Below are 113,067 nucleotides of genomic sequence, written 5' to 3' on the forward strand. Positions count from 1 at the left end.
GAGCGTGGAGGATGAGGCGGAGGGGGCACCCCTCCGCCGCCGGCGGGAGCCGCCCTAATCGCGCTCCTCGTGATAGCCGGTAACCATCGTCTTGAGGTGCTGTTACCAGGGCCGGCCCATGGTCGAGGCCATGTACACATGGGCGATCAGGAAGACCAGGAGGGCGAAGGTGGCGATCCCCCAATCTGCAACCATCACACAGCGACCGCCTTTTCCAAGCTCGCCTTCGCGACGGCCGGGCCGCCTACATCGTTGATCGAGCACAAATCTGCGCCGGACGCCAGCACACCGGTACAGCTGCTCGGGTACATGCAGCGGATCTGGCAACGCCACGCCGAGCACACGCCCCAGCAACGTGCGCATCGGTATCGCCACTTACCGCCGATCATCCCCCTAGTGCTCTACAACGGCAGGCCGGACTGGTCCGTGCCACTCTCGTTGCTCGAGTGCATCGACGCCGATGAGGATCTACGTGACCTTCAGCGCAACTTCGGCTACCAGGTCCGCCACTTACGAGCTGATGATCGCAGCGAACCGTACTCCGAGGACCCGGTCATTCGCGCCGTCTTCCGAGCCCTCGCTGCACCCTTCGCCGACAACTAGCCGCCAGCACCAGAACCCGTGACCGACCCAGCCGGCGAACTTACCATCCGTCGGCTCACGTGAGTCCCCAGGAGACCACTCGGTCGTAGAGCGCGCTCCTGCGGATAACCAAGCTCTCTGGCTCTCCCTTCAGCCAGGGTACGTCGCTTTCACCGCCAACCTCCTCGATCAGCCCGAAAGGCATGGCGAAGCGCAGTACGGTGCGGACCGACCAGCAGTTGTGCACAATCCGCTCGGGACAGTCGCCCGGAAACAGTACCTCTTCCTCGTTAACCTGCCGAAGGGCTGCCGGGAAGGCCTGCGAGAAGCATCGCTGGTAGAACGAGACCGGCCGCGGCTCGTCTCCGAAGCGGTGGAGGAGATACAGGAAGAAGGCGAACGAATCCTGCACGATCCTCAGATCGGGCCACCCATCGGCATAGGCCCAGTTGAACTGACGGCAGTAGGCCTGGAGCAGCGCGTGGTATATCGCCGCCCACTCGCCCTTGCGAAAGCGCTTCTGCGTTGCGCGGGTCGCCTTGAGCCGGCCGCGCTCCTTGCGCATGAACCGCGCCAGACCGGCCGTGACCTTAATGAGGTGGAGCTCGAGGAAGTCGTCTTCGTTGCGGATCACCCCGGGGAGCCACTCCCGCTTGAGCCCTTCCGCCTTCAGCGCCTCCTTGGCCTCGAAGACCACAGCACGCGGCAGGTTTCCCTTAGCCGTCAGCTTGATTCCTTCCTCGCCGGCCGCATCGACAATGACCTCCAGAAGCCGGAACGCCGTCGCAGCGGGGCGCGCCTCGATGCCCTCGGCGAAGCGCACCAGATCCGGGGCGTCGAACGGCGCATGGAGAAGCCGGTGCATCTGCTCTCGGGAGAGCCCCTGAAAATCGGTCACCGGCGACTGATTGAGCTCCGCCACCTTCTGCGCCACGGCATCCTGAAGCTCCTGCTCGGAGGAAAACGACTGATCGCCGAGTGCGCGCTCGAGCTCCGAGCGGATGGCGGCGATGGACGAGGACTGTTCGTCGTTGGAAGGCGAGTGGCCATTACCCATTCAATGCTCCTCGTTCGCTCGCGTGCCGCACCGGGGCGGCTCGTACTGCGGAGACGGCGCTGCCCAGCGCACCATGAGCCCGGTCAAGCTCCGGGACACCGTCCCTCAAACATTGTTAGACCCAAGGTACGCCATTCTCACCGCCGGCAGCGATCCGTACCCGCCCGTGCCAGCTCCGCGGACTCATGCCCCTGCCAGACGAGCTCCAGGATCTTCTGCCGGTACTCCGCCGAGTACGGGGGACGGTCCTGGCTCATGGTGGATACCTCCTCTGGTCAAACGGTCAGGTATCCACTGCAGCGGGTCAAGCCCAATCGCGGAGTACGTCCCTGAACAGTCCACTCCCGCGAAGGGCCCAGAACAAGGTGGTGATCAGTCCTAGAGCTCCTATGGTGAAGGCCCGCGTCACCCCGGGCCCGAGTCGGGCACAATTTGGGCACGAGATGGGCACAAGCAGCTTGATGGACCAACACATCAGGGCGCTGATATGTTTTCCCGCAGTGAAGACGCCTCTGCCCGCGAAACACGAAAGCGGCGGAGGCACTGACAAAACAAGGCGTTACAATCAGGGGTTGACTCCACGCCGCACACGATTAGAATGCGCAGCACATCGACAGGCGCGTAGCTCAGCTGGTTGCGCCACCTTGACATGGTTTAAGGTCCCTCAGCTTCACATCACTTATTCTTTTTTGATCAGGGCCTTACCTCATGCTTGACCCCATATCTACATTGTAGACCCCACAATCCGCGTCGGCGAAGGGCTCTTCTTTCGACATACTTGAGGTCTCTTCTGGACCACCCCATGAGCACCACCTCGCCCTCTAAACCGACTATGAACCCGCGGCTTCATTAAACAATGCGGGAGTTGGTTGGGCGCACCCACATCGAGAAACAGCGCAAGCAAGGCCGCTTATCTAGCGGCCACTAGCACCTCGGATTTATTGTATTGCAATCTCTTTTCTTGGGGCATCTCGAACATAAAATCACAGTCACCCCAATTACGTCGAAACGGCCACGATCAGCGAGACGCCGAATGAGAAACCAGTACTGGCTCATTCGACGTCGCACTGCCGATTATCACGGTCCTTCCGCCTCATGATCTTCATTCTTGGCGCCCCATCCGTGGACGGTTTTAACCACCTTGGCCGAAGGGGGCGTTCAACCACCCCCAGCCCCGGTCAGAAGCCATAGCAGGACAGAGATCGCGAGAAGCGCCAACCCGACCATCGGCAGGCGTGCCTCAGAGTCTTCCAGGCGGGCAAGGAGGGCTCGCGTTGGCGCGAAGTCAACCCGCCAACCGCTGAACAAGGCCCCTGCATCCGCGGCGCTACGGCCCAGCAACGCAAGCCGCGTACATACTCGCTCTACGAGCACCACCGCGTCCCCCTCGGGCAGCTCGACCTGTCGCCCGGCAAACAACCGCCGCGCCGCGAGGATCAGCACAACGGCCAGGATCAGCGGCCAAGTTGAGTCCAACAATTTGGCAACGTCGGGCCAGGCCAGCAGACCCGCAGAGGCACCATGCAGCCACGGCACCACTAGAGCGGCAAGCACCAGCAGGGGCCAGGCGGGGTGGACACCGCTCTCCGATGCATTCATTGCCCGGGCCAGGGAGAAGGCCTTCCACATCAGCAGCGCCGTCGCGGTGGAGCTCAGTGCGACGAGCAGCATGGCGCCATCCCCCGCGCCGGCCAGCGTAAGGGCGTCCTTGAGCTCCCCCTTCGCCAGGAATCCCGTTGTCAGCGGAAGTCCGGCCAGTGAAAGAGCCGGCAGGACGAATAAGGTCAACCTCCAGCGGCTCGCACCAGGCTGGCAGGCACAGGCGAGGAAAAGGGCCGCCTTGTTGAGGCCGTGGTGGAGAGCCAAAAGCCCTAGCACGGTCACGCCCCCCTCGCGGCCGGCAGGATCCAGAAACCAAACCGAAAAACCGCACAAGATCAGCCCCATCTGACTGATCGTGGAATATGCAAGAACGGTCTTGACACGGGTCTGAGTGAGGCCGAGCAGAACACCCCCGAAGGCGGTCACCAGACCGATGGCCAGCATCCATTGACCGAGAACCGCCGGATCACCCTCCAGCGCTGGCACGAAACGAAGCCAGCCAAGCAGCCCAGCCTTAACAATCACCCCGGAGAGAATCGCACTCGCTGGAACGGGCGCCACCGGGTGGGCCAGCGGCAGCCAAAGATGCACCGGAATGATGCCCAGCTTGACCGCGAAACCGATGAGCAGCAGCCAGCGGACAGGCCCCTCAGCAAGCGCCTCCGCGGAGCCACCGGCCAGAAGGGCGTCGAAGGGGACGTTACCGACCTTGCCGGCCAGCAGCAGCACGCCTGCAAGGATGGCCGCCTCCCCGGCCATCGCCATGACCAGATAGATCCGCCCAGCACGCCATGCCGCCGGTGTGCCGGCTTGCACCACCAGCAAGTAGGCCGACAGGCTCACCAAGGCGAAACCTAGGTAGAAGCTGACGATGTTGCCGGCGAGCAACGCCAGATTCATGCCGGTGAGTGCCAGCAGCCAGCCACTCCAGAACCAGGTGCGCTCGCGCTCGATCGTTTCCGCCGCCAGCCAGCCCGCCAGCCCCCAGGCGATGAGGGTCAACCACACCAGGGGCGTGGATGCGGCATCGGTGCCCAGCCTCAGGCCAACCAATTGCAATCCCAGCTCCAGCTCGCCCGGCAACAGGAGGACGGGCAGCAGAACCAACGGTGCCAAAGGCGCGACGCGGCAGACCGTATGCCGCACGTGCCCGGGCACGGTCATCAGCAGCGCAAGAATAAACGGCAGAGCCACCGCCAACAGGCTGCTCATCAAAAGTACGCCTCTGGTAGATCGAAGTAGCCCTCGGCGATATTGGTCACCCAGCCCAGCGGACTGAGCGGATGACCCGCGAAGACCCCGGCGGCAAGCGCCATGAGTGCGGTTGCCACGGTCGCGCCGACCAGGCCGAAGACTTCCACCCGGCGCGGGGTGACCTCGTTGGGCCAGGCCTCGGGTGCGGGATGCAACCAGATTCGCTTGAGGGGCGGCAGGAAATAGGCGGCGTTGAGCAGCGTGCTGGCCAGCAACACCAGGATGACCCAGTCGCGATCCACCGCCACTGCGCCAGCACCCAGGTACCATTTGCTGATGAAGCCGGCCACCGGCGGCAGCCCGATCATGCCCAGCGCCGCGATGGTAAAGCACAGGCTCGTCCACGGCAGGCGTCTACCGATACCGTCGAGCTGATCGATGGATTTGACGCCGAGCAGGTTGGCGAAGATCCCGGCACAGAAAAAGAGCGTGATCTTCATCAGCCCCTGATGGACTAGGTGGACCATGCCGCCGATGGTGGCGACCGGCCCGCCGATGGCGACCCCGAGGGCTATATACGAAACTTGGCTGACCGTCGAGTAGGCGAGGCGCTTTTTGATGTCACACTGGAAGAGCGCGATCACGGAACCGTAAACGATCGTGAACGAGGCGATCAGTAGCAGCGGCAGATCCAGGCCCAGGCTCTGGGTCAGCTCGAAGCCGTAGATATCCTCCACCAAGCGGACGATCCCGAAAGCGCCGGCCTTCACTACGGCCACGGCATGCAGAAGTGCGCTGACCGGTGCGGGAGCCACCATGGCCCGCGGCAGCCAGGCATGGAGTGGAAACAGCGCTGCCTTCACGCCGAAGCCGATCACCAGCAGCCAGAAGATCACGCGCAGGCTGTCGTACTGACCGATACCGAGATCGCTCAGATAGCCGCCGCCGATGAAATCCTGATTGCCGGTGAGCGCGTAAAGCCAGATGATGCCCACCAGCAGAAACAGGCTCCCACCCAGCGTGTGCGCTAGGTACGTGCGCCCGCCGGCAAGCGAGTCAGCTTTGCCGTTGTGCACCACCAGGGGCCATGTGGTCAGGGTCAGCAGCTCGAAGAAGATGAAGAAGGTCAGCAGGTTGCCGGCCATGGCGATGCCCATGGTCGCCGTCACGCACAGGCTGAAGAACCCGAAAAAGCGCGCTCGGTCAGTGCCCCGCTCCAGATAGGCGAGGGCGTAGACCGTGGTCACCAGCCACAGAACCGCCGACAGGGAGGCGAATAGCATGCTCAACGCGTCGGCGCGCAGCGTGAGGTCCAGGTCCGGCAGCAGCGCGAGGCTGAACTCCGGCACATGGCCGGCCATCACTAGCATTCCCATCAGGGCCACGAGGGCAACCTTGGCGGCCGCTGCGAAAAGGTTGAGTGCGATCCGCAGCCCCGGGCGATGCTCGCCGGCCAGAAAAATGCCAACCCCGGCGAGGGACGAGACCATCACCACCAGCAGGGGCAGCCAGTAAACCAGGAATTCGGTCATCGTCCGCCCTCCGGCGGCCAACCGCTGGCCAGCAGACCGAGAATCGGTTCCGGGGTCAGGCCAACAACAAGCGCGGCCAGGGCCAGCGCCAGCGCCGTCAACCCGGCCAGGTGGTCAGCGGCGAGAGCGGGCCGGGGGGCGTCACAGTCGACGGGCCGGGTGCAGATCACCGCGAGGGCGCGGAACAGATAACCGGCCGCCAACAACCCGCCGAGCAGAATGACGACGATCCAGAGCCACTGCCCCTGCTCCAACGCCGTCTCGACGAAGAGCCACTTGGCAATAAAACCGCCGGAGGGCGGCAAGCCGAGGATGCTCACGCCGGCGAGCGCCAGTGTGAACACCTCCAGCGGTGCCCGACGGTCGACACCGCGCAGGTGCTCGAGCCGATCGCTGCCCATGCGGTGGAGGAGATTGGCCGCGGCCAGAAACATGGCCGCTTTGGCCAGCCCGTGGCTGAGCAGGTGATAGGTGGCTGCCTGGAACGCGACGCCCCCGAGCAGCGGGAACAGGAGCATGAGATAACCCAGCTGGGCTACGGTCGAATAGGCAATAATCATCTTTAGCCGTTGCTGCATGAACGCCAGCAGCGATCCGTAAACAATCGCTCCGGCGCCCAGCAGCCCGAGCGTAAACAGGGCCAGCGGCAGATCCCATTCGGCACCGGTCCACAGCCACAAGCGCCAGACGACATAGAGCGCCACCTTGACCACCAGGGCCGAGAGGATGGCGCTCACCGGCCCCGGGGCATTGCCGTGCGCCGCTGGCAGCCACCCGTGCAGCGGGAAGACCGCAGCTTTGAGCAGCAGACCGAACGTCATCAGGACCAGCGCGGTGCGGGACAGTCCGTCCGGCTCCCGGACCTGGCCGACCAGGTACAGATCCAGCGTCCCGGTGTGGCCATAGATCAAAGCCACGCCAAGCAGGTAAAGCAACGAACCCAGCAGTGCGAGCACCAGATAGCGCACCGCTGCGCGCAGCGCGGCCGGCTTACGGTCAATGACCAGCAGACCGATGGAGGCCAGCGTAACCAGCTCCAGTGTCACAAATAGGTTGAACAGATCGGAGGACAGCAGCAGCGCATTCATGGCACTGGCCAGGAGCAGCCAAAGCAGCCAGAAATGCTGGCCATCCCGGTTGTCGATCCGGTAGCGCGTGGCCGCATGCAGTCCAGCCACGACCATGATCCCGACGTTCAGCCAGACCAACACGGCGCTCAGAGCATCCAGATACCAGACGATCCCCAAGGGCGCGTCGAAGCCGGCGATCGCCAGGCGCACCGGGCCCTCGCGCAGCAGCTCGCCGGTGAGCACCACCATCGCCGGCAGCATCGGCAGCAGCCCGGCCATGACAGCCAGCCAGCGTGCGCGGCCGGGCAGCAGCAGAATCAGGCAGGCCGCAACCAGCGGAACCAATACCAGGGCCGCGAAGGCCTCAGCGACCATCGTCGCCCCCCTCGTCATCGGGCTCCAGAGAGACCGACCCGGTTCGCTCGGCGAGCGCCACAATCAAGGCCAGAGCGAACGCGATCGCAGCCACGGCGATCACGATACCGGTCAACACCAGGGCCTGGGCGATGCCGTCCAGGCTGCCATCGACCTCGCCCACGGAGGTCACGAGGACGAGAAACACCGCCGAGCCCATGACCTTGAGTGCCATGGTCTGGCGCAACAGATGAAGGGAAACGATCAGGCTGTAGAGGCCGATACCGAAGACCCCGGCGGCCGCGAGCATCCAGATTTCCGGGTGGTTCATGGCCGCCTCCGCTCGAGCGCCGCGGCTCCGGCAAACAGCAGCGCCAGCGTCAGCGCGATGGAGACCATCATGGCGGCCTCGATCAGATACACCGCCCACGTCCCGGGCACGCCGAGCAACGGCCTGTCGATCAGCAGCGCGCCGAGACCCACAAGGCAGAAAACCAGGGTGCCGACCACCAGGCCGGCTTTGGTAAACAAGTCGGCTTCGGAGGCCGGCGTCAGTCGCCCGGCGAGCATCAGCATCACCGCGAGGGCCGCTAGGGTGGCGCCGGCCTGAAAGGCACCGCCAGGCAGTTGACTGCCCGCCTGTAACAGGTAGATCGCCACAACGACGGTCAGTGGCCCCACGACGGTAACCAGGCCATCGAACAGTGGTGTGCTGGAAGGCGGCTGCGGGAGTTCGGCGCGGTGGGAGCCCAGCGCGGCCCTCGCTCCGGCATAGGCGGCCAGCAGGACCGCGACCTCAAGCAGCGTGTCGAGATTGCGAAAGAAGATCAGCACACCGGTGATCGGGTTGCCGAGCCCGGTCTCCGGCAGGGCGGCATTCATCATCCGTGCGGCCTCGGCACTGCCCCCCAGCGCTTCCAGGGAGGCCAGCCCGATCATGCCGACCACGACGGTGCCGAGCACGGCGACCCCGCCCGCGACCCAGGAACGGATCGGGGACGGGTCCACCGGCTCCACCGCGTTGATCCGCTTCAGGCGCCAATAGGCGATCATGAGCAATGCCCCGGTGACGCCGGCCCCGATCGCCGCCTCGGCCATGGCCAGATCCGGTGACCCCAGCCAGGCCCACGCCAGAGCGAGCACCATGCCGAAGACCACAAACATGACGATGCCCCGGAACAGCGAGCCACCGACCACGGCATACCAGGCCAGCACCACCAGCCCCGAAGCCAGGACCAGGTCCACGATCAGCATCCAACTCACGGTGCGTCCTCCGATTCCGCGCCGCCGCGATCGGCCCGCGCAACCCGGGCAATGAGGTGCGCCGACACCGTGGCAGCCAGCAGCGCCAGCAGCCAGACCAGCAGCAGGAGAAGCGCCGGCCGCAGGCCGCCGGCGAGCAAGGCCGCCGCGGCACAGATGCACAGTAACCCGAGGTTGTCCGCCTTGGTCAGCGCATGCATGCGACTCAACGCATCAGGGAAACGGATCAGTCCCACCGTGCCGGCCAGGTAGAAGAAGGCGCCGGCCAGGAGCAATACCGCGACCAGACCATCCATCACGAGATTCATGGCAGATCCTCCGGTTGGCGATCCGCCTGCCGTCCGGATCCGCGTCCCGTCGTGCCGACATAGGTGATGGTGAGAATCGTCGCCAGCATGACCACCAGCAAGGCGGCGATGCGAAGCGCCGGAACGCCCTGCCACTCGGCCAGCAGAATCAGCACCGCGGCCGACGTCGAGCCGAACAACAGGGCGGATAGCATCCGGTCTGCATCCGAGGGCCCGCGCCAGATTCGCCACAGCCCGGCGATCAGATTGCCCAGCAGGAAGAGAATGATGGCTGGGAGCAACCAGTCAAGCATCAAGCGCCGCCTTCCAGACCGTACAGCCTGGCTACGCGGCGCTCCAGTTCCTGGACCGCTGATGCCGGATCCTCGTGAATCGCATGCACACGGATCACCTGTCCATTGGCCGAGAGATCCGCGCTCAACGTGCCGGGGAGCAGTCCGATGACGCCCATGAAGAGGCCCCGCGGCTGACCGGCGGGAAGACGCACCGCGTAATCGAACAGGTGCGGATGGATCGGTAGTCCGGGATCCAGGGCGCGGCGGGCGACGTCCCACCCGCCCCGAAAAGACTCCAGGACGAAATAGGCGGCGAACTGCGGCAGGTTGAGAAGCCGGACGCGATACCGAGGCCCGTGAGCCAGAAGGTGGTACAGGGCCGCCCCCAGCGCTGCCGCAACTACACCCCACGCGGGACTTTGCAGACCATCCAGAACCCACCAGATCAGCACCAGCACCACGAAAACCCACACGCTCTTCACCCAAGCCTCCATGGGCGAACCGAAGCCCGAGTTACCCTCAGCCAGGGCCGATGCTGCCTGCTCGTCGCGCCCCCCCCGGTTCAGCGCCGCCATGCGCCTTCGAGCCGCGCCTGCCCTCACCGCTTTGTTGCCCCGTCCGGAAGATATCGCGCTGCACTCCCTAAGTTTCGGACGGTACCGGCGGGTTGCAACCTTCTTCTATCGGTTCCGGTCTTTCTAGTGGATAGCGGATCACCGGCCCACGCGGTTCGCTCCGCCGATAACGCCAGCGCAATGGTGTTTTCGAGGAGCGCTGCCCGATGCCGTCGGGATGGGGTGCCTGCTCAGCGAAGTCGACTGGAGTTGGACTTCCCCCCGCAGGAGGTGTCCAGGCCAAACGGGGTGATGAGCCCCCTCCCCTACAAGGGTATCGCCCCGGAAACCGCGGGCTAGAAGGACCACGAACCAGCCGATTGAGGCCACAATACTGTCTTTATTGACCCTATCTTGGTTTTCGTTTCATCGCCGCATCGTGACCCTTACAATGATAGCTCCATCAACGCTCAGGGGGCGCTATGCCCGCACAAATCCCTCGCTGGACGCGAGTCTCAGTCGGCGCGCTCCGGAGCGACCCAGCCCAAAGACCTAGACCAACTCTACTGTCTGGCAACCTGACACATGAGGCAATAGAGGAGCTTCTGATCCAGCGGCCGATCATTGCCTACCCAGAGACTCATGGCGAGCAGACGATCTACCGAGTCATCGCCGGAGTCTCATCCATGGCGATCGCCAAAGCCTGCCTGCCCACCCAGGAGAAGATTCCGGTACTGCGCTCGCCCGCACCACAGACGGCACTGCGCCAGGCCGTTGACGAGCTGCTCGTCCCCACGGTCGAGCAGCGCACTACGCAGGAACTGATCGAACGCTGGTCCCAGGGCCACTCCAGCAGAGAACTCTCTGTCATCCTCGGTGAGGGGCCGACGCAACAGGAGATCGCCGGATTCCTCGGCGTATCCCTGTCGAGCTACAAGAAACACCGCAAGGACTCAGGTGGCCATGGCGGCAGCTAAGAAGCCTCTACTGACCGATCCGCAGATCCACCACCTGCGCCAAGCCCTCGATCGGTGCCGACACCCCGACCCAGACGGACTTATCGAGCGGGTTCGCCCCCTGATTCAGTTGCCTGATGCCCTCGTTGGCCTGCGGCCGATCGCGAAAAACCTCGAACGGGTTCTGCCGAAGGTTGAGCCACTCCTTCCGTCCTCGATGGAGGCCGACCCGGTCGAGGACTTGAGAGAGTGGCATGAAACGATCCTCGCCATCCCCGATACAGATGATCTGTGGTCCGTCGCCGAACACCTGACCCGGGGGATCCAATCCCAGGGCACGGTCCGCCCTCCACTTAAGGGACACACGACAAGCCACCCTGTCTGGTGCGCGCTCTGGCACATCTACCACAACATCGATATGGCCGACGCCCAGGTCTACGAGTGGCTGCAGGCTCACCTACTAGCAGCCCACATCCGCTTTATGCTGACCGGCGAACATCCGCGTCGGGCGGACTGTGGCTACAACGCGAGCATGGTCATCCGCAAGGCTCATCACCGAGTCTTCCGCTGGCTGATTCTTGAAATTCAGGACGTCATCGCAAATCCCGGCCCTCTGGCGAACCGACTGCGCAGGATCAAGGACCGGGGCTCGGCCTCAACACAAAGGAAGGGCCACGACGAGGACTATCACCTCACCCGTTACTGTGGCTACTTGGCCGAATACATCGCTGATGCCCACCAGATCCCCATGGACGTCTTCCGCGAGACCACGCGCAGCGGCTCTGGCGGCAAACGATCTCGCTCTCAACAATTCGTGGATGCAATGGGGCCTGATCACAGCGGGTTCTGGTATTACAGCGACAACCAGCTCTTGCTGACCAGTTGGGGGACAGCCGATTACCGAGCACACGGACAAGCCCCGTGCAAAGCCAGCCAAGACGACCTCTCCGCTAGCGGGATTGCACCGTACGAGTTCGACGTCGACGAGAGTGCGGAGGTAGCCTTCCACACCCTACTCGGCGATACAGGGGAGCCCGCAAGGGACGATCACACCGCCGGGGCTCCGGGGCAACTGCCGCCACTGCCCTCAATCTACGCTCGGGCTCGTGGCATGGCCCGTCGGATCGCCATGGACACGCAACGGCTGCGTGTTGAGCCTAGCCGCATCCGCCTCAATCAACTGCACAAGATCCTGCATACCCTTGAGGAGGTCTTCAGCCAGGCCTCTACCCCGTCGGCCCAAATATCGGAGTCCGAAAAGGATCTAAAGGACCGGAAACTGCGGCGCGAGACAGCCCTGCTCGCCTCGATCGCTCTGATAAGCGGCACACCACCTAGCGCGGTAAGAGGTGTTCAGTGCGTTGCGAGAGTCAGTGATCTGCCCGTTGCCTACCAGCTGGCCTATAACCCGGACTTCCGCATGTGGATGCGCCCCTATGTGCCACCACCCCGCCACCCACTCGGCGAAGAATATCGCGAGCACCTGGTGGCCACTTGGCCACGCGTAGTCTTTGAGGACATCCTCGGTGTCGGGCAGCACCTGCGGAACGTGGAGCGCCCGTTCACCCACCGGGATCAGACCTACAAGAAGAACTGGGACAAAACCCTCGCCCCACTTCTAGAGCGCGCCGGCGTGGAACGCCGCTGGCGCCGGTTCGAGAACCTCGCCTCCATCCTGCCGAGCTGGTTTGCTTGGGCGGAGGAGGGACAGCACTTGCCAGCTGCCCTGCTCTTCGACAGCCAAGACCCCCTTGCCCGCGTCCACCATTTTTACACGGCCTGGCAGCGCAGCGATCTGGCCCGGATCTACTACAAAGAGCTCCACGCCGCCCTTGATGGCAGCGGGCTGGATGAACCGAGGGATTACGCCGAGGATCGCCTCTGGAGCTACCGCCGCCCAAGCACGGAGATCACCGAGAGCTGGGTCGGCAACGATCGCCTCCCCCGCGCCGAGTCAATCTCCGGGCTGGTGCACGACCTGCGCCAGCGGCTGACGATGGGCGTGCGCCGGAGTCGCCACCTCGATGTGCAGGAATGGCTGCAAACCCACAACCTTCTGACCGCCTACACCGCCCTGGGACTGACCTTGGCCGCCGGCGGCCGCGCCATCCGTACCCCCGTGCCTGACCTCACTGCACGACACTCGGCCACCGGCACCCTCGCTCTCCAGGAGAAGGATCGTTCTGACGGCGCCCACGCCCGCCTGGTCGTCCTCCCGCAAGCGGTCCTCCAGCAGATCGAACACTACCTAAAGCACCTCGTGACACTCTTTACTGCGTTCCCTGCGCTGCCCATTACACTCAGCTGCCCGGCCACGAAATTCCGCGACCGCAGCGCCTACGGAACCGACACCTTCGAACTGGACTTGCGCAAGACGTGCTTCTTCCTCGACGCCGCCGATGAGCGCGATCCGGCCAGCTGGAGGCCTGTGGAACTGACCGGTCAGCGGCTACGCAGCGAGTGCGACCGCATCCGCCCCTACGCTTGGCCTTTCGATAACGCCGGGCGCCACCTCCTACGCAGCTACCTTACAGGCAAAGGCTGTCCCGCCACCCTGATCAACACGCACCTCGGCCACTGGCATTACGGAGAAGAGCCATGGGGGCACCCGTCCACTTTTGACCCCGTCCGTTACCGTCAAACGATCGGGCCTTACTTGGAAGAACTCATGGAGGAAATCGGCTACCGGAGCCTATCGGCATGAACGAACAGACGACGGCCGAAGAGGCTGCCCCGCTCCTCGTTGACGGTGACACGATCCCCATCTGGTTTGGATGGACCCATCTATGGCGCCCCATGCCGGACCCGACCCAGGTCGACCCAGCGCGGGAGAGTCGCGAGCGGCCTTCACGAACCGACCCGTTCTTGGCCATCTGGCAGACCCTTCGAAAGGAGTACCGTGCGCTGACTCTCGCCGAGCCACCGGGCGATCGGCAGTGGACCACCTCCGAGACACGCACCCTGATGGTTCGCGTACGAGCCCATGCCCCAGCCGGCCAGAGCTTCCTGGCGCAACGCCGCGTCGCCGAGGTCCTCGATGCCGGCAACCGGGCCGGGCGCTGGCGCATCCCCATCCCGGATGTCCCAGCACCTTTGCCGCCGGCGCCCACCTCACCATTCCAGCACAATGACTTCCTGGCGATGGTCCACCATCAGCCCCTGGTGGATACCTTCCTTGCGCGGCTGGCAACACCGTTACCCAGTGAAGATGCCCGGCCGCACTGGGGTCGGATTTTTCTTAGCGCCCTCCTCTTCGGCGGTCTACTTCGAACCCACTGGCTCTGGGCGCTCCCCGACGCGCTGGAGCGCGGCCCTGCCCACGGGCACTGGATAGAGCTATTCGACAGCCCACAGGATGAGACGCAACCTCAGCATCTGCGCTGGTATCCCGACCCGATTACACGCCACCTGCTCGTGCGTGCCCGCCAAGAGGGTATCCCCTCTGGAGCACTGGCCAAGCGTCATGATGGACCGGCGCTCCATCGCTGCATCAAGACCTGCACTGACGTACTCGGGATCTCGGAGCATCTCCCCGGCAACTGGAGTCGCCTTCTGAGCGTCACCCGGACCCGACTCGCGCTCTACGTGCCGCCCTACCTGTTGGCGCACGCCACCGGTTTCCGACCGGCCACTTCGCTCCCACCCAGTGTTCAGGAGCGTCTGATCAGACCGCCGACCCGGATCGCGATGACACCACCGCCACGCAGCGCGGATCCGGCCCACCGCGCCGATAGCTCGGAGGAGTCCAAATCCACCGCCGATCCCAAGGCCACCGAAGACCGGGACGACTCAGAACTCTGGCCTGCCCAGCTGCTCGAACTATCGCGGCTGATCCGTCGCACGGACCCACCGAGGGCCGAACCGATCCTCGACTGGGTCACAGCGCAACAGGCCACGGCGCGGGCGGGCAGCGGCCAGCCCGGCACGCTACTACCGGCTGTCCAGCGTCTCGCCGAGTGGACGGCCCACAAGCTTTGCACTCCGACGCGCCGGGACCGCAAACCTCGCCGGCGCAGCGTCTACGAGCTCTACAACGCCATTGCCGGACGGATCGCAGGGCAACTGGCCGATGCCGACCCCGCCACTCTCTCGAACAGCGACGATTACATCGAACTCTATACAACCGCCCTGGAGGACACCGTCAGTGCCGGCAGTCGTAAGCGCGTCGCCCGGGGACTGCGAAGCTTCCACGAGTACCTGATCGAGCACCACGGCGCGCCGCAGGAACCCCTGCAAGCGCTCCAGTCGACCCGCTTTTCCGTCAGCCGAGGCACACCCGACGCGAACTACATCGACGAGCCGCTCTTCCGCCGTGCCATCGACTGGCTGGATGAGCGTTACCGCGATAACGCGAGACTGAGCACCATACTCGGGCTCCTACTCGCGTTGGGCTTCTATACCGGCCTGCGTCGCAGTGAGGCCAGAGGCGTGCTCATCGGGGACCTGGAAGGCCCACCGGAATACGCCCTGATCGTTCGACCGAACCAACTGCGTCTGCTCAAAAGCGGCAATGCGCAGCGCATCCTGCCGCTTCAGGCGATGCTGCCGCAGGATCTACTCCAACGCCTCATCGACCTGCAGGAGCAGCGTCGGGGCGAGGCGGACACCACAGAAACCGGCCCACTCTTCACCCTGCCCGATCGAGGTGCGCTACGCGACAACGACCCCTGGCTCGAGGAAGCCACCCGCGCCCTCGCCCAGGTCACCGGCGATCCCCACGTGCGCTTCCATCACCTGCGCCATTCCTTTGCCTCACGAATGCTGGTGCGTTTCTGGGAGCTGGAAGCCGAGGGCCATGAACCGCCGCCCCCCTGGGCCTCAGATCCATATATGGCAACAAAGGGCGCCCCCCGGAGGCTCCGACGCGACCTGATCGGCGATGAGGCACCGACTCAGCGTCGCACCCTTCGCCTGATCACTCGGCTGATGGGCCACTCCGATACCCAGATCACCATCGAGCATTACGTCCATACCCTGGACGACCTCCTCGGCCGCTCGGTCCGCCGCATCTGCGACGGACTGACCACCCGCCAACTCAGCGAGCTCACCGGACGCGGCGAGGCACAGATCCGGGACGCCCGCCGCAAGACCGCCCAGGGGACACCGGCCGAAACCCTCGACCGGATCACCGATAACCTACTGCCGAAGCGCGAGCGCCTGTCCGAACAATGCGAGACCGCACTTGCGCCCGGTGCCACGGTGGGCATTGAGGCCCCGGAGGACACGATCGAGTGGATGAGCCTGCTCATCCACTCGATCAACGACCATGCGGACTCGACCGACCGATCTCCTCAACAGTTCGCCTTCCCCTGGGAGGCCGATACTCTGCGTCGTTACGCACAAACGCTGCGCGATCTCCCGTCTTCGCTGCGTCTTCGCGCTCGCAACGTCGCCACGACCGAGCGCATCGTGGACTCCCTCCATGACAACGAGCATGACCGAGCGAGGACGACCTGGCACCTTCTGCACGGCGGCGGAGACCGTCCCGGGATGTCACCCAGGGACCGAGCGAACCTCCTGAGAAGCTTTGTCGACGGCTACACCCCCAATACGCCTATCCTCACTGTTCGCTTCCGCACGCTGCCCGATCTGCGGCGTTGGGTGAGTTTTCTCGATGAGTTGGGGCTACTGGATCGGTTCATCGGCTACCACACCCCGACACCCGGCTCCAACGCCGCAGGCCCCGAGAAGCAGTTGGCGCATTGGCAGAGCGCTCTCGATCACTTCCCCATCGAAAGCGCGAACGAACGGCACAAGCTCGATACCCCAACCACAGCCCGCGGAGAGGTGTTGGTGACGCTCCACCCCGATGCTCCCAAGGCTGTTTCGCTTGCTCTTTTTGGGGTTCAGGTAGCCTTAGGGCTTAGTCACGCGGTGAGCGGACGTGAGTAGTACTGACGTTACCCTTTGTAAAATCAGCACTGTCTGGAGATTCCAGTCAAGTGGTTCACCTGTTCCACGCCAAGAGGACGGGGCATTCCACGCCATGGGGATCAGCCGTTCCACGTCATGCGGTTCAGCTGTTCCATTGATGGGGTTCAAGGCAGGAGGTCGATGCACCAGTACCACCCTCATGGGGTCTCTGCCTGCATGACATCGAGGCTATCCTGGGAGCGACGCATGGATTCACCCTGCATCTCGAGGCGGTAGCTGTTGTGCACCACCCGATCGAGGATGGCGTCGGCCAGCGTGGCATCGCCGATGACCTCGTACCACTGGGCGATGGGCAGCTGACTGGCGATGACCGTGGAGCGGCGTCGGTAGCGGTCCTCGAGGAGTTCCAGAAGCTCCCGTCGGTCGGTGTCATCCAGCGCCCCGAGACCGAAGTCGTCGAGCACCAGGACTTGGGCCTTGGCCAGCTCGGCAAAGCGGCGGGCATAAGTGCCATCCGCCCGGGCGAGGGTCAGCTCGCCAAGTAGCCGGGGCAGACGTGCGTAGTAGGCCCGGTATCCGTCGCGGCAGGCCTTCTGCGCCAGGGCGCAGGCGAGATACGACTTGCCGACGCCGGTTGGACCGGTGATCAGCACATTGCGCTGATCCGTGACCCATCGGCTGGTGAAAAGCGGCTCAAGCACGGCACCCGAGAGCTTGCGACGGGCGCGGCGGTCGATCCCTTCGACACAGGCCTCGGGATAACGCAGCTTGGCGGCGCGCAGCCGGGCGGTCAGCTGGCGATCGGCACGGACCGCGGCCTCACGCTCGACAAGCAGGGCGAGGCGATCGAGAAACGGCATCGCCTCCAGGTCCGTGCGGCCCAATTGCTCCTCGACGGCAGCGCGCATGCCATTCAGTTTTAGCGCCGAGAGCTTCTCCAGGGTCGGATGCGGTAACATGATCGGGATCTCTCCGTGGTGGGGGCGATCAGTGGTAGTAGCCGGGGCCGCGCACATTGGTGTGCTCGATGGGCGTGGCCTCGGTTCGCCGCTCCCCGTCCAGCGACTGACGGTCCAGACCGCGACGCAGGATCGACTCCAGGTTCGTGTAGCTGCCCACCCCCAGGCTCAGTGCCCGCTGCGAGGCTGCTTCCAGGCGCTGTGGGCCGTAATGGCGGGCCAGGCGCTGGAGTCCTTCGGCCAGACGCCGTGCGCGGCGTAGCGGGCCGTTTTCGAGCTCCTGGCGCACCAGTCTCCCCGTGGCCACGCCGATGCCTTCCGCCCAGCGCAGGATCTGCGCCCCATCGAGGGCGGCATACGCCCGGTGGTGGGGCGGCATGTGCTCGGGCAGCGTGGTCCGCCCCGGCCCGTCGTGGCGCGGATGGGCGGCGACACGCAGGCTGGCGTGGAAGACCTCAAGGGTTGCCGTGGTGATGCGCAGCTCAATCTCCTCGCCGATGAGCCCGTGCGGGACGCTGTAGCTGTGCCCGGCATGCTCGACGTGGTACGTGGCATCCACACGCAGGCGTCGCCATTCGGCCGGCTCGAAGGGCTGCTGCGGTAGCGGCTTGAGCGCCTTGCGCTCAAGCTCCTCGAAGCGCTGCCGCCGACTTCCAGCCCGGCGCGTGAAGGCACGCTCATTGAGCGCATCGAGTCGTTCGCGAATCGCCGCGTTCGCCTCCGCCAGGGTGAAGAAGCGCCGCTCGCGCATGGGTGCGAGGATCTCGCGCTCGACGATCAGTACCGCATTCTCAGCCAGCGCCTTATCCTTCGGGGCGCGCACCCGCGCCGGGACCACGGCGAAGCCATAGGCCGCGGCCAACTCCGCATAGGCGCGGTTGAGCTGCGGATCGTAGCGGTGGGGTCGCTGCACGGCGCTTTTGAGGTTGTCGGGGACGATGCACTCCGGGACACCGCCGATGTAGGTCAGCGCACGGACGTGGGCGTGAAGCCAGTCCGCGCTGCGCTGCGTGGCGCCTGCTTCGGCGTAGATCAGCTGCGAGCAGCCGAGCACGGCGACGAAGACCTGCGCCATTACCTGCCTGCCGGTCTCGGCGTCCTGGATCGGCACCGTCATCCCGGCGTAGTCGACATAGAGCGCCTCGCCGGCGGTGTGGACCTGCGCCATGCTCGGCTGCTCTCGGCCCAGATGGCGGCGTAGCCGATTGCAGAACGCCGAGTAGCCGTAGCCTTTCGGCTCGCGCTCGCGGTATTCGAGCCACAGTTGCTGCCGGGTCACACCCTTGCGGGTGAGTTCGCGGGCCACGTACTCCCAATCCGGCTCGGCCGGGATATCCGTACGGGGCCCCCTGGGAGACGGATAGAGCAGCCGCTCCAGGGCGCAGTCGTCGAGTTCCTCGGGCAGTGGCCAGTGCAACTCCGCCGCCTTAGCTCGGCGAAGGATTCGCTGCACCGTGGTCGAGCCGATCTTGCAGGCGGCGGCGATGTGCACCCGGCTCAGGCCGAGTTCGTAGCGAAGGCGGAGCACCTCTCGGATCTTGCGCATGGATGGCCTCGGGGTGGGCATGGACTCGCTCTCCGGAGCAGAGGGTGGGGGCGAGTCCGAGTATCCCCGAGCTGCTCCGTTTCCGTGGAACAGCTGAACCGCATGACGTGGAACGGCTGATCCCCATGGCGTGGAACAGGGTGTCCGCATCCCGTGGAATCACCTGACCGCTTCGCGTGGAACACCCCGTCCGCATCCGCAGCATTCCATACCCCCCGCAGAGACCCGGGCGTGCGGTTTTCCCGCATCCGTTTCCTCGGCTGTACTCGCCTTCGCGACGGGCGCGCCCTTATGCAAAGACCGCATACGCTCGTTGCCTCCCCGTGATCCGCGGCTGTGCCACTCCCAGCTTCCGCAAGGCCGCAATGTATTGCGTTTAGTTGAAACTACTGCGCTTGCCACCCCGTCGGTTAAGCAACTTGAAGGCACACCCGATGGCAAAGATATAGTAGCTCCCTAGACCCTGCTCATTGCTGCGCAGCCCGAAGTAGTTGTAATGATTACCCAGAAGTATCCCTTGATGTCCGCTTCGGCCACGTGACCAAGCTTGCCGTACTGCAGGTTGAAACCCAGATCGGCCACCGCGTCCTTGGCGCTCTTCCCTGGCCGGTAGCCGTAGCTCACGTCCAGAAAGTCCGCCTCGTAGATGGCGGTCAGTTCCCGAGCACAGGCCGCATGCACCAGCCTGTCCTCCACCGCCGGTATCCCCAATGGACGCTGGCCGCCATCCTCCTTGGGGATGTAGCAACGCCGGACCCGCCGGGTCCGGTAACGCTTCGTCTTCAGCCCCTCTACCAGTGCGCCGATGTTGGCGTCGAGGTCCTCCTCGTACACCGCCATCACCACGCCAGCCGCCGCCTTCTTGTTCAGATCGCGCCAACTCGCGTGCAATAGCTCCGCATCCGGCAGCCGGTAAAGGTCCTGGAAACGATGGTCCTTGCAGGCCCTCGCCCGCTTGGCTATCCCCCACAGTGAGGTTCGCTCATGGTCTCCCGGCCCGACCGTGTCCGGCATGAGTTTCCTTTGTGGGCTGCGTACTTCCGTCAAGTCCTTCCCCTTGTGATGGGCTTTCCCCACCCCCCGAGTACTATGCTTGATAAGACACCCCGAGCGCTTCTAGGCGCCTCTCAACGCCCCACCTGCGCGTGGTTCCGGTCACTCCGGTCGTAGGCTCCGGCATAACTCCCAGGTTCGTCAGCTAATCGCGTAACTTCCCGTTTTGCTTACACCTCGTAAGCGAGAAATGCCACAACAGGCCTTCAGACGGGCCGTTTCGGGACCTCGATGCCGACGTCTTTGAACAGCTCCAGTTGCTCGGGTGATGGCTTGGTCACGCCCTCGAAGTCGCGACCGCCGATGCGCACGGTGTGGCGCTGAATCTGACGCAGTGTACGCAGGGCGCGCTCCGGGGAGAGTGTGCTGCCGGCGGCCTTGAGCCGCTGGCGCAGCATCCGGTGGAGGACCAGCGCGAGAAAGCAGATCAGCGCGTGAGCCCTGATGCGTTCCGGGAGCCGGTGATAGACCGGTGCGATCTCAATATCGCTTTTCAGGACCCGGAATCCGCGCTCGATATCGGCCAGTGAGCGGTAGCGTTCGACGATCTGATCGGCGCTGCTATCGGTCAGACTGGTGACCAGCAGCAGCTTCCCATCGAGCCGATCCGCAGCCGCCCAGGCCGCCTCGTCGATGTTGTACTGGAACTGGCTCGAGGCGAGGTCGGCCCGCACGATCGAAGACAGCCGCTTGTCCAGTACCGCCTTGTGAAAGCGCTGGTAGGCGCTTCGGTCGCTGGAACGCCGACCACGCTGCGGCATGCCGGCGTCTTGCTTGACCAGCCGCTCGGCCAGGCGCTCGCCCAAGGCGTCGAGCTCTTCGATATTGCGCCGGCGAGCGGCATTCTGTTCGGCCGCCCGCTGCGCGTTGTGGGCGATCACCAGACGACGGCCCTGCCACTGCGTCTCGACCACTGACTCCGCCCCGGTTCGTTGCGTCTGCTCGGCCAGTTCCGGGTGCAGCCGTTCGATCACGTCGGTGAACTCGCTGTAGCGTCGCCCGGGCACCGCCAAGATGTAGTCGACCGCCAGACCCTGCTCGGCGCCAAGCGCCTCCAGGGTCTCCACGTTGTCGAGACTCAGCAGGCCCCGGTCGGCGACGACCACCATGCGCTTGAGCGCAAAGCGTTTGAGCAGCCGCTCAACGATCGGCCCGAGCGTGGTCGTCTCCGCCACATTGCCTTCGAAGACCTCGTGGGCGATGGGGAGGCCCTCGGCGGTTTGCACCACCCCGAGGGCGAATTGCCGGGCGATGCCATCGACATCCTTGCTCATCCCGTAGCGGCGCACGTCCTCGTCGAGTTCCTTGCCGCCGTGGATGCGCACGGTCGTCAAATCCCAGAACACCACGGAGAGCTCCTGGTCGAGCAGCGGTCTGAGTTGCTTCGCTACAGCCGCCTCGACCTTCTCGTGGCGATCCATCAATGCGTCCATGGCACGCAGCAGCTGCGAATGGCAGACGGCATCGCCATCCAGGCCGGGGACACTGGCCTCGTCGCGCAGCCAGTCGAGCATGCTCAGTTTGCTCGACGGCGCGCTGAGCCGATTGAACACCATCGCCCGCACCAGCGCCTCGGCATCAAAGCTGCGCCGCGATGAGCGAAGGGCCTTTCGAATCGCGTGATCGAGTCCGAGTTCGTGCCAGAGCTGGTGCAGGGCCCAAAGATCGCCGAAGGCCCGAGCGGTCTCGAACTCTGGCTCGTCCGGGACCGATTCCGGGCGGCCGATGGCGCGCTGCAGCCCGCGGATCAGAGGATCGAGACTCTTCTCCGAGAGTTGGTCGAGGCGGCCAAGATTGGCGACGACCCGTTGCTTCACTTTGCCCTGCTCGTCGCGGTATCCCTCGACGAGCTGCAGGTACTGCCGGCCACCGGATCGGCTGATGCGCGTGTACATGACACGACTATAGGGCGGGTCCAGTCATTCCGCAAATGATTCCGCTATAGCACGCGTGCCACAACAGCCTATAAGGCCTGACGGCGGGCTGATCGTTGGGAAATCAATGGGCTGCTGCCCAAAATCGCCCAGATTCAACGAATGAACTGACGAACTTGGGATAACTCCGTCTCCAGGTTTCCCCTTCGTGTCTCAATAGCCGTAGGCCCTTGCCGGCCTTCACCACCACAGGAGCCCCTCGGGGCTTCCCGACTTCTCCGACGTATCTTTTCCTGCATGCCACGGCCTAAGGACTCCGCCGGACCTCCACCCCCTCGCCATTGCGGCTGCTTCATATTGCCTTCGGGCGCGTTAAAACCCTCGGCGTCCGGAACTGAGCTTGTCGAAGCTGTACCAGCACTTCAGGGCGCACGATCACCCCTACCGCCTACAGGATTCTCTGTCTACGCTTAACCTGCCTTGTTCGTCCTCCCTGACTCCGCCGCAGGCCTAAGACTCGATACGGGTGGGTGGCTAACCCTTACCCGGCGGGGACTTCCACCCCGCAAGATACGCCGAGCTTTCCACGGCGCGATAACGCTTTGCTCACCGGTAAATTAGGAGCGCAGCGAGTAATTTATCCGCGTGCAGCAATTTGTTATGCATTCCACGCCATGTTGGAACAGGGAGAGCAGGAGTTTTTCTTGCTCAAAGGGTAGTTCATGACTTCGTAATACTACTTTCAGAATAGATATCACTACCTGACAGCCTACTCATTTCATTATCAATATCCGCTGGGGATACCTTTATCGAGCCGCTGGCGGCTTTAGTCCTGAAAACCGAGCTATTTGTAGCTGAAAAATAATGGCGAAAGACAAAATAATCATGCACACCTTTATCGTCAAACAACCAAAGACGATCAAGCTCACCGGACGTTAAGACAGCGGTCCCCATCAGCGGATCGTCGTAGCCTTCAGGGAACACTCTAAATCTGTAAACTACCGATAATGCCTCCTTCGGTATCCAGGAACTCCCCTTCATCGAGATGGTATTATAAGCACTGCTACCGATCGACCCAGGAGTATAGCCTTTTCCTAAAAAAAATTCTGTCGGAAGCGGTGATCCGTTTACTTTCAATAGGTCGCCAAACCGGTGCCTTTGGTAATCATGCTCTGATTCGTATATTGCTTTGTGTGAAGGAAGAGTTAGCCTATTAGACAAACTCTCTGCCCTTTTTAATAGTCTAGCCGCTGTAACCCAAGACACGCGCTCACAAGTTAACCCTGCCCCATTACTATTCAAAACATCATACGCTTTTTTAATTAAATCAATAGATTTATCCAGTGAAACCTGCGAATCAACTTGTTTCTCTTTATAAAACTGCACATATATGGAGACGCATAACGCACTGCCCACAACCACAAGAACCATTAGCTGTATGTAGTCACCAACTCCAAGAGCAGGTTCCGACGTCAAAAGCTTGCCTAGATATATAGAAAGCCCAACAAGAACCACGCCACACACAACACCTAATGCGTATTGTATGGTTGGAACCAACTCATTCTTTATCTCTTTCATAGCAAAATATTCAACTGCCATAACGTCGAAATAAGCGACGGTCTCTCAGGGGCGTCCGGTGGAGGCCGCAGGCCAGCCCGAACTTGATTGACTGGTTATGCCTTTGCCTCGTCATACTCATCCCAATTGGTGAACCCGATAGGCCGTTTAGGTTGCTCGAGATTTTTCCGCTTCAGCGCGACCAGCAGAATACTGATTTGAGAAACATGCTGAATAAGCTGTACGGGCTCTCCATTCTCGTTCTTTCCATGGAATGATATCAGGGAGGGGTTCCAATACCCGATGTCCTCAATGTGAAAGGTCACAGACTGTCCAAAATTGACTAGTCGTGCTCCCACCTCATGCTCATCATCCAGATTTCGATGAAAATCATTAATCCATTCAATAAGTCTTCGGTGGAACTCGTCCGCTAGATTCTGATCTTTCGGAGGCATAAGGTGACCAGGATTGATGTGAGGCATCAGGTCATAAGTATTCATGGTACTCTCCTTAGGCATAACGCAAATAATCAGCCGCGCCCAGGAGTACCGTGACGCAGGAACGGCGCTCCTGAGAGTCGGCTGAATTGAATGGTTAGAGCCAGTTTACGTTGGTTCTGAAATAAACTGAAGAAACGCATCACCTAGCCCAGTCGTTCTTTTTTGCGCCAGCCCTTGTCCAGTCATCATGGTATGGAGGCCATCAGTATTGACTAGACCTCTCAGGTAAAGATCCTTCCAAAGTTGATCATACAAATCCCTTCGACCCCTCATTTCTGGCATGTTGTGCTCCAACACGCTGCTAAGACCACCCATGCTCATATTCTGAGGTGGCGTTGGGCCTTGAAAGAGCCTCAAAATTCTGACATGAAGCTCAGTCAACGTATCTACTAGGTTCAAAAAGACATGTTGCATTGCCTCTTCCGGCGCCTGGCCAACTGCAATGTTGGTTAGTGCATTCCGCAACGCCTCACGCTTCTCTTCGCTGTGGGTGCGAAGCGCAAGTTGCGACGCATACATCGCAGCGGAAATGAATTCGTCATTTTCTTTAAGGTCTTCTAGATCTAGGCCAGCTTCTTCCAATTGTTGAAGTCTTTCCCCTAGGCCCGCCATCCATTCAGCTCGCCGCCGTTCCAGTGGCGGCTGCACGATATTTTGAAAAAGTTCCGCGGCAGCCCCGCCAACCACCGGGATCGCCGACAGACCAGCTTTTGCCACCGAATGTGCAACATCGCGGCCGGACTTCTCCGGAGGACCATTTTTTCCATTACTCATCTAGTTTCCCTCTCTAACGGCCAGCTAACCGGCGCCGCCATGGGCCTTCCCGCGAAGCGCCCGCATCAGCATCCGGCGTCCGGTTGAGTTGATTGTTATAAAGGCCCCTCTTCATATGGCATCCACAAGCCTGGACACGATTTGCCAGAGCTCTGGATGCGCTTTTGATTCAAAATTTTCAAAGAGATCATCAAAAGATCGCCACTGAATTTTCGTTGATTTCGTCTGTATTGGCGATTTCTTATGGGGGGTAACATACATAACATTAATCTTTCCATCATGAGGACGATACTTGTTAAGCTCGACCAGAAGTTGGCCGTACTTCTTTTTCTGTCTTGACGCTTTCTGTATTTCTTCAATAGGCGACACCACATCTCGAAAGAGCGAGCCGACGCGACTCTCGTATATTTCAATTTGCTGCGGCCGCACTACCGCTCTCTCCGTTTTTAGCTCTACAAGCAACCAATCCCCAGTCGCCTCCCGAAATAGATAGTCGACGTTCGTACTTTGCGCGTTGTTAGGCTTTTTTAGAGGGAGTTCTGCGACAACGAACTCGAGTGAATGCCCAAGGGAGCGTTCAAGAGCCTCCTCAATGAAAAGCGATAGAAACGGTTCGACGGCCCGCTCAAACTGATACTTTGGTATCATTCGGTTTAGTATTAGCCGGTCGACCACAAGTTCGACTGACGTGTCTACAGAAGTCATGTACCCACCTTATCTCACGGTAGGAACGCCCGTTGCCGGGCGCCCCCCGCACAGACCCGGACGTGCGGTTTTCCCGCATCCGGTTCCTCGGTTGTATTCGCCTTCGCGGCGGGCGTGCCCTTATGCAAAGACCGTATGCGCTCGTTGCCTCTCCGTGATCCGCGGCTGCGCCACTCCCAGCTTCCGCAAGGCCGCAATGTATTGCGTCCAGTTGAAACTACTGCGCTTGCCACCCCGTCGGTTCAGCCACTTGAAGGCACACCGGATAGCAAAGATATAGTAACTCCGTAGACCCTGCTCATTGCTGCGCAGCCCGAAGTAGTTGTAATGACCCACCAGTCTGCGATTCAGCTCCCGGATGAACACGCGCCCCGGCAAGTGCCGGGCGGCCCGTATCCAGCCCTTCAGCCGCCGCTTGGCAGCCTGCAGCTTCTTGCGGGCCGTACGCTTCATCACCCGCAACTCGCCCCGTCTATCCCGATTCCAGTACAACTCAAAGCCGAGAAAGGCGAATCGTCGCCGCAGCCCCGGATGGAACCGGCTGAAGCGCATCAGCCGCGTCTTCTCCGGCGCCACCTGCGGCCCAAACCGACCCAGCCGACGCGCTACCACGCGATAGAAGCGCTGGGCGTCCTCCTGAAACTGAAACGCGCAGACATCGTCATCGGCGTACCGAACCAGAAGCGCCTGACCTCGGCAACGTGGCTTCACCACCCGCTCGAACCAGAGGTCCAGCGCATGTGCAGATACACGTTCGCCAGCACCGGCGAGACCACCCCACCCTGGGGGCTGCCTGTCACCGGGTGCAGGACCCCCCCATCCGTGTCCAGTATTCCCACCCGCCTGCAGCCACTGGCGAATCAGCCCGAGGAACGCGCCGTCGTCCATCCGTAGCGAAAGCATCTCCAACAGCCAGCCATCGTCGATCGCATCACAGTATCCCTTGATGTTGTCCGCTTCGACCACGTGACCAAACTTGCCGTAGTGGAGGTTGAAACCCAGATCGGCCACCGCGTCCTTGGCGCTCTTCCCTGGCCGGTAGCCGTAGCTCACGTCCAGAAAGTCCGCCTCGTAGATGGCGGTCAGTATCCGAGCACAGGCCGCTTGCACCAGCCTGTCCTCCACCGCCGGTATCCCCAATGGACGCTCGCCGCCATCCTCCTTGGGGATGTAGCAACGCCGGACCCGCCGGGTCCGGTAGCGCTTCGTCTTCAGTCGCTCCACCAGTGCGCCGATGTTGGCGTCGAGGTCCTCCTCGTACACCGCCATCGCCACGCCATCCACGCCAGCCGCCGCCTTCTTGTTCAGATCGCGCCAACTCGCGTGCAATAGCTCCGCATCCAGCAGCCGGTAAAGGTCCTGGAAACGATGGTCCTTGCAGGCCCTCACCCGCTTGGCTATCCCCCACAGTGAGGTTCGCTCATGGTCTCCCGGCCCGACCGTGTCCGGCACGAGTTTCCTTTGTGGGCTGCGTACTTCCGTCAAGTCCTTCCCCTTGTGATGGGCTTTCCCCACCCCCGAGTACTATGCTTGATAAGACACCCCGAGCGCTTCTAGGCGCCTCTCAACGCCCCACCTGCGCGTGGTTCCGGTCACTCCGGCCGTAGGCTCCGGCATAACTCCGTCTCCAGGTTTCCCCTTCGTGTCTCAATAGCCGTAGGCCCTTGCCGGCCTTCACCACCACAGGAACCCTTCGGGGCTTCCCGAGTTCTCCGACGTATCTCTTCCTGCATGCCACGGCCTGAGGACTCCGCCGGACCTCCACCCCCTCGCCATTGCGGCTGCTTCATATTGCCTTCGGGCGCGTTAAAACCCTCGGCGTCCGGAACTGAGCTTGTCGAAGCTGTACCAGCACTTCAGGGCGCACGATCACCCCTACGGCCTACAGGATTCTCTGTCTACGCTTAACCTGCCTTGTTCGTCCTCCCTGACTCCGCCGCAGGCCCAAGACTCGATACGGGTGGGTGGCTAACCCTTACCCGGCAGGGACTTCCACCCCGCAAGATACGCCGAGCTTTGCTCGGCGCGATAACGCTCAGCGTAACCGGCCGGCTTTGAAGCGCCAGCGGAAAAGTCGGTCCGCGTTGACGCTGTTGTTAGCTCATCAATGAGGCATTCATAGGCTTTGAACATAATGCTCCTCACATGATTAACCCTTGGATTTCAACTTGATGCTGTCGAGTTTGAACAACCGTTCCGCTATTAGTTGCGTAAATCGCCCGTATGGGGTCTCTCGCCGTCAATTCGCCAGTTTTCGCACCGGCGGGCGTGAACCACTGAAGCTGTTTCCCTGTGAGCAAGCCAAACCCTTCTTGCGTTACCAGTAATCGCCCCTGATGGAAGACATCGAGAAACGCTGCGAGCTTTGCGCGATCTTCAATGACATAAAGTCGGGTGGGAGTGAGAAAGTAAGTATATCGACCAACATCAACGATCTCGTTCGGGCAGGTCCCGATGTCGTACACCGACTCGGGGCGTCCCTCTCGTGAAACTCGGATGACTTTTCCCGAATAAGTAGCCAAGTAGGCCCCGCCGCCGACAGCGGCAAAGCTAGCCGCGTAGACCCAATCTTGGGGCACGCCACCAGTCATGGTAATCTCAAGCCTAAAGCCCTCTACCTCCATAACATAGTCGGGATCTGTCCGGGCAAAATACGTAACGTCAGACTCGTCGTATGTGAGGGTGTTCGGATCAACACCAGTTAAAATTTCAAACGCAATGTTCAATTCTTGCATTCTCTCAGTGGCAGTGGGATCGCCAGCATTGCGGTCAGGGTGGTGGACCTGGGCCAACTTGCGGTACTCTCGCTTGATGTCCGTGGGATCAACAGGTAGGGATAAACCGAAAAGCCGTAGCGCCTCCTGAACATCTTGAGCCACCCCGGTGCGCTCACTGCGTCCCACGACACGCTTCCAACCTTCCTTCAGTGGCATCACGAGCCCCCAGACAGCATTGCCGGAGGCCGTGCAGCACCAAGCCTCGTCGGCTAAGGTGAAAAGGTACCAATCCCCATCAGGAGAAACATCCACGGCTCGCACCTGGGACTTAAAGTCACCCCAGTAATTCGTGTCAATGGTCCGGAAATGATCAACAACACGGGAGTCCTCTCGCAGATTTGACTCCGTAACGACATTCAAATCCTCATCGTAGACGTGGAGTACCCCGCCGGAATCCATAATCGCTATGCCAGAACCAGCGGTGCCGGTTCCAGTTCGATAGGCGTCATGGTACAAAGCTTTTTCGCCAACTAGGCCCCCATGTCGGTCCATTCTACGAAGTACGCTTTTCACTCCTGATTGATCCGCACTGGCCCCGGAACGGTCAAGAAACCAAGTCCCTGTCGAATCGATGGCAGCAATAGTAAAGGCAGGATCTGGCCGCTCCCCGCCCTTCAGCTCTCGCTCGCCTACAAGTGTCCAAGGGGCATCTTCCGATGCCTCAAACAGTGGCAATGACGAGGGGCTTGCAACATCTACCGGTTGGTACCCATGCTTCTTTCCGGCCTTCTCCATTTCTTTCAAAATGCGATTGAAACGACGCAAATCAACGTCCTTGACGTGCCCAGGGACACGCTCAAACATTTCAATAGATTGCTTTGCCGCCGCCGCTAGCTGCCCAGATTTCATCCGCTGTATAACCAGCTTGCCATACGCTTTGGCTATAACCTCCCCGACACGCCCTTGTCGCTGTTCTTGAGATAAATAGCCGGCCAGCTTCACGACCTTGGTGTGTTGGCCCTTGAATCCCGCTTGAAACACAGGACCAATCGATGGATCGCTGTACTCACGGTGAAATTCGTCACGACCATCCACCTCCCAAGTAGGCGGTGATGGCGGCAGCGGAACATACTCGGCTTGGGACCAGTCGAGTTCCTTCGGTCGTTCTCGTCTGCCGGATTTTCTTTTCGACTCATGCGCAACATGCGTCAACCCGGTGGGTTCTTGGGGATATTCACCCCTTCCTTTTCCGAGTATTCTTGAGAGGAAGCTAAGCATCCGTAATTTCTCTGTTTATGTCATTCTTAAGATGATGCCCAATACGCAAACCAGGTACGCGTTGTATCCGAGCTAACGCGGTGCTCAGCGGCGTGCGCTAGCGCGTACGCTGTAGCGCCTGGTTATATGGAATATGACTAGGCGTATATAGCGATTGGAAGAACTTGAATTGCAGGCTCCTCGATTTCCATTTTACGTTCAGGTATGTCAAATCCATGAATTGTGCCCAGCGCCGCAAACTGTTGAAAAACATGTTCTAATATATGGCTTGGCATCCGACTTAAGGACGTCTTCCTAATCAGGTTGATCGATTCTGACGAGTTGCCAATACTTCTCACAACCTTTCCAACCACCTTAAACTCACCATCAACCAAGTCCGACATGACGGGGTCGTTTAGATATAGCGACTCCACCGTTATTACTGCCTTATGACCAGAGGGTAGATCACTTGCAGTCAAATCTACCGTATTCCCGGATTTCAAAGCCTGAGAAAACTCTTCCATCTGTTTTTTGATTTGAGCGTTCTCATTAGGCTTTCCCTTTCCGGTTTTTCCACCTTTGCCGTTACTCGAAGGCTTGTCTTCGAATAGAACAGCCATCGACATCATTTCAGTCAACGTATCCATAATCTCGATGATAGGGTTTCGCTTGAGCTTTACAGTAAACTCAACTATTTCCCCAGCTTTGATGCAGCTCCCTTCATCGATTTTCTGAAGCAGATTTTTTTCTGAAAGTGTAGTTCTCAATTGGTAAAAGAGCGAGGCTGGGGTGTAAACGCGCTCCTCTTGAATAAAGTTGTTTGATGACTTATCCGACGTCTCAACTTCCGCTGTTAAGCCGATTTTAAAAAGAGATGATAGTGCCTCGTTCAATCCGACCGACGCAGATGCCGTGCCCACCGATCCTGACTCACCTCCTTCTTGCTTCGTCACCGCAGTTACAGTTGAGATCCCTCCTTGAAGCATCGCAAGTAGGTCGAAAACCATCCTCTGATTGAGATAAACCGGAACTATCAGATCATTCATGGTTCAATTTCCACATAACGCCCGGCTCACGCGCCGGTTTGGAGCCGCGAAGCGGCGGAAAATCGGTCGCTGTGCAGCCGATTGTTAGGGCTTAGTGGCAGATAAGACGAAGCCATTAAAACAACTCCGACTGTGGTTTTTGGCCGTCAAATGAACTCCTGGAAGTTACTGTTCCGATCGGTTTACCTAGTAGCATGAAGTCGGGAATGCCAAGTGGTGGCACCGTCTTCAACACACCTTCCCTATCGTCTTTAAGTTTCTCTCTCAATTCCATCAACAGCCTGCCTAGTACATTCTGCCCGACCAGTTTATCGCCAGTATCGTCTACCAGCTTTGCCCCCCAATAGTCATCCTTGCGCGACTGTTCGACGATAGGCTGATTACGCGTTGCAAGCAGCAGTCGACCGAACTCCTCGTAGTTCTGAGCGAGTTTCACTCGCAGGCACCAACGCATAACCTTGTATCTGATCTCGTCCCAATCCGGCCTTGAGTGTTTGCGATGCGGCTTGCTCTTCATTTTGGCGGTCATCGGGCTGTTCTGCCCGATGATTTCGCGCTGGACTGCCGGCATGTGGGGGAAGCGGCAGGATTGATATAGGGCCTCTGTGGTCAAGATTCGAACGCCGTTGATCTCCAGAGGGTAGCCTGATGCCATGTTGGAAAGGCCACCAAAGGCCTCCTTCGTCTTGTAGACAACGACAACTTCGCTACGGACGTAGGTCCTCAAGAGGCTTTTTTCATGTTGATTTAGGCTAGAGCGTGAAATCATCGAAGATATTCCTCGCGGACGAATAGCCCTCACGCTGTAATAGCGGGTACCAGTGCAGAGCCCCCGAGGTCGCCTCTGGGTCTCCCCACCACATTGCAAGTGGACAGTTGTTTGGGCAATTCCGATAGGTGACGATCATGGAGCCGAAACCCACACCGAATGGACTAAAGCCAAGAGGGCGCATAGACTGCTTTGGGTTGTCACTCTTCGCCCTGATCTTAGCACCAGCGATGAGGAACTCGCTCTCCAAGATTTGACGGCCCATTTCAGAGGAGAAAGGCTGGATAGCTGCTTCACTCGGCTGTCGAGGCTCAAATGGGAACTTGACCGGCTGAGCAATGTAATCCTGAACCTCCGCCACATCTGGGACCGCTGTGGGCCAAAGCACTCCTGAACTGTTCTTGAACCACTTCCGATTCTCAATTTCGAGGGCACGCCAATAGGTGACGGAGATGTTCTTGCCCGAATCTGCGATTACTTTCTTGAGTCTCTTATTGGCCAGATGCCAACAGCCTCCCGAGTGAAGGGCAGCGACGATAACATTGACCGTGGCCGACTGAGGCGCGTCATTGATAATCCACGGCTCAAGGTCATTCCCCACGCGGTTACCACTAAACATCACGTCATCAAGATAGATGAAGTCGCCACCATCTTCGCCGCAGTCGTCTATATCGAGACCACATTCGTCCTCAAGGCACTTCGAGAAGAGCCTCAACATCTCCCTTTGGCTCTGCCCGTTCTGTTGTATGTTCAAGAAGTTCGCAGACGACCAGTACTCCGTGGGGGCAGCCCCAGCCAGGTTTTGATTGGTCACGAGGCCACGGAGAAAGTCATTTACGTTCTTTCGTGTGAAGAAGGTCTGCTTGATAACGTGGTCAAATTCACGTAGGAATGGCAACTGCTGGGCGGGCGTGAACTGATGAAGCCAACGGTCGACGTGCTCCGGCGTCGGCTCGGGAAGGTCCCCTTCTCGATAGGTCTTAATCTCGTTCGCGACGGAAGCGAGCAGGTCATCACGTTCGGTCATCTGGTATCCTCCTGCCAATTGACGAATCTTAAATCTTCTTTGTATTTATTCCTAAGATCCGCACGATCATAGGCGCATTTGGATGTAGTAGGCGTACGCCCTAATGCAAAGCTAACTGGCGCGAGGTCCGAGCGTCCAGTTGAGCGTTTTGTTAAGGGCGCTCCGAAAGGGAAAAAGAAACCTTGTAGTACCGGACATCAACATGATCGACCATTTCTAGCGCATAGCTTAGTCGCTGATCTTCCTCGCGGCAAATTACAAGCCCTCGTATCATCTGGCCTTCTTGCGCAAGGTTCTTTTTGACCCACCCCATGTATCGCATGATTTGCCCTACCACCTGATCCGAAGGGCGACCCTTTTTGAGCTCAATAACCACAAGCGAGTTATTGCGGCGGTCTTCCGCAAGAATATCAATAGAACCAATCTCCGTGGTGTACTGCTGCCCATTATTACCGTCCCCGTCTACATATACCTGGAGCTCACCCTTAAATATTCCTGAAAAATTGGAGACAATAAACTCCTCGAGGTACTTTTCCAGAACAAACTCTGCTTGATTCTCGTAAGCCTCCCCCTCTTCGCTCTTGGCGAGTTCGAGCCCCGACCCCTCGACGAGACTCTGGAATTGAGTTTCATCAATTTCTGCCAGAGTTGGCATGGGAAAAACTACTGCACCAAAGTCCTTGTTTCTAGGTTCTTGGTGCCATGTCACAGGAAGGAAAAGCCGGTGATCTACATCAGGGTTTTTTCCAATCTCATAGAATGCTTTCTCTCGGACTGTGCCTACGGCGGCAAGTATCTTTCTTCCACGCCGGGCTATGACGACATCGCCAGGCTCTATCTCGTTGCAAAATGACCACACCATATTACTGATCAATCCTTTGGTCTGCTGCGGCTTCTCAGGATAGTGGTGGGCCACGACTTCTGCCAGCTCGCCACGACTCATGCCGGAGACATTACCGAACTGTGACCAACCAATTGAGATGACCTCATTTTCGATATCAAAGCGCCACACCTTCTCAAAGAAGTCAGCTGGTTGAGAATCTATGGGGGCAATCACCCAATAACGTGGCATCTCGTCTCCCTTGTCTGATCTGGGCCCTTAACAGTGGTATCGACAGATTCTGTGTATCCCGGTCGGGGCGGATTCTGTGTATTGGGATGCGCCACGGGGTGCTTTGGTCGTTCGGTGCTGACGATCAGTGGCGTTATCGGGATCTGCTTGGGTAGCCTCTTCGGCGTGCTGGTCCTGGGTTAGGTCTCGTGTCCCAGCGGGGCGCTGACAGACAAGGTTTCCGCAGACCGGGTGGCTGATCGTAATCAGGTGTTGGAGATGGTGAAGGCCATAGGCACGCACCCTTACCGTCTCGCTCGGGAAGGCCAGCGGTTCGCCGGAGCCGGTCGACGGGCGCGGGCTGAGACGGTGAAGGAGACCCTGCGATTGTGTCTTGACGGCTAGGGCGAACCACTTTGACGGTCTGCCGGGGCACTCCCGAGTCCAGCGGTAACATTCCTTGTCGACGAACATCGATCAGCCTACAACCCTTCAACCTCGATACCATGCCTGGCCAGCCAGTTCTTGCGCCGCTCAAAGTCGGGCATGGCGCGCTCAAGGCGCCGCCAGAACGCGGGCGTGTGATGGGGTTCGACCAAGTGGATCAGCTCGTGCACCACGACATATTCCGCGATGCCCCGAGGGAGCAGAATGGTCTTCCAGTGGAAGTAGAGCCAGCTGCCTCGTCCGCACGAGCCCCAACGAAATCCCAGGTCTTGGACCTTGACCCCTGCAGGCGATAGCCCCAGCCGTTTCGCATGGGCATCGACCTGACGCCCCAGCCAGTCCTTGGCACGCCCGGCGTACCAGCGGATGAAGTGCTGCCGAGCGTCATCCAGCGCATCTTCCCGCATCCGGAAGCGTCCGGCATCAAGCTTGAGCGGAACGCTCTGCTCGCTGGCCGGAATGATCTTCAGGCGATAGCTCCGCCCCAGGTAGAGAAAGCCCTCCCCGTCCACGTACTCCTTCCCTCGGACGGGTCGCTGGCGCAGCGCCTTTTCTGCCAGCTTCTTGTAGATCCAGCCACGCTTCTCGGATACAAAGGCCCGCATCTTCTCCGGTTCGGTCCCGGTGGGCACTGCAATGGCCAGCTCACCGTCGCGGTCGACGGTGATCTCGAGTGTCCGGCGTCGGCTGCTCTCGCGCACCTGAAGGACCAGATCGTCGACTTCTAGCTGTGTCATGTGTGTACCAGCCGCTCGTGATTGGCTCGCGCAAGATCAACCAAGCGTTCCACCAGGGGATCGATCCCATCCACCAGCGGCCAGCACGGCATTCATGGTATCACCCAGACGGCCTTCGAGTCGGCAGCGGTCCATTCGCCCATCGGTCTTCATGTGGCCGATCACCGCCTCTACCGCCGAGCGTCGGCGCAACTCGCGACGAAGTCGCCGGGTGTCCACGCCACGCCGCTGTCCAGAATGGAAGACCTTCATTCCGGGCAACCCCAAGGCGCCCTTGTAGCCGCGGTCGACGTAACAGTGCGTCGGACGGACACCGCTGAGGATCTCCGCCTGTTCCAGGGCCTCGTTGAGCGTGTGGCCATCGTAGGGACGATTCGGCATCGTCCGGCAGCCGACGACGAAACTCTCGCGGTTGGTCACCGCCACCGAGACCTTCACACCGAACTCCCAGGGCTTGGCCACTTTGCCCTTGCCGATGACCTCCACCTCCGGTGCATGCCAGGCGAGGAGCTTGTCCGGATCCTTGCGCGTATGCTCAAGAAGCTGCCGTGCCTTGCGCAGCTGCGGCCGAAGGGCCGTGGCCGCGGATTCCGGGGCATCGACAAGTTTGCGCTCGATGTCCCGCGTCAGCCGCCCCAGGGTAAGCGTCCGGCTGCCCCCGTCTGGATGGGCCGGGGCGGCCGCTGCAATCCGAGTAGACTCGCTTATGCGGCCTGAGGATCGGTCCAGTGGTAGGGTAGCCGCTTCCGGATGCGGTTGGCGGGGTGATCCTGGATGCGCTGGAGCACATCCTCGAGGTAGCGCCGGACGTTGACTCCGTTCTGGTGGCAGGTCGCGACCAGGGTCATCAGACCATCACCGCTTCGACACCCCGCCGGAGCCGGCGAAGTTCCAGTTGCGCCGATCATGCTCAGCTCTGCATAAACGCAATTAGGGCGAATTCCCGATTACGCGGAGCCTCACAGCCCGACGGTCAATAACACTTTGAAACACTGAGAGATGGTGGATGCTGCTTGGCCGTTAATTCAGCCTAGTCAGCTGCACTCGGTCCAGCGACAACCAGACAGAACAGGCGTATTCCGCTCGCCTCCAGGCTGCTGCGAAAAACAAAACAGCGACCTGCGCGGTAACCTCACCCACCCGGCCGGCAGGGGGCCACCTACCTACGCCCGAAGTAAGCATCCCAAGCCGCGGTATCCGGATCCAGGCTCTGGATCTCGGCATCATCGGCCTCGAGGATCAGGCGCTCGAGCATCGCTCGTTTCGTGACGGCGTAACGACGCGCCAACCGCCCCAAGGCGAGGTCCACTTCCATGCGCACCCAGGCATTCAGGGGACGCTCGCCCGCCCCTCCATGGGCGGTTCGGCGCCGGGCGCGATACGCACGCTGCCGCTCAGCACTGGACTGGGCCACGGGTCACCTCCCCTCCAGGGGATAGGCGTCTGACCCAGTCCGATAGAAGATCCGCGGAGGACCACCCGTACTGGGGCGGAGAACACTGATCCGGCGCCACTCCGGAGCGCCGCGGAAGGCGAGTCGACGCGCATCCCTGGCGGCGCTGTACCGGTCGTGGGCGGCGATCAGCTGCGCCTCCGGGATCCGGTTGCCGTCCACAGAGCCCTCGATGACCCGGAAGACGTAATGGAGCAGCTGCCACGCCTCAGAGTCCTCCTCGCGCAGCTGGCTAAACTCCCCCTCCAGCAGCGGCTTGTTCAAGAGAGCGTGCTCCCGCCTCCAGAACGGGGTACGGCCGAGAACCGCCGGTGCCACCTTCCCCAGGTCGTGAAACAGCGCGCCAATCAGCACGCCCTGGCGAACCAGGCCGCCGGAATCCGGCTCCCGAACGACCCGGCCAACCGCCTCAACGAGCTCCAAAGAGTGCTGCAGCAACCCTCCCGGCTCCACGTGATGACAGTCGTCACTGGCGGGGATCGAGACAAATGGCGCGATCCTGACCGGATCGCCAAACACACGATCGAGAAAACGGAGCAGCGCGGGGCGGGAGATGGCCTCGTCCATCAAGCGGTAGAGCCGCTCAAGCAACCCCGGCACCGGGCAGAACCGATGGGGAAGCAGCCGGAGCGTCGAGTCCACGCCGGTCGGCTCGAGCGCATCCACACGGTAATACCAGCGGCCTTTGGCTGTCTGCGCTCGGGTCACCGTGACGCGCACCACGCCCCCTTCCCCAGGCGGACGCGGAACCCCCGATTCGTCCATCGGCGCCCGGTAGAGGACCTCCCGGGAGCCGGAACAGTCTTCCAGCTCCAGGGCGTAGAGGCCGGGCAGGGCTTGCCGGCGCTGCACCCGGGCAACTCCGTAGACACCGCTCCAGCAAGAGAACGGCTCTTCAGGGACCAAACGAATCAGCGTCATGCCGCAGCCTCCACCCGGCGCTGAAGCCGGTCCACGAAGACACGGAAGAGCGCCTCCGCAACCGCCCGGTCTTCCAAATCAAGCTGCCGCAGCAACCAGTCCTCAAGGGCAGCCTCAAGCGGCTGCCCTTGTCTCGCCCCCACCACCGCACGAAGCCGCTGCGGATCCTCACTCGCGAATGCACCGAGCAGGACCTGCGCCATCTCTTCCACCGGCGCCGGAACCACGTACGCCTCGTACCCTGGCCCCTTGAGTTGAGTCATTCGCATCAGCCCTGCTCCTGCTCGTCGTCACCCCCGGAGAACACACCGGCCATCTCGGCCGGCCCAAGCTGCGCTGCAAGCAACCGCTCGATGGCCGAGCCGTCGCGCCGGGTCAGGTTCGGCACATAGCGCGAGTACACGGTGAAGAGCATCTTCGTGTCGCTGTGCCCCATCTGCCGGGCGATCCACTCCGGGGACTCGCCCGAGGCGAGCCAGAGCGTGGCCGCAGTGTGACGGGTCTGATACGGCCTCCGCCGGCGCAACCCCGCGGCCTCGAGCGTCGGATACCAGATGCGGTTGGAGAGGTTGTTGTACTGGATCGGCCCGCCCTTCGGGGACTGGAACACGAACGCCCCCTCATCACCGCCGGTGCGCTGGTACTGCTTGCGCAGGGCAGCCTCGACCTGGCTGCTCATGTCGATAAAGCGCTGCGAAGCCGTGGTCTTGGTCGATTGGGCATGCCGCCCCTTGACCAGCGTCTCGCGGACCTGGATCTGCCGGTTCTGCAGATCGACGTAGCGCCAGCGCAGGCCATCAATCTCCGAGGTCCGCATGCCGGTGAAAAAGCGCACCAGGAAGTACTCCCGGTAGGCCGGCTCCACTGTGTCGAGAAAGGTCTTCACCTCCTCGAGCGAGAGCGGATCGATCTCGGTGCGCCCCTGACGCAGCGGCTTGACCGCATCCGCCGGATTGGTAACGTTGTAGCGGTCGGCGGCTTCGGCAAGGATCTGTCGCAAGAGCGCGAGGATCTGATTCACGCGACTCGGCGACAGGGCCCTCTGACTATCGCTCGGTGCTTTGGCGAGCTTGGCGCGATAGTCGAGGATTTCGGCCTTCGTGAAGTCGCCGACCCTCTTCTTCCCGAAGTTCGGCAGCAGGTGCTTGTTGAGGATGTCCCGGATCTTGCCTTGGTAGGACGGCTTCCAGGTCACCTCGTACTGCTGCAACCACTCCTCTACGAAGGCCGAGAAGGTCGGTGTACCGTCTCCACCCGCCACGCCCACCGCCGTAGCGGAGACCTCCTGGCTCGTTGGCGCGTCCCCTTGGGAGGTTGCCGCGAACTTCTTAGCGCGGGGGCTGTTTGGGAAGTAAGACGCGTAGTCGAACGTCCCCAGTTCGATCTCCGCCTCGATCTTGCGCAGGACCTGCTCCAGCCGCTTGCGGTTGGCGCGGGTGTCTTTGAGCCGGGTGTACTCGCGGCACCGCTCCCCCTTGTAGCGGAAGTCGAAGAACAGGCACCCATCGGATCGCACTCGCACACTAGCCATGGCAGACCCCTCCAGCGGCCAGCGGGATGCCACCCTGTTCCGCCGCATGGGGGGCCAACATCATCTCCTCGATTGGCTCCCACAGATACACGACCTTCCGACCGTTGAACGGCCGCAGGTAATGGATGCCCTCAATGAACTCCCGGTCCCGCAGAACCTCGTTGATGTAGCGCGCACAGTACGGGATGCGCTCGGACAACTGCTTCGCTGACAGATAAGTGTATTGCTCCATCGTTCCTCCTGTGCCTTTTGGCTTACCTGTGTTAACCCTGCTTAACCAATGTAACCCATGGTTGCGGTCTTGTCAAGAACAAATGGCAGCTTTATCGGACATCCGTCCGCAATGCGTTACACTGCAACCAAACTTGGAGGGCCCGATGATTAGATACCGCCTCAAAGAGCGCATCGCGGACCGCGAGTTCGCCGAAGGACGCAGAATCAAGATGACGGAGATCGCTGAGGAGACTGGCGTCAATAGAACGACGCTCTCCAAGATCGCCAACCAGCGCGGCTACAACACGACCACAGACGTGATCGACCGACTTTGCAGCTTCTTCGGCTGCCGGGTAGAAGAGCTCATCGAGCACATTCCGGAAGACTCCGAAGGCGACTCAGGACGCCTCGGTAAAACGAATCACTGAGCCATAGGCCGGCATGGGGAGGCAAGACACAGGCATGGCCCAACTGCGGGTTGTGATCAGAGAAACCCCTGACCGATGAGTCGATGCCCAACAAGGAGGCCAAGGTTGGGCCACAGGCGGGCCAAACATGGGCCAAGACAGCAACCACAAGAGCAGGAACGGTCAGGCTCCTTCCGAGCACGTATACAGCCGCTCTATAATCAGCAGGACAACGAGCTGTCTATTCAGCGAGTTACAGACAGGGGTTGACTCCACGCCGCACACGATTAGAATGCGCAGCACATCGACAGGCGCGTAGCTCAGCTGGTTAGAGCGCCACCTTGACATGGTGGAGGTCGGTGGTTCGAGTCCACTCGCGCCTACCAGATACGCTGCACTGCGCCCGGTCGCGACCCCTGACTGCAGGGATATCGCGCCGGGCGCAGTCATTCATGCACGTGGCCCCTCGTATCGGTCACCACTGTGGAGGCTCAGCCATGCCCGCCATCACCCTCCCCGACGGCTCCGTCAAGCAGTTCGATCACCCGGTCACGACCCGCGAGATCGCCGAGTCCATCGGTCGCAAGCTGGCCAAGGACGCCATCGTCGGCCGTGTCGACGGTGAACTGGTCGATCTCGACCGCCCCATCGAGCACGATGCGCGCGTGGAGATCGTCACCGCCAACGACCCGGACGGGCTCGACGTGATCCGCCACTCCACCGCCCACCTGATGGCCCAGGCGGTGAAGCAGATCCATCCCGAGATGCAGGTGACCATCGGGCCGACGGTGGACAACGGCTTCTACTACGACTTCGCCGGCGAGCACTCCCTCTCGGAAGACGAGCTGGAGACCATCGAGCAGCGCATGAGCGAGCTCGCCGAGGCCGACCAACCCGTCGAACGCGAGGTCTGGGACCGGGACGCCGCCCGGCAGTTTTTCCTTGAGCAGGGCGAGACGTACAAGGCCCAGATCATCGACGACCTGCCCGAGAGCGAGACCATCACGGTCTATCGCCAGGGCGATTTCGCCGATCTGTGCCGCGGCCCCCATGTGCCGAGCACCGGCCGGCTGAAGGCGTTCAAGCTGACCAAGGTGGCCGGCGCCTACTGGCGCGGCGACCAGAACAACGAGATGCTCCAGCGCGTCTACGGCACCGCCTGGCCGGACCGCAAGCAGCTCAAGGCCTACCTGGACCGCCTGGCCGAGGCCGAGCGGCGCGACCACCGGCGGCTGGGCCGGACCCAGGATCTCTTCCACGTCCAGGAGGAGTCGCCGGGGATGGTGTTCTGGCACCCGCGCGGCTGGCGCCTCTACTTGGAGGTCCAAGAGTACATCCGCCAGCTGATGCGCGAGAACGGCTACCAGGAGATCCACACCCCGATGCTGGTGGACCGCAGCCTGTGGGAGCGCTCCGGCCACTGGGCGATGTTCGCCGACAACATGTTCGTCACCGAGTCCGAATCGCGGCACTACGCGGTCAAGCCGATGAACTGCCCGTGCCACGTGGAGGTCTTCAAGCAGGGCCTGAAGAGCTACCGGGACCTGCCGCTGCGCCTGGCGGAGTTCGGCTCCTGCCACCGCAACGAGCCCTCGGGCACGCTGCACGGGCTCATGCGGGTACGCGGCTTCGTCCAGGACGATGCCCACATCTTCTGCACCGAGAACCAGATCCAGGAGGAGGTCCGCACCTTCATCGATCTGGTCTACCGCGCCTACCGGGACTTCGGTTTCGACGATGTGCTCATCGCCCTCTCCACCCGCCCGGACGAGCGGGTCGGCGACGATGCGCTCTGGGACAAGGCCGAGTCGGCGCTGGCCACGGCGCTGGAAACGCACGGGCTCGACTATACCCTGCAGCCGGGTGAAGGGGCCTTCTACGGGCCGAAGATCGAGTTCTCGCTGCGCGACTGCCTGGAGCGCGTCTGGCAACTGGGCACCATCCAGGTGGACTTCTCCATGCCGGGCCGGCTGGGGGCACAGTTCGTCGATGACGACGGCGAGCGGCGTACGCCGGTGATGCTCCACCGGGCCATCCTCGGCTCCCTGGAGCGGTTCATCGGCATCCTCATCGAGCACTACGGGGGCGCCCTACCCACCTGGCTGGCTCCAGTCCAGGCGGTGGTGCTCAACATCACCGACCGCCAGGGCGATTACGCCCGCGATGTGGAGAGACGGCTGCTCGAAGCCGGTTTCCGCGCCGAGGCCGACTTGAGGAACGAGAAGATCGGCTATAAAATCCGCGAGCATACGTTGCAGAAGGTTCCCTACATGCTGGTTCTTGGGGACCGGGAGCTGGAAAGCGGTACGGTGGCCGTCCGCCACCGCGACGGCACCGACCTCGGCTCCATGGAACTGGAAGAGCTCGTATCGCGGCTTGGTAACGATATCGCGGGTCACGGGCGCGAACAGGAGGATTAGAGGATCGCAACGAGACCGAAACGCGGGCGTGGCGGCGGCGGCGACAACCGCCGGATCAACGAGCAGATCACGGTACCGCAGGTGCGGTTGATCGGTTCGGACGGCGAACAGGTCGGCGTGCTGCCCACCGAAGACGCCCTTGCGCAAGCCGAAAACGAGGGACTCGATCTTGTGGAAATCGATGGCAACGCGGACCCGCCGGTCTGCCGTGCCATGGACTACGGCAAGTTCAAGTTCGAGCAGAGTAAGAAGCAGCAGGCGGCGCGCAAGAAGCAAAAGCAGATTCAGGTCAAGGAGGTCAAGTTCCGTCCGGGCACGGACGAGGGCGACTTCCAGGTCAAGCTTCGCAACCTGCGCCGGTTCCTCGAGGAAGGCGACAAGGCGAAGGTGACGATCCGCTTCCGCGGCCGGGAGATGGCGCACCAAGAGCTCGGCAAGCGCCTGCTGGACCGGCTCGAGGAAGAGCTCAGCGATGTCGGTACCGTGGACCAGCGGCCGCGAATGGAAGGGCGGCTGATGGTCATGATGATGAGCCCGCGCAAGGGCAAGTAAGGTGTCGAACCACGCTGCGGGCGCGTACCGCTAGTCAGGCGGCGCGCTCGCTTCTTTTTGTGATGAGGGGGAGGCAGTCATGCCCAAGCTCAAGACCAACCGTGGCGCAGCGAAGCGCTTCAAGGTGAAGGCCTCCGGCCGGATCACCCGCGCGCGCTCCAACCACAGCCACATCCTGACCAAGAAGGACCCGAAGCGGAAGCGCCGTCTGCGCGAGCTGACTGAGGTCCACGCGAGCGATGCGCCGATGGTCCGGCGCATGGTCGCCAAGTAAACACGGGAGCGTTCTTCCATGTCACGAGTCAAGCGGGGCGTCACCAACCGCGCCAAGCACAAGAAGGTTCTCAAGGCTGCCAAGGGCTACTACGGCATGCGGGGCAGCGCCTTCCGCATCGCCCGCCAGCAGGTGATCAAGTCCGGGCAGTACGCGTACGCCCACCGCCGCCTGCGCAAGCGCGAGTTCCGCAGCCTGTGGATCCAGCGCATCAATGCGGCAGCGCGTCAGCACGGCCTGTCCTACAGCCGCCTGATGAACGGCCTGCAGCAGGCCGGCATCGAGGTCGACCGCAAGCAGCTGGCTGACCTGGCCGTCCACGAGCCGCAGTCCTTCGCGGCGCTGGCCGAGCGTGCCCAGGGCGCCCTCAGCAACTGAGGGCGGCTCGCCAGGGCATGGGTGCCGACTACCAGGACGAACTCAACGCGCTGACCCGGGAGGCAGAGGACGCCGTAGACGGCGCCTCTGACCTGGCGGGTCTGGATCAGGTCCGGGTCGCCTATCTCGGCAAGAAAGGCAGGCTGACCGCCCTGCTCAAGGGTCTCGGTCAACTGCCCGCTGAGCAGCGGCCCGAGGCCGGTGCGGCCATCAATGCCGCCAAGGAGCGCGTCAGTCAGCGTATCGAGGCCCGGCGCGCCGAACTTGAGCGAGCCGCTCTCGAGCAGCGTCTGGCCGCCGAGCGGATCGATGTCACCCTACCCGGCCGCGGCACCGAGCGCGGCGGCTTCCATCCGGTCACCCGCACCCTCGAGCGTATCTCCGCGATCTTCGCCGGTGCCGGTTTCCACGCCGCCGACGGGCCGGAGGTCGAGGACGACCGGCACAACTTCGAGGCGCTGAACATCCCCGCTCACCATCCGGCGCGGGCGATGCATGACACGTTCTACTTCGACGCCACACGGCTGCTGCGCACGCACACCTCCCCGGTGCAGATTCGCGTGATGGAGCGCGACGGCGTGCCCATCCGCGTCGTAGCCCCGGGACGGGTCTACCGCTGCGACTCCGATCTCACCCACACCCCGATGTTCCACCAGGTCGAGGGGCTGCTGGTCGATCGCGATGTCAGCCTGGCGGATCTCAAGGGCGTCCTCCACGAGTTCCTCAACGCCTTCTTCGAGCGCCCGGTCGCCGTGCGCTTTCGGCCATCGTACTTCCCGTTCACCGAACCCTCGGCCGAGGTCGACGTCGAGTGCGTGATCTGCGGCGGCGATGGCTGCCGGGTGTGCAAGCACTCCGGCTGGCTGGAGGTGCTCGGCTGCGGCATGGTTCATCCGGCGGTCTTCGAGCACGCCGGCATCGACGCCGAGCAGTGGACCGGGTACGCCTTCGGCATGGGCGTCGAGCGCCTGGCCATGCTCCGCTACGGCGTGGACGATCTGCGCCTGTTCTTCGACAACGATCTGCGCTTCCTCGGGCAATTCCGGTGAACCATGCGTGTAAGTGAGCAGTGGCTGCGCGAGTGGGTGAACCCGTCGCTCTCGACCGAGGCGCTGGCCGAGGCACTGACCATGGCCGGCCTCGAGGTGGATGCCATCGAGCCCGCCGCCCCGGCTTTCACTGGTGTGGTGGTCGGCTCGATCGTCGACTGCCGGCCCCACCCCGAGGCCGACCGCCTCCAAGTCTGCGACGTGGACGCCGGCGGCGAGCGCCTGGAGGTCGTCTGCGGTGCCCCGAACGCGCGCCCCGGCCTGAGCGCGCCGCTGGCGCGTGCCGGCGCGGAGCTCCCGGGCGGCCTGCAGGTCCAGGCCGCCGAGGTGCGCGGCGTAGCCTCGGCGGGCATGCTCTGCTCGGCCAGCGAGTTGGGCCTGAGCGACGAGGCCGACGGGCTGCTGGAGCTGCCCGAGAGCCTCGCCCCCGGGAGCGATCTGCGCCAGGCCCTGGCGCTGGATGACACCGTCCTCGAGATCGACCTCACACCGAACCGCGCGGATTGCCTGGGCATGATCGGGATCGCGCGGGACGTGGCGGCACGCACCGGGGCCGAGATGCACACCGCCGAGCCGCAGGCCGTGCCGGCGGCCTGCGACGAGCAACTGCCGATCACCCTGGAGGCCGAGGCGGACTGCCCGCGCTACACCGGCCGGGTGATCCGCGATGTCGATCCGCAGGCGCCCACACCGATCTGGATGCGCGAGCGTCTGCGCCGCGCCGGGATCCGGAGCGTCTCGGCGCTGGTGGATATCACCAACTACGTCATGCTCGAGTACGGTCAGCCGTTGCACGCCTTCGACCTCGACCGCCTGAGCCCGCCGGTGACCGCCCGTCGCGCGCGCGCCGGCGAGACGCTGACGCTGCTCGGCGGCGAGCAGGTGGAGCTCGACGACGGCGTGCTGGTCATCGCCGATGCCTCCGGTCCGGTGGCCTTCGCCGGCGTGATGGGTGGCGAGACCACCGCCGTGGGCGACGCGACCACCAGCATCTTCCTCGAAGCAGCCCATTTCCATCCGGCCACCATCGCCGGTCGGGCCCGACGTTACGGCCTGCACACCGACTCCTCCCACCGGTTCGAGCGCGGCGTGGACTTCGAGACGCCCCGTGCCGCCAGCGAGCGCGCCACGCAGCTGGTGCTGAGCATCTGTGGCGGCCGCCCAGGGCCGATCAACGAGGTCGTGGCCGCCGACGCCCTACCCCGCCGCGCGCCCATCGAACTGCGCCGCGAGCGCCTTGAAGGCCTGCTCGGCTGGTCCATCGAAGAGCAACAGGTCAGCGGCATGCTCCAGCGCCTGGGCACGCGCCCGGAATCCACTGAGGCTGGCTGGCGCGTCCAGCCGCCGAGCTGGCGCTTCGACATGGAGCGCGAGGTGGACCTCATTGAGGAGGTGGCCCGCCTCTACGGCTTCGATAACGTCCCCGAACGCCCCCTGCGCGCGCCGCTGCACGTAGCCGCGGCCCCAGAGCAGCAGCTCGACGACCGGCCCCTGCGCACGACGCTGGTCGAGCGTGGCTACTTCGAGGCCATTAATTACGCCTTCGTCGATCCGCAGCTCCAGCAGCGCCTCGATCCCGAGGCCGAGGGGCTGCCGCTGGCCAACCCGCTGTCGGCAGAGCTGGCGGTGATGCGCACCTCGCTCTGGCCCGGCCTGCTGATGGCTGCGCAGCGCAATCAGCACCGCCAACACGAACGGGTCCGGCTGTTCGAGTGCGGGCGCACCTTCCGCGGCCACCTCGACGACCTGGCCCAGACACCGATGCTCGCCGGCGTGGCCGCCGGCCCCCGTTACGCCGAGCAGTGGGATGCACCGCGGCGGTCGGTGGACTTCTTCGACGTCAAGGCGGACCTCGAGGCACTGATCGCCCAGACCGGCGAGCCCGCCTCGTTCACCTTCGAGCCGGCACAGCACGTGGCCCTGCATCCGGGTCAGTGCGCGCGGATCCTGCGTGACGACAGCCCGGTCGGCTGGCTCGGGACCCTGCACCCGGAGCACGCCGACGCCTTGGAGCTCCACGGCGCCCCCGTGCTCTTCGAGATCACGCTTGAGGCGCTCAGCCGCGCCGCGCTGCCGCGTTTCCAGCCCATCTCGCGGTATCCGTCGATCCGGCGTGACCTGGCGGTACTCGTCGACGATAACGTGCCCGCCGGGGCGTTGCTTCGCACCGCCCGCGATGCGGCCGGGACGTACGCCGTCGGCAGCCGACTGTTCGACGTCTACCGGGGCAAAGGGGTCCCTGAAGGCCAGAAAAGCGTTGCCATGGGCTTGATTTTACAGGATTATTCGCGCACGCTTACGGATCGCGACGTCGATGACGTCATGGCGGGGGTGGTTTCCCGCCTGCAGCAACAGTTCGGAGCGAGCCTGAGAGGGGAGTAAGATGTCGCTGACCAAGGCGGATATGGCCGAGCGGCTCTTCGAAGAGGTCGGCCTGAACAAGCGGGAGGCCAAGGAGCTGGTCGAACTCTTCTTCGAGGAGATCCGCACCGCCCTCGAAAACGGCGAGCCGGTCAAGCTCTCGAGCTTCGGCAACTTCGAGCTGCGCGACAAGAACGAGCGGCCTGGCCGCAACCCCAAGACCGGGGAAGAGATCCCCATTTCCGCCCGGCGCGTGGTGACCTTCCGCCCCGGCCAGAAGCTCAAGAGCCGCGTCGAGAGCTATGCCGGAACCCGAGAAGAGCAGTGATGGCGAACTGCCGCCGATCCCGTCGAAGCGGTACTTCACCATCGGCGAGGTTAGCCAGCTGTGTGCGGTCAAGCCCCACGTCCTGCGCTACTGGGAGCAGGAGTTTCCCCAGCTGAGACCGGTCAAGCGCCGCGGTAACCGGCGCTACTACCAGCGTCACGATGTCATACTGATCCGCCGCATCCGCGCCCTGCTCTATGAGGAGGGTTTCACCATCGGCGGTGCCCGCCAAAAGCTCGAGAGCGGCGAAGAGCGCGAGGACGTGGCCCAGAGCCAGCAGATCATCCGGCAGATGCGCATCGAGCTCGAGGGCGTGCTCAACATCCTCAAGCGCTGATCCCTTGTGCGCCGCGGTCTCGATCCGTATACTTTGCGGCCTGAGTCGGGGCGTGGCGCAGTCTGGTAGCGCACCTGCATGGGGTGCAGGGGGTCGCAGGTTCAAATCCTGCCGCCCCGACCAAACACCGAAAGGGCCGCGGAACGGGGACGTTCCGCGGCCCTTTTTTGTGGGGAGGCCCCGATTCCGATTGTTCCAGCACCCCCTCACCGGGCTCCGGCCTGCCTAGTTCGCCGGTGTACCCTCCGGCCGATTGCCTTCCCGGGCTTCTTCGGCCCGCTCCCGGCCCTCACGGGCGTCGTCTTGGACCGAACGGCCCTGCTCCCGGGCCTCTTCAGCCTGCTGGCGTGCCTGCTCAGCCTGTTCCCTAGCGGCTTCACGGGCCTCCTCGCCTCGCTCCTGGCCGGCTGCACGGGCTTGCTCCCCGCGCTCCTGTCCCTGACTGCGGGCCTCCTCGGCGCGTTCCTGGCCGAACTCCCGGCCGCCTTCGCGCGCCTCATTGGCCGTCTCCAGGCCTTCGGCCGCACGCTCCCGGGCCCGGTCGGCCGCCTGCTCCGGCAACTCGATCTCCTGCGCCACCTCCTCCTCGGTCGCGTCGTCGTCGAGCCGGCGCATGGTGGCATCCCGTAGCGTCTCGCCCTCGGACACGGTCTCCCCGGCGTCAGCGGCGACCTCATCCTGGGCCTCGACCTCCTCGGCGGCCACCGGCACGCTCAGCGAGGCGATCAACAGCCCCACCGGCACAAGCAAGTAGCCTAACCGGCGACTCGCGTTTCTCGGCTTGGTCCTCATCGTTGCCTCCTCCTTCAGCTCAACTCGTCCAGTCTTGGGTGACGCATTTCAGGACTCGCGCTCATGTGGTTGGACGAGGGTGACCGGCAGGCGCAGCTCCTGGGACCGACCCTCGTGCTCGATGCGGGTCACCAACTCTCCCTGCTCGACCTCGGCCCCCGGTATACCGCGCACCGGCAGCGTCAGGCGGTTGGCGCCCGGTTCCAGATCACCTTCCCAGCTGACCCGTCGCTGCGACGGATGGCCTTCCAGCTCGAATCCCTCAGGAACCTCGACCTGGAACCGTACCCCCTCCAGTCTTCGTTCGGCGTCGATCGCCAGCCGGAACTCCTGAACCTCGCCGTTTTCCGGGCCGGTCACCGGCGGATCCGTTTGTGCGGGCCGCCAGTCGTAGAGCGCCAGCCCGCCGCCGACGAGGATCCCCACCGCCACGACACCGGCGACTAGGCGCTGACCCACGGTGGGCACCACAGAATCGCTCCGCGCCCGCCGCAGTTGCGTCGCCACCCAGCCGGGCGAGACCGCCTCCTGGCCACCGATTTCGGCCAATTGCCGACGCAGCCGTAGACCGTCCTGGTACCAGGCCCGACAGGCCGGACAGACGGCCAGGTGCGCATAGCACGCCTCGGCCTGTGCACTATCCAGTTCGTCCGCCTCCAGTTCCACGAGCGCTTCGCGGCAGCCCAGGCAGTCCATCGTTCGCTCCGTCATCGATCGGTCCCCTTGTCCGCCTCACACGCACCGGCCCCGACATCGGTTCCATCCATCAGGACCTGGCGAAGCCGGTCACGGGCCCGCGCCAACCGCGACTTCAGGGTTCCCTTGCTCACCCCGGTGAGCTCGGCCACCTCGTCCAGCGACAACCCCTCGATGTAATGCAGAAGCACGACCTGGCGCTGCGCCTCGGGCAAGGCGCCCAGGGCACGCTGCAACCGCTCGCGCGTCAGCGCCTGCTCGACCAGCTCGGCGGGGCCGTCGCCCGGCTCGGCAAGGGTGTACGGGACGTCCGGATCGTCCTGAGACTGGTCGTCCCAGGGTGGGCGGGCCTGAGTGCGGCGATGGCGATCGATCCACAGGTTGTAAAGCGAACGCGCCAGCCAGGGATAGGGCCGATCGAGGGCGGCAATCTCGTCACCACGGGGGTAGAGCCTACTCAGCAGTTCCTGGATGAGGTCTTCGGCCTCGGCATCGTCGCCGCAGAGCCGGCGCGCGAAACCGTAGAGGCTACCCAAGTGGTGGCCGATGACGGTCTCGAACGCGCCCCGCCGGCCACGGCGGCTCCAGAGGTTCAATAGCGTACCCATGCCCTCTCCCACGCACGGAACGCCCCAGTGGTTCCGCCTAAAAGCTGCGATCGACCAACAGACTCACCTCGGTGCGCCGCGCGGTGTAGGTCTCCAGCTCACGCTCTTGCCAGTCGATCCGCAGATCGTCGATAGACTCGAACCGCAGCTGCACCCCAAGCCGCCAAGCCCGCCCGGCAGGCTGATGAATAGCCGTCAGATCGAGGCGATAGCGGGTGTCGTCTCGGCGCTGACGATCGTCATCGACCACGTGGCGATCCCGGTACTCGGCATAGACCCACTCCGGACGCACGGTCAGTGACCAGGACGGCACACCCTGCCAGGTCACCCGGGCACCGAGACGCTGACGCAGCGGCGAGTAGCTGATGAAGGCGTTCTCGTCCGACCAGTCGTCGCGGTCGTGATGCTCGATCTGGTAATACGCCATCCAGCGCAGTGCACCGGCCCGATCCTGGAAGCCCAGCCTCAACCGATGCTCCACCCCATCGAGATAGTCCCGGCCATTACCACCTCGGTGGGCGCGCAGGCGGTAGCGCGCCAGGAGCCAGCCCCGACCCGGGCTGTGCCAGCGCCCCTGGAGCTGCCCCTCCGCGCGTCCATCGACGCCGCCGATGCCCCGGCTCAGAGCTCCGACACCGAGACCGTAGCCGAGCTGGGAGCGCCGGACGGTCCGTTCCGCCAGCACGTCCAGGGCAACGTCGGTGAAGTCGAAATCCCCCTCGCTGGCGTAGCCACGGTGATAGAGACTGCCCTGGGCCGACACCCCGTCGCCCCGGCTCCCGCGGGCCTGCCACGCGGCGTGACCAAACAGATCGAGGAACGAATCACCGTCGCCGCTGAAGGCCCTGGCGTTATCCAGTGTCAGGTTGGAGTCGTACCCGATCCCGGCCTGCAGATAGCCGGTCAGGGCCGGCCGGCCCTGCTGGAGCTCGTCCAGACGCGTGGCGATCAGCCGCTGGAGGCGCTCGGCGCGCGCCTGCCGCTGCGCCAAGCGCCACCAGTGCTCCGCGGCGGCCCAATCCCCGCGCTGGCCCGCGGCGCGCCCGAGATTGAACGCGGCCAGTGCGCCGAGTTCCGGATCGCCGATGACCGTCGCGAACGCGCGCTCGGCGGCGCGGTAATCACCGGCCTCGTAGAGGGCCACCCCCTGATTGAAGGCCTCGGTCGGGCGCTCCTCCGCCCCAGCCGGCACGCCGAGCGCCGCCGCCACGACCAACAGCAGGATCGCGAACACTCGGTCGAAGAACACGCCGCGCCGAAGGCTCAAGTTATCCGCCGCGAAGCCGATAACTCGGTTAGGCCGCAGTGAATCGCGTTTCACGTCCGCTCTCCAGTCAGGACCGATCGATGAGCATTGTCAGTGGTGTCGGCACGGTAGCCGGTCTGTTCGGTGCCTACCAGGGGTACCAGGCACAGCAGCGTGCTCAGGAGACGCGTGAGGATCAGACCAACCTCCTGCGCGAGCAGCTGGAGGTTGCCCACGAGAAAAAGCATGAATATGCCGATGCCCTGCGCGCCGTCGAGAAGGCGCTCGAGCAGGTCAGCGACAACGGCGTCATCGAGCCGGAGCAGCTCGATGCCCTCGAGCGCAAGGGCATCAACATCGACGAGCAGGCCTGAGCGTGATTACCCGCCACAGCTCCCGCCCTGGCACCCCGGTTTTCCGATCGTTTACAGTCGGGTTGCAGTCTTTACTGCACCGTTCTCCGGTGACCCGCCCGGTCGCCGGGTGAGAGTTGGATCGACAGAGGAAGCGATCAACCATGATGAAAAAGTACGTCGCAACTGCCATGTTCGCTGGTGCGCTCGGCATGGCGGGCACTGCTCAGGCTGACAACACCGGCTGCGGGCTCGGTACCGTCCTGTTCGACGGCCAGTCCGGCATGGGACAGGACATCCTGGCGGTGACCACCAACGGCATCTCCTGGAACCAGCACTTCGGCATCACCTCCGGCACCCTGGGCTGCGAGGAAGGCGCCGTCATCACCGCCGAGGCCTCCCAGTTCATGTCCGAGAACATGGACCAAGTGGCCCAGGACGCCTCCAATGGCGGTGGCGAGGCGCTCTCCACGCTCGCCTCCCTGCTGGAGATCGACGAGGCAGATCACGATGCCTTCTTCTCCCACACCCAGAAGAACTTCGGGGAGATCTTCCCGTCCGCCGACGTTACCGCCGGCGAGGCCCTGGAAAACCTCGAAGCCACCATGGCCGGACACGATACCCTGAGCCGTTACACGGCGTAAGGACGTCCGTCCGCTAACCGGTCCCCGGCCCCGGCCGGGGACCGGTTAGCCGGCGCGCCTTCCCGACCCCTGCCCATGACTGAACGCCCGATGCGTCTAGCTCTGGCGCTGTGCTGCGCCGTACTGCTCAGCGGTGTGCTCTGCCTGCCCCGAGCCGTCGCCGCCCCGATCCACGCCGGCGCGCTGGCTGAGATCCTGGAGCTGGCCGACGATCCCCGCTGGTTGCGACTGATCGGCTACGAGCATCGAGCCTTTCGGACCGGACGCGAGGGGATGGTGCGCACGCCCGGGTTCTATTTCCACGAGCACGGTCACGAAGATCCGCGCGCCGAGCTGCGCGCCACACTGAAGGCGCTGTACGCCCCGGTGGTACCCGGCGCCGAGGACAGCCACGCCGCCTGCCGCTTTCCGGCGCGCCGCCAGCTGCTGGTCGAAGCCCTCGGGCTGGAAGCCCGCGGTTACCCACTGCCCGATCCGGATTGCGCGGCTTACGAGGCCTGGCGCGAACGGATCGCCACTGAGCGCGTCATGCTCATCTTTGCCGACGCTTACATGGGCAATCCCGCCTCCATGTTCGGACATACTCTGCTCCGCCTCGACGGCGAAGAGGACCTGCAGCGGCCGTTGACCGCCTTCGCCGTCAACCACGCAGCACAGACCGGTGAGGATCAGGGCGTCGTCTTTGCCATGCGCGGGGTGCTGGGGAGCTATCCCGGCAGCTACACGGTCATGCCCTATTACTACAAGGTCAACGAGTACACCCAGCTCGAGCAGCGGGACCTCTGGGAGTACGAACTAGACCTGGACGAGGACGCCATAGACCGGCTCCTGAGCCATCTCTGGGAGCTGGATGGGGTGGGTATGCCGTATTATTTCTTCCTGCAGAACTGCTCCTACCGCCTGCTGTCACTGCTCGAGATCGCCGACCCCACCCTGAGCCTGCGCGATGACTTTCGCTTCTGGGCCATCCCCAGCGATACCATCCGCGCCGTGACCGAAGAACCGGGGCTGTTACGCGATGTTCACTACCGGCCATCCCGGCGACGTACCCTCGATCATATGCTCGCCGGACTGGAGGACGAGCACACCGATTGGGTCCGCGAGCTTGCCCACGGTGACCGTGAGACCAGCGATGAGGCCATCCAGGCCCTCCCGGAAGCGGACCGAGCACGGGTCCTGGAAGCCGCATCGGCCTATCTCGACCAGCTCGCTCACGTTGAGCCCATCGGTGACGAGGGACGCGAACGACGCCACCGGTTGCTCAGCGAACGAGCGCGCACCAACGGCCCCCGTGCCGAACCACCCCCCCGGCCCGACCAGCGACCCGACGAGGGCCACCGCACCGGACGGCTGGGTGTGGGAATCGGTTCCCATTCCCGGGTCGGCTACGGTGAGCTGCAGTGGCGCGCCGCTTACCACGATTTACTCGACCCGGCGGCCGGCTACCTCCGCGGCGCCCAGGTCACCTTCCTGGAGGTGATTGCGCGCATGTACGAGAATCGCTCGCCACGCCAGGGACGCAAACCGGACGGTGGGCTTGAGGTTGAACGCCTGACACTGATGGAGCTGCGCTCCATGGAGCCACGCAACCGCACCTTCCCCGGCTGGGCGTGGGGCGGCAAACTCGGCATCGAGCGAATCCGCGCCGATGACGGCCGCCGACCACTGGCCGCCGTGATCGACGCCGATTTCGGTCCGGCGTGGGCCTGGCTGGACGACCGGTTACGCCTCTACGGCGGCGGAGCCGTTACCCTGCGCGCCTCCCGCGGGCTCGGTGATTCGGCAAGACTGGGCGGCGGTCTGCGCGGCGACGCCGTCTACCAGGGAGGTGCCTGGCGCGCCCACCTGACCGGCTCCGGCCTCCGCTTCACCGACAACGAGAACGCCTGGACCCTCTCTGCGGAGATCGGCCGCGACCTGGGCGAGCAAACCGCGCTGCGGCTCGGACTGCATCGCGAGGAGGACTTTGGCATACGCAGCGATCGGGTCCAGCTGACCCTTCACCACTACCTGTAGACCGGAGCCACCATGCTGTCGCGAAGCCTGGCCCCGTGTGTCCTGCTGCTGGTAACCCTGGGCCTGGTCGCTGGCTGCCAGCGGGCATTCTTCTTCCCGAGCGAGACCCACTACTGGGACCCCGCTGAAGCCGGTCTGCAGTACGAAGACGTGACCTTCACAGCCGCTGACGGCACCGAGCTGCACGGCTGGTTTCTGCCTGCCCGGACCGACGAGGTCGAGGGCACGGTCATCCACTTCCACGGGAACGCACAGAATGTCAGCACCCACGTGGCCGCGGTCTGGTGGCTGCCCCGCCACGGCTTTCAGGTCTTTACCTTCGACTACCGCGGTTACGGTCACTCGGAGGGATCGCCCAGCTTCTCGGGCGTTCACCAGGACGCCGAGGCCGCGCTGAGCACGCTCATCCAACGCGACGATGTCGACCCCGAGCGTGTGTTGGTGCTCGGCCAAAGCCTTGGGGCGAGCATCGCGATCACCGCCGTGGCGCGGTGGGACGGCGAACCGCCGGCCGGCGTGGTCGCCGAGAGCCCATTCGACAGCTACCGCGGCATCACCCGCGAGAAACTGGGCAACTTCTGGCTGACCTGGCCCCTCCAGCACCCCCTATCCTGGCTGGTCAGTGATGCCTACGCGCCGGTCGATCACATCGCCGAACTGTCTCCCACACCGCTGCTGCTCGTCGTCGCCGGGGACGACCGGACCATCCCGCCGATCCACGGCGAAAGGCTCTACCAGGCAGCCGGATCCCCGCGCCACCTTTGGACCATTGAAGGAGCCACCCACAACGCCCCTCTGGCCGACGACAGGGTCCGCCACCGCCTGTTACAGACCTTCCGGGGCTGGCTGCAGGGGAAGGCAGAGGCTGCCTCCGAAGAACCACAGGGCCCCTGGCGCCGCGATCCGCCACGCCCTTAAAAGCGCGCGCAGGCCGTCGCGAATCCGCCCTGCGCTAACCGGTCGCCAGCGCCTGCACCACCGCCGCCAGGCCGGCCACGGCCGACACGCCGAGCACGGCGCCACGCAGCCAGCGCCGGTCCAGGGCACGAGCCGTGTACCCGGACAGCCAGAAACCAATGGCGATACCGGGTAACAAGCTCAGGCCGAGGAGCAACTCCGTGGCCCCGAAGCGACCGATCCACGCCAGCGCCCCCAGCGAGCCGAACGCTCCGACTACGAACACCGCCGAGAGCGAAGCGCGCAACCGCGCTCCGCTCACCCCCTGATAGGCCAGGGCCAGCGGCGGCCCGCCGATCGAGGTGGCGGTAGCCATAAAACCGGAGAGGGTGCCGCCGGCGAGCAGGCGTCTCCCGGTGGGCCGGGGCGCCCCCGCCACCAGACTCAGCCCTACGGCGAGCAGAACCAGGGTGCCGAAGATTAAAGACAGGTGGGATTCGTCGACCCGCGCGAGCACCACGCCGGCAAGCCCGGCACCGGAAAGCTGCCCGGGAATGGCCCAGCGGATGCCGGCGACGTCCAGATCGCGACGTTCCCGAATCAAGATCATCAGCGGTGTCACCATGCCGACGACCAGCATCGGCCCGGGCACCAGAACAGGGTCAATCCAGTAGAGAACGGGCGCGCCCAAAAGGGCCACGCCGAAACCGATGGAACCCTGAACGACCGTGCCCACGATCAGCACAAGGGTTGCGAGAACCCACTCACCGAGCTCGATCACGGGCAGCCCTGTCGTCCAGGGTATTCATCCGTGTAATGGTTCTGAAAACCCGCGAAACCGGAGCCTTCAGGCGTCTGGAATACGCAGCTCTTCGATATCCCGGCCCAGCTCTTCTTCCCAGTGGACGACCCACTTCGGCTTGCGGCCGCGGCCGGTCCAGGTGCGATCCGGATCCTCGGGGTGACGGAACTTCGGCGGGACCTTGCCGCCCTTGGAGGCCTTGCTGCCGCCGGTGCCCTTGCTGACGCCCGAGACAATCTCGTCGAGATCCAGCCCGTATTTCTGGGCGACCTGTTTCATTTCCTGCTGGGCCTGCTTGCGGGCCTCTTTCTCGCGGCGCTTCTGCTCTTTCTCGATCATCCGCGAGGCTTTCTCCAGATCCACGAGATCGAGCTCTTCCGCTGCCTGGCGGATCGTTTCGAGGGCTTCATCGCTCGTCGTCATTTTCCGCTTCCTCCACTTGGAATACCGCTGTACAGCGAGAAATTATCGAAAAAGAGAGGAATTGTAAACGGAGAAGGTTCCGCCGGAGGGACAAAAGGATTCCCCCACCGGGTTTTGCCCTGGGAATCCCCCCTCCAGAATACCCGGTCTGCTAGAAACCGAGGACGCGCGGGGCGAGTAGGAAAGCGGCGAGCGTGGCGACCCCGGCACCGGCGAAGGTCAGCAGTGCACCGGCGCGAACCATGTCGGGCACGGTAATGCGGTCGCTGCCGAAGACAATGGCGTTGGGCGGCGTCGCCACCGGCAGCATAAAGGCCGCCGAGGCGGCCAGTGCGACCGGTACGCCGAGCAGCAGCGGATGGATCCCGATGGTCAGCGCCAGCGAGGTCACCAGCGGCAGCAGGGTCGCTGCCGTGGCCGTGTTGCTGGTCACGTGGCTCATCAGCGCCGCCAGCACGGCCACCGAGAGCACAAGCAGCGGCGCCGGCCAGTCGCCCATGCCGCTGAGCAGGGTGGCAATCGCCCCGGCCAGGCCGCTCTCATCGATGGCCACGCCCAGCGCCAGGCCGCCGCCAACCAGCACCAGAACCCCCCACGGCAGCCCCCGGGTGTCCTCCCAGTCGAGCAGGAACTTCAGGCGGCGAACATCGGCGGGGACCAGGAACAGGGCCAGGGCGCCGACGAGGGCGATGCCGGCGTCGCTGATCGCCACTGCCCCGGGCAGAATGCTTTCCAGCCATGGACGCATCACCCAGGCCAGGGCGGTGAGCACGAAGACCACGGCCACCCGTCGCTCGGTCCGCTGCATGGGGCCGATCTGCCGACGCTCCTGCTCGATCAGTTCGCCGACGCCGGCGATCGCCTGCCCCGGCAGCGGGAAGGCCCAGCGGGTCAGGACCCACCACGCCAGGACCAGCATGGTGGCGGAGACCGGCACCCCGACCGCCATCCACTGCGCGAAGCCGATCTGCATCTCGAAACGGTCGCCGATGTAGCCGGCCAGAAAGGCATTCGGCGGGGTGCCGATCAGGGTGCCGAGGCCGCCAATATTCGCCCCGAAGGCGATCCCCAGCAGCAGCGCCAGGGTGAAGTGGCGGTCCGTCTTGCCGCTGCTGCTCTCCACTAGGCCGATGACCGACAGGCCGATGGGCAGCATCATCGCGGCGGTGGCGGTGTTGCTAACCCACATGGAGAGCAGCGCCGTGGCCCCCATGAACCCGGCCACCAGGAGGTCGTCCCGCCCCCCTGTGGCCGACAGGATGAGCAGCGCGATGCGGCGGTGCAGCCCCCAGCGCTGGATCGCCATGGCGATCAGAAAGCCGCCGAGGAAGAGGAAGATCATCGGGTTGGCGTAGGCGGCCATGGTCTGCTCGGGGCTGGACACCCCGAGCAGCGGCAGCGCCGCGGCCGGCAGCAGGGCGGTCGCGGCAATGGGCAGGGCCTCGCTCACCCACCAGGTGGCCATGAGCACGGTGAGCGCCGCCACGAACCAGGCGTCCTGCCCCAGGCCGGCAGGCGGCCCGGCCAGCAGCATGCCACCGGCGGCCAGCGGGCCGCCGATCAGACCGATCCAGCGTCTGCGCGTTGCGCCCGGGTTCGTGCTCTTGCTCAAACCTTGAATTGCTCGACGAGTTTGCGCAGGTCGCGGGCGAGCACCTCGAGCTCGTCACCGGCCTGCTTGGTCTCCTGGCTCTCCTGGGCGGTGGTCTCCGCCGCGTCGTTGATGGAGGTGACGTTGCGGTTGATCTCCTCGACCACCTGGCTCTGCTCCTCGGCGGCGCTGGCGATCTGAATATTCACCTCGCTGATGGTGGAGACCGACTCCTGGATGTCGCCAAGCACGGTATCCGCCTCGGAGGCCTGACTGACCGTCTCCTGGGTCTGGGAGTGGCCCTGCTCCATCGCCGCCTGGGCGCTCTTGGTCTCCTCCTGCAGGGCGCTGATCATGTCCTGGATCTGCTGCGTGGACTCGTGGGTGCGCGTGGCCAGCTTGCGCACCTCATCAGCGACCACGGCGAAGCCCCGGCCCTGCTCGCCGGCGCGCGCCGCCTCGATGGCGGCGTTGAGGGCGAGCAGGTTGGTCTGCTCGGCGATCTCGCGGATCAGATCGATCACCGTGCCGATCTGCTCGCTGTCGTCGGCCAGCTTCTGGATCGCCCCGGCGGCGCGGGAGACGTCATCGGCGAGCTGGTTGATACCGCTGACCGTCTGCTGGACCACCTGCTTGCCCCGCTGGGCGGCCTCCTCGCCGCTCTGCGTGGCCTCGGCAGCGTGCTGGGCGTTGCGGGCGACCTCCTGGGCGGTGGAGGTCATCTCGTTCATCGCCGTGGCCACCTGCTCGATCTCCGAGCGCTGACGATCGATCCGATCGTTGCTCCGGTCCGTGACCTCGGAGACCTGCTGCGCCGAGCGATCGAGCCGCTCGGCCATGTCCACCACCCGGGCGATCAGGTCGTGGAAGACGGCCATGGAACGGTTGAAGGCGTTGGCCGCCTGGCCGATCTCGTCGCCGCTGTGGACATCGAGCCGGCGGGTCAGGTCGCCTCCGCCGCTGGCGATGGCGTTCAGGTTCTCGGTCATATCGTTGATCGGCCGCGTGACCGAGCGCTGGATGAACAGGTAGACCACCAGCAGGAACGGCAGGCTGAGCAGCACGGCGATCCCGAAGATGGTCGTGCCGAAACCGATCACTGCCTGGTTCACATCCTCCAGGGAGATCTCCATGGTCACGGCGCCGAGGACCTCGCCCTCGTTGTCCGGGCCGTGGCACTGGACGCAGGACTTCCCCAGAAAGTCTGTCTCGTTGAAGTTGGGGATGACCGCGCGCAGGGCCTGCCCGCCGTCGATCTGGGCGATGTAGGGCTCGCCGGTCTCCAGCACCCGCTCCTCGATCTCGTCCCGCGGCTGCTCGCCCTCCTCGCCGGGGCCGTACCACGCCTCGGTGAGTTCTGCGCGCAGCACCCGCAGTCCGGAGACATTGGGCAGCTCCTCGATCTGGTCCAGGAACTCGTGGCGCTGGTCCATGGTGTTGGTCCACATCATGGCAGTGAGACCGGCCATGGTCATCTGGTTCATCGTGTCCGTGAACTCGATGGCCTGGTCCACCGCCACATTGCGCTGTTCCCACGCCGCGTACACGATCATGCTCGTCCAGGCCAGGACCAGCATCAGCCAGATACCGACGAGCAGGCGGATCCAGATGCGGACGTCGTGGATGCGGCGCAGCAGCTTCATGGTGATCTCCTGTTGCAACCGGCCGGATGGCGCGGCCCTGCCCGGGTTATCGGCGCGAATCTAACAGACCTTATGGGGGTTCACGCCGCGCGTGCGCCCTAGCGCCCCATCCCCGGCGGCAGTCCACCGGGACCGGCCGGGCCGCCCGGCCCGCCGGAGCCACCACCCATGAGCTGCTGGAACATCCGCTGCGCACCACCCTTTTTCTTCACCTGCTTCATCATCTTCTGCATCTGCTTGAACTGCTTGAGCAGGCGATTGAGGTCCTGGACCTGGACTCCAGAGCCGGTGGCGATCCGCTTCTTGCGCGAGCCGTTGATGATATCCGGCTTGGCGCGCTCGGCCGGGGTCATGGAGTTGATCATGGCCAGCTGACGGCGGACGATGCGGTCATCGAGCTGGTCCTTGACCTTGTCGAACTGCTTGCCCATGCCCGGCATCTTGTCCATCACCCCGCCGAGGCCGCCGAGCTTATCGATCTGCTGCATCTGCTCCTTGAAGTCGTTGAGATCGAACCCCTTGCCGCCCTTCTTGAGCTTCTTCTCAAGCTTCTTGGCCTTCTCCTGGTCAACGCTGCGCTCGACCTCCTCGACCAGGCTGACCACGTCGCCCTTGCCGAGGATCCGCGAGGCGACCCGCTCGGGATGGAAAGGCTCAAGGGCGTCGGTCTTCTCGCCGATGCCGAGGAACTTGATCGGCGCGCCCGTGACGTGGCGGACCGACAGCGCGGCACCACCGCGGGCGTCACCGTCGGTCTTGGTCAGCACCACGCCGGTCAGGGGCAGGGCCTCGCCGAAGGCCTGGGCCGTCTTGGCCGCATCCTGACCGGTCATGGCGTCGACCACGAAGAGGGTCTCGGCCGGGGTCACCGCCTTATGCAGGCGCTTGACCTCGTCCATCATCGCCTCGTCGACGGTCAGCCGGCCGGCGGTATCGACGAGGAGCACGTCGTAGTAGTGGCGCTTGGCGTGGTCGATCGCGTCCCTGGCGATCCGCTCGGGCTTGTCGCCAGAGCTTGACGGGAAGAAGTCCACTTCGACCTGGCCGGCGAGGGTCTCGAGCTGGTCGATGGCCGCCGGCCGGTAGACGTCGCAGCTGACCACCAGGACCTTCTTCTTCTCACGCTCGCGCAGGTAACGGGCCAGCTTGCCGATGGAGGTGGTCTTGCCCGAACCCTGCAGGCCGGCGACCAGTACCACCGCCGGCGGCTGAACATTGAGGTTGAGCGGCACCGCCTCCTCGCCCATGACGCGGACCAGCTCGTCCTGGACGATCTTGATGAAGGCCTGCCCCGGGGTCAGGCTCTTGGCCACCTCGGCACCCTCGGCGCGCTTCTTGACCTCTTCGGTAAAGCTGCGCACCACTGGCAGGGCCACGTCGGCCTCGAGCAGCGCCTTGCGCACCTCGCGGACGGTCTCCTGGATGTTTTCATCGGTGATCCGGCCCCGCCCGCTCATGCGCTGCGTGACGGAGTCGAAGCGTCCGGTGAGATTCTCAAACATGGTCCGGCCTATTCGTTCGGCAACCTGAAAACGGGCCGTATTATACGGGTCCGCCGCGCCCGCGTGCGAATCCAATGTACCGTCGCGGCTTGTCGCAGGGTGGTTCCCGGGTGGCACGGTTTATGCCATCATCCCGTGCATTATGGTTATCACTGCCCTGACCCTCGTCACCGTCCTGCTCTATCTGGCCGCCACGGTCGCCCTCGGCGCACGGCTGCTGCTGCACGAGGAACGCAGCCCGGCGCGCTCGACCGCGCTGGCGTTGGCCGCCGCGGCGGTCGGCACGCACGTGGTCGTGGTCGGTGACACCACCTGGGTGGACGACGGGCTGAACCTGAGCATCTTCAGCGCCCTGTCGCTGGTCTCCTGGATCACCAGCACCGGGCTGGTCATCGTCAGCCTGCGCCAGCGGGTCGAGCATCTGGGCATCCTGCTCTGGCCGCTTTCGGCCATGGCGGTCATGCTGACCCTGTTCGCGGCCCCGGAGGCCACCCTGGATCGCGAGCTGGCGGTACAGATCCACATCGTGATCTCCATGACCGCTTACGCCACCCTACTGGCGGCGGTGCTGCAGGCGCTGATCCTCGGCGCCCTCGACTATCGGCTGCGCCACCGGCGGGCCACCGGATTCGTGCGGCAGCTGCCGGCGCTGCGCACCATGGAGAAGCAGCTGTTCTGGCTGATCACCGTGGGCTTTGTCGCGCTGACCGTGGCCCTCGGTTCCGGTTTCCTGTTCTTCCTGGATCGCCTCCTTGAGGGGATGATGATCCACAAGACCTCGCTGTCCATGGCCTCGTGGTTGGCCTTCGCCACACTACTGATCGGCCATGCCGTGTGGGGGTGGCGAGGACAGACGGCGATCCGCTGGACCCTCGTCGGTTTCCTCGCCCTGATGTTCGGCTACTTCGGCAGCAAGTTCGTACTGGAGCTCATCCTCCAGCAGTGAAGTAGTCGGGCTCATTGCCCTCGCGCCACTTGATGTTGCAGCCGATGCTCGGGTATTGCGGGTCGGGCGGCGCCTCGCCCTGCAACAGCGCATCCACCGCCCCGCGCAGGTCGGCCCCGGTGATCGGACGGTCGTTGCGCGGCGTGCTGTCGTCAAACCGCCCCCGGTAGAAGAGCTTCAGTTCAGCATCGAAGAGGTAGAAATCCGGCGTGCAGGCAGCCCGGTAGGCCTTGGCCACGGACTGATCCGGATCGAACAGATAAGGGAACGTGTACCCGGCAGCCGCCTTCTCCTCGGCCATGCGCTCAGGGCCGTCGTCGGGATGGGTCTCGGGGCTGTTGGCGCTGATCGCCGCCACCGCGATCCCGCGCTCCTGGCACTCCCGGCCGAAATGGGCCAGGTGGTCGCGCAGGTGCTTGACGAACGGGCAGTGGTTGCAGATGAAGGCGATCAGCACCCCTTCGCCGCCGGCCAGATCCCCGTGCAGGGAGACGCTGCGGCCGTCGGTATCGGCAAGGGTGAAGTCCGGAGCCGGGGTGCCGATGGGCAGCATGGTGGATTCGGTGCGTACCATCCTGGTTCTCCTCCTGGCGTACTGCTTGAGGGGGTGGGTCTTCGGTGCGCCGCGACGGGGGCTCAGTCTCCGCCGTGCTCCGCCTCGGCGCGCTCGAGGGCATCGAGCAACCGGGCGAGGATCCGCTCGGCGTCCGGCCCGCCTCGCGCCGTATAGAGCGCCCGCAAGGGGCGGGCCGGATCGGCGAGGGCCTCGCGCTCGGCTGCGTCGAGTTCCTCCACGGCAATATCCTCCGCCTGCCGGATCTGTGCAAGCCGTTGTTCGTTGAGCGCCTGCTGCATCTCATGGGCCCAGTCCACCAGCTCCTCGCCGATCTCGCGCAGCATTCGGCGCTGGCCGCGCGACAGGCGCTGGTAGAAGATATCGCTGGCGACGAAGGCGGATACGTGGGGCGCAGCCCGGGGCGCCGTCCAGTGACGGGTGTGCTCGTAGAGCCCGAGGGCGTCGAGGATATAGATCGGCTGCGCGGTGGCGTCTACCCGGCCATCGGCCAGGGCCGCATGGAGTTCGCCGTATTCGACGTGCTCGGCCTGCGCCCCGTAGGCACGGTAGCTCTCGCGCAGCAGCGGGCTGTCGGCCACCCCCAGGCGCACGTCGCGGAAATCAGCCGGGGCACGCAGCGGCCGGTCCGCGGCCCACACCCGCCAGCCGGTGGGCACCAGCGCCAGCGGGCGCAGCCGCGCGTCTCGGTAAGCGCCCTGCAGCGCGTCGCTATGCAGCAGTTCAGGATCGTTGAGCGCCCGGGCATTGACGTAGGCGTCGTCGCTGTAAATGAAGTGCAGGCCGAAGACCTGACTCTCGGGGACCGCCCCGGCCAGATCGCCGGAACCGAAGGCGAAGTGCACCGCGTTGCGGCGCACCTGCTGATGGACCGTTTCGGTATCGCCGATGGCGCCGTACGGGTAGATCCGCACTTCCACGGCGCCGTCGGTGCGCTCCTCAACCTCCTCGGCGAAGCGGGCGGCGTACTCGTACTGCACGCCGCCCGCCTTCTCCTCCAGGGCGATTCGCCACTGCTCCGGGGGCTCGTCGCCACAGCCCGCCGCCAGGGCGGCGGCGACAACGATGGCGCTCAGGCGGTGGCGCATGCCCCGGCTCCTGCCGCCGTCAGGAGTCGCCGTAGGCGTCCTCGGCCTGCTCGACCGCCTCGAGCAGCCGCTCCAGTGCCTGCTCGCCGCGGGCGCCGACCTCGTCGATATACGTCTCTCGGGTGGGTAGGGCGCGCTCGCGGAAGGCGGCACGCTCATCCTCGTCCAGGGCAATGACCTGGATGTCCGAGCCGGCCTTCATGTCGGCCAGGCGCTCGTCATTGACCGCCTGCTGCATGTCGTGGGCCCAGTCCACCATGTCGGCGGTGATCTCGCGGATCATCTCCTGTCGCTCGGCCGGTAACCCGTCAAAGAACCGGGAACTGGCCATGAAGCCGGCGATAAACTGCGCCTGACGCGCCTCGATGAAGTAGTCCTGGACCTCGTAGAAGCCCATCTCCTGGTGTGCGAAGTACGGCTGGATGTTGCCGTCGATCACGCCCTGCTCCAGCCCGCCGTAAACCTCGCCGTAGGCCATGGGCGTTGGGTCGGCGCCGTACTGGCGGTAGGTCTCGCGCAGCAGGCGATTGTCCATGGTGCGGATCTGCACCCCGTCGAAATCCTCGGGGGTGCGGATCGGCTCATTGGCGCTCCACACCTGCCAGCCCTCGGGCAGGACCGAGACCAACTCCATGCCCCGCTCGCCGAACGCCTGCTGGACCGGATCGCTGCGTAGGAAGTGGGGATCGTTCAGCGCGCGGGTATTCACGTACTCGTCATCGCTGAGGATGAAGTTGACGCTAAACAACTGACTCTCCGGTACGGTCCCGCCCAACGCCCCGGAGCCGAAAGCAAACTGCACAACGTTGGCCTGCAGCTGCTCGTAGATATCCTCCATCTCGCCGATGGTGCCGTAGGGGAACAGATCGACCTGTACCTCACCGTCAGTGCGCGCCTCCACCTCCTCGGCGAAGCGCTCGGCGTACTGGTACTGGATGCTGCCCTCCACCTCCTCTAGGGCGATCCGCCACTGATCGGCGTGGGCGGCTCCGGCGAAGGCGACGCTGCCAAGCAGCACGGTGGCGATGGCGTAACGGTGCATGGGGATGATCTCCCGTCAGCATGGTGATCGCCCCGAACCCTAGCACAAGCCGCTGCACTGTACGCATCCCCCCGAGGTTCGATATGTTCACCTCAACGATTCGGTTGGGATCCCCGCATGGGCACACGGAAGCGGACCTGGCTCGAGCGGCTCGACGGCGGTATCGCCCGTGTCGAGGCGTTCCTGCTCGCCGGCGGCGTCCTGCTGCTGGCGGGCCTCTCCATAGCTAATACCCTCTCGCGCAACCTCACCGGCAACACCGTGCCGGGCACCTTCGAACTCACCGAGATCCTCATGATCTGGATCACCTTCGGCGGGCTCGCCTACGGCGTGCGCCGAGCGCGGCACATCTGCATGAATGCCGTCTACGACCAGCTGCGCGGCCTGGCGCGCAAGGGGCTGCTGGTCTTCACCCATGTGGGCACCGCCGGGCTGCTGTTCTACATGGCGTGGCACGCCGGCCACTACGTCTGGGAGGTCCACCAGGGCGGGCGCACCAGCACGGCGCTGGGCATCCCCATGGGGCTGGCCTATTCGATCGTACCCGTGGGCCTGTTCGCCGGCGGCGTGCAGTACGCCCTCAGCGCCTGGAAAAACCTCACCCGCCGGGCGATCTACCGCTCCTACAGCGAGCGCGAGGCCTACGAGTCCGGCGAGGATCCGGCCGGGGATGCGCGACTATGACAGCGCTGGTGATCACGGCGATGCTGCTCCTGCTGCTGCTCGGCTTCCCGCTGATGGTGCCACTGCTCGCCGGCGCACTGCTGATCATCCTCATCGAGCTGCCGTTTATCGGCGCCGACGCCCTGATCCGGCAGATGATTACCGGGATCCAGCCCGTGGTGCTCTCGGCGGTGCCGCTGTTTATCCTCGCCGCCGACATCATGACCCGGGGGCGCACCGCCAACACCCTGCTCGACCTAGTGGCCACGACCATCGGCCACATCCGCGGCGGCCTGCCCATCACCACGGCAGTCAGCTGCGCGCTCTTTGGCGCCGTCTCGGGCTCGACCCAGGCCACCGTAGTGGCCATGGGCACGCCGCTGCGCCCGCGCCTGCAGCAGGCGGGGTACAAGGACAGCTTCAACCTGGCGCTGATCGTCAACGCCAGCGATGTGGCGCTACTCATCCCGCCGAGCATCGGCATGATCATCTACGGCGTGGTGGCCCAGACCTCGCCGGCGCAACTGTTCATCGCCGGGATCGGCCCCGGGCTGCTGATCCTGTTGCTGATCAGCCTGTGGTGCTACATCTACACTCGCTGGCAGGGGATCGAGGGCGCCGAACGGGCCGGCTGGAGAGCGCGCGGCCGCGCCCTGCTGCGCGCGCTGCCGGCGCTGGGCTTCCCGGTGATCATCGTCGGCGGCATCTACAGCGGCGTCTTTACGCCCACCGAGGCGGCGGCCATCTCGGTGCTCTACGCCGCCATCCTCGAGTTCGGGGTCTACCGCAGCCTGGGCGGGCGGGATCTACTGGAAGTGGCCCGCTCCACGGGGCTGATCACGGCAGTGGTCTTCATCCTGGTCGGCGCCGGGCAGGCCTTCGCCTACAGCATTTCGTTCGCGCAGATCCCCCAAGAACTCGTGGGACCGCTGATCGATGCCGTGGCCCACGACCCGACCCTTGCGCTGCTAGCCATTGCGCTGATCTATTTCATCGGCTGCATGTTCGTCGACCCGATCGTGGTGATCCTGGTCTTCACACCGATCCTGGCACCGCTGGTCGAAGCCGCTCAGCTCGACCCGGTCCTGGTGGGTACGCTGGTGGTCCTGCAGGCAGCCATCGGTTCGGCAACCCCGCCCTTCGGGGTCGACCTGTTCACCGCCATCGCCGTCTTCCGACGGCCGTACCTGGAGGTGATCCGCGGCACGCCGCCGTTCATCGCCATCATGATCCTGGCCACGCTGCTGGTGATCTTCTTCCCCGAGATCGCCCTGTTCCTGCGCGATCTCGCCTTCGATTAAGGCGTCGCAAGGGCTTCAGCGCAGCCGGAAGTCGATGGTCACATTCAGCTCCAGGCGCTCGAAGGACTCGTCTTCGGGGATCTCGGGCATCCGCACCGACTGGATCATGCGCTCGACCTCTTCATCGAAGAGTTCGTGCTCTGACGGCTCGGCGATCTCCCACTCGAGGACGTTGCCGTCGGCATCGAGAACGAAGGTCAACCCCACCGTGCCTTCCAGGCGCCGGCGCTCGGCCGAACGGGGATAGCGCTGCTCCGACTGCAGGGCGCGGTGGACATCGGCCAGGAAAGAGTCCGAAACGTCCGATTCGGTGCCGACCTCCGCCTCCTGCGGCGGCCCCTCGTCGGGGTCATCGTCCTCTTCCTCCACCTCGTCCTCTTCCGGCTTGGGCTCCGGTTCGGGGTCCGGTTCGGGTTCGGGTTCCGGCTCCGGTTCGGGTTCGGGTTCGGGTTCCGGCTCGGGTTCGGGCTCCGGCTCGGGCTCGGGCTCCGGCTCGGGTTCCGGTTCCGGCTCCGGCTCCGGCTCGGGTTCCGGTTCCGGCTCGGGCTCCGGCTCCTCAGGCTCCGGTTCGTCCTCTTCCGGCTCTTCGACCACCTCCTCCTCCGGCTGCGGCGGGGCGGCGGAGAGCTGCACCTCCACCCCTTCCGGGGCATGGCGCTCCTCGATCTGCTCTTCGGCGTCCCGGGGCACCCAGGCCAGGATGGCGGCGTGCGCGCCAAAGGCCACAGTGCCCGCAACCACCCAGTGGATCCAGCGCGGCTCCATCTCAGTGCTCCCGCCGGGTCATCAGCTGCATCCGCTCGGCCCCGACCTCGCGCAGGTCGTCCATGACGTCGAGCAGCCGTGCCGAATCGGCATCGGCGTCGGCCTTGACCTCCACCGGGCGCTCGGGCGCCTCTGCCAGCGCAGCCTTCAGCCGCTCGCGGAGCTGCTCGCGATCATCGACGACGTCCTGATCCACGGCCATCTGCCCCTCGGCGTCAATCAACACCCGCAGGGGATCTCCCGCCAGCTCCGCCCCCCGCTCGCTCTCCGCCGGATCCACGGAAAGCGGCGAGTGCGGCTCAAGCGTTCCGGCCACCATGAAGAAGATCAACAACAGGAAGACGATGTTGATCATCGGGATGACGTTCTCTTCCGGCTCTCGGCGCGGCGGCTCGGGCAGCTTCATTCCGGTGCCTCCTCACGCAGTACGCCGACATCCTCCAGCCCGGCGGCCGCAGCACTGTCCAGGGCAAGGATCACGGCCCGCACCGGTGCCCCTGCGGCCGGAATGACCAAAAGCCGCCGTTCGGCGTCGTCCCTACCGACCTCCTCAAGGCGGCTGCGCAGGGCATCCGGGCCCACCGACTCGTCCCCCAGGCGGTATCCGTCGTTGGTGACGTAGAGCCGCAGCGGCTCCTCGTCCTGCGCTTCCTCGGCGGCCCCGTCGGTCGGCGCATCGACTCCGAAGGCCTGCCACTCGACGAAGGTCGAGGCGAGCATGAAGAAGATCAGCAGGATAAAGACGACGTCGATCAGCGGCGTCAGGCTCACCAGCCGCCGGCGGCGCGGCGCCTCCTCAATCCGCATGGCGCAGCGGCGGCGGCGCCGTGGTAAAGACCTGGGTGACCGAATCCTCGACACGGTGACGGAAGCGCTCGACGATGCGCTCGAGCCAGGTGAGCGCGGCCACCGCGGGGATCGCCAGCGCCAGCCCGGCTGCCGTGGTCAGCAGGGCCTCCCAGATGCCGCCGGAAAGCATGGAGGGATCCACCTGACTACCGGCTGCCTCCAGTTGGCGGAACGCCTCGATCATGCCGAGCACGGTGCCGAGCAGCCCCAGCAGCGGGCTGAGCACCCCGATGGCCTCCAACCCGCGCAGGTAGGCGCGCAGCTGTTCCAGCCGACCGCTGGCCAGCCGTGTCACCTCTTCGCGGATCCGTTCCTGGTCATCGGGCGACTCCAGCCGTCCGCGCATGGCCACGGCCAACGGCTCGGCACCCAGGTGCTTGCTCGCCTCCAGCCGCTGCAGGGCCTCCTGGGTCTGTCCGGCCCGCCAGGCGGCCAGTGCCTCGTTGAGCGTGCGCCGGTCGTAGAGCCGCGCCGCCGTGAACTGCCAGAGCTTGATCAGGATCAGGGCCAGGGTGAACACCGACAGGATGGCCAACAGGGTCAGCACGGGCCCGCCGTCGTCGAGGAGGGCCATCAGCCGCTCGATCAGGCCCCCGTCGGCGAAGGGGCCGGCCGTGTCGCTCTCACTCATGGGGCATTACTCGTGGGGGTTGTCGATAACCGGGATAGGTTAATGCTATTGCGAATCGTTTTCAATGTCGCGGCGGGGCGGCCGGGCCGCCTTGCCGGGACGCCCCCTACTCGCCGTCGGCGGCGTAGGCGAGCAGCTCCCAGCTCAGCTCACCGGCGTCGCTGAGTTCGTAGGCGAGCAGCGCCGAGCCGCCGCCGGTCTCGGTCTCGACGGTGGCGAAGACCCAGTGGTCCGAGAGCACGGCGCTGCGCTCCGTATCGATCACCAGTGGTCCCTTCAGGCGCGCGGCCTGATCGGCCAACCACTCGTCCCGCTCCTGCAGATCCTCAAGCAGGTACTGCTCCGGCGGGGCTTCGATGCCGGCCACCTCGAAGCGACGTACCGCCTCGGTGCTCAGGCCGAACCGGGTCAGCAGCCCCTCGCGGTCCTCGTGGGCGGCCAACTCGGCCTCCAGCTCGTCGGCCCGCTCCTGGGCATCGAAGGCCACGAAGCTCAGCCAGCCGGTGATCGCCAGCAGCATCACCACCGCGGCGCGCCAGACCAGGCGCTCGCGAATCTGCTGCGGATCCCTGGGGTTGTTCGCCGAGCTGCGCTTGTCGTTCACGTCTCACCCTCCAGCAGTCGAAGCAGGTCCTTCTGGGTGGCCACTTGGCTCACCCCCCGGGAAAGCACCCGGTTGACCAGCTCCTCATTCTTCGCCTCACCCGGCCCGAACAGCGCCCGGGTCTCGGTGCTCACCCGGGCCTCTGAGCTGTAGCGTTCGCCGTCGACCACGCCGCTGACCATCCACGCGCTCTTCAGGCTGGCCCGGCGGTTGAGGAAGCCACCCGAGCGCTCGTAATCGAAGGTGTAGATCTCCACCTCCAGGCGCCGCTCGGCCTCGCCGTCCCACTCGGTTACCGCAATGCCCTGCCGCTCGAAGGCCGTGGCCAGGCCGTCGTGGACGGCTTCGGCCAGCGCGGGCTCGCCGGCCAGCGTCACGCCGCCGGCCTCGTCCCGGTAACCAAAGATCTCGCGGGGCCGCCGGTCGATCACGCGCAGCGCCAGCCCGGCCGGCTCGGCCCGCTCGCGTTCCTCGATCTGCTCCGTCTCCGGAGCCAGCTTCACGGTCTGCGCGCCGGGGGCGCACCCGCTCAGGGCCAGGGCCGCGGCGCACCCCAGCATCAGCATGACTGCCACTGCTCTCATCGCTCTCGCCTCGCTCGCTGCCGCCGGCGGACGCCGGTGCGGCGTCATCCTACCTGATTGCCGGAGCCTTTTTGGAACAGATCCTGAATGGAGGGGAGCATCCGCTCGACCATGGCCTCGCCGATGCTGATCGCCTCCTCGGCGCGGTGGAACTCGAGCAGGCCGATGTGGGCCAGGCGGGGGGCAAGCATCAGCTCGGGCGGATCGCCGGCCATACGGCTGCGGGTGATGCGGTCCTGCATGATGTTCAGCGACCCGGCGAGAACCTCGAAGACCCCCGGTGCCTCGCTGCGCTCGGCATCCCGCGCCCCGGTCCAGTCGCCCCACAGCCCCACCAGGGTCTTGGCGCGGCTGCGCACGCCGGCGGGCAATTGCTGCAGCCAGCGTTCCGGATCCACACCCGCACCGGCGTGGTGGGCGCTCTCGCGCAGGTGCCGTCCGACCAGATCGCCGTTGAGGTTGACGGCGATGACCACATCGGCGTCGAGGGCCCGACAGACGCTGACCGGGACGGGGTTGACCAGCCCGCCGTCAACGAGCCAGTCGCCGCCTCGACGCACCGGGCTGAACACCCCCGGCAACGCACTCGAGGCGCGCACGGCGTCGGCCAGATCCCCCTCGCGCAGCCAAACCTCGGTACCGCGGCCGAGGGTCGTGGCCACAGCAGCATAGGGCATGGCCAGCCCCTCGATGGCCGCGCCCGAGAGGTGTTCCTGGTAAAAATCGTAGAGCCGGCGCCCCTCGATCAGTCCGCCGGTGGTACGCAGGGTCGGGTCGAGCATGCCCAGCACATCGCGCCGGGTCAGCTTGCGCACCCACGGCTCGAGCTCGTCGAGCTTGCCGGCGGCGTAGAAGGCCCCGACCAGCGCCCCGATGGATGTACCAACCACCACCTGCGGGCGCACGCCGGCCCTTTCCAGGGCGCGGATGATGCCGATGTGCGCCCAGCCCCGCGCCGAGCCACTGCCCAGCGCCAGGGCCACCCGCGGAGTCTCCCGGTTCTGGTTCACCATGCCTGTCTCTGCTGATGTTCCCTCTCCAGTTCACGCAGCATGGCGGGACTTGGCGGCGCATTCCAGAGCTGCAGGGGCGGAAAGCACAACCCGGGCCAATCGGCCACCGCTCGGGGGGGCGTGCTGCCGCCACGCAGCCGGCGGGCCGCCCGCAGCCACACCCCCGGCGAACTCCTCAGCCGCACTTCGACTCCCCGCAGTTGAGGCAGGTCAGACACCCTTCCATCTGCACCATCGCCTTGGTATGACACTTTTCGCACAGCTGCGCCCCCTCCGGGAAGGCACCGGACTCGCCATCACCGTTGTTCGCGGCCGGACCGCCGCCCTCAACCTCAGCCCGTTTCTGCTCGATGAAGCGCCGCTGGTGCTCGTCGAGACCCTCCGGCTCCATCATGCCGATCTCACGCAGGTGGGTCTCGATGACGTCGCCGATCTCGGCCACCAGCGAGGGCATGAACCGCCCGCCACGCTTGAAGTATCCGCCCCGCGGGTCGAAGACCGAGCGCAGCTCTTCGGCGAGGAAGGTGCAATCGCCGCCCTTGCGGAAGACCGCCGAGATGATCCGCGTCAGGGCTACGATCCACTGGAAGTGGTCCATGTTCTTCGAGTTGATGAAGATCTCGAAGGGGCGGCGGATCTCGTGCTCGGTCCCCGGATTAAGGATGACGTCGTTGATGGTGACGTACAGGGCGTGCTCCGAGAGCGGCGTCTTGATCTTGTAGGTCGAGCCGTGGAGCGCTTCAGGGCGCTCGATATGCTCGTGCATGTGCTGGATATCGGCCTCCGGCTGCCCACCGGCGGCCTCCTGACCCTGCTCCGGCGCATCCGGCTCGTTGCGGACCACCTCGTAGTCGACGATGCTCGTCTCGATTTTCTTGGCCATTGCGTTGCTCCCCCCGCTTCGGGGCTGCGGTTCGGTTTCCGGGCTTAGGCAGTCTGCGGGTACCCGGCGTTGCGCACCGGACAGAGACAACCCCGTCCGGGCGTAGCGCGCCAGGGTACGGCGACTCAGAACTTGCCGTAGTACCCCTCCTTCAGCGCCTCGTAGAGGTTGGCGGCACTGTGGGTTTCGCCGTCGTACTCGATCTCCTCGTCACCCTGCGCCTCGATCACGGTGCCGTCCTCCAGATGGAAGCGATAGGTGGTCTCGGAGAGGTCCTTCTCCTTGACCAGCACGCCCTGAAAGACTTCCGGGTTGAAGCGGAAGGTCGTGCACCCCTTCAGTCCCTGCTGGTAGGCGTAGCGGTAGATGTCCTTGAAATCCTCGTAGGGGTAGTCCGTGGGCACGTTGGCCGTCTTGGAGATGGACGAATCCACCCAGCGCTGCGCGGCCGCCTGGATGTCCACGTGCTGCTTCGGCGTCACCTGGTCGGCGCTGATGAAGTAATCCGGCAGCTTGCCCGCTCCCTCTTCACCGCCCTCGGGTAGCGCGTCGCCGTCGACGAAGTGGCGGTAGGCAAGCAGTTCAAAGGAGAAGACGTCTACCGGCTCCTTGGTCTTGCGCCCCTCGCGGATGACGTTGCGCACGTAGTGGTGGGCGAAGGACGGCTCGATGCCGTTGCTGGCGTTGTTGGCCAACGACAGGGAGATGGTGCCCGTGGGCGCGATGGAGCTGTGGTGGGTGAAGCGCGCCCCCACTTGGGCGAGCTCATCGACCAGTTGCGGATCTTCCGCGGCGATCCGCTGCATGTAGCGCGAGTAGCGGCCCCACAGGACACGGCCCGGGACCTGCTCCCCGACTTCGTAGCCGTCCTCGCGCAGTTCGGGGCGCTTTCGCATCAGCTCCGGGGTCAGCTCGAAGAGCTCCTCCATGATCGGCGCCGGCCCCTTCTCCTGCGCCAGTTCGAGACCGGTGCGCCAGCCCGTCAGCGCCATCTGCTTGGCCACTTCCTCGGTGAACGCCACCGAATCGGCGTCGCCGTATTTCATGCGCAGCATCGTCACCGTCGACCCGAGCCCCAAAAAGCCCATGCCGTGGCGGCGCTTGCGCTCGATCTCGGCACGCTGCTGCTCCAGCGGCAGGCCGTTGATCTCGACCGTGTTATCGAGCATCCGCGTGAACACCGCCACCGCCTCACGGAACTCGTCCCAGTCGAAGCGGGCCTGCGGCGTGAAGGGGTCACGCACGAACATGGTCAGGTTGATCGAGCCGAGCAGGCAGGCGCCGTAGGGCGGCAGCCCCTGCTCACCGCAGTTATGGACCATCACGCCCTGGGCGTCGAAGGCGTTCACGCCGGGCACCTGCACATCGTAGACGTCCGCCTCACCATCGGCTTCCACCGAGGCGACCTCGGCGACGAAACGCTCGCGGTTGAGCCGGCGCTGATAGCCGCCGAGGGCCGCATCCAGCCGACGGCGTTTGTCGGTATCCGCGAAGCCCACCTCGTCGCGGAAGGTGCGCAGATTCTCGCCGGTGATGATCAGCTCGTGCTGGGCCCGGATCGGATACGCCCGGCGACCGCCCTGGCCGTCGGGCAATTCCGATTCACCGGCGGCCCGCCGGTTGGCGTAGATGCGCCCGACGACACCCAGGCGCAGCAACATCCGCTGCACCGCCTCCAGGCTCGACTGGTCGGACTGCGCGAGACGGATGGAGACGCCCTTGTGCTGCCCACCCTGCACGGATCCGTCGGCATCGAACAGGCCGCGCAGGAAACCCCGGTGGAATGCGCTGGAGGTGCGCTCGATGGCCTCGGTGGGGCGCTTGTCCTCGGCAGAGAGTCCCAGCTCGGCGGCCAGCGCACTGATCGCCGCCGTCGACAGGCGGAACTCGTTGCGTCCCGCCACCTCCCGCCAGCCGGCGAAATCCGCACGGTGCTGGTGTGCACGCGCCGCCACCTCGGCCGCGGCCATGACGCCGTCCACGCCGCTGGCCTGCGGCGCGTTGGCGACCGCTGCAGGCCGCCACGCCGACAGGATGGCCTGACCGTCGCGCTCGACCGTCCCGTCGCCGACGAGCAGTCCCATCAGATAGCCGTCATCCTCGCTATAGGGGCCCGCCCATTCGGTGCCGGCACGATGGTCGTGGAGCACGACCTGGTCCCCTGCTGCCAACTCGCCGGCCGGGCACCACGCCTCCTCTCGCTGCCAGCGCGTGAGCCGGGTGACCCGGCGAACCTGGTGATCAGCGGTCAGGCGCAGGCTCATGCCATCCCGGGTGCGCAGGCGAACCACCGGCTTGCGGCCGGTGTGGAAGAAGCCGTCGGCACCGGTATCGTGATCCTCGCCGTGAACACGGGCCCGGAACGGTGTCCCGATCAGATCCGCCACCTGGCGCGGCCCCTGGTCCGTCTGGACCCAGGTCTCGGCCGTAACGCACGGGTTCGTGGCCCGGATCTCCTCGCAGAACCAGTTGTTGTTCAACTCGTTGTACTGATCGATGAGGATAAACCCGGGCTCCGCGTAGTCGTACGTGGAGGTCATGATCAGGTTCCACAAATGGCGCGCCTTGACCCGCCGGTAGATTCGGCAGGCCACGCGGCCCTCCCCATCGGTGACGTACCCCGCACGGGTGGGCCACTCGCGCCAGAGGACCTGCTCCGGATCCTGAAGATCGATCGCCTCGGCAGCGACCTCGTCCTCGGTCAGCGGGAAGGCCAGCGGCCACTCCGCATCGGCCTCCATGGCCTGCATGAAGGCGTCGGTGATCAGCAGCGACAGATTGAACTGGCGCAGGCGACCGTCCTCGCGCTTGGCGCGGATGAAGTCGGTCACGTCCGGATGGCCCACGTCGAAGGTGGCCATCTGCGCACCCCGCCGCCCGCCAGCGGAGGAGACGGTGAAGCACATCTTGTCGTAGATGTCCATGAACGACAGGGGCCCGGAGGTGTAGGCGCCGGCGCCGGAGACGTAGGCGCCGCGCGGGCGCAGGGTGCTGAACTCGTAGCCGATGCCGGCACCGCTTTTGAGGGTCAGCCCCGCCTCGTGGACCCGCTTGAGAATGCCGTCCATGGAGTCGTGGATGGTGCCGGAGACGGTGCAGTTGATCGTGGACGTGGCCGGCTTGTGGTCCCAAGCCCCGGCGTTGGAGATGATCCGGCCCGCCGGTACCGCGCCGTGGCGCAGCGCCCAGAGAAAGCGCTCATACCAATGCTCCTGCTTGGCCTCGGTCTCCTCCACCTCGGCCAGCGCCCGGGCGACGCGCTGATAGGTCTCGTCGATGCTGCCGTCGACCGGCTCCTCGGCCTTGGTCTTGAGCCGGTACTTCTTATCCCAAATGTCGAGGGAGGCGCTCTGGATCGGCACATCGCCGGCCGACTGGCGCATCGCCTGGACCTTGCTCTCGGCGCGCTTGGTCATGGATCGTCCCCCTTGCCTGAACCGCTCGATCTGAACCGCGAGCAAAAAAACCCCTGTGGGCCGGCGCGACGGGCGCTGGCCCCGATCTGGCGACGCTCGCGGGAAACACCATATGTAGTAGTTACCGGGAGAGGTTACCCCAACCAGTAGTGATTTCAAGTCTTGACAGGCGAGACGAGGATCGCTAGCGGAACCGCGGGCGCCGCCCCGGGAGGAGCCGCCCGGCCGGGCCGCGGCGCCGCAGCGGACCCACGACCGACGGGGTCAGTCCTCCGGCGAGATCCGCCGCCGCAGCACAGCCTTCTCCAGCTCCACGACACCAAAGAGCAGGATCCCGAAGATCAGCACCCGCAGCCACTCCTCCGGGCCCAGCCCGGCGGTGCCAAACAGTGCCTGCACCGGCGGGGCGTAGGTAAACAGCCCCTGCAGGACGATGAGCACGCCGATGGCGATCAGCACCGCCCGGCTGCCGAACAGGCCGGCGACGCTGGTCACCGGCTCGAGGATGTAGCGGGCGTTGAACAGGTAGAAGACCTGCCCCATGACCAGGGTGTTGATAGCCACCGAGCGAGCCAACTCATCGCTGACCCCCTGCGCCTCCATGTAGACGTAGTGACCGAAGGTGCCGATCACCAGCAACACCGACACGAACAGGACCCGCCAAATGAGAAAGCCCGAGAGGATCGGCTTGGCCGGATCCCGCGGTCGGCGTTCCATCAACCCCGGCTCCGGGGGCTCGAAGGCCAGCGCCAGGGCCAGGGTGACGGCGGTGACCATGTTGATCCACAGCGCCTGCACCGGGGTGACCGGCAGGGTCAGCCCGAACATGATGGCGATGACGATGGTGAACGCCTGACCGCCGTTGGTGGGCAGCAGGTAAAGGATCGCCTTCTTGAGGTTGTCGTAGACGGTGCGCCCTTCCTCCACCGCGTGGGCGATGGAGGCGAAGTTGTCGTCGGCGAGCACCATCTCCGAGGCCTCCTTGGCCGCCTCGGTGCCCTTGTTGCCCATGGAGATGCCGACGTCGGCGCGCTTGAGCGCGGGGGCATCGTTGACCCCATCCCCGGTCATCGCCACGATCTGGCCGTGCCCTTGCAGGGCCTGGACCAGGCGCAGCTTGTGAATGGGCGTGGTGCGGGCGAAGACATCGGTCTCCAGGCAACGACGACCCAGCTCGTCGTCGTCCATGGCCTCGATCTCGTGGCCGACCAGCGGCCGGCCGCGGATACCCAACTGCTCGCCGATGGCTCCGGCGGTCAGGGCGTGATCGCCGGTGATCATCTTCACCCCGATCCCGGCCCGGTGGCACTCGGTCACCGCCTCGATGGCCTCCTCGCGGGGCGGGTCGATGATGCCCATGACCCCGAGCAGCACCATGCCCTCCTCGACGTCGGAGAAGAGCAGCTCGCGGTGGTCGGGGTCGGTCTCCTTGACCGCCACCGCCAGCAGCCGCTGACCCCGCGAGGCGATGCCATCGAGCACCTCCTGCCAGCCGTCCCGGTCCAGCGGGCGATCGCCGTCGGCGGTCCGCTCCTGGGTGCAGGCGGCCAGCACACGCTCCGGGGCGCCCTTCATGATCAGCAGCCCGCCGTCCTCGCGCTCGCGGTGGAGGGTCACCATGAACTTGTAGGACGACTCGAAGGGGATCACGTCCACCCGCGGGAAGGCGCGATCGAGCTCGCGGCGTTCGAAGCCGCCCTTGACCGCCGCCACCATCAGCGCCCCCTCGGTGGGATCGCCCTCCAGGCGCCAGTCGCCGTCCCGGTGGTAGAGGGCCGACTCGTTGCACAGCGCCACGCCGCGCAGCATCTGTGCCAGGACCGGCTCGTCAGCAGCGCTCACCGCCTCGTCGCCGTCGCGGTGGAAGGCCCCGTCGGGGACGTAGCCCACGCCACTGACTTCGTACGCCTGCCCGGCGGTGACCACGCTACGCACGGTCATCTCGTTGCGGGTCAGCGTGCCGGTCTTGTCCGAGCAGATGGTGGTGACCGACCCCAGGGTCTCCACCGCCGGCAGACGCCGAATGATGGCGTTGCGCCCGGCCATGCGCTGCACGCCGATGGCCAGCGTAATGGTCATGATCGCCGGCAGCCCCTCGGGGATGGCGGCGACGGCCAGGGCCACCGCGGCGAGGAACGTCTCGATGGCGGTGTAGGCCTGCAGGTAGTAGCCGATGAGGAAGGTCGCCCCGGCGAGCAGGACGATCGCCACCGACAGCCAGCGTCCGAACTCGGCAACCTGGCGCAGCAACGGCGTGGTGATCGACTCCACCCCGGCGATCAGGCTGCTGACCTTGCCGATCTCGGTGGCTTCGCCGGTGGCCACGACCACGCCCTGGCCGCGGCCGTAGGCGACCAGGGTGCCGGAGAAGGCCAACGATTTGCGATCACCGAGTTCGGCGTCGGCAGCCACCGGCTCGTCCGCTTTCTCCACCGGCACCGACTCGCCGGTGAGCACCGCCTCGTCCAGGCGCAGGTTGCGTGCCTCGAGGATGCGCACGTCGGCAGGCACGCGGTCGCCGGCCTCGAGCAGGACGATGTCGCCGGGGACCAGGTCCTCGGCGTCGACGGTCATGCGCTCGCCGTCGCGCAGCACCACGGCCCGGGGCGAGAGCATGCCGCGGATGGCGTCCAGGGCCTTTTCGGCCTTGCCCTCCTGCACGTGGCCGATGACGGCGTTGATCACCACCACGCCGAAGATCACCGCACTGTCCAGGTAATGGCCGAGCAGTGCGGTGACCACGCCGGCAACGATCAGGATGTAGATCAGGACATTGTGGAACTGCTTGAGAAAGCGCCTGATCGGGCCCTCGCGCTCGGGCGGGCGCAGGCGGTTGGGGCCGTACTGCTCAAGTCGCTGCCCGGCCTCCTCACCGGTCAGTCCGTTGCCCGGTTGCGCCCCGAGCCGGCGGACCACCTCGGCGCTCTCGCGTGCGTGCCAGTCCGCCCGCTCCTGGCCGGAGCCCTCTGCTTCCTCGCGCATACCACCTCCCGCCTTGCGGTTACCCGCCGATGCTGCAGTGTAGCATTCACCCCTCGCCGGGCTCCCCGGGGTCCGCCAGCTCCCGCTCGGCGTGCTGGAACTTGCGCAGGTAGCGGGCCGACTTGGCGGCCTGATCCAGCGCCCGGCGGACCGCCGAGAGGCGGTCGAGCACCGCCACCATGCGCCGCACCGGTAGCTGCCCGGCGGCGCCGGCGCGCAGCAACCGCTCCTTGACCGGCTGGTATTCGCGATCGAAGCCCTTCAGGGTCGTCTTCACCGCCTGCCGGTCCCAGGCATCGATCTCCGCGCCGGTGGCCTCGATGCCGCGGACCGCTTCGGCCAGCAGCCGGTCCACCGCAGTGGCCAGTTCCGGGTCATCGATACGGGTCTCGCCGTCGGCATCGAGCCGGGCCAAGGCCACGGCGCGCTCGGCCATGTTCTGCTGGTACTGCGTCACCCGCAGCAGGTGGGCCAGGCTGGAGCCGATGGCCGGATCGCCGTGGCTGCGCTCGATCCGGTTGGCGAACTCGTTGATGGTCAGCGCCAGCTGCTGCAGCTTCTGGTGCTCGGCCTCGAGCCATCTGCGCTGCCCCGCCCCGCCACCACTGATCGCCGCCGTGACCATGGCGCGGGCCATGGCGCCGGTGCGCTCGGCCTCCAGGCGGGCGGCGTCGAGGGCCAGCGCGGGGGTGGTCAGCACGTTGTCGTCCAGATAGCGCGGCCGGGTGTGGTCGTCCCGGCGGAAGCGCCGCCCCAGCCAAGCCACCAGGCGAGGCGTGGCCGGCCACATCAGGGCCAGCCCGAGGAGCATCATCAGGGTATGGAAGACGGCCAGCACCACCGCCTTGTGCGCTTCCAGGCCCAGCCAGGCGACGATGTGGTGGGCCAGCTCAAGCAGCGGCACCAGGGCAACCAGCGCCGCAAGACCGGCCACCGCGTTGAAAATCACCTGAGCCGAGGCAGTGCGCTGGGCGTTGGCGGTGGCGCCCAGCGTGGCGAACACCGCCGTGGAGGTGGTCCCCACCGCCGCGCCGATCACCGTGGCGGCCGCAGCCTGCTCGGGCACCAGCCCGCCGGCAGCGGCGGTCAGGGTGATGGCCAGCGCCGCCGAGGACGACTGCGTGAGCGTGGTCAGCACCATGCCGATCCCGACGAACAGCACCAGGCTCAACACCCCGTGGCCGGCCAGGGCGGCGAGCATGCCCGGATCGCCCACATCCGCGAAGGTCCCGCGCAGGATATCCAGCCCCAGGAAGAACAATCCGAACCCGGCGATGGCATCGCCGAGCGCCTGACGGCGCCCGGAGCCGGCGACCACCCGCAATCCCACGCCGAGACCGATGGCCGGCAGCGCCAGCGCCTGGAGGTCGACGTTGAAGCCGACCACCGCGACGATCCAACTGGTCAGCGTGGTCCCAAGGCTGGCGCCATAGATCACCCCGATGGCCTGCGTCAGGGTCAGCAGCCCGGCGTTCACGAAGCCCACCGTGGCGAAGATCACTGCGCTCGAGGACTGTACCGCGGCGGTGATCAGTACCCCCGAGAGCAGCCCGCGCAGCCGCGACCGCGTGGAGGCGGCCAGGATATCGCGCAGCGCACCGCCGGCCGCCGCGCGCAGGCCGTCGCTCATCAGCCGCATGCCCAGCAGGAACAGGCCGATGCCGCCCAGGAACGTGAAGACCTGCATGCCCTGCATTCAGCACTCCTGTCGCCGAAACTGTGGCGCCGCAGCGGGATGTTAGACTAAAGCGTCCACGGAAGTCGGTACCCCGATGATCAATCTGATCCTCGCCACGCTGCGCGACGCCACCCTCCTGCTGCTGCGCGGCCTGCTCGTCGTCACCCTGCCCCTGATCGCCGCGACCCTGCTTGCCCTCCAGGGAGCGGGCTACGCCTACGCCGAGCTCCGCGAGCTCGACTTCCCGCTGCGCCTGGCGCTGACCGCCTGGCTGACCGGGGTCGCCGTCGCCGGGGTCATTGCCCTGGGCACGCTGCTTGCCGCGGCCCAAAACGGTCTGCCCAGGACCCACTACCTGTCCGGGTTGTGGCGCCTGATGCGGCTGTGGGCGGTGCAGGCGCTGTGGCTGATCCCCGGGGCGCTGCTCGTCGCCGCCGTCGTCGCCCTGCTCGGTGACGCCGTGCGCGACCCGGTGGCCGAGTACGCCGGCCTGCGCGCCGCCGCCCCGTGGACCACGGCGCCGGCGCTGGAGATCGCCTCGGGGCTGGTGCTGCACACGGCCATGCTCACCATCTCGGCCACCTGGCTGTGGCCGCCGGTGGTCCTGCTGCGCAGCGATGGACGGATCCGCGAGGGCCGCCCCATCGCCCGGCGGATGCTCCAGCGCATCGCCAGCCTGGAGTGGTTCCTGGTGATCATGCTGATCCCGGTACTGGCGATCTCCCTGCTCTACCCGCCGGCAGGACTGCTCGGCCTGATGCTGATCGTCCTCTGCCCGGCGGTCACCGTTGTGGCCATCCAGCGCAGCAGCGACGCCTTCCGCCACGCCACCAGCGGCCGCTTCCCCATCGTCTGGCGCTGAGCTGCCCCCCCTTGCCTTTCGGCGGGCAAGGAGGCAGCCTACTGTTTCCATGACCAGTGTATACAAAGACACCAGCCCAGCGTATGCGGAGCTCCACTGCCTGAGCGCCTTCACCTTCCGGCGCGGCGCCTCGCAACCCGAGGAACTCATCACCCGGGCCGCGCAGCTGGGATACCGCGCCCTGGCCCTCACCGACGAATGCTCGGTGGCCGGGGCGGTACGCGCTTGGCAGGCCGCCCGGCAACGCGGCCTGCACTTGATCGTCGGAACCGAGCTGCACCTGGCCGACGGGCCGCGCGTCGTCCTTCTCGCCCCCACCCGCCGGGCGTACGGACAGCTCTGCGCCCTGATCAGCCTGGCCCGCAGCCGCGCCGCCAAAGGGCGTTACCACGCCACGCGTGAGGATCTGGATACCGCCGCACCGGAGTGCATCGGGTTGCTCGTGCCGGATCCGCCCCTGCAGGAGACCGCCGACGCCGAGGCCCAGGCGCACTGGTTCGCACGACGCTTTGCCGGGCGCGGCTACCTGGCGGTGGAGCTGCTCGGCGGCCCCGACGACGACGCCCGCTGCCGGCAGCTGGAGGCCCGCGCCGCCGCCGTCGGCCTGCCGGCGGTGGCCGCCACCGGTGCCGAGATGCACACCCGGGGCCGTCGCGCCCTGCACGACACCCTGACCGCCATCCGCCACGGCCGCCCGGTGGCCGAGGTCACCCCCCATCTGGCCAGCAACGGCGAGCACCACCTGCGCCCGCGCGCCGCCCTGGCCCGGCGCTACCCGCACCACCTGCTGGCACAAAGCACGGCGGTGGCAGCGCGCTGCTCCTTCTCGCTGGACGAGCTGCGCTACGAGTACCCCGAGGAGGTCGTCCCCGAAGGCACGAGCCCGGCAGCGCATCTGCACCACCTGGTCGAGGCCGGGGCCCACCGGCGCTACCCCGACGGGGTGCCGCCGCGGGTACGGGCCAGCTACGAGCGCGAGCTGGCAATCATCGCCGAACTCGGCTACGAGCACTACTTCCTGACCGTCCACGATCTCGTCGCCTTCGCCCGCGGGCGCGGCATCCTCTGCCAGGGCCGCGGCTCGGCGGCCAACTCCGTCGTCTGCTTCTGCCTCGGCATCACCGAGGTGGACCCGGCCCACCAGTCGGTGCTCTTCGAGCGCTTCGTCTCACGCGAACGCGGCGAACCACCGGATATCGACGTGGACTTCGAGCACCACCGGCGCGAAGAGGTCATCCAGTACATCTACCAGCGCTACGGCCGGCACCGCGCCGCCCTGGCGGCCACGGTGATCGCCTACCGGCCCCGCTCAGCGGTGCGCGACGTGGCCAAGGCCCTGGGGCTGGCGCGGGAGACCGTCGAACGCCTGGCCAAGGGGCTGCAGCCGTGGGACCGCTCGGCGGCCGGCGACGAGCAGCTGCGCCGTGCCGGTCTAGACCCGGAGGGGCCCACCGCGCACCGACTGCATGTGCTCGCCAGCGAACTCCTCGGCTTTCCGCGGCACCTGTCGCAGCACGTCGGCGGCTTCGTGATCGCCCGCGGCCCGGTCACCGAGCTGGTGCCGATCGAGCCGGCCGCCATGGACGGGCGCACGGTGATCCAGTGGGACAAGGACGACCTGGAGGCGCTCGGCCTGCTCAAGGTGGACGTCCTCGCTCTGGGGATGCTCAGCGTGATCCGCCGCGCCTTCGAACTCATCCGCCATTGGCGCGGCCACGCCTGGACCCTGGCCACCCTGCCCCCGGCGGACCCGGCCACCTACGCCATGATCCGCCGCGCCGACACCCTGGGGGTGTTCCAGATCGAGTCGCGGGCGCAGATGGCGATGCTGCCGCGGATGCGCCCGCGCTGCTTCTACGACCTGGTCATCGAGATCTCCATCGTCCGCCCCGGCCCCATCCAGGGCGACATGGTCCACCCCTACCTGCGCCGGCGCGAGGGCAGCGAGCCGGTGGACTACCCCTCGGAGGAGGTGCGCGGGGTCCTGGAACGCACCCTCGGGGTGCCGATCTTCCAGGAGCAGGCCATGGAGCTGGCGGTGGTGGCCGCGGGATTCACCCCGGACGAGGCCGACCGGCTGCGTCGCTCCATGGCCGCCTGGCGCAAGAAGGGCGGGCTGGCACCGCTGCGCGAGCGGCTCATCGAGGGGATGCGCGAGCGCGGCTACGCCGACGCTTACGCCGAGCGGCTCTATCAGCAGATCGAGGGTTTCGGCGAGTACGGCTTCCCGGAGTCCCACGCCGCGAGCTTCGCGCTGCTGGTCTACGCCTCGGCGTGGCTCAAGTGCCATGAGCCAGCGGCCTTTGCCGCCGCCCTGCTCAACAGCCAGCCCATGGGTTTCTACGCCCCGGCGCAGATCATCCGCGATGCCCGGGAGCACGACGTGACGATCCACCCGGTGGACGTACGCTTCAGCGAGCCGACCTGTACCCTCGAGCCCACCCGGTCAACCGGCGATACGCAGCCGGCGTTGCGACTCGGGCTGAACCAGGTCCGCGGGCTGTCCACCGCCGGCGCCGAGCGGCTGGCCGCCGCGCGCCGCCAGGCGCCCTTCACCGGGGTCAACGACCTCAAGCGCCGCGCCCGCCTGTCGCGGGCCGATATCCGCGCCCTGGCCCGCGCCGATGCCCTGCGCGGCATCGCCGGGCACCGCCGGGCGGCCAGCTGGGCGGCCCTGGGCGCTGACGCGGGCACCGCCTTGCTGCCCTCCCCGCCGGCCGAGACCGACCGGCCAAGCCTCGCACCGGCCCGGGAGTCCCAGGCGGTCCTCGCCGACTACGCCAGCACCGGCTTCAGCCTGCGCCGCCACCCGGTCGCCTTCCTCCGCCGACAGCTGCGCGATCGGCGCTACCGCAGCGCCGCCGAGTTGGCCGATGCGAAGGACGGCCGCCCGGTGCGGGCCGCGGGTCTGGTCATCAACCGCCAGCGCCCCGGATCGGCCGGAGGGATCACCTTCGTCACGCTGGAGGACGAGACCGGCCGGATCAACCTGGTGGTGCGCCGCGCCACCGCCGAGGCGCAGCACCGCCCCCTGCTCGAGGCCCGGCTGCTGGGGGTGGCCGGTACGTGGCAGTACCGGCACGGCGTCGGCCACCTGATCGCCGGCCGCCTGGAGGATCTCTCGGCCCTGATCGGCGAGCTGGACGTCCGTTCGCGGGACTTCAGCTAGCTCCCCTTCTTGAATGCCGACAGGCGCCGGCGCTCGCGCCGGTCAGGGCGGTGGCTCGGCCGTGGCATGGACGCCGCAGCCGCGCGGCGTTGCTCAGCCTGCCGCTGACGCCGCTCGCGGCTGGCCTCGGTCTCCTCGTAGAGGGTCTCCGCCACCCGGGCCGGCCCGCGTTCCTCGGCCACATCGCGGACGACCACCTCGAAACGCTGCTGCGCCTTCGTGATGGTCAGCCGGTCCCCGGGGCGCACCGCCCGGCTCGGCTTGGCCCGGGCGCCGTCCACATCGACCTTGCCCCCCTGCACCGCCTCGACGGCCAGCCGGCGGGTCTTGAAGAAGCGCGCCGCCCACAGCCAGCGATCGAGACGCACCGATGCCGAACGATCACTCATGCCCGCTGCCCCCTTGCCGAATCACTCGCTGCCCGGCTACCGGGCCCCTACAGGGTCAACTCGCGCGTCGCCACGATGACCCCGTCCTCGTCGGCGTAGAGCCAGTCGCCCGACTGGATCGTGGCCCCGGCGAAGGTCACCGAGACATCCCGCTCGCCCAGGCCCTTCTTCTGGCTCTTGAGCGGGTGGGTATTGAGCGCCTGGACGCCGAAGTCGATCTGCGCCAGCTCGGCGCTATCGCGCACACAGCCGTAGATGACCGCCCCGGACCAGCCGTTATCCCGCCCCAGCGCCGCCAGCCGGTCGCCAAGCAGGGCGCACCGCATGGAGCCGCCGCCGTCGACCACCAGCACGCCGCCGTCGCCGGGCTCGCTGAGCAGCTCACGGACGCGGACGTTGTCCTCGAAGAGCTTGAGCGTGGTCACCCGGCCGCCGAAGCGGGTGCGCCCGCCGTAGCCGATGAGCATCGGGTTCATCACGCGCAGCTGCACGCCCGGGTCATCGGCGTGGGCATCACAGAGATCGGTGGTCAGCAGCGCCATGGCGCCTCCTGTCGTGACTCCAACTGGCTGGTATGCGGGGTGTTGGTTTAAGGTAACCGTCTGAACGCCGACTGGGTACCGAGGGCCATGAGCGCACAGCACGCAGCACACGCGCAAGCCGACACCGTCGCCGCCCTGGGAGGGTATCTCACCGCCCTGGCCGAGAGCCACGGGCAGGAGGAGGTCGTGCAGACCCTCTGCGAGACCGCGGCCCGGCTGCTGCCGCGCAGTTCCGGCGAGCTCTGGCAGCTCGCTCTCGACCGCGAGGGCTGGTACCACAGCGGCGGCTGGCAGGCCGGCGTCGTGCTTCCGCCCCAGGAGCGCTCCCTGCGCACGACGCTGCCGCGCGGCCCCACCGATGAGCTGCGCCTGCCCCTGCAGGCCCACGGCCTGACCGTCGCCGAGCTGCGCATCCCGTGCCCGGAGATCGAATCCGAGGCCGAGCAGGAGCTGCTGCGGAGCCTGGCCACCGCCGCAGCGATCAGCCTCTCCGGGCACGTCCTCAAGCGCCGGGTGCGCCACCGCAACGTCCGCGACCCGCTCACCGGGCTGTTCAACCGGCGCTACCTGGAGGACACCCTGGAGCGTGAGCTCCACCGCGCCCGCCGCGTGAACGCCGGGCTGGTGCTGATCCGCCTGGAGGTGGACACCCTCGAGGCCTTCGCCGCCGAGCACGGCAGCGAGACCGCCGACCGGCTGCTGCAGGTGATGGCCGATGCCGTACACCACGCCTTCCGCGGCTCGGACGTCTGCTGCCGGGCTGGTGACAACGGCTTCGGGATCCTGCTGCCCGACGCCAGCCTGGACAACGGCGCCATGCGCGCCGAGGCGGTCCGGGAGGAGCTGGCCGAGCTGCGCATCCACCAGCGCGGTCGCCCCCTCGGCCCGGTGACTGTCTCCGCCGGAGTCGCCGCCTACCCGGACCACGGCAGCAACCGCGATCTGCTGCTCGAGGCGGCCGAGAGCGCGGTCACCTGCGCCCTCGACGAGGGCGGCGACCTGCTCCGCGTGGCCGAACTCATCGCGCCCCCGAACGCCAACCAGAACTGACCGAACCGGAGAGGAACCACCTTGTCTGCCGAAACCCTGCGCGTCACCTACCACCTGACCTGCCGCCCCGGCGAAGACCCCCATGACAAGGCCAAGGGCATCGCCCTGGAGCAGAGCGCCGAGCTGCCCTCGCGCTGCATCCCGGCGCACGTCTACGACGACGTGGTGCCGACGATCCAGGAGCTGACGGCCCTCGACGACGGTCGCCACCGCCTGGTCCTGGACTTCCCGGAGGCGATCACCGGTCTCGAGCCGACGCAGCTGATCAACAACCTGTTCGGCAACATCTCGCTCAAGAGCGGAATCCGCCTGGCCGACGTCGAGTGGACGCCCAACCTGCTGCAGGCCCTGGGCGGCCCGCGCTACGGCACCACCGGCGTGCGCGAGATGCTCGGCATCGCCGAGCGGCCGATGAGCTCCACGGCGCTCAAGCCCCTGGGGCTGGATACCGCCACGCTGGCCGGCTTCTGCGCCGACTTCGCCCGCGGCGGCATCGACCTGATCAAGGACGACCACGGCCTTTGCGATCAGGACACCTCCCGATTCGTCGATCGGGTACAGGCGTGCCAGCAGGCGGTCCACGAGGTCAACGCCGAGACCGGCGGCCGCTCGCTCTACCTGCCCAACGTCACCGGGCCGCGCTGGGAACTGGACAAGCGCCTGGACGCCGCCCAGGAGGCCGGCTGCAAGGCGGTGCTCATCTGCCCCTTCCTGACCGGCCTCGACGCACTGATCTGGGCCCGGGAGCGCTACGACATGGCGCTGATGGCCCACCCGGCCTTCGCCGGGGCCGTGGCCGGCGCCGAGCACGGCATCGACCCCGCCCTGCTGCTCGGCGAGATCACCCGGCTCTTTGGCGCCGATATGGTCGTCTACACCAACGCCGAAGGGCGCTTCCCGACCTACGATCAGGCCCTGTGTGACCGCATCAACGACCGCCTGCGCCGGCCACTGGGCGACATCCGCCCCGCCCTGCCCACCCCGGGCGGCGGGGTCGACGCCGAGCGGGCGCCGTACTGGGCCGAGCGCTACGGCCCGGACGTCGTGCTGCTGATCGGCGGCAGCCTCTACGCCCAGGGCGACCGGGTCGCCGCGGCGCGCCGGCTGCAGGACGTGGTGGAGGGCCGTTAGCGGCATGACCGGCGAGGAGCACGACGCCTCCCGCGTCCTGCGCGAGCAGGGCTACCGCTGGGAGGGCATCGAGGAAGAGGCCTACAAGGCGGAGGGCACCCACTTCAGTGGTGCCCGCCGCCAGACCCTGGTCGGCCGTCCGTCTGGGCAGGAGGCTCCGGCCTTCGAGACCCGCTACTTCGAGGTGGAGCCCGGCGGCTACACGACGCTCGAGCGCCACGAGCACACCCATGTGGTCATCGTGGTGCGCGGCCGCGCCGAGGTGGTCCTCGACAACCGGGTCGAGGTCGTCACCCCGCTGGATTGCGTCTACATCGCCCCGCGGGCCTGGCACCAGATCCACGCCACCGGCGGCGACGAGCCGCTGGGCTTTCTCTGCATCGTCGACCGCGACCGCGACCGCCCGCAGCGCCCGGATGGCGACGATCTGGCCGGACTCTGCGCCGAACCGGCGGTCGCCCGACGCATTCGCACCTGAAGCCACCGAGGCCCCGGACCCCCGTTGGAAGCGATTCCCGTCAGCCTGCTCTTCGCCGCCCTCGGCGGCCTGATCGTCCTCTCCGGCTGCTTTTCGGGCTCGGAGACGGCGCTCATGTCGCTCAACCGCTACCGCATGCGTCACCTGGCCAAGCAGGGCCATCGCGGTGCACGCATCGCCGAGCGGCTCCTGCAGCGACCGGACCGGGTCCTCGGGGTGATCCTGCTCGGCAACAACTTCGTCAACATCGCCGCCTCCTCCCTGGCGACGCTGATCGCCCTGCGCCTGCACGGCGAGAGCGCCATCGCCGTGGCCGCCGGCCTGCTGACGCTGGTGATCCTGATCTTCGCCGAGGTGGCACCCAAGACGCTCGCCGCCGTCCATCCAGAGCGCGTGGCCTTCCCGGCCAGCTACGTGCTGTGGCTGCTCCTGCGCCTGCTCTACCCCCTGGTCTGGCTAGTCAATGCGGCGGCGAACGCCCTACTGAGCATCGTCCGGGTGCGGGTCGAGGACGTCAGCGCCGCCGAGCTCAGCCAGGAGGAGCTGCGCACCGTCGTCAACGAGGCCGGCAACATGATCCCCCGCCGCCACCGGCACATGCTGGTGAGCATCCTCGACCTGGAGGAGGCGACGGTGGAGGACATCATGATCCCGCGCACGGAGATCGTCGGCATCGACCTCGACGATCCGTGGCCGGAGACCCTGGAACGGCTGACCAACAGCCAGTACACCCGCATGCCCGTCTACCGCGGCACGGTGGACCACGTCCTGGGGTTCGTGCATGTGCGCCGGATCGTCGGCGACCTGGTCCGCGGCAGCTTCACGCCGGAGGACCTCCAGGCGCGGCTGCACGAGCCGTTCTTCATCCCGGAGGGCACCGGGCTGCACACCCAGCTGTTGAAGTTCCAGCGCCAGCGCGAGCGCGTCGGGCTGGTGGTGGACGAGTACGGCGAGATCCTGGGCCTGGCGGCCCTGGACGATATCCTCGAGGAGATCGTCGGCGAATTCACGACGGATCCGGGCACGCTGACCCGCTCGATCACCCGGCAGGAGGATGGAACCTATCTGGTCGAGGGCAGCGCGACGATCCGGGAGCTGAATCGGGTGCTGGGCTGGGAGCTGTCGACCAGCGGGCCGAAGACCCTGAACGGGTTGATCCTCGAGCGGCTGGAGACCATCCCCGAGGCGGGCACGAGCCTGCTGATCGACGGTTATCCGGTGACCATCGTGCAGACCCAGGGCAATCGGGTGAAGACGGCGGAGATCCAGCCGGAGCGCCCGCCCTCGGTCCGGCGCGAGTCGTAGCGCGCCCGCGGCCACCCCGCCCGCCGGCGGGCCTCGGGCGATGTGCAGGGCTGCCGCTTTGTGGGGCCTGCCGCCGCGCATTTGGGCGCGCCGAGCCGCGCGGCCCCGACGGGGGGTGAGCGCGAACCTTTACCGGTTCGCGCTCATCAGCGAGGTCTTGTCCGAGCGGCGCGTTAGCGCCGCGAGTTGAGCGAGCGGCCCCGGCGGGGCGAGCAGCGCAGGGGACCCCGCCGCAGGCGGGGCGCGCACATCCGCGCGGCGGCAGGCCCCACAACGCGGCAGCTTCCGTCTCCAACCTCACCAAACCCGCCGGCGGGCGGGGTGACCGCGGCCCGGCGGACTGCTCGCGGATCAGAGGGCGGCGACCTCCTGCCACTCGTCCTCGGTCAGGAGCTTGTTGGCGTCGACCAGGATCAGCAGCCCATCCTCGCGGCTGACCACCCCGTAGATGTAGCGCGACGACTCCTCGTTGCCCACGTTTGGCGCCGTATCGATCTGCGCCTCGCGGACGCTGGCCACCTCATCGACGCTATCCACCAGGATCCCGGCGACGTTCTCCGCCACCTCCATGACGATGATCCGGCTCTGCTTGTCGGGTTCCCGCGACTGCATCCCGAAGCGCAGCCGGGTGTCGATCACCGTCACCACCTTGCCGCGCAGGTTGATGATGCCCAGCACGAATTCCGGCGCGCCGGGGACCGGCGCGATCTCGGACAACGGCAGAACCTCCTGGACCTGCATCACGTTGATGCCGTAGTGCTCATTGCCGAGCTTGAAGGTCACCCACTGGGAGGTCGGCCCCTCGGCGAGCTCGGCATCCTCATCGTACTGTGCCTGTTCGTAAGCCATGTATTCCCCTCGCTACGGGTTTAACGGGAGCCGGCGGGGCCATTCTGCCCCCCGGCGGCGGGGGATGCCAGGGTGCCCCCGACGCCGCCCTCCTGCTCGAGCATGTCGGCGAAGGCGTCGGGATCCACCAGCGCACAGAGGTGCTCGCGCACCGTACCCGCCAGCCAGCGCCGCCGGCCCTGAGCCGAGCGCCACTGCACCTGATCCGGGGTGAGCTTGAGCACCGCGCCCACCTCGCGGCAGGCCAGCCCCCAGTTGCCGTCGCCGACGATGATGATCTTCCCGGCGCGGCGCTCCTCGAGCGGCGGACGACGGTCCTCGGGCAGGACCAGCTCGGCGGTGTCGACGACCTGAACATACCGCCCCCGGTGGTCGAGGAGCCCGTGCATCCACCCCGGCTGCCCCACGGTGGGCTCGACCTCGTCGGGATCCTCCCACGGCACCACCCGGTGGAGCTTGACCAGGGGCACCGCCAGGCGAAGCGCGCCCACGTGCAGGGTCAGCGCCTGGAAGAAGGGACGCGCCCACGCCGGGGTGGGGTCGGTCGGCGGCTCCTGGCCGCCTCCCGTAGCCCCGGCCCGTGGCCGGGGCGGCGCTGCGGTCTCGGCGGACGGCGGGTGCGCTTCGGGCTCGCCGGGGGCCGTCTCCGGCGGGGCCACCGACGGCGGCGGCGCCTGCGGCATCCGCGGGCGCTCGGCCACCCGGCTCGGCGGCGTCTCCCGGGTACGGGCCGGCTGCCGCTCGGCAGCCGGCGGCGGCCCGGTGGGTGCCGACCCCGACGCAGGCTCCGCATCCGGCGCCCGCGGGGCCGGTGCCGGCTCCGCCTGCGGGGCATCGGCTGCCGGTGCTTCCGCCTCCGCCTCCGGAGTGTAGTCCTCGACGTCGTCGAGCAGGGCCTGGAGGTACTCCCCCAGGGCGCGCTGGTGATCGGGAAGCCCCTTGCCCGGATCCTCCTCAGACATGGCCGGCCACCTCGTTGTCACGCTCGCGCTCGCCGCGGGTCAAGTGATCGAGCAGCTTACGAAAGGCCAGGCTGCCGCGGCACCAGGGCTGCATCACGGTCAGCGGCAGGCCTTCGCGGCTGGCCTCGCGGAACTGGGTATCCACCGGGATGGCACCGGGCCAGACCCGCTCGCCGTGGCGCTGCTGCAGTTCCTCCAGGGCCCGAGTCGCGGCCCGGGTCCGCCGGTCATAGAGCGTCGGGACGATGGTGTACGGCAGGGCACGGGGCCGCGAGCGCTCGATCATCTCCAGGGTATGGACCATCCGCTCCAGCCCCTTGAGAGCCAGGAACTCAGTCTGCACCGGCACGATCAGCCGCTCACAGGCGGCCAGGGCGTTGACCATCAGCACGCCGAGCATCGGCGGGCAATCGAGCAGGGTGTAGTCGAAGCGGTGGGCCATGGTGCTCAGGCCGCGGCGGATGACCAGCCCCATCCCCTTGCGGCTGCCCAGCTGCCGGTCGAGGGTCGCCAGAGAGGTGGACGCCGGCAGCAGGTGCAGCCCCTGCACCGCGGTGGGCACACTCATCGCCTCGGGGTCGACACCCCGCCCCTGGTGGCGGAAGAGCTCGTAGAGGTTCGGCTCGACCTCCTCCGGGTCGTAGCCGAAGTAGCTGGTCAGCGAGCCGTGGGGATCGAGGTCGACCACCAGCACCGAGCTGCCGCGCTGGGCGAGCAGCCCGGCCAGGCTGGTGACGACGGTGGTCTTGCCGACGCCGCCCTTCTGATTGGCCACGGTCCAGATGCGCATAGGCCTGCGATCCTGCCCGCTAGCGGAGGCGGGCGAGTTCGTCTCCGATCCGGTCCAGGGGCAGCACCTGGTCGGTGAGCCCGGCCCGGGTCACCGCCGCAGGCATGCCGTAGATGACGCTGCTCGCCTCGTCCTGGCTCCACACCCAGCAGCCGTTATCCTTGAGCAGCCGGGCCCCTTTGGCCCCGTCGGAGCCCATGCCGGTGAGCACGATGCCCAGCACCCCGCCCGGGGCCAGCCGGGCCAGCTCGCTGAAGGCGATGTCGACGCTCGGCTTGTAGTGGTGGTCACTCTGCCCCTCGTAGGTGTAGACGCTGAGTGCGCCGCTACGCCCGCGCACCCCCAGATGCCGGCCTCCGGGAGCGAGCAGGACCTCGCCCGGGCGCAGCATGTCGTCATCGGCCGCCTCACGCACGCGCACCTGGCAGAGCTCGTTGAGACGCTCGGCGAAGGCCGGCGTGAAGGAGGCCGGCATATGCTGGATCACCAGCACGGGTACCGGGAAGCTCGCTGGCAGCCGCGTCAGCACCCGCTGCAGGGCCACCGGACCGCCGGTGGAGCAGCCGATGACCACCGCCTGCAGGTCGGCCAGGCGCGGAGCGCCGCGCGCGCCCCGCCGGGGGCCTGCCGCGGGGACAGTGGCAGGCTCGGCTGCCGGGGTCGGGGACTCGGCCGGGGACTCGGGCGCGAGCTCGCCGCCCGTCCTCCGCCGGGTCGACGGCGCCGTCGAGGCAGGGGTGCGCCGGGGTCGGTCGGCCTCACCGCCAGCCGGAGGGGGTGTCGGGGCGGGGGAGCGGGCCTGGGAGGCGGCCGCCTGCCCGCCCCGGGAACCGCCGCCGCGACGACCGCCGCCAAGCTCCACCAGCCGCTCGCAGAGCTGCCGCTGGACCGCTTCCATATCCCCGGAGAGGTCGGCGAAACGCTTGGGGATGAAATCGGCGGCGCCGGCCTCCAGCGCCTCGATGGTGGCCCGTGCGCCCTCGTGGGTGAGCGAGGAGAACATCAGGACCGGGGTGGGCCGGCGCTGCATGATCTCGCGGACCGCCGAGATGCCGTCGAGCTCGGGCATCTCGATGTCCATGGTGATGACGTCCGGGCACAGGCGCTGGGCCAGGGACACGGCCTGGCGTCCATCGCCAGCCTCGCCGCAGACCTCGAGACGCGGGTCCTGCTCGACCATGGCGCGGATGCGCCGGCGGAAGAAGCCGGAATCGTCGACCACCAGAACCCGAATGCTCACCCAGTCCTCCTCTACGAGCGACGCGCGCCCCGCGCCCGGGCGGCCTACAGCCGCTTGCCGTAGGCCTTGATCAGGCTCGGGATGTCGACGATCAGGGCGATCTGCCCGTCGCCGGTGATGGTCGAGCCGGCCAGCCCCGGCAGGCCGTGGAGCAGCGCGCCCAGGGGCTTGATGACCACCTCCTCGAGACCGATGACCTCGTCGACGACAAAGCCGACGGCCTGGTTGCCGACGATGACCGTGATGACCTGCCGCTCGTCCTCGGCCTCCTCGCCGTTGGCCATCTCGCGCTTGGTGGTGAGCACCGGCTCACCGGCCTGGCTGAGCCAGCGCTCCAGGAAGAAGAGCGGCATGGCCTTGTCGCGGACGATGGCCACCAGGCGGTTGTTGACCACGTTGGTGCGCACGTCCTGGAGTTCGAAGATCTCGCGCACCACGGACATGGGCAGGGCGAACTTGCGCCCGGAGACCTTGACCATCAGCGTCGGCAGGATGGCCAGGGTGAGCGGCAGCTGGATGCGCATGACCGTACCACGGCCCAGCTCGGAGTCGATGTCCACGGTGCCGTTGAGCCGCGAGAGACTGTTCTTGACCACGTCCATGCCCACGCCGCGGCCGGAGACGTCGGAGATCTCCTCCTTGCTCGAGAACCCGGCGTGGAAGATCAGGCTGTACGCCTCCTTGTCATCGAGCCGCGAGGCCGACTCCTCGTCCATCATGCCCTTTTTCACCGCCAGGCCGCGCAGCTTGTCCGGGTCCATCCCGCGCCCGTCGTCGGCGATGGTCAGCAGGATGTGATCCCCCTCCTGCTCGGCGGACAGGGTCACCGTGCCCTGGCGGGGCTTGCCGGCGGCCTCGCGCTCATCCGGGTACTCCACGCCGTGATCCACGGCGTTGCGCACCAGGTGGACCATGGGGTCGGCCAGGGCCTCGACCATGTTCTTGTCCAGGTCGGTGTCCTCGCCGTGGGTCTCCAGCGTGACCTCCTTGTCGAGCTGCCGGGCCAGGTCGCGGATCACCCGGGGGAAACGGCCGAAGACCTTCTTGATCGGCTGCATGCGCGTCTTCATCACCGAAGACTGCAGGTCGGAGGTGACCAGCTCCAGATCGCTGACCGCCTGGCCGAGGCGATCGTCGTCGAGCTCGTTGCGCAGGTTGGAGAGGCGGTTGCGCACCAGCACCAGCTCGCCGACGAGGTTCATGATCTCGTCGAGCTTGGCGGTATCCACCCGCACCGAGGCCTCGACCTTGTTGCCGCCACCCCCGGCATCGGCACCCGTGCCACCCTTGTCGGCACCGGCACCGCCACCGCCCCCACCACCCTGGCCGCCGCCGGCGGCCGGCTTGCGGGCGGGGGCATCGGCCTGCGGCGCCGCCGGGGTCGACTCCGCCGCAGCGGCCGGCTCGGGCTCCCGGGGGGCCGCCGGCGCGTCGGCCGCCTGCGGCTCGCCAGCCGCGGCCGCGCCGGGTGGGGGCGGCGCCGAAGCGCTTTGCGCATCGTCGCCCGCGCCTTCGACCGCCGGCGGCGACGCGTCCTTGCCGGGCGCTGCTCCGGGGCCGTAGAGGCTGTCGAGCAGCTGCTCGAACTCCTCCTCGGTGATCTCGTCGTCCCCGCCGCCCGAGGCCGGTTCGGCGGCCTCCGCGGCCGGATCCTCGGCCACCGGCTTGCCCTGGTGCTGACCTTTGCCGTGGAGCTCGTCGAGCAGCTGCTCGAACTCAGCGTCGGTGATCTCGTCGCCGCCTCCGGAGGTGGCGGCCTCGTCGCCGTCGTCCAGGGCGGTGAGCAGCTCATCGAACTCGGCGTCGCTGTCGTCGCCGGTCTGCTCTTGCTGGGAGGCCGGCTGCTGCTCCTGCGCTGCCCCTGCGGCGGCGGCCGGCGGCGCACCGGCATCCGCCTGCTTGAGCCGGTCGAGCTCCTGGAGCAGCTCCGCCGAGGCCGGTTCCGGGTCGCTGCCGTTCTCGATCTGCCCGAACTGCGCGACCACCACATCGAGCGCGCGCAGGACGGTGTCCATCAGCTCCGGCGAGACCTGCTTCTCGCCATTGCGCAGCAGGTTGAAGACGTCCTCGGTGCGGTGGCAGACCTCAACCAGCGGATCGAGCCCGAGGAACCCGGCGCCCCCCTTGATGGTGTGGAAGCCGCGGAAGACCGAATTGAGCAGATCCTGGTCCTCGCCGTGCTGCTCCAGATCCACCAGCTGCTCGCCCAGCCGGTCGAGGATCTCCCGAGACTCGACCAGGAAGTCCTGCACGATGTCGTCGTCGAGGTCGATGGCCATGCTCGGCCTCCGCTGTTGTTGGGCTTCTCGGTGCCCGGGCTAAAACCCCAGGCTCGACAGGAGATCGTCCACTTCGTCCTGCCCGCTGACCACGTCGTCGCCACCCTTGCCGGGCATGGTCGGCCCCTCGCCGCGGCGCATCCGCTCGCTGGCCACCTCGGCGTCCTCGGCCGGCCGGGTGGAGGGCTGCTGGCCTTCCTCCTCGAAGCGCTGCCCGGAGATGCGCACCAGCTGGACCAGGTTCGACTCGACCTCCTCGACCAGGGCGATGACCTTGCGGATGATCTGCCCGGTCAGGTCCTGGTAGTCCTGGGCCATCAACGCCTCGTTGAGCTGATCGCTGATCTGCCGACTGTCTGCCTGGACCCGGTTGAGGAAGCCATCCAGCTCGCGGGAGAGCTCGCGGAAGTCCTCGACATTGAGCTCGCGGCGCTGGAAGGCCTGCCAGCGCTCCGCCAGCCGTGCCCCCTCCTCGGCCAGCTCCTGCGCCAGCGGCGCACTGCCCTCGATCACCGTCAGGGTGCGGTGGGCGGCCTGCTCGGTCATCGTGATGACGTAGTTCAGGCGCTCGCGGGCATCGGGGATCTCCTGGGAGGTGATATCGGCCAGGCGCTCGTCGTAGTTGAACGCCTTGATCGCCTCGTGCAGATCCCGGGTCAGCGTCCCCAGCTCGCGGAAGAGCTCGGTCTCCCGCAGGTGGGTCAGGTCGTCGATGACCGTCTGGGCACCCTCGCTGTCCCCGGCGTCGACGTGCTCCAGTAACTGCTGCGCGGCGCGGCGGTACGCCTCGAGGTCGGCGCCGCTGCTGCCCTGCTCCCGGCGCATGCTGCTCATCCCCCGCCTGCCTGGACCCGCTCGAAGATCTTGTCGATCTTCTCGCGCAGCGTCGCCGCGGTGAAGGGCTTGACGATGTAGCCGTTCACCCCGGCCTGCGCCGCCTCCATGATCTGCTCGCGCTTGGCCTCGGCGGTGACCATCAGCGTGGGCAGGTCCTTGAGATTGGCGTCGGCACGGACGTGCTTGAGCAGTTCCAGACCGGTCATGCCCGGCATGTTCCAGTCGGTGATCAGAAAGTCGATCCCGCCCTTCTGCAGGATGGGCAGCGCCGTGTTGCCGTCGTCGGCCTCGACCACGTTGTTGTAGCCGAGTTCGCGCAACAGGTTCTTGATGATCCGCCTCATCGTGGAGAAATCGTCCACAACGAGGATCTTCATGTTCTTGTCCGCTGCCACATTGCCCCCCTATCTCGAGGCCTTGCCAAAGCCGTGCTACGCCGTTCGTTCCTGCTGCTCGCGCCGCCACTCCCCGAGACGGTTGCGCAGCTTGAGCATGATCCGGCCGTGGATCTGGCTGACCCGCGACTCCGAGACCCCGAGCACCTCGCCGATCTCACGCAGGTTGAGTTCCTCATCGTAGTAGAGCGCCATGACCAGGCGCTCGCGCTCGGGCAGCTCCCGGATCGCCTCGGCCAGCTCGCCCTGGAACGCCTCGTCCTGCAGCATGGCCAGGGGGCCGGGGTCGTGCCCGGCGGGCTCGTGGGGCTCGCCGGTGCCCGGATCCTCCTGGTCGATGCTGAAGACCTTCGCCGAGGACACATCCTGCAGGATATTGTGGTATTCCGCCACCGAGATCCCCAGGGCCTCGGCCACCTCGTGGTCGCGGGCATCCCGCCCGGTCCGGTGCTCGATGCTGCGGATGGCTTCGGCCACCTCGCGGCCCTTGCGGTGGACCGAACGCGGCGTCCAGTCAAGCCGGCGCATCTCGTCGAGCATGGCGCCGCGGATGCGGATGCCGGCGTAGGTCTGGAAGCTCGCCCCCTGGGAGGAGTCGTACTGGCGCGCCGCCTCGAGCAGGCCGATCATACCGGCCTGGATCAGGTCCTCGAGCTGCACGCTCGGCGGCAGGCGGCTGGCCAGATGGTGGGCGATCCGCTTGACCAGCGAGGCGTGGCGGGTGACCAGATCCTCGTCGCCCTGCTGTGCCACCGCGGTGTACATCGCGTGACCATTCATCAGGTCACCTCTCCCCCCATGCTGCTGTATTCGATCAGTCGCTCGACGAAGAACTCCAGGTTCCCGGTGGCCCCCGAGGGGGTCGGCCACGCGTCGATTCGCCGCGCCAGATCACCGAACGCCCGCGCCGAGGGGCTGTTCGGGTAGGTCTCGACCACCGGCTGCTGCTTCTGCACCGCCCGGCGTAGGCGATCATCCTCCGGGATGGCGCCGATGAAGTCCAGGTTCAGGTCGAGGAAGCGCTCGGTGGCCACGGCCAGCTTCTGGTGCAGCATCTGCCCCTCGCGGCGGCTGCGCACGCGGTTGGCGACCAGGTGGAAGCGCTCGACCCCGTAGCGGTTGAGGACCTTGATCAGGGCGTAGGCATCGGTGATCGACGAGGGCTCATTGCAGGCGACGATGACCAGTTCGCGGCAGGCGCGCACGAAGCTGACCACGCTCTCGGAGATGCCCGCCGCGGTGTCGACGAGCAGCACATCCACCTCGCGCTGGAGCTCGCTGAAGCAGCGGATCAGCCCGGCGTGCTCGGCGGCGGTGAGCTCGGCCATGCGCTGGGTGCCCGAAGAGGCGGGCACGATGGTAAAGCCGCCGGGGGCCTCGACGAGGACCTCATCGAGGCTCGCCTCGCCGGCGAGCACGTGGGAGAGGTTGAGCTTGGGCGACAGGCCCAGGGCCACGTCGACGTTGGCCAGCCCCAGATCGGCGTCGAAGAGCATCACCTCCTGGCCCATGCGACTGAGCGCAGTGGCCAGATTCACGGAGACGTTGGTCTTGCCGACCCCGCCTTTGCCGCCGGTGACGGCGACCACCTTGACCGGTCTGGTTTTCGCCATCCTGCGCAACCCCGCCGCCTGATCGAGGCCTGGCTCTGTCAGGAACATGCGCCTCCCCCACCGAGAGCCAATGCCAGGGCTTCCTCGTCGGCCTCCTGAACGTGCTCGTCCAGCAGCGCACACGCCCGGTGCACGAGTGTATCACCCCTGGCCGCCTGAAGGTCTTCCGGCACCCGCTGCCCCACGGCCAGATAGGCGATAGGCAGCTTGGTGCGCAGGGCGCAGGTCATCGCCCCGCCCAGGCTGGAGGCCTCGTCGACCTTGGTGAAGATGCAGCCCACCGGCTCGGCGCCGGCGAAGGCGCTGACCGATTCGGTCAGCGTCGCCATCTGGGTGGCCGCTGAGAGCACCAGGTAGGTCTTCACCAGCCCCTCGGCGCTGCCCAGGGTCTTGAACTGCTCGGCCAGACGCACGTCGCGCTGGCTCATGCCCACGGTGTCGATGAGCACCAGGCCGCGGTCCATCAGATCGTCGACGATGGTCCGCAGCTCATGGCGGTTGGTGGCGGTGTAGACGGGCACATCGAGGATGCGGGCGTAGGTCAGCAGCTGGTCCTGGGCGCCGACCCGGTAGTTGTCGGTGCTCACCAGTGCCACCTGCTCGCGGCCGTGGCGCAGGGCGTAGCGCGCCGCCAGCTTGGCCACCGTGGTGGTCTTGCCGACGCCGGTGGGGCCGACCAGGGCGTAGACCCCGCCGCGGTCGACGATCTCGTCGCCGGCGATGGGCAGGTGCCGGGCGATCAGGGCCAGCGCCTTGCGGAAGGCGGTGTCGGGGTTCTCGTCGCCGCCAATGTGATCGGCCAGCTTGCGGCTGACTTCGGTGCCCATGCCGAGATCCGTGAGCCGTTTGATCACCGTGGCTCGGGCCGGGTGGCGGTGACCCATGCGGTTCCACTCGAGCAGCGAGAGCTGGTTCTCGAAGAGGCTGCGCAGGGTGCGGATCTCCTCGCGCATCTCCTGGAAGGCCGGCTCCTCCTCGACGCGACGGCGGCTCGCACCGGAGCCACCCCCGGTAGACGGGCCCTCCTGGTTGCCGGCGCTGGCCGCCTCGGCGGCGGCCCCCATGGCGGCGGCGTGCTCGACCCCGCCGAGCCCCTGGCCCCGGTCGCCACCGGGCTCGCCGCCGCTGGCCGCCCCGCCCCGACCACGCGCCGGCCGGGAGGCCGGCTCGCGTCGCGGCTGCTCGGCGCGCTTGCGCTCCACCTCCTGGTGCTCGCGGCTGAGGGCGTCGAAGAGTTCGGCGTCCTCGTCGGCGCCGCCGACGCGCAGATCGATACGCGGCTCGCGGCGCTCGCCGCCGCCGGCGCCGCTGCGCTCCTGGCCGGAACTGCGATGGGCGGCCGCGTTGGCACGGGCCCGCTCCGCCGCGCCGGTGTCGATGCGCGGCCGCCCGCGGGACGGGCCGCCCCCCTCACGCTGCGGCAGGGCGTCGTCGGCCACCGCACCACCGGCGCGCAGACTGCGCAGGCGGGCCAGTGCCGCCTCGCGAGCACGGCCGGCCTCATCCTCGGCCGGCTCCGCCTGCCCGGACGGCTCGTCCTCGGCGGCGGGCAGGTCCGGCTCACCGGGGCGCGGGCCCGGCGAGCCGTCCAGGGGCGGGATCTCGGCGGCCCGCGGATCCTGCGCGCGGGCCGCCGCCTGAACGGCGCGCTCGTCGTAGTCCACCGCCGAGATCACCTCGACGCCGCCGTCGACATTGCGCGACGAGATCACCACGGCATCCGGGCCGTGCTGCTCCCTGACCTTGCGCAGCGCCTCGCGGGTATTGGCGGCGAAGATTCGCTTGATTCGCATGGTGCGTTACCCCTGCTTGCCCGATTCCTCCTGCCCCTGACCGACGTTGGCGATGATGCGCACCTGCCGGTCATCCGGGACCTCGTTGTAGGACAGGACGTAAAGCCCCGACGCCACGTTGCGGGACAGCCGCCGCAGCCAGTGGCGCAGCGGCGGTGACGTCAGCAATACGGCGGGCTGACCGGCGGCTTCTTGACGCTCCGCCGCCTGGGCGATCGAGCGCTGCATGCGCTCGGCCAGCCCGGGCTCGATGCCGCCGCCCCCGTCCCCGGCACCCTGCACGGAATTAAGCAAGAGTTGTTCCAGCTGCGGCTCCAGGGTGATCACCGGCACCTCGCGCTGCATGCCGACGATCTCCTGGACGATCATGCGGCTGAGCGCTTCGCGCACGTGCTGAGTCAGCTGCCCCGGGTCCTTGGTCTTCTGCCCGTGCTCGGCCAGCGCCTCGACGATGGAGCGCATGTCCCGGATGGGCACGCCCTCCTCGAGCAGATTCTGCAGCACCTTGACCACCGTGGACAGGCTCAGGGTGTTGGGCACCAGCTCCTCGACCAGCTTGGGCTGGCTCTGGCCGAGCATGTCGAGCAGCTTCTGCGCCTCCTCGTGGCCGAAGAGCTGATGGGCGTTGCGCTGCACCTCCTGGGAGAGATGGGTGGCGATCACCGTGCTGGCGTCCACCACCGTGTAGCCCAGGGTCTGCGCGTAATCGTGCTGCGACGGCTCGATCCACACCGCGTCGAGACCGAAGGCCGGATCCTTGGTCGGCGTCCCGGAGAGCTCGCCGTGGACCGTCCCGGGGTTGATGGCCAGCTCGCGGCCGGGCTGCACGTCGCCCTCGGCCACGGGTACGCCGTGGATGCTGACCCGGTAGACGTTGGGTCCCAGATCGAGGTTGTCGCGGATGTGCACCGGCTGGACCAGGAAGCCCAGGTCCTGGGAGAGCTTCTTGCGCACCCCCTTGATCCGGGTCAGCAGCTGCCCGCCCTGATTGCGGTCGACCAGCGGGATCAGGCCGTAACCCACTTCCAGGCCCACCGGGTCCACCGGGGGCACGTCGTCCCAGGTGAGCTCTTTCTGCTCGGGGTCCTCCCGCTCGGCATCGGCCTGCTCGGATGCCGCCGGCTGCTGAGCCGCGGCGGCCGCCTCGGCCTCGCGCCTGCCGGCGTACCACGCCCCCAGCGCGCACAGCCCGGCGAAGAAGAGAAACGGCACCGGCGGCAGCCCCGGCGCCAGACCAAGCAGGCCGATGATCCCGGCGACGACCCAGAGCACCCGCGGGTTGCTGAACAGCTGCTCCATGATGTCGTCGGTCATCCGCCGCGTATCCGAGCGGCGGGTGACCAGGATGGCCGTCGCGCTGGAGAGCACCAGCGAGGGGATCTGCGCCACCAGGCCGTCGCCGATGGTCAGCAGGGTGTAGTTGCGGGCGGCCTCGTCGGCCGGCATGCCGTGCTGGGTCATGCCGATGATCAGCCCGCCGACGATATTGATCAGCAGGATCAGGATGCCGGCGATCGCGTCACCGCGGACGAACTTGGCGGCACCGTCCATGGAGCCGTAGAAGTCGGCCTCCTGCGCCACCTCCTGGCGCCGGTTGCGCGCCTCCTCCTGGCTGATGATCCCGGCGTTGAGGTCGGCGTCGATGGCCATCTGCTTGCCGGGCAGCGCATCCAGGGTGAAGCGCGCCGAGACCTCGGAGATGCGCCCGGCGCCCTTGGTGACCACGACGAAGTTGATGATCACCAGGATGGCGAAGACCACGAAGCCGACCACGTAGTTGGCGCCAACGACGAACTCGCCGAACGACTGGATGACGTTGCCCGCCGCGTCGGTGCCGGTATGACCGTCGAGGAGGATGATCCGCGTCGAGGCGATGTTCAGCGCCAGGCGCAGCAGCGTGGCCACCAGCAGGATCGTCGGGAAAACCGCGAACTCCAGCGGCCGCATGATGTAGACGGTGACCAGGAGGATCGACAGCGACAGGACGATGTTGAAGGTGAACAGCATGTCCAGCGCCAGCGGCGGCAGGGGCACGATCATCATCGCCAACAGGGCAATGACCAGCAGCGGCGTACCCAGCCCCCGGGAGCCGAGGCTGCGGATCTGATCGGCGATGGCCGAATTCATCGGCGGCTATCCCCTCCTGGCTCATCGGATGGTGCACCGCCGCCGGCGTCGTAGCCCGACGGAACCTCCGGCTCGGGCCGCTGCGGCGGCGTCCAGCCGCGGCGCTGCGCGGCCTGGAACTGGTAGACGTAGGCCAGCACCTGGGCGACGGCGAAGTAGAGCGCGCCCGGGATCTCCTGGTCCAGATCGGCGGAATGATACAAGGCCCGTGCCAGCGGCGGGGCCTGGAAGATCAGGATGTCGTTCTCCTCGGCGATCTGGCGGATGCGCGCAGCAAGCAGGTCGGCGCCCTTGGCCACCACCGTGGGCGCACGCATGGACGACTGATCGTACTTGAGCGCGACGGCGTAGTGGGCCGGGTTGGTGATGACCACATCGGCATCGGGGACCTGCTCCATCATGCGCCGGTTGGTCATCTCCCGCTGCTGCTCGCGGACCCGCTGCTTGACCTCCGGCTTGCCCTCGGTCTGCTTGAACTCCTCTTTGACCTCCTGGCGGGTCATGCGGATCTTCTGGGTGTGGTCGTAGATCTGGTAGGGGATGTCGATGGCCACCACCACCAGCATCGACAGTGCCAGCAGGAAGAAGAAGATGTAGAACAGCCGCATGCCCTCGGCCATGGAGGGCTCGAGGGGGGCCCGGCTCATGGTGTAGAAGTTGTCCCAGAAGAGCACGAACAGCCCGACGGCGGTGCCGCCGATGACCAGCACCTTGCCCAGGGCCTTGCCCAGCTCCACCGCCGCCTTGGTCCCGAACATGCGCTGAAACCCCTTGATGGGGCTGAGCTTCTCGGGCTTGGGCTGCATCGGATGGAAGGAGAAGCTCCACCCGCCCAGGGCGGTGGGGGCGATCAGCGCGGCGAGCAGCATCACGGCGATGAACGGCAGCACCGTGAGCAACCCCCGCCCGAGCGCCTCGTGCAGCCGCTCGATGACCATCCCCGGGTCGTAGATGTGGCTACGATCAATGGTGAATGACCACTCGAGCAGCGACGTCAGCTGACCGCCCATGAAGGGACCGAGCGCCAGCAGCGCGCCGGCGGCCACCAGCAGCACCAGCATGGTGGTCAGCTCCCGCGAGCGCGGGATCTGCCCCTTCTTGCGCGATTCCTCGCGCCGTTTCGGGGTCGGATCCTCGGTTTTTTCCTGCCCGTCTTCGCTCTCCTGGGCCACGGCCTACCCCCCGATCCCCGGTGTACCGAGCAACGATCCGATGGTGTTGTACGCCTCGCTCCACATCATGGCCATGCGCGCCGGCAGCGCCGGCAGGACCAGGATGGGCATCAGGACGCCGCCGACCAGGATGGTCAGCGGCAGACCGACGGAGAAGACGTTCATCTGCGGCGCGGCGCGGGTCATCACGCCCAGCGAGAGGTTGATGACCAGCAGGACGGTGACCAGCGGCAGCGCGATGAGTACGGCACCCGCGTACATCTGCGTCCCCCAGGCCGCGACACCCCAGAACACGTCCCGATCCAGGGCGATCTCGCCGATAGGCACCGCCGCGAAGCTGTCTGCCAGCAGCTGGATCAGCATCAGGTGCCCGCCGACGGCGAGGAAGAGCAGCGTGACGATGGTCAGCAGCAGCTGGGAGATCACCGGCACCGACATGCCCGTCTGCGGGTCCACCATGGTGGCAAAACCCAGCCCCATGGCCAGGGCAATGCTCTCACCGGCGATCACCGCCGTGTTCAGCGCCAGGGCCAGGATCATGCCGATGGTCAGCCCCACCAGCACCTCCTGGACGGCGATCAGCAGGCCGTCCGCCGAGAGCGGATCCACCGGGGGCACCTCGCCCACCGCCGGAAGCACGGCGATGGTCAGGGCCACGCCGATGAACACCCGCACCTGCAGCGGGATCATGTCGTTGCCGAACACCGGCGCCACCAGGGCCGCCGCCCCGATGCGCATCAGCGGGTACATGAAGGTACCCACCCACGCGGCCGCTTCGGCGCTGCTGATCTCCATTCAGCGCAGGATCTCCGGGATGCTGCGGATGAGCCCCTCGGTGAAGTCGGTCAGGACCTGGGTCATCCACGGCGTGAGCAGGAACAGCACCACCGCCAAGCCGGCGAGCTTGGGCACGAAGGAGAGGGTCTGCTCGTTGATCTGCGTGGCCGCCTGGAACATGCCGACGATCAGGCCGATGATCAGCGCCGCCAACAGGATCGGCCCGGCCAGGAGCGTGGCCACGGTGAGCGCGTCCGTGCCCAGCTGAATCGCCCGCTCGGGTGTCATAGACAACCTCCATTAAAGGCTTGCCGCTAGCGGCCGGCACCGGCCGACCGGCTCCGGCCGGGCCGGCAGCTTTTTGCCGTTCGGCGCCCCGCCATTGCCGCCGGGCGGCAAGGTCTTGCCGCCCGGCGGGGCACCCGGGCGGTCACAGGAAGAAACTGGACGCCAGGGTGCCCATCACCAGTGACCAGCCATCGACCAGGACGAAGAGCATGATCTTGAACGGCAGCGAGATGATCATCGGCGAGAGCATCAGCATGCCCATGGACATCAGCGTGCTGGCCACCACCAGGTCGATGACCAGGAACGGCAGATAGAGCACGAAGCCGATGATGAAGGCGGTCTTCAGCTCGCTGGTCATGAATGCCGGGATCAGCACCGACATGGGCACGTCGTCCGGGCTGTCCACCTCGCCGTAGTCGGCGATGCGCAGGAACAGGGCGATGTCGTCCTCGCGGGTCTGGCGGATCATGAACTCGCGCATCGGCTCGCTGGCCTGCTCCAGCGCCTGCTCGGCGTTCATCTCCTCGGCCATGTACGGCTGCAGCGCGGTCTCGTTGATCTCGTCGAAGACCGGCATCATCACGAACAGGGTCAGGAACAGGGCCAGCCCGATGAGCACCTGGTTCGACGGCGTCGAGGCGGTGCCGAGCGCCTGGCGCAGGATGGCAAGGACGACGATGATCCGCGTAAAGGCGGTCATCATCAGCACCATCGCCGGCAGCAGCGTCAGCAGGGTCATGAGGACGAGGACCTGGACGCTGAGGCTCCAGGTCTGCCCGTCCTCGGTCTCCTCGATGGTCAGCGCCTCCAGCCCGGTCTGGCCGTAGGCCAGCACCGGGCAAAGAAACAACGCCACGAGAAGCAGAATACGGAGTGTGGGCATGGACTACTGCTGATCGGATTGCTGCATCAAGCGACGCAGCCGCGCCGCGAACGGGCCGCCCTGCCCGCCGTCGGCCTCGCCGCCGACGCCGGTCACTGGGGTTTCCAGTATATGCAAGGTCTGTACCCGCCCGGGCGCTACACCGAGCAGCAGCTGGGTCTCCCCCACCTGAACCAGCACCACGCGCTCGCGCTGGCCCACCGGCAGCGAGCCGAGCACACGCATGGCCCCGGTGCCGCCCACGGCCCCGCCGCCGAAGCGCCGGAGCAGCCAGGAGAGCCCGACAATCACCGCCAGCACCACCAACAGGGCGACAATCACCCGGACGATGGCCTCGGCCTCGACCCCGGGGACGGTCTCGGCCACCGCCGGCGCCGAGAACGCCAGCAGATTGACGCCCAGCGCCGCCCCCGCCAGGCGCGAGCGCCGGAGGAACGTCACCCACGAGCGCGATCGAGGGGCCATCAGCGCAGCTTCTTCACCCGCTCGGCCGGGCTGATGACGTCGGTCAGGCGGATGCCGAAGCGCTCGTTGACGACCACCACCTCGCCGTGGGCGATCAGCGTGCCGTTGACCATCACGTCCAGGGGCTCGCCGGCCAGGCGGTCGAGCTCCACCACCGAGCCCTGGTTGAGCTGGAGCAGGTGGCGGATGCTGATCTGCGTCCGGCCGATCTCCATGGACAGCGTCACCGGGATGTCGAGGATGACATCGATGTTCTGGTCATCCTCGCCGGCGGCGCGCGTGGCGGCCGGATCGAACTCGTCCAGGTCCACCGATCGGCCGCCGCCGCCTTTTTCGGCAGCGCCGGACTGGCCGCTCTCCCGACCGCCCGAACCGGCCGTCTCGGTGGCCTCGGCGCCCTCCTCCATGGCGGCCGCCCACTCCTCGGCCAGGGCCTCGTCGTCGATGTGCTCTCCCTCCTGCTCGCCCTGCCCCTTCTGCTCGGCCAGGGCGTCGGCCCAGTCGTCATCGGCCGACGGCCGGTCGTTCTCGTCACTCATGACTCATCCACCCTCTGGCTGCTCTGGGGGCGCTCCGGCGCCTCGTGGGACTCCTCGGCGCCGCTGCGCTGCTCGGCGGTGAGCCGGTTGATGCGCTGCTGAACCGGCTCCTCGTCCCGTTCGCGCTCCTCGCGGCGGACCTGGTCGCGCTCCGGCAGCAGTGTCTCGCGCTCCGGCGCCTGCACCTTCTCGTCAATGCGCAGCGCCGCATGGCCCTCGCACACCCCATAGGTACCGTAGAAGACCGGCACCTCCTCGACCTCGACCACCACCCGCTCGGGCATCTCGATGGGGATCACATCCCCGGCCTTGAGGTGCATCAGATCGCGCAGGGTGATCTCCGAGCGCGCCAGGGTACTGTGCATGGTCACCGGAGCGGTCTTCATCTCTTCGCGCAGCGCCTTGGCCCAGCGGTCATCGACGTCGTTGCGATCGGACTGCACGCCGGCGTCGAGGATCTCGCGGATCGGCTCGACCATGGTGTACGGCAGGGTCACGTGGATGTCGCCACCGCCGCCGTCGAGCTCGACGTGGAACTTGCTCACGACGACCACCTCGGTGGGGCTGACGATGTTGGCGAACTGCGGGTTGACCTCCATGTTCACGTACTCGAAGTCCACGCCGAGCACCGGGTTCCACGCCTCGCGCAGGTCATCGAAGGCCTGATCGAGCATCAGCCGGATAACCCGCTGCTCGGTGGGCGTGAACTCGCGCCCCTCCACCTTGAGGTAGAAGTGCCCGCCGCCGCCGAAGAAGTTGTCCACCACCAGGAAGACCAGCTTGGGGTCGATCACGAACAGACCGGAGCCGCGCAGCGGCGGCACGCGGATGATGTTCAGGCTGGTGGGGACGAACAGGGTGTGGACGTACTCGCCGAACTTCATCATCTCCACGCCGGTGACCGAGACCTCCGGCGTGCGGCGGAGCATGTTGAACAGGCCGATGCGAAACAGCCGCCCGAAGCGCTCGTTGATCATCTCCAGGGTCGGCATCCGGCCCCGGACGATGCGCTCCTCGGCGGTAAAGGTGTACGGCCGGAGTTCGCCGGTATCCTCTTCGTCCTCGGTGTCGACGTCGCCGTCGTCGATCCCGTGGAGGAGCGCGTCGATCTCGTCCTGGCTGAGGATATCCTGCTGCGACATGACGACCGCCCGCTACTGCATTACGAAACTGGTGAAGTAGACCGCTTCGACCTCGCCCTCGATCCCGCGCTCATCGAGGATGTCGTTGATCTCCTCGAGCGAGGCGTGCCGCAGATCCTCGCGCCCGGCCCGGGTGTTGAGCGCCTCGAAGCTCTGATCAGCGAAGAGCATCAGCAGGTTGTTGCGGATCACCGGCATGTGCCGCTCCACGCCCTCGAGCGCCTGGTCGGTGCGCGCCATGACCTCGACCTCGGCCTGCAGGTAGCTGATCCGCTGACCCCGCTCGAAATTGACGGTCAAAGGCGGCTCCAGCTTGAGGTACTGCGGATCCCCCAGGTCGGGCTCTGCGTCCGCATGCATGCCCGGCGGCGTGATGTAGCCGAACGCCAGGGCCCCCACGGTGCCCATGGTCACGACCATCATCAACGCCATGATCCCCATGAATATGTAGACAATCTTCGGCACTGGTATGCCTCCCCGTGCCCTATCAATGCACTGACTGTGCCGTGACGCCGGCGCTGCTGCTGCCGACTCCCCATGCTACCGCATCACCCGCCGGCGACGCCTGTTGACGCCTTGTTGCATTTGCAACTAGATTGCACTGGACGCCGGAGGCGGCCGCTGTGGACTCTCTTGTGCTATCGGCCACCAGCGCCGGGAACTTGACCACAGCAGCGCGACAGCGGCCACAACCGCCCGGCGCGTCACTCAATCCAGGGGAGCCCGAACATGTCACGATACCACGCCCAATGGCGCCGATCGGCCCTGCTGGCCACCGGTCTGGGCGGCGCAGCCCTGCTGCTCGGCAGTGCCCACGCCCAGTCGCCCACCGACGAACCCACCGTCGAGCAGGGACCGGAACCCACCGTCAGCGCCGACCCCGGCCCGATGCAGCGGGCCACCGCCTCCAGCGAGCAGATCGGCGCCGGCACACTGATGAACCCGTCCATCTCCGTGATCTTGGACGGCGTGTACGGCAACGAGTTCTCCGGCCACGTCGATGACCCCGGCGGCTTCGGCATGGGCCACAGCCACGGTCACGGCCACGACCACGCCCACGGGATCGAGGACGGCTTCCAGCTGCGCGAGACGGAGATCGCCTTCGAGGCCTCGGTGGACCCGTATTTCGACGCCTTCGCGATGCTGGTCATCGAGGGCACCGACCACATCGACCTGGAGGAGGCGTACTTCACCACCCGCAGCCTGCCCTGGGGCCTGCAGGTGAAGGCCGGCCGCTTCCTCTCCGACATCGGCTACATCAACAGCCAGCACCCCCACGAGTGGGACTTCGTGGACCGCCCGCTGGTCAGCGAGCACCTCTTCGGCGACCACGGCATCCAAGAGACCGGCGTGCAGCTCAACTGGCTGGCGCCCACCCGCACCTACCTGAAGTTCGGTGTCGAGACTCTGCAAGGTGAGAGCAGCGGAATCGCCCCGTACGAGGGGCACGACCACGGCTTCGACGATGTCTCCGGCCCGCGCCTCGGGACCGCCTTCGCCAAGTGGGGACCGAACCTCGGTTACAATCACAACGCGCAGTTTGGGGCATCCGCAGGCTACGCCCGTGCCTTCCAGAAGGGCGATATCGACGACGACGAGGACGCCTGGGACGGCGACAGCTGGTTCGCCGGCCTCGACGCGATCTATCGCTACGACGCCGGTGGTTATAAGGGCCAGGGCGACTGGACCGTACAGGGCGAGTACTTCTACCGGAACATCGAAGCCGACTTTTATGACGACGGAGATTTCGAATACGCCGGCACCAGCAAGCAGGACGGCCTCTATCTCCAGGCGGTCTACGGCATCGCCCCGCGCTGGCGGACCGGCCTGCGCGCCGAAGCCCTGGGCATCACCAACGACGCCTTCGGGCACGATGAGATCGAGGCCCTAGACACCAGCTACCGTTACGCGGCCAACGTGACCTTCTACCCGTCGCACTTCTCGTACATCCGGGCTCAGGTCAACTACTCCGACTTCGCCGGTGGCGCTGGGCATGGGCATGGGCACGGACACGACCACGGGGAAGACGCCTGGCAGGCGATGCTCCAGTACAACCTGAGCCTCGGCGCCCACGGCGCCCATCCGTTCTGAGCGCGCCGCGCCGCAAACGCAGAGGGAGTCGAATGATGTTCAAGCGCATCCTTGCCACCGCGGTCCTCGCCACCGCCCTCGCCGCCGGCCCCGCCGCGGCGGAGCGGCTGCAGGTGGCCGCGACCACCACCAACATGGCCATGATCACCCAGCAGGTCGGCGGCGAGCATGTGGAGGTCACCACCATGGCCCCGCCGGACCGCGACGCCCACTACCTGGAGGCACGGCCGTCGATGATGGCCGCGCTGCGCGGGGCCGACCTGGTGGTCTCGGTGGGCGCCGAGTTGGAGGAGGGCTGGCTGCCCGCCGCCATCCGCGGCGCCAACAACCCGGACGTGCAGATCGGCCAGGACGGCTACTTCGAGGCCGCCGCCCAGGTGGAGCTGATCGGCCAGACCGGTCACGCCGACCGTGCCCGGGGTGATGTCCACCCGGCGGGCAACCCCCACGTCTACCTGGACCCCGTCCGCATGGCGGAGGTGGGTCAGGCCCTGGCCTCGCGCCTGGGCAACCTGGCCCCGGAGCACGCGGAGCACTTCTACAGCAACGCCGATGACTTCCAGGCGGCGGTCGAGGAGCGTCTGCCCGGCTGGGAGGAGCGCGTCGCCGACGCCCCCGGGGTGCTGGTCTTCCACGCGGACATCGACTATCTCGTGCACCGCCTGGACGTGCCCCTGCACGGCTACCTGGAGCCGCTGCCCGGCGTACCGCCCACGGCCCGCCACCTGCGGCGGCTGGTCAACGAGCTCGAGGACGAGCGGGGCGTAACGCTTTTCGCCGACTTCCAGCCGGCGGACGGGGCCCGGTTCATCGAGCGGGAGCTGGGCTGGTCCTACTACAGTCTGCCCACCCAGGTCCCGGTGGACGGCGATGCCGACGACTACTTCGCGGTCATCGACGAGCTGGTCGAGGCCATCGCCTCGCCGGCCTCCTGAGCCGACCCGGCGGTACCGGCGGGCCCGCCGGTACCGCGCCCCTTACCATGACGCGACCCGGACGGGGCACGGTCCCGCCCGGGTCGTTCTTCCCCACGACAAGGATCCATCTCGTGGCGCAACCGCTTCTCGAGATCGAACAGCTGCGGGCTGGCTACGGCGAGCCGGTGGTCGGCCCGGTTTCTCTGCAGGTCCACCCCGGCGAGGTGATCGGCCTGGCCGGCCCCAACGGCTGCGGCAAGAGCACGGTGCTCAGTGTCCTCACCGGCCAGGCGCAGCGCTTCGGCGGCCAGGCCAAAACGGCTGCCGGCGCCGGCATCGCCTGCCAGTCCCAGGCCCCGTACCAGGGCGGCGAGCTGCCCCTGCGCGGCGACGAGCTCCTGACGCTGATGGGCGCCGACCCCGCCACCCTGCCCGAGCCGCTGCAGCCGCTACTGCGCCGGCGCATCGACCGCCTCAGCGGCGGGCAGCGCCAGAGCCTGCTGGTCTGGTCCGTCCTCGGCCACCCCGGGGCCCTGGTGCTCCTCGATGAACCCACCAACAACCTGGACGCCCGTGGCCGGCAGCTGCTCATCGAGGGACTGAATCGCCTGGACGCCGGGCGCGGGGCGCTGGTGATCAGCCACGACGCCGACTTCATCCGCCAGGTCTGCCACCGGGTGATCACCCTGGAGCCGGGCGGGCATCTGCAGCGAACGGAGACGGCCGCGTAATGGAACTGCTCTTCGACCCCCTGTTCCGTCTGCCGTTCCTCGCCGGGCTGACCGCCGCCGTGGCGGTGGCGGTGGTCGGGCTCTACCTGCGCCTGCGCGGCGAGTGGCTGGCCGCCCTGGGCTTCGCCCACCTGGCCGGCGCCGGCGGCGTGGCGGGCCTGCTGCTCGGCGCCCCGCCGCTGGCCGCGGCCCTGGCGGCGAGCGCCGTGGCGGTGGCGATCAAGGGCGCCCTGCACCGAACCGGCAACGACGTCTACGCCTGGCTGATCCTCTTCGGTTGGGCGGCGATGATGCTCGGCGCCTCGATGACCTACCACGCCAAGCTCCTCGGCGAGAACCTGATGGAGGGGCAGCTCTACTTCGTCGGTGCCGAGGAGTTGTGGGCGACGCTGATCGTCGCCGGTGCCGCCGCCGTGCTCCTGCCGATCATCTCGCGCCGGCTGCTGCGCCACGAGCTCTTCCCCGGCCACGACGCCGCCAACGGCAAGCCGCTGTGGCCGGTGACGCTCGGTTTCGATCTGATCGCCGCGGCGGTAGTGGCGATCACGGCGCTGGTGATGGGGGTGATGGCCGCCTTCGCCCTGGTCTTCATCCCGGCCTGGCTGGCCTTCGCCCTGGCGGGCGGATGGCGGCGCGCCGTGGCCTGGGCGGCGGGGCTGGCCGCTGCGATCTACACCGCGGCGTTCGTCACCGCCATGGCGCTGGATCTGCCCTTTGCCACGGTCCTGGTGGGCATCGCGGCGGCCGTGGCGCCGCTGCGCCTGCTTGCCGGGCGGCTGGGCGGGCGGCTTCAGGCGTAGTGGTCGATCAGCCCGCGGCCGCTACTGCCGGCTGCGGCGGCCTCCCCGGTGTCCTCGCCTTCTGACTCGGCGGCCTGCAGGGACTCACCGCCGTCGGGATCGGTCTCGTCGTCACCGCCGTCGCCCTGGGAGATATTCACGTCCACCTCCCCCTGACCCTGGTCGGCCAGGAACTGCTTGAGCCGCTCCAGGTCCTGCTCCAGGGCCTCGCGGGTGGCCGCGTTGTGCGTGGTGATGTTCACCGTGGTGCGCTCGTCACCGACGTTGACCTGGATGTCCAGCGGGCCGAGGCCGGGCGGATTGAGCTGCAGCCGCGCCTGCTGGACATTCTCGTTGACCATCCACACCACCCGCTCGCCCACAGCGGGGGTGAAACCCTGTTGACCCACCGGCTGCTGCACGGTGAACTGCAGGCCGCCGCCGCGCTGACTGCCCTCCAGCCCCTGGGCGGCAGCCAGCAGTCCGCTGAACTCGCCACGAGCGGCGCCCTCGTCCCGACCGCGCTGGCCCGACTGCAATGCCTGCAGCAGCGCCTCGGCGGCGGCGCCCCGCTCACCGCTGCCGGTCTGCCCGCCCTGGCCACCGGGGCTCTGGCCGCCGGCGGGGTCCAGCCCGCCGGAGACGGCGTTAAGCAAACCGCCGGCGCGCAGCTCCCGGGCGATCTGGTCGCCGAGGGCGCCCTGGCGCGCGCCCTCGGCGTCATCGCTCCCCCCGACTCCGGAGAGCATCGCGGTGGTGGCGGCCGCAATGGCGGCCAGGCCACCCTCCCCGGCCTGCTCTTCGACCTGCTCTTCGGCGGGTTCCGCGGCCAGACCGGCACCGTCGAGATGGGCCAGGCGCTCCTGGAGCGCGGCCACCAGCTCCTTGCCCGAGAGCCCCTCGTCCTCCAGCTCGGCCAGCGCCTGCAGGACCTCGGCACGCTCGGCAGCCAGCTGACGCTGGCCCTCCAGCCACGCCTCAAGGCGCTCGAGCTTGTCCGTCTCGCCCTCCAGCAGCGCCTGGAGCTTGCTGGAACGCTCCTGCGGGTCGGCGTTGCCCAGCTCTTCGAGCAGCGCCGGGTCGAGCTCCGCCAAGGCCTGCTCGGCGTCCCCTTCGCCCATCCCCGCCAGGGCGTCCATGACGGCCTGCAGTTTCTCGGAGAGCTCATCCAGGTCCGGCGCCACCTCCTCCAGCTCGGCCGGCAGTGCCTCGCCGTCCAGCGGCAAGGCCTCGCCGTCAAGCTTGCCGCCGAGGGCATCGAGCAGCCCCTTGAGGTCAGCCTCATCAAGGCCCGCCTCCTTGAGCGCGGGACTCGCCAGCAGCGCCTCAAGGAACCCGCCGGCCTCGCCCCCGCCGTTCAGGGCTGCGCCCTCCGGGCGCTTGCGCACCGAGGCGTCGAGGTCGAGCGTGGCGGGGTCGATGGGTGGCATGCGGCTTCCTCCAGCGATGGCGACGAACGCGTCCCCGGATCAGGTGCAAGATCCGAACCAGCACGGCGCCCCCGGGGCTACCCCCCCTGGCCGGGCAGATCCCCGCGCTGGATGGCCTGGTAGAGCATGCGCGCCACCTCGTCGGACTCCTGGCGCTCGCGCCGCTCAGCCGCCGCCTGCTCGGCCTCGGCGCGGCGCTCGACGACCTTCTCGATGGTGCGGTGCTCGCCCCAGCGGCGCAGCCACTCCTTGTGCAGCTGGGTGACGCGGCGCTGCTGCTGAGCGATCTGCTGGCGCTGCTGGACGATGGCCTCGTCGAGCCGCGTCAGGAAGGCGTTGAAATCGCGCAGGCGGGCCGCTTCGATGGCGTTGTCCTGGGTCAGCTGGCGGCGGTACTCCTGGCGCATCTCGAGGATCTCCTCCAGGCGCGCCTCGCCCTGGCGCAGCTCCCCCTCGGCCCGGGCCAGCTGGCTGGCGGCCTGCTCCTTGCGCTGGTCGGTCAGCCGCTCCACCGGGCGCAGTCGCTCGGCCCCCTTGCTCATCCGCTCACCTCACCGGTCAGTCGTCCCAGGGACGCCAGGGACTCGTCGAAATCCACCGCCTCGCTCACATCCTGCTGCAGGAAGGCGCGCAGCCGGGGCTGGTACTGAATGGCCTGGTCGACCAGCGGGTCCGAGCCGCGCTGGTAGGCGCCCACGCTGATCAGATCCTCGTTCTGGCGGTAGGCGGTATAAAGCTCCCGGAAGCGCTGCGCCGCCTTCTGGTGGGCGCCGTTGGTGATGGCCATCATGGCGCGGCTGATCGAGGCCTCGACGTCCACCGCCGGGTAGACGCCGGAGTCGGCCAGACTGCGCGAGAGCACCAGGTGGCCGTCGAGGATGGCCCGCGCCGAGTCGGCGATGGGCTCCTGCTGGTCGTCGCCCTCGACCAGCACGGTGTAGAAGGC

The 113,067-nt window shown here is 66.3% G+C and carries 107 protein-coding genes, 2 tRNA genes and 1 pseudogene (1 of these 110 only partly in view); 32 read left to right on the forward strand and 78 right to left on the reverse strand.

The features are described from left to right. Window positions 1–252 precede the first annotated feature (252 nt). Window positions 253–603: an Rpn family recombination-promoting nuclease/putative transposase gene (locus tag LRG10_RS05545; protein ID WP_201173670.1), complete on the forward strand. Its 351-nt coding sequence runs from the start codon at window positions 253–255 to the stop codon at window positions 601–603. Between the two features lie 55 nt (window positions 604–658). Here the strand turns inward: LRG10_RS05545 and LRG10_RS05550 are convergent, their stop codons facing one another. The 9 genes from LRG10_RS05550 to LRG10_RS05590 form a co-directional block, all read right to left on the reverse strand. Beyond that, window positions 659–1,639 (reverse strand): hypothetical protein, encoded by a 981-nt coding sequence (locus tag LRG10_RS05550; protein ID WP_238634898.1) that lies wholly within the window; start codon window positions 1,637–1,639, stop codon window positions 659–661. A gap of 1,158 nt (window positions 1,640–2,797) precedes the next feature. Next, window positions 2,798–4,453 (reverse strand): complex I subunit 5 family protein, encoded by a 1,656-nt coding sequence (locus LRG10_RS05555; protein ID WP_238634899.1) that lies wholly within the window; start codon window positions 4,451–4,453, stop codon window positions 2,798–2,800. Beyond that, window positions 4,453–5,967: a proton-conducting transporter membrane subunit gene (locus LRG10_RS05560; protein ID WP_238634900.1), complete on the reverse strand. Its 1,515-nt coding sequence runs from the start codon at window positions 5,965–5,967 to the stop codon at window positions 4,453–4,455. Before LRG10_RS05560 ends, LRG10_RS05555 begins: the two co-directional genes overlap by 1 nt. Continuing rightward, entirely contained in the window at window positions 5,964–7,412 is a 1,449-nt protein-coding gene (locus LRG10_RS05565) for a complex I subunit 5 family protein (RefSeq protein ID WP_238634901.1), read from the reverse strand. The genes LRG10_RS05560 and LRG10_RS05565 overlap by 4 nt, the downstream gene beginning before the upstream one ends. Continuing rightward, a complete protein-coding gene (locus tag LRG10_RS05570; RefSeq protein WP_238634902.1) occupies window positions 7,402–7,722 on the reverse strand; it encodes an NADH-quinone oxidoreductase subunit K in 321 nt (106 codons plus the stop codon). Before LRG10_RS05570 ends, LRG10_RS05565 begins: the two co-directional genes overlap by 11 nt. After that, window positions 7,719–8,645, reverse strand: coding sequence for a Na(+)/H(+) antiporter subunit B (locus LRG10_RS05575; protein ID WP_238634903.1), 927 nt, complete (start codon window positions 8,643–8,645; stop codon window positions 7,719–7,721). The genes LRG10_RS05570 and LRG10_RS05575 overlap by 4 nt, the downstream gene beginning before the upstream one ends. 5 nt (window positions 8,646–8,650) lie before the next feature. Next, window positions 8,651–8,962, reverse strand: coding sequence for a monovalent cation/H(+) antiporter subunit G (locus tag LRG10_RS05580; RefSeq protein ID WP_238634904.1), 312 nt, complete (start codon window positions 8,960–8,962; stop codon window positions 8,651–8,653). Then, complete coding sequence (locus LRG10_RS05585; protein WP_238634905.1) at window positions 8,959–9,255, reverse strand: pH regulation protein F; 297 nt, start codon at window positions 9,253–9,255, stop codon at window positions 8,959–8,961. The genes LRG10_RS05580 and LRG10_RS05585 overlap by 4 nt, the downstream gene beginning before the upstream one ends. After that, entirely contained in the window at window positions 9,255–9,812 is a 558-nt protein-coding gene (locus LRG10_RS05590) for a Na+/H+ antiporter subunit E (protein WP_238634906.1), read from the reverse strand. Before LRG10_RS05590 ends, LRG10_RS05585 begins: the two co-directional genes overlap by 1 nt. Window positions 9,813–10,477: 665 nt before the next feature. On the opposite strand from LRG10_RS05590, the gene LRG10_RS05595 reads away from it, so the two are divergent. The 3 genes from LRG10_RS05595 to LRG10_RS05605 are packed head-to-tail and all read left to right on the forward strand — an operon-like array spanning window position 10,478 to window position 16,639. Then, the gene (locus LRG10_RS05595) at window positions 10,478–10,768 is read left to right on the forward strand and encodes a hypothetical protein (protein WP_238634907.1); all 291 of its coding nucleotides are present in this window, start codon (window positions 10,478–10,480) and stop codon (window positions 10,766–10,768) included. After that, window positions 10,755–13,451: a hypothetical protein gene (locus LRG10_RS05600; protein WP_238634908.1), complete on the forward strand. Its 2,697-nt coding sequence runs from the start codon at window positions 10,755–10,757 to the stop codon at window positions 13,449–13,451. Before LRG10_RS05595 ends, LRG10_RS05600 begins: the two co-directional genes overlap by 14 nt. Next, complete coding sequence (locus LRG10_RS05605; RefSeq protein WP_238634909.1) at window positions 13,448–16,639, forward strand: tyrosine-type recombinase/integrase; 3,192 nt, start codon at window positions 13,448–13,450, stop codon at window positions 16,637–16,639. The genes LRG10_RS05600 and LRG10_RS05605 overlap by 4 nt, the downstream gene beginning before the upstream one ends. Window positions 16,640–16,818: 179 nt before the next feature. On the opposite strand, the gene istB is transcribed toward LRG10_RS05605, so the two are convergent. The 22 genes from istB to LRG10_RS05715 all read right to left on the reverse strand — a co-directional run bounded on the left by istB (window position 16,819) and on the right by LRG10_RS05715 (window position 38,777). Then, entirely contained in the window at window positions 16,819–17,580 is a 762-nt protein-coding gene (gene istB / locus LRG10_RS05610; RefSeq protein ID WP_238634910.1) for an IS21-like element helper ATPase IstB, read from the reverse strand. 28 nt (window positions 17,581–17,608) lie between these two features. Next, window positions 17,609–19,126, reverse strand: coding sequence for an IS21 family transposase (istA, locus tag LRG10_RS05615; RefSeq protein WP_370645233.1), 1,518 nt, complete (start codon window positions 19,124–19,126; stop codon window positions 17,609–17,611). A gap of 456 nt (window positions 19,127–19,582) precedes the next feature. Beyond that, window positions 19,583–20,173 carry a reverse transcriptase domain-containing protein gene (locus LRG10_RS05620; protein ID WP_238634912.1) on the reverse strand — a complete coding sequence of 197 codons (591 nt, stop codon included), beginning with the start codon at window positions 20,171–20,173 and terminating at the stop codon, window positions 19,583–19,585. Window positions 20,174–20,385: 212 nt separating this feature from the next. Beyond that, the gene (locus LRG10_RS05625) at window positions 20,386–22,074 is read right to left on the reverse strand and encodes an IS1634 family transposase (protein ID WP_238634913.1); all 1,689 of its coding nucleotides are present in this window, start codon (window positions 22,072–22,074) and stop codon (window positions 20,386–20,388) included. A gap of 699 nt (window positions 22,075–22,773) precedes the next feature. Then, on the reverse strand, window positions 22,774–23,631 hold the full coding sequence (locus LRG10_RS05630; RefSeq protein WP_238634914.1) for a hypothetical protein: 858 nt from the start codon (window positions 23,629–23,631) through the stop codon (window positions 22,774–22,776). 95 nt (window positions 23,632–23,726) lie between these two features. After that, window positions 23,727–24,110 carry a DUF6173 family protein gene (locus tag LRG10_RS05635; protein WP_238634915.1) on the reverse strand — a complete coding sequence of 128 codons (384 nt, stop codon included), beginning with the start codon at window positions 24,108–24,110 and terminating at the stop codon, window positions 23,727–23,729. A 105-nt stretch (window positions 24,111–24,215) separates the two neighbouring features. Beyond that, a complete protein-coding gene (locus LRG10_RS05640; protein WP_238634916.1) occupies window positions 24,216–24,884 on the reverse strand; it encodes a hypothetical protein in 669 nt (222 codons plus the stop codon). A 111-nt stretch (window positions 24,885–24,995) separates the two neighbouring features. Further along, window positions 24,996–25,589: a hypothetical protein gene (locus tag LRG10_RS05645; RefSeq protein WP_238634917.1), complete on the reverse strand. Its 594-nt coding sequence runs from the start codon at window positions 25,587–25,589 to the stop codon at window positions 24,996–24,998. 120 nt (window positions 25,590–25,709) lie between these two features. Then, window positions 25,710–27,074, reverse strand: a complete 1,365-nt coding sequence (locus LRG10_RS05650; protein WP_238634918.1) for a reverse transcriptase domain-containing protein — start codon at window positions 27,072–27,074, stop codon at window positions 25,710–25,712. Between the two features lie 656 nt (window positions 27,075–27,730). Beyond that, a complete protein-coding gene (locus tag LRG10_RS05655) occupies window positions 27,731–29,584 on the reverse strand; it encodes a J domain-containing protein (RefSeq protein ID WP_238634919.1) in 1,854 nt (617 codons plus the stop codon). Window positions 29,585–29,721: 137 nt separating this feature from the next. Then, on the reverse strand, window positions 29,722–30,609 hold the full coding sequence (locus LRG10_RS05660; RefSeq protein ID WP_238634920.1) for a hypothetical protein: 888 nt from the start codon (window positions 30,607–30,609) through the stop codon (window positions 29,722–29,724). 115 nt (window positions 30,610–30,724) lie between these two features. Further along, a complete protein-coding gene (locus LRG10_RS05665) occupies window positions 30,725–31,378 on the reverse strand; it encodes an NADAR family protein (RefSeq protein ID WP_238634921.1) in 654 nt (217 codons plus the stop codon). After that, entirely contained in the window at window positions 31,362–32,405 is a 1,044-nt protein-coding gene (locus LRG10_RS05670; RefSeq protein WP_238634922.1) for a hypothetical protein, read from the reverse strand. Before LRG10_RS05670 ends, LRG10_RS05665 begins: the two co-directional genes overlap by 17 nt. A 151-nt stretch (window positions 32,406–32,556) precedes the next feature. Then, window positions 32,557–33,477 carry an endonuclease NucS domain-containing protein gene (locus LRG10_RS05675; RefSeq protein ID WP_238634923.1) on the reverse strand — a complete coding sequence of 307 codons (921 nt, stop codon included), beginning with the start codon at window positions 33,475–33,477 and terminating at the stop codon, window positions 32,557–32,559. A 461-nt stretch (window positions 33,478–33,938) separates the two neighbouring features. Next, window positions 33,939–34,640 carry a M48 family metallopeptidase gene (locus tag LRG10_RS05680; protein WP_238634924.1) on the reverse strand — a complete coding sequence of 234 codons (702 nt, stop codon included), beginning with the start codon at window positions 34,638–34,640 and terminating at the stop codon, window positions 33,939–33,941. A gap of 36 nt (window positions 34,641–34,676) precedes the next feature. Beyond that, a complete protein-coding gene (locus LRG10_RS05685; protein ID WP_238634925.1) occupies window positions 34,677–35,126 on the reverse strand; it encodes a transposase in 450 nt (149 codons plus the stop codon). 218 nt (window positions 35,127–35,344) lie between these two features. Further along, window positions 35,345–35,488 (reverse strand): transposase domain-containing protein, encoded by a 144-nt coding sequence (locus LRG10_RS05690; protein WP_238634926.1) that lies wholly within the window; start codon window positions 35,486–35,488, stop codon window positions 35,345–35,347. A gap of 311 nt (window positions 35,489–35,799) precedes the next feature. Further along, window positions 35,800–36,054, reverse strand: coding sequence for a hypothetical protein (locus LRG10_RS05695; RefSeq protein WP_238634927.1), 255 nt, complete (start codon window positions 36,052–36,054; stop codon window positions 35,800–35,802). 3 nt (window positions 36,055–36,057) lie between these two features. Then, window positions 36,058–37,014 carry a TraI domain-containing protein gene (locus LRG10_RS05700; protein ID WP_238634928.1) on the reverse strand — a complete coding sequence of 319 codons (957 nt, stop codon included), beginning with the start codon at window positions 37,012–37,014 and terminating at the stop codon, window positions 36,058–36,060. Next, a complete protein-coding gene (locus LRG10_RS05705; protein ID WP_238634929.1) occupies window positions 37,011–37,283 on the reverse strand; it encodes a hypothetical protein in 273 nt (90 codons plus the stop codon). Before LRG10_RS05705 ends, LRG10_RS05700 begins: the two co-directional genes overlap by 4 nt. Continuing rightward, window positions 37,283–38,545: an Arm DNA-binding domain-containing protein gene (locus LRG10_RS05710; protein WP_238634930.1), complete on the reverse strand. Its 1,263-nt coding sequence runs from the start codon at window positions 38,543–38,545 to the stop codon at window positions 37,283–37,285. The genes LRG10_RS05705 and LRG10_RS05710 overlap by 1 nt, the downstream gene beginning before the upstream one ends. After that, entirely contained in the window at window positions 38,538–38,777 is a 240-nt protein-coding gene (locus tag LRG10_RS05715; protein WP_238634931.1) for a hypothetical protein, read from the reverse strand. The genes LRG10_RS05710 and LRG10_RS05715 overlap by 8 nt, the downstream gene beginning before the upstream one ends. A 145-nt stretch (window positions 38,778–38,922) precedes the next feature. On the opposite strand from LRG10_RS05715, the gene LRG10_RS05720 reads away from it, so the two are divergent. The 11 genes from LRG10_RS05720 to LRG10_RS05770 all read left to right on the forward strand — a co-directional run bounded on the left by LRG10_RS05720 (window position 38,923) and on the right by LRG10_RS05770 (window position 46,987). Beyond that, entirely contained in the window at window positions 38,923–39,186 is a 264-nt protein-coding gene (locus LRG10_RS05720; protein WP_238634932.1) for a helix-turn-helix transcriptional regulator, read from the forward strand. 288 nt (window positions 39,187–39,474) lie between these two features. Beyond that, window positions 39,475–39,551, forward strand: a tRNA-Val gene (locus LRG10_RS05725). A 111-nt stretch (window positions 39,552–39,662) separates the two neighbouring features. After that, window positions 39,663–41,585: a threonine--tRNA ligase gene (gene thrS / locus LRG10_RS05730; RefSeq protein WP_238634933.1), complete on the forward strand. Its 1,923-nt coding sequence runs from the start codon at window positions 39,663–39,665 to the stop codon at window positions 41,583–41,585. A gap of 54 nt (window positions 41,586–41,639) precedes the next feature. After that, on the forward strand, window positions 41,640–42,137 hold the full coding sequence (gene infC / locus LRG10_RS05735) for a translation initiation factor IF-3 (protein ID WP_201168453.1): 498 nt from the start codon (window positions 41,640–41,642) through the stop codon (window positions 42,135–42,137). A 79-nt stretch (window positions 42,138–42,216) separates the two neighbouring features. Beyond that, complete coding sequence (rpmI, locus tag LRG10_RS05740) at window positions 42,217–42,411, forward strand: 50S ribosomal protein L35 (RefSeq protein WP_201168244.1); 195 nt, start codon at window positions 42,217–42,219, stop codon at window positions 42,409–42,411. 18 nt (window positions 42,412–42,429) lie between these two features. Beyond that, entirely contained in the window at window positions 42,430–42,789 is a 360-nt protein-coding gene (rplT, locus tag LRG10_RS05745; protein ID WP_011813241.1) for a 50S ribosomal protein L20, read from the forward strand. A gap of 17 nt (window positions 42,790–42,806) precedes the next feature. After that, window positions 42,807–43,838, forward strand: a complete 1,032-nt coding sequence (pheS, locus tag LRG10_RS05750) for a phenylalanine--tRNA ligase subunit alpha (RefSeq protein ID WP_201168246.1) — start codon at window positions 42,807–42,809, stop codon at window positions 43,836–43,838. A 3-nt stretch (window positions 43,839–43,841) separates the two neighbouring features. Beyond that, complete coding sequence (pheT, locus tag LRG10_RS05755; protein WP_201243000.1) at window positions 43,842–46,220, forward strand: phenylalanine--tRNA ligase subunit beta; 2,379 nt, start codon at window positions 43,842–43,844, stop codon at window positions 46,218–46,220. Window position 46,221: 1 nt separating this feature from the next. Next, on the forward strand, window positions 46,222–46,527 hold the full coding sequence (gene ihfA, locus LRG10_RS05760; protein ID WP_011813244.1) for an integration host factor subunit alpha: 306 nt from the start codon (window positions 46,222–46,224) through the stop codon (window positions 46,525–46,527). Beyond that, entirely contained in the window at window positions 46,502–46,864 is a 363-nt protein-coding gene (locus LRG10_RS05765; protein WP_201168250.1) for a MerR family transcriptional regulator, read from the forward strand. Before ihfA ends, LRG10_RS05765 begins: the two co-directional genes overlap by 26 nt. A 46-nt stretch (window positions 46,865–46,910) precedes the next feature. Beyond that, window positions 46,911–46,987, forward strand: a tRNA-Pro gene (locus LRG10_RS05770). A gap of 102 nt (window positions 46,988–47,089) precedes the next feature. Here LRG10_RS05770 and LRG10_RS05775 read toward each other — a convergent pair. The 4 genes from LRG10_RS05775 to LRG10_RS05790 are packed head-to-tail and all read right to left on the reverse strand — an operon-like array spanning window position 47,090 to window position 50,227. Further along, complete coding sequence (locus tag LRG10_RS05775) at window positions 47,090–47,656, reverse strand: hypothetical protein (protein WP_201168378.1); 567 nt, start codon at window positions 47,654–47,656, stop codon at window positions 47,090–47,092. Between the two features lie 48 nt (window positions 47,657–47,704). After that, window positions 47,705–48,367 carry a hypothetical protein gene (locus LRG10_RS05780; RefSeq protein WP_238634935.1) on the reverse strand — a complete coding sequence of 221 codons (663 nt, stop codon included), beginning with the start codon at window positions 48,365–48,367 and terminating at the stop codon, window positions 47,705–47,707. Next, a complete protein-coding gene (locus tag LRG10_RS05785) occupies window positions 48,364–48,960 on the reverse strand; it encodes an RNA polymerase sigma factor (RefSeq protein WP_238634936.1) in 597 nt (198 codons plus the stop codon). Before LRG10_RS05785 ends, LRG10_RS05780 begins: the two co-directional genes overlap by 4 nt. A gap of 37 nt (window positions 48,961–48,997) precedes the next feature. Further along, window positions 48,998–50,227 (reverse strand): hypothetical protein, encoded by a 1,230-nt coding sequence (locus LRG10_RS05790; RefSeq protein ID WP_238634937.1) that lies wholly within the window; start codon window positions 50,225–50,227, stop codon window positions 48,998–49,000. 80 nt (window positions 50,228–50,307) lie between these two features. On the opposite strand from LRG10_RS05790, the gene LRG10_RS05795 reads away from it, so the two are divergent. The 4 genes from LRG10_RS05795 to LRG10_RS05810 all read left to right on the forward strand — a co-directional run bounded on the left by LRG10_RS05795 (window position 50,308) and on the right by LRG10_RS05810 (window position 54,137). Further along, the gene (locus LRG10_RS05795; RefSeq protein ID WP_201168385.1) at window positions 50,308–50,580 is read left to right on the forward strand and encodes a hypothetical protein; all 273 of its coding nucleotides are present in this window, start codon (window positions 50,308–50,310) and stop codon (window positions 50,578–50,580) included. A 143-nt stretch (window positions 50,581–50,723) separates the two neighbouring features. Then, window positions 50,724–51,203, forward strand: coding sequence for a DUF3015 family protein (locus tag LRG10_RS05800; RefSeq protein ID WP_201243005.1), 480 nt, complete (start codon window positions 50,724–50,726; stop codon window positions 51,201–51,203). A 75-nt stretch (window positions 51,204–51,278) separates the two neighbouring features. Beyond that, window positions 51,279–53,219, forward strand: a complete 1,941-nt coding sequence (locus LRG10_RS05805) for a DUF4105 domain-containing protein (protein WP_238634938.1) — start codon at window positions 51,279–51,281, stop codon at window positions 53,217–53,219. A 12-nt stretch (window positions 53,220–53,231) separates the two neighbouring features. Further along, window positions 53,232–54,137, forward strand: a complete 906-nt coding sequence (locus LRG10_RS05810) for an alpha/beta hydrolase (RefSeq protein ID WP_201168388.1) — start codon at window positions 53,232–53,234, stop codon at window positions 54,135–54,137. Between the two features lie 34 nt (window positions 54,138–54,171). Here LRG10_RS05810 and LRG10_RS05815 read toward each other — a convergent pair whose 3' ends face one another. The 5 genes from LRG10_RS05815 to ffh all read right to left on the reverse strand — a co-directional run bounded on the left by LRG10_RS05815 (window position 54,172) and on the right by ffh (window position 60,077). Beyond that, window positions 54,172–54,897, reverse strand: coding sequence for a sulfite exporter TauE/SafE family protein (locus tag LRG10_RS05815; protein ID WP_201168389.1), 726 nt, complete (start codon window positions 54,895–54,897; stop codon window positions 54,172–54,174). A gap of 66 nt (window positions 54,898–54,963) precedes the next feature. Next, a complete protein-coding gene (locus LRG10_RS05820) occupies window positions 54,964–55,341 on the reverse strand; it encodes an H-NS family nucleoid-associated regulatory protein (RefSeq protein ID WP_201168392.1) in 378 nt (125 codons plus the stop codon). 151 nt (window positions 55,342–55,492) lie between these two features. Continuing rightward, window positions 55,493–56,953: a DASS family sodium-coupled anion symporter gene (locus tag LRG10_RS05825; protein ID WP_201243009.1), complete on the reverse strand. Its 1,461-nt coding sequence runs from the start codon at window positions 56,951–56,953 to the stop codon at window positions 55,493–55,495. Further along, the gene (locus LRG10_RS05830; protein WP_238634939.1) at window positions 56,950–58,575 is read right to left on the reverse strand and encodes a methyl-accepting chemotaxis protein; all 1,626 of its coding nucleotides are present in this window, start codon (window positions 58,573–58,575) and stop codon (window positions 56,950–56,952) included. Before LRG10_RS05830 ends, LRG10_RS05825 begins: the two co-directional genes overlap by 4 nt. A 98-nt stretch (window positions 58,576–58,673) precedes the next feature. Continuing rightward, window positions 58,674–60,077 carry a signal recognition particle protein gene (gene ffh / locus LRG10_RS05835; protein ID WP_201168399.1) on the reverse strand — a complete coding sequence of 468 codons (1,404 nt, stop codon included), beginning with the start codon at window positions 60,075–60,077 and terminating at the stop codon, window positions 58,674–58,676. A gap of 142 nt (window positions 60,078–60,219) precedes the next feature. Here ffh and LRG10_RS05840 point away from each other — a divergent pair, with 142 nt between their 5' ends. Next, window positions 60,220–61,023 carry an inner membrane protein YpjD gene (locus tag LRG10_RS05840; RefSeq protein WP_201243011.1) on the forward strand — a complete coding sequence of 268 codons (804 nt, stop codon included), beginning with the start codon at window positions 60,220–60,222 and terminating at the stop codon, window positions 61,021–61,023. Here the strand turns inward: LRG10_RS05840 and LRG10_RS05845 are convergent. The 3 genes from LRG10_RS05845 to dctP (LRG10_RS05855) form a co-directional block, all read right to left on the reverse strand. Beyond that, window positions 61,007–61,597, reverse strand: coding sequence for a thioredoxin family protein (locus tag LRG10_RS05845; protein ID WP_201168411.1), 591 nt, complete (start codon window positions 61,595–61,597; stop codon window positions 61,007–61,009). The genes LRG10_RS05840 and LRG10_RS05845 overlap by 17 nt on opposite strands. Window positions 61,598–61,659: 62 nt before the next feature. Further along, window positions 61,660–62,685: a TRAP transporter substrate-binding protein DctP gene (gene dctP / locus LRG10_RS05850; protein ID WP_201168413.1), complete on the reverse strand. Its 1,026-nt coding sequence runs from the start codon at window positions 62,683–62,685 to the stop codon at window positions 61,660–61,662. Between the two features lie 19 nt (window positions 62,686–62,704). After that, window positions 62,705–63,727, reverse strand: a complete 1,023-nt coding sequence (dctP, locus tag LRG10_RS05855) for a TRAP transporter substrate-binding protein DctP (protein ID WP_238634940.1) — start codon at window positions 63,725–63,727, stop codon at window positions 62,705–62,707. A 117-nt stretch (window positions 63,728–63,844) separates the two neighbouring features. On the opposite strand from dctP (LRG10_RS05855), the gene LRG10_RS05860 reads away from it, so the two are divergent. Beyond that, on the forward strand, window positions 63,845–64,411 hold the full coding sequence (locus LRG10_RS05860) for a TRAP transporter small permease (protein ID WP_201168417.1): 567 nt from the start codon (window positions 63,845–63,847) through the stop codon (window positions 64,409–64,411). Further along, the gene (locus tag LRG10_RS05865) at window positions 64,408–65,691 is read left to right on the forward strand and encodes a TRAP transporter large permease (protein WP_238633600.1); all 1,284 of its coding nucleotides are present in this window, start codon (window positions 64,408–64,410) and stop codon (window positions 65,689–65,691) included. Before LRG10_RS05860 ends, LRG10_RS05865 begins: the two co-directional genes overlap by 4 nt. 15 nt (window positions 65,692–65,706) lie before the next feature. Here LRG10_RS05865 and LRG10_RS05870 read toward each other — a convergent pair whose 3' ends face one another. From LRG10_RS05870 to LRG10_RS05920, 11 genes are all read right to left on the reverse strand, one after another. Continuing rightward, complete coding sequence (locus LRG10_RS05870; RefSeq protein ID WP_238634941.1) at window positions 65,707–66,456, reverse strand: energy transducer TonB; 750 nt, start codon at window positions 66,454–66,456, stop codon at window positions 65,707–65,709. Between the two features lies 1 nt (window position 66,457). After that, the gene (locus LRG10_RS05875) at window positions 66,458–66,862 is read right to left on the reverse strand and encodes a biopolymer transporter ExbD (protein ID WP_201243016.1); all 405 of its coding nucleotides are present in this window, start codon (window positions 66,860–66,862) and stop codon (window positions 66,458–66,460) included. Continuing rightward, entirely contained in the window at window positions 66,859–67,263 is a 405-nt protein-coding gene (locus LRG10_RS05880) for a biopolymer transporter ExbD (RefSeq protein WP_238634942.1), read from the reverse strand. The genes LRG10_RS05875 and LRG10_RS05880 overlap by 4 nt, the downstream gene beginning before the upstream one ends. Next, entirely contained in the window at window positions 67,253–67,936 is a 684-nt protein-coding gene (locus tag LRG10_RS05885) for a MotA/TolQ/ExbB proton channel family protein (RefSeq protein ID WP_238634943.1), read from the reverse strand. Before LRG10_RS05885 ends, LRG10_RS05880 begins: the two co-directional genes overlap by 11 nt. 106 nt (window positions 67,937–68,042) lie before the next feature. Next, window positions 68,043–68,540, reverse strand: a complete 498-nt coding sequence (locus LRG10_RS05890; RefSeq protein ID WP_201168427.1) for a hypothetical protein — start codon at window positions 68,538–68,540, stop codon at window positions 68,043–68,045. Next, the gene (locus LRG10_RS05895) at window positions 68,537–69,124 is read right to left on the reverse strand and encodes a YajG family lipoprotein (protein WP_238634944.1); all 588 of its coding nucleotides are present in this window, start codon (window positions 69,122–69,124) and stop codon (window positions 68,537–68,539) included. Before LRG10_RS05895 ends, LRG10_RS05890 begins: the two co-directional genes overlap by 4 nt. A gap of 44 nt (window positions 69,125–69,168) precedes the next feature. Next, window positions 69,169–70,137, reverse strand: coding sequence for a patatin-like phospholipase family protein (locus tag LRG10_RS05900; RefSeq protein ID WP_201168429.1), 969 nt, complete (start codon window positions 70,135–70,137; stop codon window positions 69,169–69,171). A gap of 175 nt (window positions 70,138–70,312) precedes the next feature. After that, window positions 70,313–71,020 carry an NrdJb gene (locus LRG10_RS05905; protein WP_201168431.1) on the reverse strand — a complete coding sequence of 236 codons (708 nt, stop codon included), beginning with the start codon at window positions 71,018–71,020 and terminating at the stop codon, window positions 70,313–70,315. Between the two features lie 125 nt (window positions 71,021–71,145). Next, complete coding sequence (locus tag LRG10_RS05910; protein ID WP_238634945.1) at window positions 71,146–74,436, reverse strand: LAGLIDADG family homing endonuclease; 3,291 nt, start codon at window positions 74,434–74,436, stop codon at window positions 71,146–71,148. Window positions 74,437–74,700: 264 nt separating this feature from the next. Further along, the gene (locus tag LRG10_RS05915) at window positions 74,701–77,418 is read right to left on the reverse strand and encodes a cation-transporting P-type ATPase (protein ID WP_238634946.1); all 2,718 of its coding nucleotides are present in this window, start codon (window positions 77,416–77,418) and stop codon (window positions 74,701–74,703) included. Between the two features lie 46 nt (window positions 77,419–77,464). After that, window positions 77,465–79,114, reverse strand: a complete 1,650-nt coding sequence (locus LRG10_RS05920) for a Na/Pi cotransporter family protein (protein WP_201168436.1) — start codon at window positions 79,112–79,114, stop codon at window positions 77,465–77,467. Window positions 79,115–79,190: 76 nt separating this feature from the next. Here LRG10_RS05920 and LRG10_RS05925 point away from each other — a divergent pair, with 76 nt between their 5' ends. Further along, window positions 79,191–79,958, forward strand: a complete 768-nt coding sequence (locus LRG10_RS05925; protein ID WP_201243022.1) for a hypothetical protein — start codon at window positions 79,191–79,193, stop codon at window positions 79,956–79,958. A 49-nt stretch (window positions 79,959–80,007) separates the two neighbouring features. Next, window positions 80,008–83,127 carry an error-prone DNA polymerase gene (locus tag LRG10_RS05930; RefSeq protein ID WP_238634947.1) on the forward strand — a complete coding sequence of 1,040 codons (3,120 nt, stop codon included), beginning with the start codon at window positions 80,008–80,010 and terminating at the stop codon, window positions 83,125–83,127. On the opposite strand, the gene LRG10_RS05935 is transcribed toward LRG10_RS05930, so the two are convergent. Both LRG10_RS05935 and rraA read right to left on the reverse strand, forming a co-directional pair. Continuing rightward, window positions 83,124–83,516, reverse strand: a complete 393-nt coding sequence (locus tag LRG10_RS05935; protein ID WP_201168439.1) for an RNA-binding S4 domain-containing protein — start codon at window positions 83,514–83,516, stop codon at window positions 83,124–83,126. The two genes, LRG10_RS05930 and LRG10_RS05935, sit on opposite strands and share 4 nt — an antisense overlap. A 47-nt stretch (window positions 83,517–83,563) precedes the next feature. Further along, on the reverse strand, window positions 83,564–84,058 hold the full coding sequence (gene rraA, locus LRG10_RS05940) for a ribonuclease E activity regulator RraA (protein ID WP_201168440.1): 495 nt from the start codon (window positions 84,056–84,058) through the stop codon (window positions 83,564–83,566). A gap of 87 nt (window positions 84,059–84,145) precedes the next feature. Here rraA and LRG10_RS05945 point away from each other — a divergent pair, with 87 nt between their 5' ends. From LRG10_RS05945 to LRG10_RS05960, 4 genes are read left to right on the forward strand one after another with little or no spacing between them, the layout of a single operon-like run. After that, the gene (locus LRG10_RS05945; protein WP_201243140.1) at window positions 84,146–85,108 is read left to right on the forward strand and encodes a GGDEF domain-containing protein; all 963 of its coding nucleotides are present in this window, start codon (window positions 84,146–84,148) and stop codon (window positions 85,106–85,108) included. A gap of 21 nt (window positions 85,109–85,129) precedes the next feature. Continuing rightward, window positions 85,130–86,239: a RuBisCO large subunit C-terminal-like domain-containing protein gene (locus LRG10_RS05950; RefSeq protein WP_238634948.1), complete on the forward strand. Its 1,110-nt coding sequence runs from the start codon at window positions 85,130–85,132 to the stop codon at window positions 86,237–86,239. A gap of 4 nt (window positions 86,240–86,243) precedes the next feature. Further along, complete coding sequence (locus tag LRG10_RS05955; protein WP_201168444.1) at window positions 86,244–86,717, forward strand: cupin domain-containing protein; 474 nt, start codon at window positions 86,244–86,246, stop codon at window positions 86,715–86,717. Window positions 86,718–86,741: 24 nt separating this feature from the next. Continuing rightward, window positions 86,742–88,022 (forward strand): HlyC/CorC family transporter, encoded by a 1,281-nt coding sequence (locus LRG10_RS05960; protein ID WP_201168446.1) that lies wholly within the window; start codon window positions 86,742–86,744, stop codon window positions 88,020–88,022. A gap of 351 nt (window positions 88,023–88,373) precedes the next feature. Here the strand turns inward: LRG10_RS05960 and LRG10_RS05965 are convergent, their stop codons facing one another. From LRG10_RS05965 to fliL, 19 genes and pseudogenes are all read right to left on the reverse strand, one after another. Beyond that, window positions 88,374–88,871: a chemotaxis protein CheW gene (locus LRG10_RS05965; protein WP_201168447.1), complete on the reverse strand. Its 498-nt coding sequence runs from the start codon at window positions 88,869–88,871 to the stop codon at window positions 88,374–88,376. 20 nt (window positions 88,872–88,891) lie between these two features. Further along, window positions 88,892–89,833, reverse strand: a complete 942-nt coding sequence (locus tag LRG10_RS05970; protein WP_238634949.1) for a chemotaxis protein CheW — start codon at window positions 89,831–89,833, stop codon at window positions 88,892–88,894. Further along, window positions 89,826–90,623 (reverse strand): ParA family protein, encoded by a 798-nt coding sequence (locus LRG10_RS05975; RefSeq protein ID WP_238633590.1) that lies wholly within the window; start codon window positions 90,621–90,623, stop codon window positions 89,826–89,828. Before LRG10_RS05975 ends, LRG10_RS05970 begins: the two co-directional genes overlap by 8 nt. A gap of 19 nt (window positions 90,624–90,642) precedes the next feature. Then, window positions 90,643–91,863, reverse strand: a complete 1,221-nt coding sequence (locus LRG10_RS05980) for a chemotaxis response regulator protein-glutamate methylesterase (RefSeq protein ID WP_238634950.1) — start codon at window positions 91,861–91,863, stop codon at window positions 90,643–90,645. Between the two features lie 44 nt (window positions 91,864–91,907). Next, window positions 91,908–94,142: a chemotaxis protein CheA gene (locus LRG10_RS05985; RefSeq protein WP_238634951.1), complete on the reverse strand. Its 2,235-nt coding sequence runs from the start codon at window positions 94,140–94,142 to the stop codon at window positions 91,908–91,910. Between the two features lie 39 nt (window positions 94,143–94,181). After that, the gene (locus LRG10_RS05990; protein WP_201168690.1) at window positions 94,182–94,967 is read right to left on the reverse strand and encodes a protein phosphatase CheZ; all 786 of its coding nucleotides are present in this window, start codon (window positions 94,965–94,967) and stop codon (window positions 94,182–94,184) included. A gap of 5 nt (window positions 94,968–94,972) precedes the next feature. Continuing rightward, entirely contained in the window at window positions 94,973–95,356 is a 384-nt protein-coding gene (gene cheY, locus LRG10_RS05995) for a chemotaxis response regulator CheY (protein WP_201168465.1), read from the reverse strand. A 54-nt stretch (window positions 95,357–95,410) separates the two neighbouring features. After that, on the reverse strand, window positions 95,411–96,154 hold the full coding sequence (locus LRG10_RS06000; protein ID WP_201168468.1) for an RNA polymerase sigma factor FliA: 744 nt from the start codon (window positions 96,152–96,154) through the stop codon (window positions 95,411–95,413). Further along, window positions 96,154–96,987 (reverse strand): MinD/ParA family protein, encoded by an 834-nt coding sequence (locus LRG10_RS06005; protein ID WP_274519788.1) that lies wholly within the window; start codon window positions 96,985–96,987, stop codon window positions 96,154–96,156. The genes LRG10_RS06000 and LRG10_RS06005 overlap by 1 nt, the downstream gene beginning before the upstream one ends. Before the next feature lie 38 nt (window positions 96,988–97,025). Next, window positions 97,026–98,780, reverse strand: coding sequence for a flagellar biosynthesis protein FlhF (gene flhF / locus LRG10_RS06010; protein WP_238634952.1), 1,755 nt, complete (start codon window positions 98,778–98,780; stop codon window positions 97,026–97,028). 6 nt (window positions 98,781–98,786) lie between these two features. Next, the gene (flhA, locus tag LRG10_RS06015) at window positions 98,787–100,907 is read right to left on the reverse strand and encodes a flagellar biosynthesis protein FlhA (RefSeq protein WP_238633586.1); all 2,121 of its coding nucleotides are present in this window, start codon (window positions 100,905–100,907) and stop codon (window positions 98,787–98,789) included. After that, window positions 100,904–102,079 carry a flagellar biosynthesis protein FlhB gene (gene flhB, locus LRG10_RS06020; protein WP_238633585.1) on the reverse strand — a complete coding sequence of 392 codons (1,176 nt, stop codon included), beginning with the start codon at window positions 102,077–102,079 and terminating at the stop codon, window positions 100,904–100,906. The genes flhA and flhB overlap by 4 nt, the downstream gene beginning before the upstream one ends. Window positions 102,080–102,082: 3 nt before the next feature. Then, the gene (fliR, locus tag LRG10_RS06025) at window positions 102,083–102,874 is read right to left on the reverse strand and encodes a flagellar biosynthetic protein FliR (protein ID WP_201168477.1); all 792 of its coding nucleotides are present in this window, start codon (window positions 102,872–102,874) and stop codon (window positions 102,083–102,085) included. Next, on the reverse strand, window positions 102,875–103,144 hold the full coding sequence (gene fliQ, locus LRG10_RS06030) for a flagellar biosynthesis protein FliQ (RefSeq protein WP_201168480.1): 270 nt from the start codon (window positions 103,142–103,144) through the stop codon (window positions 102,875–102,877). It lies immediately after the preceding gene. 142 nt (window positions 103,145–103,286) lie between these two features. Continuing rightward, window positions 103,287–104,027 (reverse strand): flagellar type III secretion system pore protein FliP, encoded by a 741-nt coding sequence (fliP, locus tag LRG10_RS06035; RefSeq protein WP_201168483.1) that lies wholly within the window; start codon window positions 104,025–104,027, stop codon window positions 103,287–103,289. 3 nt (window positions 104,028–104,030) lie between these two features. After that, window positions 104,031–104,492, reverse strand: a complete 462-nt coding sequence (gene fliO / locus LRG10_RS06040; protein ID WP_201242400.1) for a flagellar biosynthetic protein FliO — start codon at window positions 104,490–104,492, stop codon at window positions 104,031–104,033. Further along, complete coding sequence (gene fliN / locus LRG10_RS06045; RefSeq protein WP_201168489.1) at window positions 104,492–105,031, reverse strand: flagellar motor switch protein FliN; 540 nt, start codon at window positions 105,029–105,031, stop codon at window positions 104,492–104,494. The genes fliO and fliN overlap by 1 nt, the downstream gene beginning before the upstream one ends. Before the next feature lie 179 nt (window positions 105,032–105,210). After that, window positions 105,211–106,173 (reverse strand): annotated as a pseudogene (gene fliM / locus LRG10_RS06050) (flagellar motor switch protein FliM); the annotation flags it as partial. A gap of 12 nt (window positions 106,174–106,185) precedes the next feature. Continuing rightward, window positions 106,186–106,638 carry a flagellar basal body-associated FliL family protein gene (gene fliL / locus LRG10_RS06055; RefSeq protein ID WP_201168495.1) on the reverse strand — a complete coding sequence of 151 codons (453 nt, stop codon included), beginning with the start codon at window positions 106,636–106,638 and terminating at the stop codon, window positions 106,186–106,188. 264 nt (window positions 106,639–106,902) lie between these two features. Between fliL and LRG10_RS06060 the strand changes: the two genes are divergently transcribed. From LRG10_RS06060 to LRG10_RS06075, 4 genes are all read left to right on the forward strand, one after another. After that, the gene (locus LRG10_RS06060; RefSeq protein WP_238634953.1) at window positions 106,903–108,264 is read left to right on the forward strand and encodes a zinc-regulated TonB-dependent outer membrane receptor; all 1,362 of its coding nucleotides are present in this window, start codon (window positions 106,903–106,905) and stop codon (window positions 108,262–108,264) included. A gap of 35 nt (window positions 108,265–108,299) precedes the next feature. Then, window positions 108,300–109,199, forward strand: coding sequence for a metal ABC transporter substrate-binding protein (locus tag LRG10_RS06065; RefSeq protein WP_238634954.1), 900 nt, complete (start codon window positions 108,300–108,302; stop codon window positions 109,197–109,199). 113 nt (window positions 109,200–109,312) lie between these two features. Beyond that, on the forward strand, window positions 109,313–109,912 hold the full coding sequence (locus LRG10_RS06070) for an ATP-binding cassette domain-containing protein (RefSeq protein WP_238634226.1): 600 nt from the start codon (window positions 109,313–109,315) through the stop codon (window positions 109,910–109,912). After that, on the forward strand, window positions 109,912–110,712 hold the full coding sequence (locus LRG10_RS06075; RefSeq protein ID WP_238634225.1) for a metal ABC transporter permease: 801 nt from the start codon (window positions 109,912–109,914) through the stop codon (window positions 110,710–110,712). Before LRG10_RS06070 ends, LRG10_RS06075 begins: the two co-directional genes overlap by 1 nt. Here LRG10_RS06075 and LRG10_RS06080 read toward each other — a convergent pair. The 3 genes from LRG10_RS06080 to fliI form a co-directional block, all read right to left on the reverse strand. Beyond that, entirely contained in the window at window positions 110,703–112,121 is a 1,419-nt protein-coding gene (locus tag LRG10_RS06080; RefSeq protein ID WP_238634955.1) for a flagellar hook-length control protein FliK, read from the reverse strand. The two genes, LRG10_RS06075 and LRG10_RS06080, sit on opposite strands and share 10 nt — an antisense overlap. 77 nt (window positions 112,122–112,198) lie before the next feature. Next, window positions 112,199–112,663, reverse strand: coding sequence for a flagellar export protein FliJ (fliJ, locus tag LRG10_RS06085; protein WP_201168510.1), 465 nt, complete (start codon window positions 112,661–112,663; stop codon window positions 112,199–112,201). After that, window positions 112,660–113,067: the end of a flagellar protein export ATPase FliI gene (gene fliI, locus LRG10_RS06090; protein ID WP_201168512.1), read on the reverse strand. 942 nt of this gene lie beyond the right edge of the window; the window shows 408 of its 1,350 coding nt (coding positions 943–1,350); its start codon lies off the right edge, out of view — the gene reads right to left on this strand; it ends in the stop codon at window positions 112,660–112,662. The genes fliJ and fliI overlap by 4 nt, the downstream gene beginning before the upstream one ends.

Origin of the sequence: Halorhodospira sp. 9628, from assembly GCF_022228075.1 — a bacterium.
Taxonomy (GTDB): domain Bacteria; phylum Pseudomonadota; class Gammaproteobacteria; order Nitrococcales; family Halorhodospiraceae; genus Halorhodospira; species Halorhodospira halophila_A.

What these genes read in the sequence shown, in the direction of transcription:
- LRG10_RS05550 (WP_238634898.1), bottom strand. Translation starts at nt 1,639, where the DNA reads ATGGGTAATGGCCACTCGCCTTCCAACGACGAACAGTCCTCGTCCATC.
- LRG10_RS05555 (WP_238634899.1), bottom strand. Translation starts at nt 4,453, where the DNA reads ATGAGCAGCCTGTTGGCGGTGGCTCTGCCGTTTATTCTTGCGCTGCTG.
- LRG10_RS05560 (WP_238634900.1), bottom strand. Translation starts at nt 5,967, where the DNA reads ATGACCGAATTCCTGGTTTACTGGCTGCCCCTGCTGGTGGTGATGGTC.
- LRG10_RS05565 (WP_238634901.1), bottom strand. Translation starts at nt 7,412, where the DNA reads ATGGTCGCTGAGGCCTTCGCGGCCCTGGTATTGGTTCCGCTGGTTGCG.
- LRG10_RS05570 (WP_238634902.1), bottom strand. Translation starts at nt 7,722, where the DNA reads ATGAACCACCCGGAAATCTGGATGCTCGCGGCCGCCGGGGTCTTCGGT.
- LRG10_RS05575 (WP_238634903.1), bottom strand. Translation starts at nt 8,645, where the DNA reads ATGCTGATCGTGGACCTGGTCCTGGCTTCGGGGCTGGTGGTGCTGGCC.
- LRG10_RS05580 (WP_238634904.1), bottom strand. Translation starts at nt 8,962, where the DNA reads ATGAATCTCGTGATGGATGGTCTGGTCGCGGTATTGCTCCTGGCCGGC.
- LRG10_RS05585 (WP_238634905.1), bottom strand. Translation starts at nt 9,255, where the DNA reads ATGCTTGACTGGTTGCTCCCAGCCATCATTCTCTTCCTGCTGGGCAAT.
- LRG10_RS05590 (WP_238634906.1), bottom strand. Translation starts at nt 9,812, where the DNA reads ATGGCGGCGCTGAACCGGGGGGGGCGCGACGAGCAGGCAGCATCGGCC.
- LRG10_RS05595 (WP_238634907.1), top strand. Translation starts at nt 10,478, where the DNA reads ATGGCGATCGCCAAAGCCTGCCTGCCCACCCAGGAGAAGATTCCGGTA.
- LRG10_RS05600 (WP_238634908.1), top strand. Translation starts at nt 10,755, where the DNA reads ATGGCGGCAGCTAAGAAGCCTCTACTGACCGATCCGCAGATCCACCAC.
- LRG10_RS05605 (WP_238634909.1), top strand. Translation starts at nt 13,448, where the DNA reads ATGAACGAACAGACGACGGCCGAAGAGGCTGCCCCGCTCCTCGTTGAC.
- istB (WP_238634910.1), bottom strand. Translation starts at nt 17,580, where the DNA reads ATGTTACCGCATCCGACCCTGGAGAAGCTCTCGGCGCTAAAACTGAAT.
- istA (WP_370645233.1), bottom strand. Translation starts at nt 19,126, where the DNA reads ATGCGCAAGATCCGAGAGGTGCTCCGCCTTCGCTACGAACTCGGCCTG.
- LRG10_RS05625 (WP_238634913.1), bottom strand. Translation starts at nt 22,074, where the DNA reads ATGTACACGCGCATCAGCCGATCCGGTGGCCGGCAGTACCTGCAGCTC.
- LRG10_RS05630 (WP_238634914.1), bottom strand. Translation starts at nt 23,631, where the DNA reads ATGAAAGAGATAAAGAATGAGTTGGTTCCAACCATACAATACGCATTA.
- LRG10_RS05635 (WP_238634915.1), bottom strand. Translation starts at nt 24,110, where the DNA reads ATGAATACTTATGACCTGATGCCTCACATCAATCCTGGTCACCTTATG.
- LRG10_RS05640 (WP_238634916.1), bottom strand. Translation starts at nt 24,884, where the DNA reads ATGAGTAATGGAAAAAATGGTCCTCCGGAGAAGTCCGGCCGCGATGTT.
- LRG10_RS05645 (WP_238634917.1), bottom strand. Translation starts at nt 25,589, where the DNA reads ATGACTTCTGTAGACACGTCAGTCGAACTTGTGGTCGACCGGCTAATA.
- LRG10_RS05655 (WP_238634919.1), bottom strand. Translation starts at nt 29,584, where the DNA reads ATGCTTAGCTTCCTCTCAAGAATACTCGGAAAAGGAAGGGGTGAATAT.
- LRG10_RS05660 (WP_238634920.1), bottom strand. Translation starts at nt 30,609, where the DNA reads ATGAATGATCTGATAGTTCCGGTTTATCTCAATCAGAGGATGGTTTTC.
- LRG10_RS05665 (WP_238634921.1), bottom strand. Translation starts at nt 31,378, where the DNA reads ATGATTTCACGCTCTAGCCTAAATCAACATGAAAAAAGCCTCTTGAGG.
- LRG10_RS05670 (WP_238634922.1), bottom strand. Translation starts at nt 32,405, where the DNA reads ATGACCGAACGTGATGACCTGCTCGCTTCCGTCGCGAACGAGATTAAG.
- LRG10_RS05675 (WP_238634923.1), bottom strand. Translation starts at nt 33,477, where the DNA reads ATGCCACGTTATTGGGTGATTGCCCCCATAGATTCTCAACCAGCTGAC.
- LRG10_RS05680 (WP_238634924.1), bottom strand. Translation starts at nt 34,640, where the DNA reads ATGACACAGCTAGAAGTCGACGATCTGGTCCTTCAGGTGCGCGAGAGC.
- LRG10_RS05690 (WP_238634926.1), bottom strand. Translation starts at nt 35,488, where the DNA reads ATGACCCTGGTCGCGACCTGCCACCAGAACGGAGTCAACGTCCGGCGC.
- LRG10_RS05700 (WP_238634928.1), bottom strand. Translation starts at nt 37,014, where the DNA reads ATGACGCTGATTCGTTTGGTCCCTGAAGAGCCGTTCTCTTGCTGGAGC.
- LRG10_RS05705 (WP_238634929.1), bottom strand. Translation starts at nt 37,283, where the DNA reads ATGCGAATGACTCAACTCAAGGGGCCAGGGTACGAGGCGTACGTGGTT.
- LRG10_RS05710 (WP_238634930.1), bottom strand. Translation starts at nt 38,545, where the DNA reads ATGGCTAGTGTGCGAGTGCGATCCGATGGGTGCCTGTTCTTCGACTTC.
- LRG10_RS05715 (WP_238634931.1), bottom strand. Translation starts at nt 38,777, where the DNA reads ATGGAGCAATACACTTATCTGTCAGCGAAGCAGTTGTCCGAGCGCATC.
- LRG10_RS05720 (WP_238634932.1), top strand. Translation starts at nt 38,923, where the DNA reads ATGATTAGATACCGCCTCAAAGAGCGCATCGCGGACCGCGAGTTCGCC.
- thrS (WP_238634933.1), top strand. Translation starts at nt 39,663, where the DNA reads ATGCCCGCCATCACCCTCCCCGACGGCTCCGTCAAGCAGTTCGATCAC.
- rpmI (WP_201168244.1), top strand. Translation starts at nt 42,217, where the DNA reads ATGCCCAAGCTCAAGACCAACCGTGGCGCAGCGAAGCGCTTCAAGGTG.
- rplT (WP_011813241.1), top strand. Translation starts at nt 42,430, where the DNA reads ATGTCACGAGTCAAGCGGGGCGTCACCAACCGCGCCAAGCACAAGAAG.
- pheS (WP_201168246.1), top strand. Translation starts at nt 42,807, where the DNA reads ATGGGTGCCGACTACCAGGACGAACTCAACGCGCTGACCCGGGAGGCA.
- pheT (WP_201243000.1), top strand. Translation starts at nt 43,842, where the DNA reads ATGCGTGTAAGTGAGCAGTGGCTGCGCGAGTGGGTGAACCCGTCGCTC.
- ihfA (WP_011813244.1), top strand. Translation starts at nt 46,222, where the DNA reads ATGTCGCTGACCAAGGCGGATATGGCCGAGCGGCTCTTCGAAGAGGTC.
- LRG10_RS05765 (WP_201168250.1), top strand. Translation starts at nt 46,502, where the DNA reads ATGCCGGAACCCGAGAAGAGCAGTGATGGCGAACTGCCGCCGATCCCG.
- LRG10_RS05775 (WP_201168378.1), bottom strand. Translation starts at nt 47,656, where the DNA reads ATGAGGACCAAGCCGAGAAACGCGAGTCGCCGGTTAGGCTACTTGCTT.
- LRG10_RS05780 (WP_238634935.1), bottom strand. Translation starts at nt 48,367, where the DNA reads ATGACGGAGCGAACGATGGACTGCCTGGGCTGCCGCGAAGCGCTCGTG.
- LRG10_RS05785 (WP_238634936.1), bottom strand. Translation starts at nt 48,960, where the DNA reads ATGGGTACGCTATTGAACCTCTGGAGCCGCCGTGGCCGGCGGGGCGCG.
- LRG10_RS05795 (WP_201168385.1), top strand. Translation starts at nt 50,308, where the DNA reads ATGAGCATTGTCAGTGGTGTCGGCACGGTAGCCGGTCTGTTCGGTGCC.
- LRG10_RS05800 (WP_201243005.1), top strand. Translation starts at nt 50,724, where the DNA reads ATGATGAAAAAGTACGTCGCAACTGCCATGTTCGCTGGTGCGCTCGGC.
- LRG10_RS05805 (WP_238634938.1), top strand. Translation starts at nt 51,279, where the DNA reads ATGACTGAACGCCCGATGCGTCTAGCTCTGGCGCTGTGCTGCGCCGTA.
- LRG10_RS05810 (WP_201168388.1), top strand. Translation starts at nt 53,232, where the DNA reads ATGCTGTCGCGAAGCCTGGCCCCGTGTGTCCTGCTGCTGGTAACCCTG.
- LRG10_RS05820 (WP_201168392.1), bottom strand. Translation starts at nt 55,341, where the DNA reads ATGACGACGAGCGATGAAGCCCTCGAAACGATCCGCCAGGCAGCGGAA.
- LRG10_RS05830 (WP_238634939.1), bottom strand. Translation starts at nt 58,575, where the DNA reads ATGAAGCTGCTGCGCCGCATCCACGACGTCCGCATCTGGATCCGCCTG.
- ffh (WP_201168399.1), bottom strand. Translation starts at nt 60,077, where the DNA reads ATGTTTGAGAATCTCACCGGACGCTTCGACTCCGTCACGCAGCGCATG.
- LRG10_RS05840 (WP_201243011.1), top strand. Translation starts at nt 60,220, where the DNA reads ATGGTTATCACTGCCCTGACCCTCGTCACCGTCCTGCTCTATCTGGCC.
- LRG10_RS05845 (WP_201168411.1), bottom strand. Translation starts at nt 61,597, where the DNA reads ATGGTACGCACCGAATCCACCATGCTGCCCATCGGCACCCCGGCTCCG.
- dctP (WP_201168413.1), bottom strand. Translation starts at nt 62,685, where the DNA reads ATGCGCCACCGCCTGAGCGCCATCGTTGTCGCCGCCGCCCTGGCGGCG.
- dctP (WP_238634940.1), bottom strand. Translation starts at nt 63,727, where the DNA reads ATGCACCGTTACGCCATCGCCACCGTGCTGCTTGGCAGCGTCGCCTTC.
- LRG10_RS05860 (WP_201168417.1), top strand. Translation starts at nt 63,845, where the DNA reads ATGGGCACACGGAAGCGGACCTGGCTCGAGCGGCTCGACGGCGGTATC.
- LRG10_RS05865 (WP_238633600.1), top strand. Translation starts at nt 64,408, where the DNA reads ATGACAGCGCTGGTGATCACGGCGATGCTGCTCCTGCTGCTGCTCGGC.
- LRG10_RS05870 (WP_238634941.1), bottom strand. Translation starts at nt 66,456, where the DNA reads ATGGAGCCGCGCTGGATCCACTGGGTGGTTGCGGGCACTGTGGCCTTT.
- LRG10_RS05875 (WP_201243016.1), bottom strand. Translation starts at nt 66,862, where the DNA reads ATGAAGCTGCCCGAGCCGCCGCGCCGAGAGCCGGAAGAGAACGTCATC.
- LRG10_RS05880 (WP_238634942.1), bottom strand. Translation starts at nt 67,263, where the DNA reads ATGCGGATTGAGGAGGCGCCGCGCCGCCGGCGGCTGGTGAGCCTGACG.
- LRG10_RS05885 (WP_238634943.1), bottom strand. Translation starts at nt 67,936, where the DNA reads ATGAGTGAGAGCGACACGGCCGGCCCCTTCGCCGACGGGGGCCTGATC.
- LRG10_RS05895 (WP_238634944.1), bottom strand. Translation starts at nt 69,124, where the DNA reads ATGAGAGCAGTGGCAGTCATGCTGATGCTGGGGTGCGCCGCGGCCCTG.
- LRG10_RS05900 (WP_201168429.1), bottom strand. Translation starts at nt 70,137, where the DNA reads ATGGTGAACCAGAACCGGGAGACTCCGCGGGTGGCCCTGGCGCTGGGC.
- LRG10_RS05905 (WP_201168431.1), bottom strand. Translation starts at nt 71,020, where the DNA reads ATGGCCAAGAAAATCGAGACGAGCATCGTCGACTACGAGGTGGTCCGC.
- LRG10_RS05910 (WP_238634945.1), bottom strand. Translation starts at nt 74,436, where the DNA reads ATGACCAAGCGCGCCGAGAGCAAGGTCCAGGCGATGCGCCAGTCGGCC.
- LRG10_RS05915 (WP_238634946.1), bottom strand. Translation starts at nt 77,418, where the DNA reads ATGCGCGAGGAAGCAGAGGGCTCCGGCCAGGAGCGGGCGGACTGGCAC.
- LRG10_RS05920 (WP_201168436.1), bottom strand. Translation starts at nt 79,114, where the DNA reads ATGCAGGGCATGCAGGTCTTCACGTTCCTGGGCGGCATCGGCCTGTTC.
- LRG10_RS05925 (WP_201243022.1), top strand. Translation starts at nt 79,191, where the DNA reads ATGATCAATCTGATCCTCGCCACGCTGCGCGACGCCACCCTCCTGCTG.
- LRG10_RS05930 (WP_238634947.1), top strand. Translation starts at nt 80,008, where the DNA reads ATGACCAGTGTATACAAAGACACCAGCCCAGCGTATGCGGAGCTCCAC.
- LRG10_RS05935 (WP_201168439.1), bottom strand. Translation starts at nt 83,516, where the DNA reads ATGAGTGATCGTTCGGCATCGGTGCGTCTCGATCGCTGGCTGTGGGCG.
- rraA (WP_201168440.1), bottom strand. Translation starts at nt 84,058, where the DNA reads ATGGCGCTGCTGACCACCGATCTCTGTGATGCCCACGCCGATGACCCG.
- LRG10_RS05945 (WP_201243140.1), top strand. Translation starts at nt 84,146, where the DNA reads ATGAGCGCACAGCACGCAGCACACGCGCAAGCCGACACCGTCGCCGCC.
- LRG10_RS05955 (WP_201168444.1), top strand. Translation starts at nt 86,244, where the DNA reads ATGACCGGCGAGGAGCACGACGCCTCCCGCGTCCTGCGCGAGCAGGGC.
- LRG10_RS05965 (WP_201168447.1), bottom strand. Translation starts at nt 88,871, where the DNA reads ATGGCTTACGAACAGGCACAGTACGATGAGGATGCCGAGCTCGCCGAG.
- LRG10_RS05970 (WP_238634949.1), bottom strand. Translation starts at nt 89,833, where the DNA reads ATGTCTGAGGAGGATCCGGGCAAGGGGCTTCCCGATCACCAGCGCGCC.
- LRG10_RS05975 (WP_238633590.1), bottom strand. Translation starts at nt 90,623, where the DNA reads ATGCGCATCTGGACCGTGGCCAATCAGAAGGGCGGCGTCGGCAAGACC.
- LRG10_RS05985 (WP_238634951.1), bottom strand. Translation starts at nt 94,142, where the DNA reads ATGGCCATCGACCTCGACGACGACATCGTGCAGGACTTCCTGGTCGAG.
- LRG10_RS05990 (WP_201168690.1), bottom strand. Translation starts at nt 94,967, where the DNA reads ATGCGCCGGGAGCAGGGCAGCAGCGGCGCCGACCTCGAGGCGTACCGC.
- cheY (WP_201168465.1), bottom strand. Translation starts at nt 95,356, where the DNA reads ATGAAGATCCTCGTTGTGGACGATTTCTCCACGATGAGGCGGATCATC.
- LRG10_RS06000 (WP_201168468.1), bottom strand. Translation starts at nt 96,154, where the DNA reads ATGAATGGTCACGCGATGTACACCGCGGTGGCACAGCAGGGCGACGAG.
- LRG10_RS06005 (WP_274519788.1), bottom strand. Translation starts at nt 96,987, where the DNA reads ATGGCGAAAACCAGACCGGTCAAGGTGGTCGCCGTCACCGGCGGCAAA.
- flhF (WP_238634952.1), bottom strand. Translation starts at nt 98,780, where the DNA reads ATGCGAATCAAGCGAATCTTCGCCGCCAATACCCGCGAGGCGCTGCGC.
- flhA (WP_238633586.1), bottom strand. Translation starts at nt 100,907, where the DNA reads ATGAATTCGGCCATCGCCGATCAGATCCGCAGCCTCGGCTCCCGGGGG.
- fliR (WP_201168477.1), bottom strand. Translation starts at nt 102,874, where the DNA reads ATGGAGATCAGCAGCGCCGAAGCGGCCGCGTGGGTGGGTACCTTCATG.
- fliQ (WP_201168480.1), bottom strand. Translation starts at nt 103,144, where the DNA reads ATGACACCCGAGCGGGCGATTCAGCTGGGCACGGACGCGCTCACCGTG.
- fliP (WP_201168483.1), bottom strand. Translation starts at nt 104,027, where the DNA reads ATGCCCACACTCCGTATTCTGCTTCTCGTGGCGTTGTTTCTTTGCCCG.
- fliO (WP_201242400.1), bottom strand. Translation starts at nt 104,492, where the DNA reads ATGGCCCCTCGATCGCGCTCGTGGGTGACGTTCCTCCGGCGCTCGCGC.
- fliN (WP_201168489.1), bottom strand. Translation starts at nt 105,031, where the DNA reads ATGAGTGACGAGAACGACCGGCCGTCGGCCGATGACGACTGGGCCGAC.
- LRG10_RS06060 (WP_238634953.1), top strand. Translation starts at nt 106,903, where the DNA reads ATGTCACGATACCACGCCCAATGGCGCCGATCGGCCCTGCTGGCCACC.
- LRG10_RS06065 (WP_238634954.1), top strand. Translation starts at nt 108,300, where the DNA reads ATGTTCAAGCGCATCCTTGCCACCGCGGTCCTCGCCACCGCCCTCGCC.
- LRG10_RS06075 (WP_238634225.1), top strand. Translation starts at nt 109,912, where the DNA reads ATGGAACTGCTCTTCGACCCCCTGTTCCGTCTGCCGTTCCTCGCCGGG.
- LRG10_RS06080 (WP_238634955.1), bottom strand. Translation starts at nt 112,121, where the DNA reads ATGCCACCCATCGACCCCGCCACGCTCGACCTCGACGCCTCGGTGCGC.
- fliJ (WP_201168510.1), bottom strand. Translation starts at nt 112,663, where the DNA reads ATGAGCAAGGGGGCCGAGCGACTGCGCCCGGTGGAGCGGCTGACCGAC.